Below are 115,343 nucleotides of genomic sequence, written 5' to 3'. Positions count from 1 at the left end.
TATAATGTACCAAAAATAGCAAACATAATTTGCTTTCCATTTTTTAGTACTTCCATTTGCATTTCTGTCAGCTCATCCGATTTTTTTAATTTTTCCTCTATTTGAGAATATCTCTCATATAAGTCAATCAGATCAATAATAAATTGTTTCTTCTCTTGATCTTTTGCATAATTCACTTTATAAATTTTCCCATATACATTTGGTTTCTCAAAAATTGTTTTTTTACCAGATCTTGATGTTCCTGGTTGCTGAAATACCATTGATAGAATAAGCTGTCCTAATTCATCATTTTTCATAGAAAAACGATATTTTTTATTAGATCTTATTCCTCGCTTTATTTCCAAAAATATTCCATAATCCCCCAACCACCTTGCAAAACGTACCATCTCTGGTGCATTTGACTTAAGATCTCTTGCAAATATTGGTTTTTGAGAATTAGAAGCTTCTGCAATTTGAGTGAAAAATACTAACATATCATCATCTTGCTTCTTTTGTGCGATAATCTTGCAAGGAATATAAAACTCATCATTATCTTTGCTCTTATATGTACTAATCAATGTTGTTGTCTGACCACCATTAACAATTGAAAAGCTATCTAATTTTATTGTATTTCCATCTGGATCAAAATCCTCACAAGCAATAATAATTCCATTATTCAAAAACCAAAAATTAGCCCTGTCTTTATCTAATGTATTTTTTATTCCCGAATCAACAAGAGTATTTTTAATGTATTTTCTAATATTCAAATCAAATAAACCCTTGCTTGCATATTTATTATATAACGCTACAATTGATGAGGAAAGAACATTAACCATAATACCTTTCGAGTCATTTGATTCATACTCGAGACAATTATTTGCTTTATCTATTATAACTTTATCATGTAACACTATTTGCAAAGTTTCTTGTACATCCATAATTTTATTTTCGATATCTTCTTGCGATAATAATACTATAGCATCAACAGAAAAAGCATGAGTTGTATTCCCAATTTTTTTGATTGCACTATTCACATCAATATCAGCAGTTGTAAATAAGTTATATTCCACATTTCCTGCGCTATCTTCTGGTAACCTATCCAAGCTATTCTGCAATGCTATTTTTAATTTATCGTTATACATACTAGTATTGCCAATTTCAAAATTTTTAATAGTACTAGCCATTTTATCTAATTCCGAAATAATAGTGTTATTATCAAGCTTACTAGTACATTTAGCTTGACATAAAACCACCTTATTCTCATCTTCATCATAATATAAAAAATCTATTCCACCATCATTTGGACCGTCAGTCACACAGTCTAATTGATCATCAAGCTCCATCCCAAAATAATAATTCAAAATAACATGACTAAAAGCTCTATCATCAGTCAAATTCATCTGCTTAGATTGCAAATAATAATCTTTTACTTTTTTAATTTCACTTTTAATTATCTCTTGCATAATAACCACCTCATTTTTTCTTTATTGTACCATTTTTTGACAATTTATTAAACAAAAAAAAACAGTTAAAACCTAATAGATTTTAACTGCTTTTTATGTTGAACGTGTTCTCTTTATTTATTTGGTCGTAAATTAGTCGTAAATTATGATAACATTTCTCTGATACTCTTGTTTTTCCTAGCTTTAGATATCTTTTGACTTCATCGTTGGGAACAACAAAACATCACGAATCGCAGGAGAATTTGTCATAATCATAACCATTCGGTCAATCCCAAATCCAATTCCACCCGTAGGAGGCATTCCCACACATAATGCATTCAAGAAATCTTCATCAATGCTATTTGCCTCATCATCGCCTTGTGCCTTTAATTCTTCCTGAGCCTCAAATCGCTCTCTTTGATCAATCGGATCATTTAACTCTGAATAGGCATTTGCCATTTCCCAGCCATTAATAAAGAACTCAAAACGTTCTGTATACTCTGGATTTTCTGGTTTTTTCTTTGTTAGCGGAGAAATTTCTATTGGGTGATCCATAATAAAAGTAGGTTGAATCAAGTGCTCTTCTACATATTTTTCAAAGAACAGATTCAATATATCTCCTCTTTTATGTCTATTTTCAAACTCGATATTATGTTTTTTTGCTAACTCTTTCGCTTCTTCTGTTGTTTTAACTTGAGTAAAATCTACATTTGCATATTTCTTAACGGCATCTACCATAGTTAGGCGTTCAAATGGCTTTGATAAATCAATTTGGTGTTCTCCATACGTAAGCACCAAAGAACCAGTAACCGTTTGAGCAACATGACGATAAAGCTTTTCTGTCAAATCCATCATGCCATGATAATCCGTATATGCCTGATATAATTCCATCAGTGTAAATTCAGGGTTGTGTCTGGTATCAAGTCCTTCATTACGAAATACTCTACCAATTTCATAGACTCTTTCCAAACCACCTACAATCAATCTCTTTAAATAAAGCTCTAACGATATTCTTAAATGTAAATCTTCATCTAATGCATTAAAATGTGTATCAAACGGTCTTGCCGCTGCTCCGCCGGCATTTTGAACTAACATCGGAGTCTCTACTTCAATAAAGTTTTCTCCGTCTAAGTAACTTCTAATTGCATGAATGACCTTAGAACGTTTCACAAAGCTTTCCTTTACTTCACGATTCATAATAAGATCAACATATCTTTGTCTATAGCGTATATCCGTATCCTTCAAACCATGGAATTTCTCTGGGAGAATTTGTAAGCTTTTCGTTAATAATGTCACTTCAGATGCATGAATCGAAACTTCTCCAGTTTTTGTTTTAAAAACTTCACCTTTGATTCCGATAATATCTCCAATATCATATTTTTTAAATTCTTTATACGCTTCTTCACCGATACTATCTCTAGATACATAGGATTGTATATTTCCAGGTAAATCTTGAATATTACAAAAAGAAGCTTTACCCATAACTCGTTTGGACATGATACGTCCTGCTACAGATACTTCTTTGCCTTCCATTGCTTCAAAATTATTAATAATATCACTACTATGAGCAGTTACATCATACTTTGTAATCTCAAAAGGATTTTTGCCACTGTCTTGTAGCTCCTTTAATTTTTCGTGACGAACCTTTATTAACTGGTTAACATCTTGTTCCTGTACATTCTTTTGTTCTGACAAAATTCTCACTCCTCTTAGTTCGATCTTTGAATATCTAACACTTTGTATTCACAGTTTCCAGCTTGTGTCTCTACCATTACAGTATCACCTTTTCTTGCACCAAGTAACGCTCTACCCACTGGGGATTCATTTGAAATCTTACCTTGTAAACTATTTGCTTCTGTGGAACCAACAATTTTGAATTCCATTTCTTCATTATATTCAAAATCTAATACTCTTACTTTACAACCCACGCTAATTTTATCCAAATCAACTTCTTCTTCAACAACTACTTCAGCATTTTTCAGGATTTTCTCAATTTCTTCAATTCTAGCTTCAATATCTCTTTGCTCATCCTTAGCCGCGTCATATTCAGCATTTTCTGAAAGGTCTCCTTGCTCTCTAGCTTCTTTGATCTTTTGAGCAACTTCTTTTCTTTTGTTAACCTTCAAATCCTGAATTTCATCCTCTAGTTTCCTTAATCCTTCATAAGTTAATAAATTTTTCTTTTCTTCCATCTTACACTGCACCCTTCCTGTACTAAATATCTATAAATTTGGATTCTCCCATCCATTATTTCTTCTATACGTATACTTCAAGTTCCAAACGCTCGCAATTACAGAATTATAACTTAAAGGTTTCTTAATGTCAAGATTTCCTAGTGGTTTTTATCCAAAATCCATGATTGCGAAATGCATTTTAATTCATGCTGGTTACTTTTGTGACTTGCCATCTTATTGTGCCATACATTCTTATTGTATATGTGGCTTTGTGGGCTATGTTTGCCATATTGGCTTTATGAGCCATGCCAGCCATAATGCCTGATACATTATGGCTGACGGGCGTTCGCCCTATAGAAATGATAATTCAAAATCTCCTTAGAGTGCGAGCACTCACAGTTATTTTGAATTATCATTTCTGCATGGCTAACTGTAACCTCAAACTAGTATACTTGATTCATATTTATTTTATACCAAATACTCATCCAAAAGTGAAACAAGAGAATCTAGATTTTCAATTTCATTGACTTTGCTTCTTAACCTTGCACTGTGAGGACATCCAGCTGTATACCATGCTGTATGTTTTCTCATTTCTCGGATTCCAATATATTCTCCTTTGTATTTTACCTGTAACTTTGCATGCTCTATAATCATTTCTTTTATCTGTTGTATCGTAGGTTGTTCTACTAGCACTCCTCGTTGCAGATACTCATTTATCTGCGAGAACAGCCATGGATTTCCTCTTACACCTCTTCCAATCATTATCCCATCACAGCCAGTTTCCTGCTTTAGTTTTAGAGCGCTTTGAGGATCAACCACATCTCCGTTTCCAATGACAGGAATCGATACCTTTTCTTTCACCTGTCGTATAATATCCCAATCTGCTTTGCCAGAATAATATTGCTCTCGGGTTCTTCCATGAACTACAATAGCGGCTGCACCGCTGTCTTCAATTATTTTAGCTATCTCAACTGCATTGATGTTATTCTCATCAAAGCCTTTTCTTATTTTTACTGTTACAGGCTTTTTAATTGCTTTTACAGTCTGTGTTACTATCTCTTTGACAAGCTTTGGATCCTTCATAAGTGCAGAGCCTTCTTGATTATTTACTACCTTGGGGACTGGACATCCCATGTTGATATCCAATATGCTAAAAGGCCTTTCTTCTATTCTTTTTGCTATCTCACTCATGATATAAGGATCCGAACCAAATAATTGCAAAGAAACGGGGCACTCTTCTTCATGAATCTCCATCAAAGCTTCTGTATTTTTATTGTTGTAATAAATGGCCTTTGCACTAACCATTTCCATACACAAAAGTCCAGCTCCTTGTTGCTTACACAATAATCGAAATGGCAGGTCCGTAACTCCTGCCATAGGTGCTAATATTAAATTGTTTTTTAGTTCTACATTTCCAATCTTTAGCATATTTTTACTTCCCATTTACCTTTTTACATCGGTTATAAATACACTGCAATCCTTTTAGTGTTAGATTAGGATCGTAAACATCTATCATATCTGTTTCTTCTGCAATTATTTTCCCTAAACCACCAGTCGCAATTACCTTTATATCCTCAATTTTACTTTCTTCTTTCATTTTACGAATAATATATTCGGTTTGACCAATGTATCCATATACAATTCCTGCCTGCATACTAGAAACCGTTTCTCTAGCCAATATACTTGCTGGTTTTTTGATTTCAATCTTTGGTAGCTTTGCTGCTTCTTGCCAAAGTGCCTTTACAGAAGTACTAATACCTGGTGAAGTCACTCCTGCTCCAAAGCTTCCATCCTTTGTAATCAAGTCATACGTAGTAGCTGTACCAAAATCAACAATAATAACTGGTCCACCGTATAATTCATAAGCGGCAACTGCATCAACGATTCGATCTGCACCGACTTCCTTTGGGTTATCCATGGTAAGTCGTATCCCCGTTTTTATTCCAGGCCCCACAATAATTGGTGTTATATCAAAATATTTAATAATTGAGCTTGTAAGAGAATACATCATATCTGGTACAACACTCGCTATAATAACATCATCGATATCTTTTATGGAAAAATTTCTATGCTCTAAAAGAGTACAAATATCAATTCCGAATTCATCCGATGTTCTTGGCATTTTTGTTGTCAGTCGAAACTTTCCAATCAACTCTTCTTTGGAAAAAATTCCAAGTGTTACATTTGTATTTCCAACGTCTATTACTAGCAGCATCTTGCTATTCCTCCAAGTCTATAACAATTAACCTATTCAAGCTAACTGTAGTAAAATTATCTTAGTTCGCTTATCTCTTCATTTAAGAAGAATACTTTATAAAAAAGTTCTAAGGACTCCATTAATTCCGTTTTTGTTCTTTGGATTTCCTTAATTTTAAGTCCACTTCCTATTTCATCATAAAGAATATCATCTTCTTCGTATGAAACCTCTAAATTCAGATTACCTTCCTCGTCATATACAAGAGTCAGGATACCACCCACATCTTCTGTAAATAAAACACACATAATTTTAAGTTCGTCTTTTATTCCCTGTGGTAGTGTTTCAAAGTCTTCATTAATATAGAATTTTTTCTCGTAAGAATTTGATACACATAAAATAACTTTTTCCTGATACATCTTAATTAATCCCTTCTTTATATATATCCATAGATGCCTCGAACCGAGACCTCACCTGCATAGACTGCTTCTATCTTGCCATCCTCTTTTTTCACAAGCAATTTTCCAATCTCATCAATACCCAGAGCAATTCCTTGATATTGATTTGACGGTTCTATAATTGTAACTTCTTTGTCTTTGTTAATTAAGAATTCATTATACTCATCTATTTGCGCTTTCATACTTTCATTGTGCATAAATATTTCATATTCATGTTCAAAATGAACCATAATACGATTGATTAACATGGCACGCTTTACTTCTTTACCATTTTCAATTTTAAGAGAAGTCGCTTTGTCTTTTAACTCTTCTGGAAAAGAATCAACATTTGCATTAATTCCGATTCCTATCACAATATGATTGATATAATCCATTTCTGCACTCATTTCCGTAAGAATGCCACAAATCTTTTTTTTATTTAGCACAATATCGTTTGGCCATTTGATATAGCAGGTTGACTTTGTAACCTCATTACATGCCTTTACCACTGCCAACGCCATAACAAGTGTTAACATAGATGCCTTAGAAGGATTCATATCTAGTTTTAGAATCAACGTCATAAATATCCCTGTCTCTGAAGGTGATTCCCATTGTCTTCCCCTTCTTCCTTTTCCAGCAGTTTGCATATTCGAAACCACCAGTGTACCAGAAGTCGCTCCTGTTTCCGCAAGCTGTTTTGCCTTTGTGTTAGTGGAATCAATTTCTTCATAGAAATATAATTCTTCACCAATCCATTTTGTGTTCAAAACCGATTTCATTTCACTATAGGAAATGATATCAGGGCTTGTCTTTAAATAATAACCTTTATTGGGAACCGCTTCTATCACATAGCCTTCCTTCTTTAATTGATTGATTGCTTTCCACACCGCTGTTCTTGATACACCAAAATGCGTACAGATATCTTGACCAGAGATATAAGTATCTGCTTCTTTTAATAATGTTAGTATCTGCGTTTTCATAACAATCAACCTCCAAAACCAAAGAAAATCAATAAAGACATTATAAACAGAAGTACGGAAACAGGCAACAAGTATTTTCGTTTATTTTTTTGCATTAATCCCTTACTTCCAACAAACATATTAATAGCTGCCCCTACCATTAAGATATAAGCAATCAATTCTTCATTCTGTCTAATATCGGTCAAAAAAATGCACGACAATACAAGTAAAATAATACATAATATTACAACAATGATATCAATCACAAAATATTTTTCTTTCATCATTCTCCCAAAGTCGCTAACATGACTGCTTTAATCGTATGCATACGATTTTCAGCCTCATCAAATACTACGGATGCCGCAGATTCAAACACTTCATCCGTAACCTCCATCTCACTAATACCAAACTTTTCTTTCATCTCTTTGCCTATCTGGGTTTTTAAGTCATGAAAAGCTGGCAAGCAATGCATAAAAATAGCACCTTCTTTTGCATGATTCATTACGTTCTTATTCACTTGGTAAGGTGTTAAATCCTTGATTCTACTTTCCCAAACTTTTGCTTCTTCACCCATAGACACCCACACATCTGTATAAATAACATCCGCGTCTTTCGCACCCTGTGCTACATCTTCTGTTAATGTAATGGTTGCTCCTGATTCTTTTGCAAATTCTAAGCACTCTGTAACCAATGCTTCATTTGGAAAATATGCTTTTGGTGCACAAGCAACAAAATGCATTCCCATTTTTGCACATGCAATCATAAGAGAATTTCCCATATTAAAACGAGCATCTCCCATATAAACCAGTTTCAACCCTTTTAGATTGCCTAAATGCTCTTTTATCGTAAGTAAATCTGCAAGCATTTGTGTCGGATGATCTTCATTTGTAAGACCATTCCACACAGGTACACCAGCATGTTTGGCAAGCTCTTCTACTATTTCTTGTCCATAGCCTCTATATTCAATTCCTTCATACATTCTTCCAAGGACTCTAGCTGTATCTGCAATGCTTTCTTTCTTTCCAATCTGGGAACCACTCGGATCCAAATAAGTGCTGCCAAGCCCAAGATCATGTGCTGCCACTTCAAATGCACAGCGCGTTCTTGTACTTGTCTTTTCAAATATTAAAGCAATATTTTTTCCTGGAAATTGTTTTGGTAAAATACCTTGCTTTTTTTTCATTTTTAAATCTGCGGAAAGCTCAAGTAAATATTCAATTTCCTCCAAAGTATAATCTTTTAATGTTAGAAAATGTCTTCCTTTTAAATTCATGGTTCCTCCTCCTTGCCTTACCTAAATATCTAAAATAGCATTGATAAATACAGGTAATAACAAATCCCTTTTTAATTTTGCTTTCTTTTGCACTTCTGCTATAAACTCTTCTATCGTATATATCTTATATTTTTGAACCCTGAGTAGTTTGGCTGCTGCCTCTAATATACTAATATAGAGTTCTTTATAAGACCAGTCTTTTCCTAATTTAAGTTCCGAGGCAATCAGTCCTAACGCTAACTCGATATAATTTCTTGTTAACGTCTCTTTCCCTACATCGATTTTAAAATGTCCACATAAAGTGGTTTTGTTATCCTCTGAAATATGAATTAGTTGATTTAAATAATAACACTCTTCCAGATTTTCTTCAATATAATATATTTTTCCCTTTAGCCCATATATCAAACGCATCGTATCATAGTAGCCAATTTTCATATTCCTCTTACTTTTTTTACAGTCAAAGTCCAATATATTTCCTAAGTCAACTCTTGGTTCAACCGATAATACTGTGACATCTTCTGGAAGTTTTACCTTTTTTTCTCTTCCGATACCAAAGATTCGAATCATTATGATATCGCGATATCCTCTTTTAACCAAAGATTCCAACGGCACATTATTAAACATTCCATCATCCATATATGTCTTTCCATGCAGTTTCTCATTTTTAAAGACTGGCAAATACGCACTTGCTAATAATAAATCTGCCATTAAACCATCTTCTACTTCTTTCATATCCAAATCCAGCTCTTTTAAATCTGAAATAGAAAATGTGAGCAGATAAAAATTTATATTGCCATTTCTAATCTTTGTTTCATCAATGTTATCCGATATTAATTGTTTTAATGGAGAGATATCCGCACCTCCCTCAACAAAAAGCTTCAAGGACCGCTTTAGCGCTTCTGTTAATTCAAGTTTTCCTTGAAACACCTGTGACATGACTTTGTCGTCCACCTTCATCACTTTGGAATAAGAAATAGTTTCCCACAACTTTTCTGTTTTTTCTAAATCCCCCATACAAATCATTGCTGCATTGAGTGCTCCTACCGAAGTACCAGCCACTGCACTGATTTTTATTCCAGCTTCAACAAGTGCTCTCCAAGCCCCCACTTGATACGCTCCTTTAGCTCCTCCACCCTCTAACACAATACCATATTCCTTCGTAACATCAATCACTGGTTTCATGATACCTTCTCCTTTAAATGACGTCTAATCAAAACAGGAAATGAAAGCGGCAGAGATTTTAAAAATCCTCCACCGCTGTTTTCAATCTTTACGACACACTTTTAACTTTCTTTTGCAACTTCTGTAATTGCCTTTACCATACCAGCCATTCCTTGAATATCGGATGGAATAATGATTTTAGTTGCTTTACCATCTGCCGCTCTTTCAAAAGCTTCCAGACTCTTTAACTGAAGCACACTAGCATCTGCACCAGCTTCTTTTAAGTAGCGAATACCATCTGCCTTTGCTTGCTGAATCTTTAAAATGGCCAAGGCTTCACCCTCTGCTTCTCGAATTGTAGCTTCTTTTTTTGCCTCTGCTCTAAGAATAGCAGCCTGTTTTTCAGCCTCCGCATCTAAAATAGCGGATTCTTTTTGCCCTTCTGCTACAAGAATGGTTGATTTCTTCTCACCTTCTGCTCTTAGAATTGATTCTCTTCGTTCACGTTCTGCCTTCATCTGTTTTTCCATGGCATCTTGAATAGCCGCTGGTGGTATGATGTTTTTTAACTCTACACGATTTACCTTAATTCCCCATGGATCTGTTGCTACATCTAAGGATACTCTCATCTTTGTATTAATTAATTCTCTTGAAGTAAGCGTCTCATCAAGCTCTAGATCACCAATAATATTTCTTAATGTAGTGGCAGTCAGATTCTCAATCGCCATAAGCGGATTCTCAACACCATAAGCATAAAGCTTTGGATCTGTAATCTGATAGAAAACGACTGTATCAATTCTCATTGTTACGTTATCCTTAGTAATAACTGGCTGTGGTGCAAAATCAACCACTTGTTCTTTTAAAACAACACGTCTTGCAATGCGATCAATAAATGGCACCTTAAAATGTATTCCTACTCCCCAAGTATCCTGATACCCTCCTAATCGCTCCAATATCATCGCTTGTGCCTGTGGAACGATTTTGATACAAGAAGCTAATATAATTAACAAAACAATAATTAAAACTAAAACTACATATGGCATTATTCATTTTCCTCCCTTTTCTCTTCAACAATGAGCTTTACTCCACTGATTTCCTTGATAATAACCAAAGCATCTTTGGCAATTGTCACTTCATCGTAAACTGATCTTGCACTCCACTCTAATCCATTTACAATAACGCTTCCTTCACCTTTGATATTACTGATATCTTTTGTAACAATTGCTATTTTACCAATTAAACTTTCTGCATTGGTTTTTGTTCTGTTTTGATTTAGATACCTCATAGCAATTGGTCTGGTAAGAAATAATAATAAAAAGGATACAAGAAAAAATAAAATAATTTGAATTCCAAGTGAAGCGTTAAAAACAGATGCAACAAAAGCAGCCAAGGCTCCTCCGGCAAACCAAATTGTTGTTAATCCTAATGTTATGATTTCTATAATTAATAGAATCACAAATAGAATCAACCAATACATATCATACATGTCAAGTCCCCCTTCTGCGATTGCATTGTATATCTATACATGATAAAAAATCATTATATCTAATATGTTACTATAAATAATACTTTATTACAAGGTTCATTATTACTAGATAAAATAAAAAAAATATAAATTCCATCTTGATTTTTTACATAATATGTTGTAGTATTTGCATATACTATATGTAGTTTTAAATACTACATCACATATATTTTGTTTTTATCCCAAAGTAACTATAACTACATTCGTGTTAGAGAAGCCATTCTACCGACTCTTAACAATTATTGTAACCAGAAAGGAGCTTACTATTATGAAATTCTTCAAACCAAAAGACCCAGGAAGTGCTATTACACATTTTATCGGCATGCTTATGGCAGTCTTTGCTTCCACACCCTTACTAATCAAAGCTGCCAATAAACCTGATAAAATTCATCTTATTTCACTGGCAATATTTATGACGAGTATGATTTTATTATATGCAGCCAGCACAATCTATCATTCTTTGAACCTGTCAGAGCGAACCAATCGTGTGTTACGAAAACTAGATCACATGATGATTTTTATATTAATTGCTGGCTCTTACACTCCAATATGTTTGATTGTACTAGGCGATGGAATCGGAACTTTACTTTTTGCTCTTATATGGGGAATTGCTATAATTGGTATCCTTATTAAAGGCTTTTGGATTACCTGCCCAAAGTGGTTCTCTTCTTTATTATATATTGCAATGGGTTGGTTATGCGTAATCGCATTTGGCCCACTTGTTAATGCTCTTTCTCCTGCTGCATTTGGATGGCTTTTAGCTGGTGGAATCATTTACACAGTCGGTGGAATCATATATGCATTAAAATTACCTATTTTTAATTCAAAGCATAAAAACTTTGGTTCCCATGAAATCTTTCACTTATTTGTAATGGGAGGAAGCATTTGCCACTTTATTCTTATGTATTATTTCGTTGTTTCTATGCCAGTTCAATAATTTAGATATTCCTTATCAAGTAATATAAGCCATGAATTCTGACTTGGTTCAGATTCATGACTTATGTCCTTTCATTAATCTTTCTTTTTGTTTTCTGTTTAATTTTTTTATCTCATACTCTCTTTTCATGGCTTCTTCTTTTGTTTTAAATTCTTCATAATACATTAATGTAACAGGCACTCTTGATTTCGTGTATTTTGCTCCCTTTTTCTTATTATGAGCTTCTATTCTTTTATCCAAATCATTCGTCCATCCAGTATAGAAAGTTTCATCTTTGCATTTTACTATATAAGTATAATTCATCTCGCTTAACCTAATAATTTATTTGTTTTCTTTACTACTCTAAAATATTTTCATTTAATCGGTCTTGTTTCATTTATTATAATAGCAAACTATAGAATAATGCAAGAATAAATAGATGTGGAATCCCTCCCACAAAATATTCCCAAAAATATAAAGGACATCTCAAAAGAAATGTCCTTTATTCTATCTAAAGCAATCGATTAAAAAGTATTGTTTCCATGTATTCCACCCTGTGTTACCAACGAGAATCTATAGTAAAATAAATCGATTGCATATTTTTAGATATGTAGTTTCTCGTTGGAGGGTTTACTACACTATATCCTTATTATATTCATTGGCAATCATTAAGTTCCTATTATTCCAAAAAGTTTAACGGATTCACTGGTGAATCATCTTTTGTAACCTTAAAGTAAAGATTGCTTCCTTCTATACTATAATACTTACTAGGTTCACTAACATAGCCTATGATACTTCCTTTTGAAACAGTATCGCCTTGTTTTACTGTAATTTCTTTTAACTGGCCATAAATGGCTTTATATCCATTGCCAAGATCTACTTTCATAGATATTCCAGTTTCTTCATCTGTAAAAATTTCTTCTACAATTCCATCCGCGGCTGAAGCTACTTTTGAATTAACCTCTCCTTGTATAATCAATGCAGAATTGTATTTATATTGATTTAAGGTGGCAAAATATACGGTACTGTCCATACTGTAATTAATTAGAACATTTCCTGCCAATGGCCAAGACATTTTACTTTCTGCTTGAAAGTTTAAAGCTTTTGTAGATGTACTTTTTGTTGTTGTTTGTGCTACCTCATCGTCATTGGTTTCTTCTGCCTTCTCTTGTGTAGCTGCATCATTTGTTGCTGCTTGATCTGTTTGATGTGTCTCTTGCTCTTCTTTTACCTCATTTGTTGCATCCATAACATTATCCATTCCAAAATACTTCGATGAATAATTATCTGCTTGAATGTTGTCTGCTGCTGATGTGTTCACTTTACTTTCTTCTTGAGTTTGAACTACATTATCTGGTAACTCATTTAAGTCGACCAAATTGGACTTATTATTATCCTTCGTTGTATTCGATGATAATATATTTACTCCAACTACAGCAGCTGCTACTGCCATAAATGCTACTGCGCCAACAATTGTTACTTTGCTTTTTAATTTGTCGCTAAATTTCCTTCTCATCATAATAATCACCTCAACTCTATAAGTTAAAGAAATAAGTAAAACTTATCCTCTTTACAAATAGGTTTGCCCGATTATCAGATTTTATTCATTTACGATATCGATATTTTGATAATAATAATTTAAAATTTCTTTATATTTCTTCCCTTCTTTTGCCATGATATTCGCTCCATATTGACTTAGTCCCAAACCATGTCCTTTTCCTTTTACCGTAATTTTAGCTCCATCAGAATCTAATTTCATTTCAAAACAAGAAGAGTTTAAAGACAAGATTTTTCGAAATTGTTCTCCACTTATGACCTCATCATTTATCTTTATCTTTTCAACATACCCTAGCTCATCGCTTGATAAAACCTGGGGTAGAGTCGTAATGTTTTTTTGGAATAAATCACTCATTTTTTGAAATGAAAATGTGGAACTCGTAATATATTCTTCCGATTCCACATCCTTTGTACTTGGTATGCTTTGAAGATATGGATACTTATCACTATTTAATGCACGTTTGGCATCTCTTGTCGTACCAATACTCACTGCATGAAAGGCTGCTTCAATCAGCTCACCATCGTATTTCATCACTTCTCCTTTGGTATCTGCAACAATTGCCTGTAGCATATTATAATTGTCATAAAATTTATCATAACCCCAGTATTCTTCCATTTGAAGAATGTTCATATATCCAAGGTTTAGCTCACTTGTATTAATAGATTTTCTTCCTCCAATCTTTTTGACAATGCTTGTTCTAGCAATTACACTTTGTGCTTTAATCGCCTCTTTTTCATAAGTCACTGGGATTGAAGATGCAAGAACACCAATTATGTATTGTTCCATGTCAAGTTCTAGTTCGACATTATTATCATATACCATTACCTTTTTTGAATCTAGAATCGGCTCTTCTTTTGCAAAGTTGATGCCTCCTTCGAATATAGTTGTTATGACATATGGCAGTAATACAATTGTAGCAAGTATTAAAATAATATTCTTGTAAAAATGTTTCATGTATCCCTTAACTATGATTCGTCTTTAATATTAATATATGCAAAAAAGCAGAGTATATTTCTTACACTCTGCTTCGGGGTGCCGACAAAGTCAATACCCAATATAGTTTATGGTTAACATCATGTGTTTCAAGCACAGCACTTTGCTTTTATCAACTCGGATGCTGCCTTTTCATTCATTGGTTTTCCTGTATAATACCCTTGTATATTATCACACTTCATATAGCGCAAGAAATCATACTGTTCTTTTGTTTCTACTCCTTCTGCAATTGTCTCCATATTTAGCTTATGAACCAATTCAATGAGTGCATCCGTTATCTCTGCCTGTCTGTTATTTTCCGTAATATCATTGATAAATGATTTATCAATTTTAAGTGTATCAATTGGTAAATCTTTTAAGTAAGTCAGAGAGGAATAACCCGTTCCAAAATCATCCAATGACAGACTCAATCCAATTGCCTTTAATTGATTTAATGTCTCAATGATACTTATCGTATCGTTAATAAATACACTTTCTGTAATTTCTAACTCTAATTCCTTTGGATTTACTTTATATTCCTTGATAATATTATGGACTAATTCAACAAATCCCGGCTTGGTAAGCTGAACTGCCGATACATTAATTGATACAATGCCAACTTGTCCATACTGCTTCTTCCATTTCACCCAAGTCTTACAAACTTCTCGTAGAACCCATTCACCAATTTCAACAATATCTCCACTTTCTTCTGCAATGGGAATAAATACTGCAGGGCTTATCCATCCTAGCTCGCTGTCGTACCAACGAATCAAAGCCTCAAAACCTCTGAATTCATTGCGATAAAAATCATATTGAGGCTGGTAATACATTTCAAATCCATTCTTCTTTATACATTCCAACATTTTTTGTTCTAACATCATACGATTTTGCATATCGTTGCTCATGTTAGGCTCAAACATCATTAGTTTATTTTTTCCTAATGTCTTTGCATGAAACATAGCAATATCTGCATATTGCAATAATTTTTTCCATTCCTTGGTTTGGTCTGGATATACAGAATATCCCATGCTTGCTGTTAAGTGTATTTTCTTATTATTCACTTCAAATTCTTGTTCAAAAAGTTGTTTGATTCTGTTTACATTTTCTGTAACAGTTGACATTTCTTTATTTCCAGATATGACAAGGACAAACTCATCCCCGCCAAATCTCATGGTCTCAAAATTCTCTTGACTGTTGCTAAATAGTCTCTTGGCTACTTTTTTAATGATTGCATCCCCTGTAGCATGTCCGAGCGTATCATTTATTTTCTTAAAATTATCAATTCCAATAAAAAGTACCGTTACTTTGTCATTTATCAATTGTGCTTCTGATAATTTAATGGGAATCATTTTTTCAAAATAGGCACGATTGGGCAATCCAGTCAGTGTATCATGATAAGATAAATATTCTAGTTTATCACTGTTTTCATTAAGAGATAAATATTTAAAAGCGAGATTCTTCTTTTTATTTAAAACTAAAATAAAAGCAATACCTAAAGAACTAAATATACAAAGTAAAAGCGCGCATACTAAAATATCTGTTGTCAATACCTCATATTTTAAAAATATAATGAGACTGTATTGAGCCAACAGAAATATAATTTGCAGTATTATGATTTTTATTATAAGCTTAAAATAATCAAGTTTTTTAATATTCTTCATATTACCCTTCAATTCCTAAACGATTGTTTGTCCCAACTTTATATTACCATTATTTTAGTCAACTGTAAACCAAAAAATGGCACCTAAAAAGACAGTAGATTACCTAAGAAAGCTTCAATTTTACCGCCTTTTTTAATCTACTGTCTAGTATAACCCATTATTTAGATTTTATTACAACTTTATCCAATTTCCATATATCGTTTACATATTCTTCAATTGTTCTGTCGGAAGAGAACTTCCCTGCACACGACATATTAAGAATTGCACTTTTTGCCCATTTCTTCTCATCCATATATGCAGCCATCACCCTTTGTTGCGCTTTCGCATAAGAGTGAAAGTCTTTCAAAATAAAATAGGTGTCTGCTCTTTCAGAGGAATTAGTATTTAATAATGAATCATAGATTTCTCGAAATAGCTCTGGATTTTCAGGAGCATAAAATCCATTGATTAACTGCATCAATACCTTTCGAATATCTTGATCCTGATTAAAAATATCCATTGGCTGATATCCACCTTCTAATTCATACCGGATTACTTCATCGGATGACAATCCAAATATGAATGCATGTTCTTCTCCTACCTCTTCTACAATTTCAATATTTGCACCATCCATAGTTCCAAGCGTCAACGCTCCATTTAACATAAATTTCATGTTACCTGTTCCTGAGGCTTCTTTACTTGCAGTCGATATTTGCTCGCTAACATCTGCTGCCGCAAAAATCCACTCTGCAATTGAAACTCGATAATCTTCAATAAAAACAACCTTTATCTTATTGTGAATCGAAGGGTCGTTATTGATTACGTCTGCTACTGCATTGATTAACTTGATGGTAAGCTTTGCTCTTTGATAACCTGCTGCCGCCTTTGCACCAAAAATAAAGGTTCTTGGATAGAATTCCATGTCTGGATTTTCTTTGATTTGATTGTATAAATACATGACATGTAAAATGTTTAGCAACTGTCTCTTATACTCATGAAGCCTCTTTACCTGAACATCAAAAATGGACCTAGGGTCAATTTCGATGTGATTATGCTCTTTTATAAATTTGGCTAATCTAACTTTATTTTTATATTTAATATTCATAAATTCTTGCTGTGCTTTCTCATCATCAGCATACAATGCCATCTTATGAATCTGCTTTAAATCCGTAATCCACTCTTTTCCAATGTGTTCACTCACCCAGTCAGCAAGGATATAATTGCCATGTAACAGGAATCTTCTTTGGGTAATACCATTGGTTTTATTGTTAAATTTACTTGGCATCATTTCATAAAAGTCCCGTAATGTTTGTCTCTTCAATATCTCTGTATGAAGTTTTGCCACACCGTTTACAGAATAACTTGCAGCAATGGCTAAATGTGCCATATTTACCTGCCCATCATAGATGATTGCCATATTCTTTACTTTATTTGCTTGATTTGGATATCTCATCTGTATTTCTAAAATAAAGCGTCGGTTGATTTCTTCTACAATCTGATAGATTCGTGGAAGTAATCTAGAAAATAGCTCAATCGGCCACTTTTCAAGCGCTTCTGACATTATGGTATGGTTCGTATAAGCACAAGTTTTTGTTGTCACTTCCCATGCCTCTTCCCAACTTAATGCTTCCTCATCCATTAAGATTCTCATCAGCTCTGCAACTGCTACAGTAGGATGTGTATCATTTAGTTGAAACGTCGCTTTTTCATAAAACTTTTTGATGTCAGAATGTTTACTTTTATACTTTTCGATTGCCGTTTGTACACTTGCTGATATAAAAAAATATTGTTGCTTTAATCTTAATTCTTTTCCTGCATAGTGATTGTCATTCGGATAGAGTACCTCACAAATGTTTCGTGCTAAATTTTCTTGTTCTACTGCCTTTTGATAATCTCCTTTATCAAAAGAGTCCAGTTGAAATACCGTTACAGGCTCTGCATCCCATATTCTTAATGTGTTGACAAAACCATTACCATAACCAATAATCGGCATATCATATGGAACTGCCCTAACCGATTGATACCCCTCTTGTATAAATCTGGTTCTTCCACTCGCATCTGATTCAATCCTAACATAGCCTCCAAATTTTACTATTTTAGCTCTTTCTACCATTTTTAATTCAAAAGGATTTCCATGCTCAAGCCAATAATCGGGTACTTCCACCTGAAATCCATTCTCGATTTTTTGCTTAAACATTCCAAAGTGATAGCGAATACCGCATCCATAAGCTGGATAACCAAGTGTTGCAAGAGAATCTAAAAAGCATGCTGCAAGTCTTCCAAGACCACCATTTCCAAGAGCTGCATCTCTTTCCATATCTTCTACGACATTAATATCAATTCCAAGTTCTTCTAAAGCATCTCTTACCTCTGTATAAGCTCTTAAATTAACGAGGTTGTTGCCAAGTGCTCTTCCCATTAAAAATTCCATAGAAAGATAATAAACAAATTTAGGATCTTCTTCTTCGAATCTTTTATGCGTTTCAACCCAATTATCTATGATGACACCTTTTACTGCATAACATACTGCTTGAAATACTTGCAAGGATGATGCTTCATCGATTGTTTTACGAAATAATTTTTTGACACTGTCTTTCACACTTTCCTTAAAACGTTCCTTCTCGAATTGTTCATTATACATATTCAAGCCTCCTTTTCACTCTCATTTCGCTTCATTGGCAAAAGATACAAATGGAAAAATCATATACCGTTATATAACAAAGTGCCCCAAAACAAGCTATAAAATGCATTGCATTTATGAGATAAATGCAATCGCACTTGCTTATTTGGGGCACCTCCTTTCATGAATCTGTCAAGTCACATTACTAACGTTTCTCAACACCTATCATAACTGTTTCGCCATTAATATTCCATTCTTTTACAAAACCCTTTGTCTCACCTGAGATAATTTCGAGTGCTAATACCTCACTTTTTATCTTTTCTACAAAGTTATCAAATATGCTAGCAATTTTTTCATTTTTATCATGATATACCACAATTTGATCCATGACTTCAAAGTCTGCTTCTTTTCTCATTGTCTGAATCTTACTAATTAATTCTCGCACAAATCCTTCTTCAATTAATTCTTTTGTTAAGTTTGTATCTAATACAACCGTAATTTCATTGTTACCATCGGATACATAACCTTTTGTTTGTGCCATATCAATGAGTAAATCTTCCTTCAATAGAATTACTTTTTCTCCTTCTATATCAAGTAATAGTTCACCTGTCTTATTGATTTCATCCATAGCGGCATTTCCGTTTACCTGTGTCAATGCTTGTCGAATTTGATTTAATAGCTTACCGTATTTAGGACCTACCGTCTTAAGTTGCGGTTTAAAGCTATAAGAAGTAAATTCTCTTACATCATCTGTAAATTTTACAGCTTTTACATTTAATTCCTCTCGAATAATTTCACTATAAAATTCAGTAAGTGTAAATGGTGCTTTTACAAACATATTTTGAATTGGCTGACGATTCTTTATATTTGCTGTATTTCTACAAGCTCTACCCATCACAACAATATCAAGAACTAAATCCATATTTTTTTCAAGCTCTTTGTCAATATACATTTCTTCCACTTTAGGGAAATCACACAAATGAATACTTTCTGGTGCTGTTTTATCAATACCTCTTACAAGATTCTGATAGATATCCTCTGTCATAAATGGAATCATAGGTGCTGCTGCCTTTGATATGGTAACAAGTGCTGTATATAGCGTCATATAAGCATTGACTTTATCCTGTGGCATATCTTTTGCCCAGAATCGTTCACGGCTTCTTCTTACATACCAATTACTCATATCGTCTACAAAATCCTGTAGTGCTCTAGCTGCTTCAGGTATCTTATAGTTAGCAAGACTATCATCTACGACTTTAACGGTAGAATATAATTTTGATAACAACCATTTATCCATTACCGCTAACTTATTATATTCAAGTGTATACTTTGTTGCATCAAATTCATCAATATTTGCATAAAGAACAAAGAAAGCATAGGTGTTCCAAAGAGTTCCCATGAATTTTCTCTGGCCTTCCACAACAGCCTTACCATGAAAACGATTTGGAAGCCATGGAGCACTATTAATGTAGAAATACCAACGAATGGCATCAGCTCCATATTCTTCTAATGCATCGAAAGGATCTACTGCATTACCTTTTGATTTGGACATTTTCTGTCCATTTTCATCTTGTACGTGTCCAAGAACGATAACATTCTTATAAGGAGCCTGATTAAACAGCAATGTAGATTCTGCAAGAAGGGAATAAAACCATCCTCTTGTCTGGTCTACTGCTTCGGAAATGAAATCAGCTGGAAACTGTGCTTCAAATAGCTCTTTGTTTTCAAATGGATAGTGATGTTGCGCAAATGGCATTGCTCCTGAGTCAAACCAACAATCTATAACTTCTGGTACACGTGTCATCTGTTTACCACACTGATCACATTTTATGGTAACAGCATCGATAAATGGTCTGTGAAGTTCAATATCTTCTGGACAGTTATCAGACATAGCTTTTAACTCTTCGATACTTCCAATGGAATGCATATGTCCACATTCACATTCCCATATATTAAGTGGTGTTCCCCAGTAACGATTACGGCTAATTCCCCAGTCCTGTACATTTTCTAGCCAATCTCCAAATCGTCCTTTTCCAATGTTTTCTGGTATCCAGTTAATCGTATTGTTATTACGAATTAAGTCTTCCTTAACGGCAGTCATTTTAATAAACCAAGATTCTCTTGCATAATAAATAAGAGGAGTATCGCATCTCCAGCAATGTGGATAGCTATGTTCAAAGTTTGGTGCTAAAAAGAGTAAACCTTTCTCCTCTAATGCCTTTAATACAAGGGGATCTGCCTTTTTGCAAAATACTCCTTCCCAATCTGTTTCCTTTGTCATCTCTCCTTTTGAGTCAACAAATTGTACAAACGGTAAGTCATATTTTCTTCCTACATTTGCATCGTCTTCACCAAATGCTGGGGCGATGTGTACCACTCCTGTACCGTCTGTTAAGGTAACATAATTATCACAGGTTACAAAGAATGCCTTTTTCTTTTGTTTTTCACAAGAATCAATTGCAAATGGGAATAAAGGAATGTATTCTTTGTATTCCAATTCTTTTCCTAGATATGTTTCTAATACCTCGTAATTTTCTTCTCCTAGAACTTGATTACACAACGCCTCTGCCAAATAGTAGGTATTTCCTTCGCTTTTTACCTTAACGTAAGTCTCATTTGGATTGATACAAAGTGCAACGTTTGAAGGTAGCGTCCAAGGAGTTGTTGTCCATGCTAAAATAAATGCATCTTCGCCTTTTACTGGGAATTTGGCAATCGCTGATTTTTCTTTTACATCCTTATAGCCTTGTGCTACTTCGTGAGAAGAAAGTGGCGTTCCACATCTTGGGCAATAAGGTACAATTTTAAAGCCTTTGTATAATAGTTTTTTATTCCATATTTCTTTGAGCGCCCACCATTCTGACTCAATAAAGTCATTATGATAGGTTACATATGGTTCATCCATATCAGCCCAAAAACCAACTGTAGAAGAAAAATCCTCCCACATACCCTTATATTTCCAAACACTTTCCTTACAATGTCCGATAAATGGATCTAAGCCATACTCTTCAATTTGCTCTTTCCCATCTAATCCTAGCAGCTTTTCTACTTCAAGCTCTACTGGAAGACCGTGCGTATCCCATCCAGCTTTTCTAGGAACCATATGACCTTTCATAGTCTGATAACGTGGTATCATATCCTTGATAACACGAGTTAGTACGTGTCCAATATGAGGTTTCCCATTTGCAGTTGGTGGCCCATCATAAAAAGTAAAGGTCTTACCTTGCTTACGGCTTTCCATACTTTTTTTAAATATTTCTTTTTCTTTCCAAAACTTTTCTGTTTTCTTCTCTCTCTCAACAAAGTTGAGATTGGTCGATACTTTTTCGTACAAAATAATTGCCTCCATTCTACTTATAATAAAAAATCTCCGCCCTAAAACAGGACGAAGATTGACTATCGTTATACCACCTATTTTACATACCTATAATATTTACCACTGTAAATACCTCTATACGCATTCCTGTTAACGTTGGAAATCCGTCAGAACCTACTAAGATAAACTTTTCAGTCTGCAACTTAGGAGTGATTTTCAATTAAATTTACTCGTACTGGTCTTACACCCTCACCAGCTCGCTAAAACTTTCAAAATAACTTACTATCTCCGTCATAGTCTTTTTATTTTCACTTATAACTGTGTGCCTATTATAATACTTATTGCGATTGATTGTCAATTACTTATTGCGATTTTGCTCCTTTTGATATTCCTCCATGATTTCATCCCACAACGTGTAATCCCTTTCAAACAATTCTTCGCACATTTGTCTTTTTAATACATGTAAATCAACTTTTTCTAACAGTTTTTGTTGTACAAACGCTTTGCTTTTTTGCTTATACTTTGGTAAATGATTTAATTCTAATAAATGATTCAATTCTGGTCGCCACATGAAACGAATTTGCCAGTCCATTTTTCGTTTTGGATTATCTTTTAAAGAACGCTTTTCCTCAATTACATATTCACCTTTGCTTTTATGTATTGTTATAATTCCCCAATCTGCTGGAACATGTTCTTCAATATGCTTTTCATGGGATTTTCCTATCACAATATAGTTTTTATCGCAAAATTTATTATAATCTTTTACCTGTCTTTTTAGCCGTTCATAGGTATCTGCATCGCTTTTTATCTCAATACCTACAATATGTTCTTCCATAACCATAATGATATCCGCGCGCGAGCGCCCCATCGACTTTTCTTCTATAATACGAATTTTGCCGTATCTTTCCTCTAAATAGTCAAAAAGCGGCTCTCTTATCTCTTTATCATATAGCATAAAATATCCCTTTTAATTTGCATCTTCTTGCGTAAACTTATTAGCTTCTGCTTTTAAATTACCTGCAATATCTCCTGTGGTATTAATTTCGCGCTGTACAATCTGCATGCGATTTACTAAATCACCAGTAGAACTTGCCACATTGGTGATTCCAGTTGCTGAATCCTCCACGGTTGCAGAAATCCCTTGGAAGGCTTCCACAATACCATTCATGGTTGTTTTCACATTATTTGCTTTTGCAAGGAATTGTTCCATGATTGTATTCATTGTAACAGCATCGTCGTTGTATTGCTTTCCATTCTCAACGAACTTTTCATAATCAAGGATAATATAATTATGAATAAAGTCAAGTATCTTTTCAGAACTTCCTGACAAATCAGCTACTGCATTGGTTACTTCTTCACTTAATTGTTGAATGCTATTGGCGGTATCTCTACTGCTGTCAGCAAGCTTTCTTATTTCATCTGCCACAACTGCAAAACCTTTCCCTGCCTCTCCCGCTCTTGCTGCTTCAATAGATGCATTAAGAGCAAGAAGATTCGTCTGGCTTGTAATTTCAAGTATATCACTGGTCAATTCATTTATTTTAGATACCTGTTTGCTATTTTCCACTGAATTTTTCACTACTGCACTCATTTGTTCAATCATCTCGTTGGTGCTTCTTCTACTTTCAATGGCATCTTCTTGTAGTCGATGTGCCCTATCCTTCATTTCATTTACATACTGCATATTGGAAAGTGTCTTATCGGATATATCACTGACATCTGTTTCTACATTAGCAGTCGCATGATTTACCTCTGTAATAGTTGCAGATACCTCTTCCATGCTAGCGGATAGTTCTTCCATGGTAGCAGATATATCTGTCGCATTTTCATCTACACCTTTAATTTGTAAGGACACACTATCTACAGCTTCGTTAAGTCTTACCGAATTATGGACGATGTTATTCATTACCTTTTCAAGTGTTTCTAGAAATATATTAATACCATTTACTAGCTGACCAATTTCATCTTTATTTTTAATTTTGATTCGATTAGATAGATTACATTTTTCTTCTTCTAAATCTTTTATAATGCGATCAAGTTGTTTCTTTGCTTTTACAGTCGGCTTAATAATAAGTCGATGTACAACAAGCATGCAGATCCCAATTAAAACAGCAAGAACTACCGTCATTGCAACAACCAATACAGATGTTGCCTCGTATCTTGTATTTAGCTTTTGTACAGCTTCATCCATAAAGGTATCATTGTTGCTCTTCATATCCGTTAATTGTCCCTTTATCGCTTCTGAAGTGGTATTGAATTCATCTAGCAATGTTTCAAGTTCTGCTTGACTCGCTCCTGCATTCTTAGCTGCCATAATCCTGCTAACCACACTAATGTAGGATTTAACTGAATCATTGATACCAGTTAGTTTCTCTAGTTCTACATCTGATTTATTTATTTTAAACATCTCTAATGAGTTAGCTACCTTTCCCAAATCTGAAGATATCTTACTTGAAAGCTCTGATGTTTTATCCGATGAATCTGAGTAGATGAAACGATATACATTACTTTGAGATCCTTCTAATACACTGGTAAAGGAAAATATATTATTAAATTCAGTTATTTGTGTAACTGAAATATCTTGTATTCCCTCATTAACTCCAGACATGCTTTTGTTTACAAGCAATCCTAATAATAAAACAGCAATAAATTCAAGTATAAAAAAGCTAAAAATCTTAACACTTAGTTTTTTATTCATATTTATCTCCTCTCTTTTGTAAATAATTTTTGCTATGTACATTTTACCATATTCCAAGGCTATATTGCACTTGTTTTTGTCCTAATTATACATATTTCAAGCAACTTCGTAAAATTTTAACCCTTTTTCGTAAAATATTACACATTTCTTTCTTTTGATTATTTACGTCCTTGGCAATGCCTAAAAAACCAAACCTTGCGCTTTGAAAACTTGATTTGAAACTCTTGAACTTTGCTACAAACAATGCTACAATATACAGTACGTCAGTATGTTTATCACCGCGATTACAGCTGATGTAGGTTAACTTAAGGAGGATGTATCGTGGCATTTAAAATTTTAATAATTGTTTTACTTGTTCTGATTGCGGTATTAGTTGGCTTATACTTTCTTGGAAAACGTCTTGAGAAAAAACAGGCAGCACAACAGCAACAAATCGAATCAGCAGCACAGAATGTTACCATGTTAATTATTGATAAAAAGAGGATGAAGCTTAAGGAGGCTGGATTGCCTTCCGTTGTATTAGAACAGACACCTAGGCTACTTCGTGGTTCAAAATTACCTATTGTAAAAGCAAAAGTTGGTCCTAAGGTTATGACCTTAATATCAGATGAGAAAATTTTTGAATTAATACCTGTTAAAAAAGAGGTTAAAGCAGTTGTAAGTGGGATTTATATCACAAGTGTAAAGGGTGTTCGTGGACCTTTAGAGGCCCCACAAAAGAAGAAAGGTTTCTTTAAGCGAATGACCTCTCGATTTACGAAGACAGAAAAGAGTAAATAAAAACATTTATTCATATACTTTATTGAATCAAAAAAGGTGTTAGAAACCTAACACCGAAACAGTTGACAAACTACCAAAAGCGCAAGCTCAAAGTAGTTTGTCTTTTATTTTATTAAAGCTTGTTTAACCCTTCACGCTTCCTAGTGCAACCCCTTGCACAATGAATTTGGAGAGAATTAAATATACAACGATTACTGGGAAAATTGAAAATGCTACCATCATATACAATTGTCCCATATCAAACTTGGTAAAATCTGCACTTCGTATATAGGCAATCCACAAAGGCAATGTCTTCTTTGTAGCCTTTGTAAGTACCAGCGATGGAGTAAAATAATTGTTCCAGCTTCCAGCAAAGCCAAATATGGCCTGCACCGCTAATGCGGGCTTTAACAAAGGAATGATGATGGTATTAAAAGTATAAAATTCATTTGATCCATCTATACGAGCCGCCTCTATTATTTCAAGAGGAAGGGAGCTTTCCATATATTGCTTCATAAAAAAGAATACAGCAGGTGCTGCAATAGCAGGCACAATCAAAGGAATAAAGCTTTCCTTTAAATCCATAGCGGTAATTAATTTTACAAAACCAAGTGCACCAACCTGAGTGGGAATTGTCATAATCAATAGAATAAAGTTAAATGCAAATTTTTTATATTTAAAATCATATACATGAATTGCGTATGCTGTCATGGAAGAAAAATACACTGAAAGCATTACTGTGCACGTAGAGACAATAATACTATTTATCATTCCTCTCACAATTAAAATCGTTGTATTGTTGATTACATTATTAAAATTTCGTGCAAATGATCGGCCAGGTAGCAAAGAAAATCCTCTTTGAATATCCACGTGCGCTCTTGTTGCATTGTTAAATAACATATAAAAAGAGAACAAACTAATAATTGCTAAAATAATTAATATGATATAGCTGATTGCTCGCCTAATCTGAAGGCTAATGGAAGCCTTTTGATTTGTTTTTTTCATTTCTACCACCTTCCTACTTCTCTCTTTGGCCTGTAATCGCTTTGAACACCCATATACTTAATGTCCCGGTAACAAGAAACAATATGACAGAAAGCGCTCCAGCCATACCATAATTTTTACTATACAAATGATTATTTAGATACATAATTAGTGTCATAGTGGTTCGATCTGGCCCTCCTTTTCCATTGGTTAGAATCTGAGGGAGGTCAAACATTTGAAGTCCACCGATTAGTGAAGTTATTATAACATATGCAAGTATTGGCTTTAGTAATGGCATTGTGATTTTAGAAAATACTTGCGAAGGTGTGGCTCCATCTACTTCTGCTGCTTCAAACAAAGCGGTATCAATTCCCATCATACCTGCCATTAAAAGTATCGTTGTATTACCATACCACATTAAGAAATTCATAAGAGCAATCAAGCCTCTAGCTCCTGCCGTTGAGGACATAAAATGAAATGGCTCTTTTATGATTCCTGCATTCATTAGTATTAGATTAATTGGCCCATTATTAGAAAACAATGCAAAAAACAGCATTGCAAAGGAGGAGGCCATAATTAGATTTGGCATATATATTACAGTTTTAAAAAAACCGGAACATTTTAATTTTAGTCTTGTATCGGTAAACCATGCTGCTAAAATCAAAGAAATTACTATCTGGGGAACAAATCCAAGTACCCACAAAATAATAGTATTTTCAAAATACTTTAGCAAATCGCCTTCCGTAAATAGCTTTATGTAATTATCAAATCCAACAAATGTTGGTCCAATTTCTTTTAGACCTGACATATAGTTTTCAAAGAAACTATAGTAAAAGGTAGATATCATTGGTATAAACGAAAACACACCGTAAACAAGAAAGAACGGTATTAAAAATAGATATCCCCATTTTTTATAACTCACATGTTTTGTCTTGTTTTTATTAGAAGCTGTCATGATTTTTCTCCTACTCCTAGTAAGCTAGGAAAAGTAAAAGGCATTCTTTTTATGTCAATTTCCTTGAACTCCTTTTACTTAACCATACTTACTTTTAATGAATTTTATTATTTCGTCAGCTCAGGATATTTTTCAATTGCTGATTGATAGAAGTTTTCCAATGCGGTTTGTTCATCCACATTTCCTTCAAAATACTCATGCATTGTCTGCTGTAAAGCTTCATTTAGTCCCTGATCATAATCGCTTATGTTGCTCATATCAATCTTTTTTGCTGCCTCTGCAAACAGTGCAATGTGATTTTGACCTCCTAAGAAGTCTGAGGAATAATCGCTACTTGCAATCTCGTTCATGGCAGCCTCATTATTGGTATAATCTTGCGTATCTAGAGTTATCTTCTTCATGGTTTCTGCATCACAGGTCAATCGATACATCATGTCTTTAATAAAAGATATATTATCCGTTCCCTTAGCGGCGCAAATCCAAGTTCCACCCCAATAATATGCTTGTGGGCCTTCACATACTGCATAATCTCCAAAGATTCCATTACCAACTGCCTTCTCCCCTTCTGCATCTGCAAGAGAATTACCTAACAAGGTGAAGTTGATTCCCCACGTGGAGTAGAAGAATCCAAATACCTTGCCATCTGGTCCTTGGTCTGCACTCCATTCAGGAGCCCACAATGTAGTTTTATTATTATAGCCTTTGTCCGTATATGTTTTTGTTTGTTTCACCCAATTCATGATATTATCATCTACCACAATTTTATTAGCCTCTACCCATGGAGTAGATACATTATTTGAAAAAGCTCGAAAGGAATCATCATATCCTGAAAGCATAAAATATCCTGCATCCTTCATCTTAGAAGCAACTTCATCAAATTTTGCCCAGTCACTAAGCTTTTCTTGTACCATAGCAGGATCATCCGTTCCAAGTACTTCTTTCGCAATCGATCGTCTATAGGCAAATAAACCAGGGGTCGCTTGCCAAGTCGTTCCTTTTTGTACCCCATCTACGGTAACAATATCTTTTGTATATTGATATTGTTGTGAAAGGTCATCTGCTGTTAATCCAACATCACCCACTACATCAAGTGCATATTCAGACTTTGTATATTTGCTTGCATAATCTGCTTCTACTAAGAATATGTCTACTTTATCGTCACTAGCCGCCGATTCCTGTGCTTGCAATGCAGCATCTAGGTTATTTTGATACGCATTGTTTTCATTTGCTACAATCACAAAATTAACTGTGACACCATGTTTTTCCTCTAAGTCTTTTGCATATGCTTCATAACGACTTTTAAATTCATCATTCCAACAATAAATATTAACAACCTTGCCTTCCTCTAAAGAAGACGACGCATTTTCAGCTTGAGTACTTGCCTTCCCTTCTGTTTGCGTTGATGCATCTGTACCTCCACATCCAGCTAACATAGTTGCCATTACAGATGCAGCTAACATAATACTTAACACTTTCTTTTTCATGAAATATTCCTCCCAACATTTTTCATAAGATAAATTTTTGTAAAAAATATGTTATCTTTACTTCGCTTATAGTGCTTATCATATAGCGTTTTGCAGGTAAAATATATTAAATCAATTGCAAAAATATCAGATTCATGTCATAATATATTTTATAGTAAGACAAGGATTATGGAGTACTGAACTATGAATTTACGTAAAGAGTGGTATCAGCATGAGCTAACCGAAAGAGAGTCAGCGGCTTTACACATGCCTTTAGAAGATGAATATTCCTTTTATCAAGCGGTTAAGAATGGAGACATGGATTTTGTTCGTGCAAATTGCGAACAAGGTGCTTTTACTAACTCCGAAGGAATGGGTATCTTATCTAAGAATCCTTTGACAAATATTAAATATCATTATGTGATTACAGTTGCTATGATTACCAGATATTGTGTAGAAGGCGGTATGGAATTAGAGCAAGCTTATCGATTAAGTGACTTTTATATACTAAAGATGGACTCTTGTACAACAATCGAAGCCGTTGCCCAGTTACACAATGATATGGTTTTAGATTTTACTGGAAAAATGCTTTTACTTCAAAAAAATGCTATTATATCAAAATCAATCGTACAATGTACGAATTACATCTATAATCATCTTCACGAGAGGATTACCCTCAAAGACCTTGCAATACATACTAAGCTTTCCGAAAGTTATCTGTCAAAGCTTTTCAAGAAGAATATCGGTATTTCAGTCAGTGATTACATTCGTGAAAAAAAAATAGAAAAAGCAGAGAACTTATTAAAGTATTCTAATTATTCCTTCATAGACATTGCGAATTATTTGTCCTTTTCCTCGCAAAGTCACTTTATTCAAGCCTTTGAAAAACAAGTTGGTTTAACCCCGAAAAAGTATCGTGATAAATACTATCAGTCTACTTGGTAAACCAAATATGATAAGAAGGTGTTCAAAACAATCCATGTTTTGAACACCTTTTTTTATTCTACTTCTTTTATAATCTCAATACGATTAATCGTAACACCATGCTCCTTGCATACCAGTTTAATATAGTGATATTTGCCTTTGATATAGCCAATTTTTTCAGTTACTAAGATTGTTTTTCCTTCTGTTCCTTGTATGGATATAGTTCCTCGATAGATATTATCAAAGTAAACAGAAATTGGAATTTGAGCTAATTTTGAAAGACTTGTTGTTATCTCAAGTAAAATGGAATAGTTTGCTTCACCTGCTGTCGTGATACCAAAATTAATAATGTCTTTGAATTGAATCGTTTCATCAATGCAATCAAGAATCAGCCTTCCAGTTTCTAAATCCACTGGAAAATACTCGGTGATCTCAGGTGTTGTAGCAACATCCTCTCCCTCATTAAAATCTTCAATATCATCTAAGTTCATTTTCCCTAATTCATGTAACATTGCAGGCGATTGTAATATAAAGTTTAAAATGTTTTTTGCATTTCTTTGTAAATCACTTCTGGTAATTACTCCACATTCTAACTCTTCCTTTAGATTATCAATCTCTTCCTCTTCGTGTGCATCTTGACACACCATATAGATATCGTTTTGTGCCAAGACCATGGCCGCTCGATTGGTCTTTTGATCTTCTTGCCCTTCCCAATTTGCACTTGCCCACCAATCCGTCATAGCAATGCCATCAAAGTTCCATTCTTTTCTTAATATCACGGTACACAAATCAAAATTACCTGCTGTCCAAATTCCATTTACAGGACCATAGGTTGTCATAATTGCTCTGGCATGCCCTTCTTTCACTGCTATTTCATATCCCTTTAGATATATCTCTCGAAGTGCTCGCTCAGATACCACCGCTTCAACCACACATCGGTCTTGTTCTTGATTATTTGCACAAAAGTGCTTCATTGTACCCGTCACCCCAAATTCATGCATAGCTTTTAATTGTACAGCAGCTATTTTGCCTGTCAGAATTGGGTCTTCTGAAATATATTCAAAATTTCTTCCATTTAGGGGATTTCTATGAATATTAATACCTGGACCTAATATGGTATCCACTTTATTCTTTAGGAGTTCTATCCCAACCATTTGGAAGAGCTCTTCTATTAAGGTGAGATTAAACGTACAACCAAGTAAGGTTCCATTCGGAAGAGAAAATGCGAAAGCACCACTATCCATACGTATTCCTGATGGTCCATCTGCACAGCAAGCAACTGGTATCCCAAATTCACGAAGACGAGGAGTCACCCCTCCAAATGCTCCTGCTGTTCCAGGAGTTACCTTGGGACTACACATACCTTCTCCTCGATGCAGACACCTTAAATCTTCTTCTGATAATTGTGCAATGAATTGCTCCATGGTAACCTTTTTCTCAAAAACATCCACCAAACGATAGCCCCTATCACCTGTATAGGCAATTTCAGACGTCCTAAGATCTTTTATTCTTTCTTTTATATCAATTTTTCGAACAGGAACACGATCCCATGCCATTGCATATGTTTTGGTTTTGCTCTCTTGTAACTTAAATCGTTCAAAACATTCTACTGGTGCACATGCTTCTTGTAATTGCTCTAATATCACTTCTTTTTGAAAAAAGCTTCCACAATGTGATGCGCTTCTTACGTCTGCTCCAACGTAAACGTCATAGTCCCCCTCTTCCAAAAGTAGACAAGACAAATGACCTGTTATCCCAGCGTCATCATAAGATGCAAAATATGATTTTGGACAATCAATTAGTAATTCTTGCGATTCTTCTGGCTTTAATACCCTTGTTTTTCCAAATCCAACAAGAACACGTAATGGCTTACCTAGCTTACCTTGTGGTGCTTTTATATAAACTTGTACAACTTCTTTTCCTGGTTTCTTTCCAGTATTTTTTACCATCACTGCCACGCTAACTTTATCTTCTTTTACTTCTTTGATATTGGCAGTGATATCAAAGGTTGTATAGGATAAACCAAAGCCAAATGGATACAATACCTTCTCCTTGGCACAGCTTTCAAAGTAGCGATATCCTACATAGATATCTTCTTTATAATAATTTTTCTTACTATCTCCAAAGTACGCACTGCTTGGATAATCTGTAATATCATAAGCGATGGTATCTGTAAGCTTTCCACATGGATTTACCTGCCCTGTTAATACGTCAACAACACCATTTCCACCTTCTTGACCACCCTGCCACACATACATTAATGCAGAGGGGTGATATTCCTCTACCCATTTCATGTCAATAATATTAGATACATTCAATAAAACTACCGTACGCTCAAAGGCTTTGCTTACTTTTGAAATCATATCCTTTTCAATATCTGTTAATAAATAACTACCTGCTTCGTTTTTATTGTCTTGATCTTCTCCAGCTGTTCTTCCAACGATTACAACGGCAACATTGCTATCCTTTTTTGCTAGCGCTATTATTTCATCTGATATCGGCATTTCTTTTTGCGACCATGGTACTGTGCCCCAACCATTTCCTTCATCAATTGGGTTTTCTTTGATCCATTTCTCATATATTTGAAGTAACGGTTCATGTATCGTAATGCCTTTATATGCTTTTAGTGCATCTAGTATACTAACTACATATTTTGTATTGACCAATCCTCCTGATCCTACTCCACTTTTATAATAATAAGATGCACAACGCCCAAAAACAGCAACCTTATCCCCCGTTCTAAGAGGTAATGTCTCATTTTCATTTCGAAGTAGAACGCATCCCTCTGCTGCTGCCTGTCTTGCTATTTTGGCATATTTTTTAAGACTATAATCATATTTCTTCATTTTTCTTTCTTCCTCCAAGTCAACTTCATTTGCATTCTGCCTTTGATATTTTCGTTAGAAACACATCAATCTTATGAAGACTTGTTCCTAATTTTTGAAGTTCTTTTTTTGATAAACACGCTTTGCCATTGCTGTTATCGAAAAGAATTGTTTCGTTACATACTGCACGTTCTATCCGATAGCTACCATATGTAAGATGCATTGGATTGTAAAATGAGATTTCAAACTGTCGTTCACTAAATGTGAGTGAAATCGATGCAATCCCTTCTTGATCAAATTGCTCTTTTAGCAGTTTTGGTTCAATGATTAAATCTCCCATCTCACCGCGAACACCAAACACTTGGGTAATCATGGTTAACATATACCAGCTTGCAGCTCCCGTCAGATATGGATACATCCCTCTTCCAACGTCATTAAAATACTCTGGAATTCCAGGATACATTTTACTTGTGTTAAAATCCATAGCCGTATCAGCTAATGATTGTAATGCTTGAAAGCCTTCTTTTACAAAGCCTTGCTTATAAAGAGCATTGGCATACATGACCGTCATGTGAGAAAAGACTGCACCGTTTTCCTTCTCTCCATATGCAAATCCAAACATTCTTCCAAGATCAAACTTTTCTTCGTAGAAATTAGTATTTAAGCGATAGCCACCTATATCTTTCTGATACAAGTAAGTATCTGCACTTTTACAAATCGCTTTTATCTGCTCTTTTTGAGCTGTACCACTCATGATTGCAAATACTTGTCCCGTCAGCATCATTCTAACATTTTTATCAAAAACGCCTTCTACCTGCCTTCCATGGTTATCATAATACCCATTAAACCAGCCATGACCCAAAGAGTCTTCTACCCATTCAGATGTTTTAATATGCTCCATCATCCAGTTCGCCTTACTTTCAAGGTCATCAATGATTTCTTTGATTGCAATGTTTACCAAGGAACCACTGATAGTATGCTTGCATATCTGTCCATAGACTTGTAACAGCTTTTGCTTTTCGATCGGGTTTTCATATAATTCCTTGGAACAATTCAAAAGCATTACAATTTCCTTGGAAAGAACTATGGTATCTACTTTTAGCATCTTTTTGTATTCTCGTAGGTAATTGGCTAAATCCTTAAAATTACCTGCATACGCACAGGTAAAAGCTACGCTTTCCCCTTTTTGCTCTGCCATATCGAGTGCATCATTCCAATCCGCACCTCGCATTCTGATATGATTGTGTTCTCCTACCTCGTAAAAAGCGGTTAAATTCTGTAGTAAAAGATGCTCTAACACACTTCCATAGTAGATACTACCATCCAAACACTTTTGCTTCATACCGTAAGAATCATCCCATATCTCATCTTGACTTGTTCCACGTAGTATTTGTTTATCCTTAAAGTAAGGTACTTTTTCATTTAGTATTTCTATGTCACCCGTTTGGTCAATGTATAATTTTGTTGTTAGAAAAGGCCAAAAGCCGTGATCCATCCATACCCTTGTAATGTTGTTTCGATCTGCAACAAACTCACCTTGTTTATTCCCAATAATGGTCGCATTGGTTCCATCCATACGTACACCACCAAAATTGCTAACAATCATATCACGTACACCAGATGGGTTCATAATTAAAAGTGCCAAGCAATCCTGCCATAAGTCGCGCCAGCCTCTTCCCCCTTTTCCATAATCATGATAAGGCAAGAAAGAGCAACCATACATTCTTCTTAAAATAGGCTGGAAACTAATCCATCTAAGATAATGATCATAGTTCTCATCACTGGTATGGTATTTGACATTTACTTTTTCTTGGTAATACTCTTTTACTTTCTGTAGTGCATCTTCTACTTTTTCTTTCGTCTGAAAGCTTAACATTGCCTGCTCAATCTTTTTGCTGTCTGTGGTAGCTCCAATTAAAATTGTATAAGAAACCTTTTGCTTTGGCTCTAAGGTTATCTTTTGAAATCGAATTCCCCCTAATGCCTCTTTTCCCTCAAAGCTTTCTTCTGCCGCTATTCCTTCTATGTCCTCTCGTATTGCCAAGGGATTCGTAAAGCTTCCTCCTTCTCCTAAGTAATCATCTACAATTGGATAAAAAGAAGTTGGGTTTTCTCCTTCCCCTGTTACACCACATACATAGTAAATCATTTTATTTTGTTGATGCCCTCTCTCATCAAAAGAAAGGGTTGGTTTGACCAATACCCCAGACTTATTTGTAGAAATTCGATGTAACAAGGAAGTGACATGTCTATGATCTCTAATGTTATCTGCACTTCGCCCATAGATTGGTATAGCAGCAATTGGGGTTATAGTTTGCTTTTCTTCACTCTTGTTACATATCTCCACCTGCATAACTTCCAAGTTATAATCAAGCGGAACAAAAGAGGTAACCTTTGCCTCTAATTGATATTTAGAAGATATTCTTTCTATCCTATGCCACATAAAACCTGCAAAAAGTCTACTCTTATCCTGCTCTTTTGTAAACTTTTTATATTCTTCTTCTGCTGATTGTCCAGTCACAGACCAGTTACCAACACCCTCCACCATACACCAGAAATTTCTACTAGAACGATTATTATGAAGGTTTTCTACACTAACAGGTTCTAATAGAAATGTATTTTGATCTATTTTACTATCTCCACCTAAATTAGGTGTAATCGAGCTTTTGATTTTGTTTTCACCTGCAATTGGAAAATACAAATAGCTATAATTTTCAGGCTGTTCCATTGTAAAGTCACCGCATTCATTTAAAAAACGTATTGCTTTCATTTCTTTCTCCTTCTATCTGTTTCAAATAATATCTAATTTCCTATCCATCTTTCTGCAAATAGGCTCGATTCTTCTCCATATTACTTGATGCATTTAAAATATAAAATCAAATTCATATGAAAAATATCAGATTCATGACCTATCTTCTTTTCTTATATTAGTTCACATAAAAAATGCCCTACTGCAAATTATGCAGTAGAGCTTATCGTCTTTTCTATCTTAAATTTGTTTGAATCTTATTAAATTTATCCACAGTAGGGTGCTTACTTTTTTGTTCGTAGGTTTCTACAGCACAAAATCCTTTGCATCTTTGGATTTTATATTAATGGAAATCTGACAATCTGCCAAGTGTTCATAATTAATATCGAGTGCATATTCAACACGAACCGCTATGTTTTCATCCTGCTCTTCTATCTTAACGTCTTTTGCAAAGATACCTATCATAAGATTACCATATGGAGTATTATAACAGGTTATATTTTTCTTGTTTTTTTCAAATACCATATGTACATTGGTTACGCCTTGCTTCATAATGTCTAAGGTATTATCTGTGATTTTAACTGTGTTTTTCGTACTGCCTTCAAAGCCTTCCATCATCTCATGAAACAATACATAATGCTTATTATTTCTTTTATAATACTCTCCAACTGTAATCACTTCAACTGGATCAGGCGCTTGTGTTTCCAGACTATCAAATTGCAGTCCACAAATACTTAGTATTACATCTTTTGTCATATACTCACCTAAAAGTCTTCTATATTAATTAATTTCGTAGTTTCAATATCATAGGGTAAAATTGAATTAGCAAACTGTTTAAACTTATCTGCTGCATCACTTACATAAAATTCATAACGCGAACTATCATTTATCTGGTTGCTTGTATTTATCATGTCATGCTCTTCCAATAAAGCTTTTAATTCAAGGGCAGTTTCGTAAGCTGGATTTACTAAAGTAACATCTTCTCCAATCATTTTTCTGACCGTTGAACGAAGCAAGGGGTAATGCGTACATCCTAAAATTAACGTATCAATTCCCGATTCCTTTAGTTCACTCAAATATCTTTTTGCTACTTCATCTGTAACACTATCTTTTATCCAATTTTCTTCAACCAATGGAACAAACAACGGGCAAGCTTTTCCAACTACAGTGATATCTTTCTTTCTTTTATGTATAAACTCTGAGTAGATTCCACTATTTATTGTCCCTTCCGTACCTATCACTCCGATTTTTCCATTATTGGTTGCATCGACCGCTACTTTCGCACCTGGTTTTACCACACCAATTATGGGGATATCGAGTTCAGTCTCTATGGTATCCAAAGCATATGCACTGGCAGTATTACATGCCACTACGATTGCTTTTACTTTTTTTGTCCTAAGAAACCGAATAATCTGTCTGGAATAACGAATAATCGTATTTTGAGACTTACTACCATATGGAACTCTTGCAGTGTCTCCAAAATAAATAATACGTTCATTTGGCATTTGCCTCATGATCTCTCTAGCTACCGTCAATCCGCCCACGCCAGAGTCAAAAACACCGATTGGGGCTTCTTTTATTGCCTCATCTATTTCACGAATGCTTAAGGTCATTTCATCCTCCATTAAAATCTCTGCCTTACTAGTTGTTTAGGAATTTCAAATATTTAAAGGATATTTTTGTATTGTTACCTTGTAAGAGCATATGATATTCATCTGGTGTAAGCATTCCCTCTAATGTTTCCTTAACCTCATCGTTAACAACTGCGTAGCTTCCCTCAACAAAGCAAAGATTTGGATACATCACACACCACCAGTTTCTGCCTTCTGCTTTTCCAAGTTTTATTTTTAAAGCATCATAATATCCCGCTGGAAATATGAGACTGCCATATTCTTTGATTGGAAAATAACAATTTTCAAATTCCGCACTTACATTATATTCATATCCTTCTTTTTCCACAACATCCAAAGCAAAATTTTTAATATTTTCCAAATTATTTTCTAAAATATCTCGTGTTGTACTTAAATCTTCTGTTCCCGTTAACAATGTTTTCATGTATTTTAATGTTTCGTTTTTCACTTTCATTTTTAATTGCTGTGATTCATCCGTATCATTATCTGCTATCACATGAAAACGTATAATTTTTTGTGCAAGAGTACTTTGTAACTTTTGCATACTGTATGTATTACTTACATTTGCTTTACTAATATATACTTGGCTTGTAAGTGTAATGCCAATTATAACAACTAATAAACTAATTATGATATGATTTTTTTTCTTCATTTATCAATACCTCCCTATGGAATATAGTGGAAGTATTGACAATATTATTTGAATCTATTCGTTACTTTTAATACTATTTATCACAGTCATCTCTTGATTGTCTATGTGGTTACAGATTGTATACGTTGCTTTTTCTTTATCATGGTTTTTCAAAGACTCAATTATTGTCTCATGTTCTTCAATCAATCTTAGATGGCTGCTGTAATCCTTAATGTACTCAATTCGATAACGATACATCTGCTCGCGCAAATTATTTAGAATTAAAATTAATTTTTCATTTCCAGTCGCATTATAAATAACATCATGAAAATTCACATCTGCTTCTGCAATTGCGGTTAGCTCCTTTGAAGAGATGGCTTTTTTAAATTCTTCTAATGCCATTTGTAGTTGTTCAATCAAATCCTCCGTTATTCTATCACAGGCGATTTCCATTGCCAATTCTTCTAACGCCTTTCTTACTTCTAATACATCCCGTAAGCTTTTTTCAGTGATTTTAGCAACCTCTGCTCCCTTTCTTGGAACCATAGTAACCAATCCTTCTAGTTCCAGCTTACGAATGGCTTCTCTGATAGGAGTTCTACTTACCCCTAGTCTTTGTGCAAGCTGAATCTCCATAAGTCTCTCACCTGGCTTTAATTCTCCTTTTAAAATAGCTTGTCTTAATGTATTGAATACAACATCCCTAAGTGGAAGATATTCATTGATATTTACCTTTAATACGTCGTTCATTTTACTTACCTCCTATTATTATATACACTCGTTAGATACGTTTGTTTTACTTGGTTACTAGAATTTAAAATTAAATGGGCTTTTTGAGCCTTTTCATACTCTGTAAAAATTCCAAATACAGTAGGTCCACTACCGCTCATCATTGCGTTTATGGCACCATTCTCCTGCATAATATTCTTAATTTCTTGAATGACTGGATACTCTTTTATTGTGACTTCTTCGAGCACATTTCCCATCCGTTTTGTAATGTCAGTTAAATTTCCTTCTTCAATTGCTTCTACCATTCCATCAATATCTGGATGAACTTTTATTTCATCTACTTTCAAATTCCCATATACGAACTTTGTCGATACACTAATTCCAGGTTTTGCAATTAATATGTAACATTTCGGCATTGGTTTTAAAGGGGTTAATTTTTCTCCAATCCCTTCTGCAAGGGCAGTTCCTCTCATGATACAATACGGAACATCTGCGCCTATTACTACTGAGCGCTCCATAAGCTGTTTTTTGCTAAGCCCCAGTTTAAATAACTTATTTACCCCCATCAACACTGCGGCAGCATCAGAACTTCCTCCTGCCATACCTGCTGCAACTGGGATATATTTTTCAAGATCTATGCTAACACCTTGCTCAAGCTCAAATTCGTCCATCAGAAGTTTCGCAGCTTTATAAACAAGGTTATTTTCATTATTCGGTAAATAATATAAATTCGTTTTTACCTTTATCGCATTCTCTTTTATTTTTTTTATAGCAATCTTATCATACATATTGATCGTCTGCATAATCATACGCACTTCGTGATAGCCGTCTTCTCTTTTACGAACAACATCTAGGCCAAGATTAATTTTGGCAAGTGCTTTTAATTTGATTTGTTCCATTACTTTCCTCCAGTGTTAATGTCACAATTTATTGTATTCTGTATACATTATAAACATTTTTTTTAAAAATTGCAATGTTTGTAATATACTAATTTCCGACATTGTTCTCTTATTTTCTATCAAATTACTATAACCAATTTAGTAAAGGGGGGATTACAGACACTTTGGGGCCTAAAAATGCTGATTTTCTTAAAATGTATCATTTTAGAAAATCAGCATTTCATGCATTATATAGTATAAATAAACATGTAATCTATTTTGATATCTATTACGATCAGAGCCATTTACAAAAACATTCTATTATATGCTCTTTACAATAAGTAAGCTATCTCCTACTTTAATAGAATCACTCGTAAGATCATTGGTTTCCTTGATTTTATCCACCGTTGTGTAATATTTCTTAGCCAATTTCCACAAGGAGTCATCTGCTTTTACAACATATCCCACAATTCCTGGTAAAGCTTCAAGTTTTGAATAATCAAGTGGCTCTTGTTTTACATCTGTTATAATTTCTTCAGACAATCTATTTAATACTAAGGCATTTAAATTAACGATTGCTTTTACTTCTACCTCTTCACTGTCTATCATCGTACTATTGAGTTGGTCGATGTCTGCCTTGATATGGTAAATAGAGTCCTCATTTATTCCTTTTGCTTCTATAATATGATTAAATGGAATCATGCCTTTCATTACGTTAAATGGCATATTATCATCTGCCGTTATGTACAAAATCGCTACTTCTATTACACCCTCTACACTTACCGCATCTTCAACTGGAATTGTTTCATCAATTTTTACATTACCTGTTGTATGGCAAAGTTGAAGGATTCTTAGTTGGTTATTTGGAATCTTTTGTTTTTCCGTTACTCGTGTCTTGGCAAAATTCTTTACAACCAAACTCTCAAAATTTCCAACTTGGGTAATTGGTGTTAACTCCATTTGAGGTGAATAAACATCTTCCAGGATATCAACATGATTTTCTTCATATAATTTAATATCAAGATTCAAAGCACCATCAATATTAATCAGTCTTTGTTCTCCATCATAATCTGGTTTTGCTTCAATGTCTAAATGCTCAAATGAGAGTTCAATATCAGCTATCATATCTTCTAGGCAGTCACTACAATCAATATTTCCGCTAAATGGTATCACTTCTTCTACAAAATGAAGCGAGCGTTCTTCATCTTCTCCCTTATAGAGAACAAAAACAGCCAAATCTCCTTTTATAGAAATTCCCTGATCCATTAGTCTGATTTCTACGTTTCTTAGCTGTGCATTCGTCCAAACAATTTCATAGATATTAGGTTTGTTTTGATTGATTGCTATTTCATCTTTGATTCTAAAAATATCTTTCTTATTCACGGCAAGCTCGACAATATCTAGTCCTTTTTTGCGACTTTGTACCTCATCCTCACTTACAATATCAACCGTAGTTTCTTCATCCATGATTTGTTCAATCGATAGAACAAAGGTTACAATTGCTTTTACACTAATCTTTCTAGAGTTAATTGTAGATACATTAAAATCTTCTGTATCCCACTTCATCTTAATACTGTCACCATCCATAGCACCTTCTATGTTAATGGTTTCTTCAAACGGTATCTCGCCAGATAAACTTTGAATTCTCTCGTCTGGAGAATCACTCACATACAGTATCTTGAATTTTAGTTTGCCTCTTACCACGGCATGCCCATCTGCTGCTTTTACTTCTGTAATTACTATTTCACTGGAGTCTTGTATAATATTCATGACATCTGCTTTACTATCAGGAACATTATAATCATCCTCTAATGTAATCTGATTTACAGCTTTTCCTTTTAATCCGTTCATATGTATATTCTTCTTGATTAGTTCCAATATATCCCCTCCAATTTGCTTATTTTATCATCTTTACAGCCACTATAAGATATCTGTTTATGCTACTCTATTTATATTGAGAGAATCTATATTTTATGCTACCATTTTCAAAATTCCTTCAATATGTTATACTAATGTCACTAAGAGTGATAATCGTCTAATTACACTTATCTAGATCTTATAAAAACCTTGTAATTGTTAAATTCAATAAATTTAGAAAGGTAGAAACATGAGTGATTTAAGCCAAAAGCGCTTGTGTAAAAAATGTCTTTTATATGATTTTCCACAAGCTCAATACTTTACACATTTATACGAATATATTGATAGTTTAGATGATGATAGAAAGGTCGATGAGATAGAATATGATAAGAGACTAAATATATGTATTGCGTGCGAAGATTATTTCCAGGGAATGTGTCGCATATGCGGCTGTTTCGTTGAGTTAAGAGCCATTATTGGGGAAAACGAATGTGCTGCTCCTAATAAAAAGTGGTAGATGAATATAAAAGAAAGAAAAACAACTATTTCGTTGCTTTTCTTTCTTTTTTTACATATTCTTATCATTTAAAATAGAGGTTAAAAATGCAAGTGCAAGACCTTGTCCCCAGCCTTGAATCCAATCTTTTGGAATATTTCTGTATCCTTCTCTGTCATTCATAACAGCGGTACCACCAGATACATTTAATACCCTTCCATCTTCTGATATGTTTTGCATGATTCCATCTAATGCTTTTTGAATATATTTTGTATGAAGTGGATTTTGGTTTGTTACCATAGCTGCTGCAATACCACAAGCGGCTGATACCTCTTCATAAGATTCTTCATCGTCAAGTATGGTTCTCCATAATCCATTTTCTGTTTGTAATAGTTTAAGAGCTCCAAGTTGATCTCTTAGCGCGCATTCAATATCCATATAAATAGGGTATAAATAAGGCTGAGGTAATCTTCTTTTTACCTGAGACATTGTGTATGCTGCCCAGCAGTTAGCTCTTCCCCAATAAAAACCTGACATATGGTCTTTTTTAATGTTATTATATCCATGATACCAAAGACTTGTAGATGGATCTTGTAAATACTTAATATGCCAGTAATATTGATTGAGGGCATCCTCAATTATGTCTTTGTCCTCTAACTTCACGCCAACTCTTAGCAAAAAGAAGGCTGCCATAAAAAGAGTGTCTGCCCAAGCTTGTTCTGGAAAATCATTTTTTATCGATACTGTATGTTGAAGCACACGATCGCCAAAGCGAAGTGCGTGATTTCTAATATAATCTACTTTACTAAGTACGATATCCCAATACTTTTCATCACCTGTATTTTCGTAAAGAGTAATCATTGCATGTCCCATTGCACATGTATTAACTGTCCAATCTGGAAGACCTAATTCAATGTATTCATCTGTCCAGTTTTTAAGCATCTCAAGATACTTTTCATTTTTCGTTGCCTCATAAGCTTCAGACACACCGTAATAGGCAACTCCACATGGCCACTCCCAAGTCATATCCATTGTCATAGTCTTTTTTACAATCTGATCAATGGCCTTTAAAATCTGGTTTTCATCATAATTGATTTTAAACATAATTTCCTCCATCTTAATGTTGCTTTCAAACATCTTTCTAAAATATTTCCCCTTCCATGGTAACATAGAAGGGGAAATATTGACATGTCATATCTTATACTGTAAGCACCTAAAGCTTGTATTATACTCTCTTATGTGCATACGTACTTCGATTTACTTTTTAAGCTTAATTATAACTTCCAGCTTCGATTGCTTGTGTTTTTTCATCAAGAATCTCTTGATATCCAGCTGATAAGTAATCTTCTACTGCTTTTTGATAAGTTGCTTCAAAATCTGCTTCTGGTGCAAGAACGCATTTTACATAAAGTTCTTTCCATAAGTCGTTTAATGTTGTCTTGTACTCTGCAACACTTTCAATTACAACAGAATATAATGCATCTGGTGTCATGAATTCTTTGTAGTCATTAAAATACTTATAAGAATCTTCCACTAAATACTCATATCCAACTGGAGCCCAGTTTGCAAGATTTGCTTTGTAGTTAAGTTCGTCTTTTTCATACTGTGCACTTTCAGTTACTAAAGCCCAATAATCTTTGTTATTGTTTTGTGATAATGCTGATTCACCTGTAAAGTCAGGGTTTTTCACTGCTAAACCATCTGCATCTAATGTATAGTTCTCACCTTCTACACCATTTTGTAAGAAGAATAAGTTTTCAGGTTGACTCATCCATTCCAAATACATCCATACTGCAGCTCTTTCTTCATCTGAAGTAGTTGAATTAATTCCCATGATGAATCCAAATGGCCAGTAAGCTCTTGACTGTGGCTTTGTTCCTTCTGGTGATAATGCTGCTGGGTCTAATACTGCAAATTTAGCATTTGGATCGTTTGCTAATGTTGAGCTAATAACATCTGTACTACTTGCTAAATATAGCGCGAATGTTCCTGATGCACCTGATACGAAATCAGCTTTTATGGAAGCTTCATCCGTATTTAAGTAAAATTCAGGATCAATTAAACCATTGTTATACTGATAATTTAAATTCTTTAAGTAGTCATGTGTAGGAGCCCAAGGAAGTGCTGCTACAGAAAGATCTGAATAAAGAGCTCTATCTTTTTCATCGATTGGCCATGCACGGAAAGGATAATCATAAGTAAAGTTGTTATGCTCTAATTTTCCGCCTCCATTACCAAGTCCTGCATCCTTCCATGCCTTAAATACTGCGTTTAATTCTTCTAAGTTATGAGGCATTTCCATGTTTACTTTTTCCAACCAGTCCTGACGGATTAATGTCATATAGTTATATGCATCCGTACGTTCTGCAAAGAAGAAAGTAGGTTTTCCATCAACGGAACCATATTTTGAAATCGTTTCACCCATATTTCCAAAGTAAGTCGGAGCATAGTTTGCGATTTCACCTAAATCAAGCTCTTGCATTGCACCTTCACTATAATATGCTAGAGCTTGTGGCATATCATAATGGAAAATAATATCTGGAGCCGTTCCAGCTGCTAGCATTTGTGTATAATCGGTTACTTCAGTTGATCTTCCGATTGCAACAAATTCAACGGTTACATTGTATTTCTCGCCGAATTCTTTCTGAATCCATTTGGTATAATAGTTATCGGTTACATTCCATCCTTCAAACGCTCTGTCATATACAGGGATTTGAATTGTTACATTTTCTGGGAAACCTTGTGAGTAATCAGCGTAGCTTCCTGTTGTTTCTGTCGTATCTTTTGACTCGGTTGCATCAGTTCCTTCAGCTGTATTTTCAGCCTTGTCTGTTGTTTCCGTTTTTTTGCTTCCACCGCATCCTGCGAGTGATGCTGCAACCATGGAGCACGCCAAAGTAAGAGCAGCCACTTTTTTAAAAGTCTTTTTCATATACCTTTACCTCCTTAAATGTATACCTTTTATTATATAGTAATAGGAAATTCCTAATAACTATCACTTAACCTTTTACTGATCCAATCATTGTGCCTTGTACAAAGTATTTTTGAACGAATGGGTAAACACATATAATAGGAATCGTTGCAAACATAATACATGATGCCTTTAATACCTCTGGATTCGTAAGCTGAGCGGAACCCTCAACTGCAGCCTGAAAGCTCTCTGTCGCTGCAACTACCAAGTAATATAGCTTTAACTGTAATGGTCTTAAATCGGTTCTTTGTTTGATATAAAACAATGCATCCTGATAAGCATTCCATCTTCCTACTGCGTAGAATAAGGATAACGTTGCTATAATTGGTTTTGATAATGGTAAAACAATACTCCATAAGATTCGTATTTGTCCAGCTCCATCCAAATGTGCCGATTCTATTAAGCTGTCTGGAATTGAACTTTGTAATGAAGTTTTCATTATTAATAAGTTATATGGACTAAAAGCAAGTGGTAAAATCATAGCTGCCCAAGTATCTAGTAACCCCAATTGATTCATTAGCAAATATTCTGGTATAATACCACCTGAAAAATACATCGTAAACATAAATATAAATGTCAGTGCGGTTCTTCCTTTTAAATCTCTTCTAGAAAGTGGATAAGCTGCACATATGGTAATTATCATACCTACTATAGTAAATAATACCGTAACAACAACTGAAACATAAAGAGAACGTACGATACTTGCATCTGCAAAAATCTTTTTATACGCATCAAATGTGATACCCTTTGGCAAAAGAACAATTTTATTTGCTATAACAAAGGCCTCACCACTGATGGATTTTGACATAACATGTATAAACGGTAATACACAAGTCATCGCTACAAGTAAAATAAAAGTATATATAATAGCATCGATTCCTAAATTTTTAACTCTGGCTTTTGTCCAGGTTTTTTTTGTTTTTGGTAACATTACTTTTGATGTTGAGTCCATCCTAAAGCCTCCTTCTATAGTAAGCCTTCTTCACCGAGCTTTTTAGCAACACGGTCAGCGGCTAATACTAATATTAATCCTACTACCGATTGGAATAAACCAATCGCAGTAGCTTCACTAAATTTTCCACTCTTTATACCGTAATTATATACTAATACAGGAATTGTGGTCGTAAACTTGGTGGTCGCAACATTCATTAAAGCGAATACACTTTCGAAAGAACCTCCCATAATCTTACCAAGGTTCATAATTAACAATGTAACTATGGTTCCTTTGATACAAGGCAATGTAACGTTCATACATTTTGCCCATCGACCAGCACCGTCTACGGTAGCTGCTTCATATAATTCTGTATTTACCCCTGTAATTGCCGCAAGATAAATAATGGTACCCCATCCCATACTCTGCCAAACGCTGATTGCTACATATGTAACCAACCAGTTATTATCTTGCTGTAGGAATGGAATTCTCGTTCCACCATTTGCAGCAATGATGTTATTAACAATACCAGTTGCCTGACCAAAAATTTGATACGCAATCGCACCTATAATAACGAAAGATAAAAAGTGTGGTAAATAAAGTAATGTCTGTGTAATTCTTTTAAAGTATTTATTTTTCACTTCATTTAATAGTAATGCAAGTATAATTGGCATTGGGAAGCCAAATAATAATGTTAAGCCATTTAATAGTAATGTGTTTCTTACTGATTTTCCAAAGTCTCTCATTTTAAATACTTTTTCAAATATCTCAAATCCAACCCATTCACTACCAGCAAACCCTTTTAAGATTTTATAATTTTTAAACGCAATTACTAATCCAGCCATTGAACCATATTTAAAAATCAAAGCAAATGCGAGTGGAATTAATAATAGTAAGTATAATTGCCAGTCCTTTTTTAAATAGAACATAATGCCATGTTTCTTTGGACCAACTGGTGAAACTGTTTTTAAAGCTTTTTCACCCTTTACTGCTTTGGCAGATTTCATAATATATTCCTCCTATTCAGTTTTCATTTGTATGTTTGCACACACTGAACTTACTCACACTATAATTGTTCTTACTAGCTTTGTAAATAATCATTTTTGATACAATGCTTTAATTTTGATAATGAAGAATCCCTTGATTTTACTGCATTTTTTGATTTTTTATTTTTATTTTACTATGTCTATTCATCTTATTATGCTCGAAAATTACCCCTTTTATTATCAAAAATGATTAAGAAAATCAAAAAAAATATCCATAAAACGATTCATTTTTCATCATTTTATGGATATTTTAACAATACGTCCCAATATTCATTGGTTATTTTTATAATCACTTGGCGAAACACCTTCATACTTCTTAAAAAATCGATTCACACTTTGTACATTTCGATAGCCCACTTCTTTGGCAATTTGACTAATGTTCATGTTTGAATGGAGTAATAATCGCTTTACTTCTTCAATTCTTAAGATATTGACATTGTCCATTAAGCTTTTTCCAGTTTCTTCTTTGACAAGCTTTCTTAAATAAGAATAACTAATTCCAATTTTTTCAGCAAGCTCTTCAAACACAATGTCTTCTTTATAATGCTCATTAATATATTTCATTATTTGTTCCCAATATCTCGTCTCATTTATCTCATCATTTTGATTAGAGCGTTCAATTATGGTTCGGTATAGTTCGCATAGGTATATCTCAATCTCTTCTAAAGTATCAAACTCCGCCAATTTAGAATATATATTACTGTTATGCGCCACAAGAATATTGGTATTCATATTATGTTCTGCCATGTACTTAATGGTGGCCCCTGCCAGCTGATTAAAAATAAATATAATATTATCATTCGTAATATTACTAATACTTCTGATGTCATTCATAATGACTCTTAATTCTTCTTCGATGCTATTTATATCACCAGTATTTAAATAATTTAATATTTTTTTCTCACTATTATAGGAATAATGATATTTTCGATTCTCATTATTTCTTGATTTATAAAAAATAATACTATTTCTTCCTTCTACCAAACGATTTTTAACCGCTTCTAATGCTTCAATGGTACAATCCTTAATTCCTTCATAATCATTATGAACCGCACTCACACCTATCGTAACCGTATACCCCATAATCTGTGAAGCTTCATTTTTTACAATGGTTAGAATGTTTCCAACCGTTCTTGGTACCTTGCTATGGTCATATTCCTTCATATTAATAATAATTCCAATCATACCACCAATATAGCGAACGCAACTGACATTATAGCCCTCTGGGAAGCTTTTTTCTATTTTTTCAAATAAAACATATCTATGATAACTTCTTATATCATGGTTTGTCTCATGTAAATATGAATTCATATTATCAATGGAAGCTAACGCTACCATATAATGATTGAAGGTAAATAACTTCTTCACTTCTTCTAATTCTGTTTCATTTGTTAATTCTCCCTGCATCAGATTGTGCAAGGCTAAACTCTTTGTTTCTTCCTCCCTTGCCTTTAACAACTTATGAAGGTTATCTTCTTGTTGTTGTAGCTGCGTAAAAGCATTCGCTATGAAAGCGAGCTCACTCTTGCTTTCTTCATATTCAACGCCTTCTCGCTCTTTTAATTCCTTGATTAGCTTTCTCATTGGCTTTGATAAGCTGGAAGCTATGAAAATAGAAAGTAAGGTTCCTACTATTATAATAACAATGGTAAGAAGGGTATATCTGGTTCTCATACTATATGATTTTTCCATAAGCTTGTCCATTGGATATTTTGCCACATATATCCAATTATTAAAGGAAGTACGATAGTACGTATACAAAACCTTCTCACTTTTATTACTTATATACTCAAATCCAGAAGTAAGTCCTCCTTTTATCAAGCTCTTTATATATTGATCCTCATCTAATTCACGAAATAGATTCTCTTTATTTACATCCGAAATTACAATTCCATTCTTATCAATCAACATTCCTTCCATTTCTGTTCCAAAACGGCTAGAATTCAAATACTTACATATTTCATTTTCCGAAACATTGATGACAATCGTTCCTTTTGTTGAAGTTACAAGTTTACTCAATCGAAAGACATAAGAAATAACTTCAACATCTAACTTTGTTCCATCTTCTACTTCATTCATGGTCTTTGCAGTTAAAATTCTAGGGTACCATACTCCTGTAGGACCTGACATTTGAGTTTGAGCATCCTCTAACCAATCAATACTTTCATAAGCTTCTAATCTAACAATTCCTTTATTCGTTGAAATTAGATAATCTGCGTTATCTAAATAAAAAAAGGCTGAATGGATTGCGCTGTTGTTATTTACAATCTCATCCAAAGCATCACCTATTTCAAATGCTTTGGAAACATTACTATAATCCTGATTTAGCTTTGTATAGGTATCTGCATCTTTTAAGGCATTAAACGTACTTCCTTTTACAATCTGTAAAACATTTCTCACTATATTATTTAAAACGGATTCAACCAAATCACTATTGGATTCTAACTTTGCCATTGCTGAATTGGCTATCTCTTCCTCCGAGTATTCAAGCATACTTTTACTGCTATAGTATGTAATAATGCTCGTTGGTACTACTAATAGTAAAACAAGTAGTATAATAAGTTCTAACAGAAATGGTACTCTCTTCATAGCATCCTCCACTATATACCTATTCACAACTTTTTAATGTATATTATAGAGTACATTTTACTATTTTTCAAGCTAACCTAAATAATTTAGTTTTTCTTAAAATAGAGAACTTATCTATCGTGGACACTTTTGCATTCAATAGAGTTATAAGGTGACTTCTTAGCAAAAAAGCAATCCGCTAAGTACGTACACGGATTGCTTTCTTTTACACTTATAGATTCTTTTTTATGGCTTCTACTAATTCATGGTATTCTTCATCCGTTAGAAATGTTTTCTGTGGATTCATTTGAAACGTTCCACCCCATTCATCTTTATCCTTGTATTTTGGAACTAAATGCATGTGAAGATGGCATCCTGTATCACCATACATTCCATAATTAATCTTGTCTGGGTGGAATGTTTTGTGCATTGCAGTTGCAACTTTAGCTACATCTGCCATAAAGGCATTTCTTTCTTCTTCTGTAATATTTACAATTTCACTCACATGGTCTTTGTATGCTACTATAAATCGACCTCTTTTACTTTGTTCTTTGAAAAGAATTAGACTGCTGACAGTAAGATCACATACGTATATGCCGAATGCATCTAGCAATTCTCCTCTCATACAATATGCACAATTTTGATCCTTCATGCTTTCCTCCATTCTGTGCCTCGCATTTTACTTGGCACTTTCGTACTAAGTTTTTCTTATACTCTTAACCGCGCTTCTACGAAGTAGATTAGCCTAATCAAGTTCTTCTTCATACACAATCACAGGGTACATTATGCGTATTTTATCACAAACGCTTTTGCTTAACAACGCCCCCACAAATATTTTTATGTTATTTTATTTTTTTCTATAGTATTATAGATTTTTATATACTTTAGTGTTACTTTATAATAAGAATAAAAATACCATTAGCAGCAGGAGGCTCAATATGTTTCAGAAAACATTTCAGTTCACAGATAACCCGATTAATGAGGCAATTACAATTTCTTCAAACACGTTATATACATTTGAACAAGGTTATGGTTTTTTAACGGAGGAGAATTGTTTTGAAAACGAACTATTACAGATACCCGAATTAAATAACGGCTTTGAACCGTGGTATTGGTACCAGGGCCATAAGCTAATTCATATCAATCAAGACAAATACGGATGCTTTCTTACACATTCTGAAATGCTTCCTCTTTCTTTTAAGGCAAATGTCCCTTCTTCTGGCAATTATAAGCTTAGAATTCACATAACTGCAGGAAAGGATCCTGTCAACCATCTTATGGTTTATACAGGACGAAGACACTTGGCACTTTTTCATAAAAGCTTACCTCCTTTTGAATCATATACATTTGAAACGGTTGTAAATGTATGTGACTTTATCCCGCGCGGGAGGGAGATCCCTTATACAGACCAATCAATTTGCGTTACTCTTGTTAGTGATGCAGCAAGAATTTCAAAACTTCACATAGAAGAAGTCAAGATTCCAACTATTTATATTGCGGGGGACTCTACTTTAACCGATCAAACTGGAACCTATCCTTATATTCCTGAAAACTGTTACTGTGGCTGGGGACAATTTTTGTCATTTTTTCTAAATCAAAAAGCCTCTATTTCAAACCATGCACATTCTGGACTTACTACTGAGAGTTTTCGTAGTGAAGGGCATTATTCTATCATAGAAAAAAATATAAAGGAGGGTGATTTTTTTCTATTGCAATTTGGACACAACGATCAAAAGTTAAGTCATTTAACTGCTTTTGGTGGTTATCGGAATAATGTAGTTGCCTATATTCGTGAAATAAGAAAAAAACGGGCCATTCCAGTACTCGTAACACCGCTTTGTCGCAATTCTTGGAAGGGTGTGGATGGAAGTTATCACGATTTATTAGAAGATTATAATCAAGTCATTCACCAGATTGGACAAGATGAGAAGGTTGCAGTAATTGACTTACATCAAAAAAGCTATGATTTTATAACTGGTATTGGTCTAGAAGATGCAAAGCGTTACTTTTTTCCAGGTGACTTTACACATACCAATGATTATGGTGGATATAAAATGGCTTCCTTAGTCGCAGAAGACTTTCATACGATATCCAAACTAAGTGGTTTTGTAACAGAGCACAAACCCGATTGGATTCCACCTGCTACAATTGAAGCAGCAAAACCTCCAAAGGGATTTGAACATCTAAAAAACTCGCCCGTCTCTTCATTCAAAGTAGAATTTACTGATATTGAGGAACTGGATAACAAAGATAAAATTATCGAGCTTACCGCAAGTGGAATAATTCCTAATAGTGAAAAAACATATCGACCAATGGATATGATTACTAGAGCCGAAGCACTTTTTATGGTAATAAAAATAGCTAACTTTTTTCCAACTAACGTATACAACGATATGTTTCAAGACATTGTTGGCCACGAATGGTACGCTGGATGTGTGGAGTGTGCATGGTCAAATGGAATTGTAGACCAAGTATTGGTTGATAAAAACTTTTATCCACAAAAGGAAGTTACGTATGAAGAATTAATTTCATTTATTGTAAATGGATATAAATGTAGAAAAAGCTTACCAAATATCACTCCTTTGGTCTTTTATAACTGTTCGAAATGGGCAACTTCGTATTACAATGCCGCTCATGCAATTGGGTTACTTAATACAGCAATTAAAAGCAATCAACTTCTCACAAGACAGACTAGTGCAGATATCCTTTATGCTTTTAAAAATATGATGTAAAAAACAAATCCCGCTAGAGCCATATCACTCTAACGGGACTTTCTACTTATTCTTTACTAAATCTGCTGTTTTTGCATCTGTAAACTGAATTAAGTCATCAGGATTTAAGATCAGTTGTGCACCTTTTATTCCCGCACTTACATAGATTTGTTCAAACAGTATCACTGTTTCATCAATAAAGGTAGGATATTTCTTTTTCATTCCAATTGGCGAGCAACCGCCTCGAACGTATCCAGTCAATCCTAACAATTCCTTGACAGGAACCAAGTCAATCTTTTTATCTTTGGTGAGTGCTGAAGCCTTTTTTAAATCCAATTCTTCATTGACTGGAATACAAAAAACCATGATTCCATTCTTTTCACCTCTTGCTACCAATGTTTTAAAGACCTGCTCACAAGGAAGACCTAGTTGCTTAGCAAGATGTTCACCAGACAAATCATTTTCATCAACTATGTATTCTTTTGTTTGAAAGTTAATATTTGCCTTTTCTAGTATTCTCATTGCATTTGTCTTAATCACTTTTATTCCTTCTTTCGTATCTTATGCTACTTTAATTTGTTTTACAGATTTAACTGTTACCATTTTATTCAAAAACTACACTTTTGTCCATATACTCTGTTTTTACAATTATGTACGGATAGGATAACCCTTCACTTATTTTTTCATCCTTTGAAGGACCAATTAGATTTGTCTTTACAAAGATTGCATTACTTGTAAGATATAAATCACTTACTGCAATGCTATAACCACCAGTTTTTTGCTCTCCATAGCCAACACAGATGAATAGGCTTTCGTTATCGGTATAAGTTATTTTAAACTCACCCGCTTTCTTTTCATCAATAATTTTTAACAATTCTTCTGGTATATCCTTCTCACTGACTATCGTAAACTCTAAGTCTCTTAATTTTTGATTGCTAGACTCCTCCATGGAACAACCGTTCAATAAAAATATCATAGAAATTACAACCACTATGACTCCTATAAATCGTTTCATTTTACCCCTTCCTATTATAAAAAATTCTACTATACAAAATATTAATAATTTTGCAATAGTAGAACTCTATCCTTAATTTTCAATTTTTTATTCGATATCCAAGTGCCATGGATAAATCGTTTTTTACTTGTAGTACATATTCTGCAAGTTCTTTTACTCTTTCATCTGTCATTCTGCTTAAAGGAGCTGAAATACTAAAAGCATATTTCGCTTTACCTCGATAATCATAGATGCAGGCAGCAATACACCTTACACCCATCTCATTTTCCTCATCGTCCATTGCATATCCACGTTCTCTTACAACCTCAAGTACCTTTAATAATTCCTCCAATGAAGTAATTGTCTTTGGAGTCTTTTTCTCAATGATACTTGCATTCCATATCTTTGTTACTTCTTCAATTGATAAGGAGGCAAGGATTGCTTTCCCCACACCCGAACAATACATTGGGTGAATTAATCCAATCTGTGAAACCATTCGTATGGAACTTACCTTTGACTCAACCTTATCAATATAGATAATATCATTTTCATTCCTTTGAACCAAATGAACCGTCTCTTGGCTAAGCTCGGCAAGTTGCTTCATATAGGAATGGGCAATTGGTAATATATCAATCTTATCAAGCAACTGACCTGAAAGACCTACGATTTTATAGGATAACATATATTTTTGCGTATCTTCATCCTGCCTGGCATATCCCATATATATTAATGATGTAAGCAGACGATGTACCGTACTTTTATGCAGACCCAAATGATTGCTTAAATCCATAAGTCCAATCGGCCCCATTTGCGCTAACGTTTCAAGAACCTGAAATATTCTCTCCGCTGATTGTATTGGATTTTTGTTTACGACATTTTCGTCCATTTATTTCTCCTTTTCTATTTCTATCATACAAAACAAGTTTCATGTTGCGAAACATTGTTATTTTATCACGCTTTCCATAAAAAAACAACAAAAGACATTTAAATATGTGAAACCTTGCTGTTTTTTCTTGACAACTGAATAAATGATAGTATAATTTATTATAGTATCGTTATGCGAAACATGGTTTTATATTATGAAACATACAATAAAATATAAAACAAAACGATAGGGCGAATATCTAAGTATATTTTAAACTCAAAGATAAGATACTACATATGAATTCTTTCAGAAGAAGTCTTCTGAGACACTTTGGAACTATGTTCCTTTTATAATAATAACATCTAAATCAAATTGGCTACTTCAATTTTCCCCTAGAATAAATTGGAGTGAATTTGTACGTATAGAGAATTCTATTTGCACTTAGCCAAAAGTGAATGATATGATGTTTCATAGTAAATGATAAGGAGAGATTTGTAATGAACGAAATATTACAGAAGATTCAAAAAATTGGTATTGTTCCAGTTATCAAACTTGATGATGCAAAAGATGCAAAACCTTTAGCAAAAGCATTATGTGAAGGTGGTCTTCCTTGTGCTGAGGTAACTTTTAGAACAGCTTGTGCTGCTGAAGCAATTAAGATTATGTCAACTGAATTTCCAGAAATGTTAGTTGGAGCAGGAACTGTTTTAACAACTCAACAAGTTGATGAAGCCGTTGAAGCAGGTGCTAAATTTATTGTTAGCCCAGGTCTTAATCCAAAAGTAGTAAAATATTGTGTAGACAAAGGAATCCCTGTAACTCCAGGAACTACAAATCCAAGTGATATTGAACAAGCAATTGAATTAGGATTAGATGTTGTTAAATTCTTCCCTGCTGAAGCAGCTGGTGGACTAAACATGATTAAATCAATGGCAGCTCCATATGTTAATATGAAATTCATGCCTACAGGTGGAATCAATGCAAGTAATTTAACTTCTTACCTTGATTTTCCTAAGATTATCGCTTGCGGTGGTAGCTGGATGGTAAATGATGCTTTAGTAAAAGCTGGCAAGTTTGACGAGATTACAAGACTTACGAAAGAAGCTGTTACCAATATGTTAGGCTTTGAAGTAAGACATGTTGGAATCAATGCAGCAAATGAAACAGAAGCGGATGCTACAGCTACTGCTTTTGAAAAAATGTTTGGATTTGAGAAAAAGGTTGGTTCAAGCTCTATATTTGCAGGACTTGGAGTAGAAGTTATGAAAACTCCATACCTTGGAGCACATGGACATATCGCTGTTGCTACAAATTATATTGAAAGAGCAAAATTCCATCTTGAAATGCAAGGCTTTAAATTTGATGAAGCAACTGCAAAACGTGATGATAAAGGAACTCTTAAAGCAATCTATTTTGAAGGCGAATTGAGCGGATTTGCTGTACATTTAGTTCAGAAATAAATAGAAATCCACAGGATATTCTATTCAATAAATATAATTGATTTTATTAATGGAGGAAACAAAAATGGCTAAAGTTGTAACCATGGGTGAGATAATGTTAAGATTATCAACACCAAATAATGAAAAATTTATTCAGGCTGATGAATTCGATGTAAATTACGGTGGTGGAGAAGCAAACGTTGCTGTATCCCTTGCTAATTATGGACATGATGCATCATTTGTAACTGCTGTACCTGATAATGAAATTGGTGAATGTGCAGTTGCTGCTCTTAGAAAATACAATGTTTGTACCAAACATATCGCAAAAGGTGGAGAAAGACTTGGTATCTATTTCTTAGAGACAGGTTCTGCAATGAGACCTTCTAAAGTTGTATACGATAGAGCTTATTCTTCAATTTCAACTGCTACTGCAGCAGATTTTGATTTTGACAAAATTTTTGAAGGTGCTGATTGGTTCCACTTTACAGGAATTACACCAGCTGTTTCTGATGCTGCTGCTGTATTAACAGAAGAAGCATTAAAAGCTGCTAAAAAACATGGTGTTACTGTATCAGTTGACCTTAACTTCCGTAAAAAATTATGGTCTTCTGAAAAAGCACAAAAAGTTATGACTAACTTAATGCAGTACGTTGATGTTTGTATCGGAAATGAAGAAGATGCTGAATTAGTATTAGGTTTCAAACCAGGTAATACAGATGTAACAAGTGGTGATCTTGAATTAGCTGGCTACAAAGATATTTTTGAGCAAATGGTTGACAAATTCGGATTCAAATATGCAGTAAGCTCTTTAAGAGTAAGTAACTCTGCATCAGATAACGGCTGGTCAGCTTGTATCTACAATGGAGAAACAAAAGAATTCTATCACTCAAAAGAATATCGTATTCGTCCAATTGTTGACCGTGTTGGTGGTGGTGACTCTTTTGCTGCTGGTGTAATCTGTGGTTTAGTTGACGGAAAAGACTTCAAAGAAGCTCTTGAATATGGTGTTGCTGCTTCTGCATTAAAGCATACAATTCCTGGTGATTTCAACCTTGTATCAAGAAAAGAAGTTGAAACATTAGCTGGTGGAGATGCTTCTGGTAGAGTACAACGCTAGAAATTATATTAATTTATGTTTAGATTTTAAATCAAAGGAAATTTAGGATTTCCTTTGATTTGAAATAGATTTCAATACAAAACCATACTATGTTAACCCATTCATTTTATGGTGTGTTTCAATAGAATTTTGCCAAGTTCTATTGTCCTAAATGATAATGTACCTTTTGCCAGAGGTACATTATTTTTTTACCACTCTTAACTTCTGAAACACTTACTTCGTTTGATAATTCCAATTTCTTTTGTTAATAATATACAAATTTTTACATTTTTTTTATACATTTCAGGGATTTTTTATTTTTTCATTTGCAAACGTTTACACGTTAGTACAATAGTGTTATTATAAAAACTAATAATTTATAAATTATTAGACACTATTAACAATTATGTAAAACAGGGGGGAAACAAGAAATGAAAAAGTTATTTTCAAGAGCCGTTGCCGTACTTCTTGCAAGCACTATTGTATTCACAAGTACGGGATTATCGACATTTGCAGCTAATTTTGATCCAAAAACTGCAAACGTTTTCATTGATAGCTCTGATGAAACGAATGATTCCATCACTAGTGATAATACCACTACAGATTCGAATCCAACTACGCTGGATACGGATTCAAGCTTGGAATCTGATACGCCAAATTCAAATGAAGCAGATATGCAAGATACGACCGACAACACAGAGGTATCTACCGATAGTCCAAGCAAAGATTCCAAACTACCAACATCTGATTCAGACTCTTCCAATGAAAATACTCTTGACAATTCATCTACATCTGATTCAAAATCAGAAGTAACTGACAATGAAGATGTAACGATTGGAGATGAACAATCTATGGCAACTAGTGAGCAACTTAGCTCATCTACTGTAGAAGCAAATAAAGCTTTAAATGAAGCTCCAAGTCTAACTTGGAATAGCATTACGTTTGGTCAATCAACTGACTTAAACTTTAAGTCCACAATTTTGCCTGAAAAAATTGGAACGCAATATGCTAAGGAAATTAAAATCAATGTAGTTGATTCATCTGATAGCAGCGCCACACCAGTTGAAAAGGATGCTGTAGTCATTGAAAGTCGTGGTGGTAAAATTGCAAATGCACACGATGGATTAACTTTTTACTACACCACTTTATCAACTAGTAAGAACTTTGTTCTAGAGGCCAAAGTATTCATCAATCAATTCGGACCAGAATCTGATGATGAAAATGATAATGGTACTCCTAGCAAGCAAGAGGCAATTGGTATCATGGCCAGAGATATTCTTGGAAGCGCAAGACAAGAACCAATGATTGACGGTTATGAAGAACTACCTGCTGCTTCTAACGTCGCTGCAACAACGGTAGTAGCTAACGATAAGAGTCACACCACTGCATTAAATATATCCTCTTATCAAAGAAATGGTGTGTTTTATCCATATGGAAATGCCCATATCTCATATAAGACAACAAAATTTGCCCAGATAAATGCAGCAGGTGCAAAAGTTGTAACACAAGACATCACACCAGCTGATGGCAACTATAAGAGCGATGACTTTTTTACTCTTCGTTTAGAACGTAAAGATGATACATTTGTTACTACATATATAGATGCTGAAGGGAATGAAAAAACGGGAAGTATTGATGATCCTCACCGACTTGCTGTCATTGATGAAGAGAATATGTATATTGGATTTTATTCATCTAGAAATGCAAAGGCAACTTTTACCGATATTACCCTAACCACTTCGGATGCAAATACTGCTCCATGTTCTTTTACACCTAGTGCATATAGTTTATCGTTTACTAATCTATCAAATACAGAAACTAGCTCAAAGGATTATACCGTTGCTTTTCGAGCAAACTTTGATGGTACAGTAGAAGTAATTCAAGATGGTTCTGTCCTTGAAGCAGCTGGAAATGTAAATGCTGGTGAAATTTATGAATTATCAACAACGCTGAATCATGATACCACCAATTTTGTTATTAACTATACTTCAAGCCAAGGCTCTAAAAATGAAAGCTTTACCGTTACAAAGAATGAGGCTTATCAAAAAGACCTTTATGTATCTGTTGACGGTACAAGCAGTGGAACTGGCGATATCGACTCACCACTTGATTTAACTACTGCACTTAACTATTTATCTGAAGGCTATACCTTATATCTTAGAGAAGGTACCTATGGAGCCCTTGACATTTTAAGTACTATGTCTGGTAGCAGTAAAGGAAGAAAAACATTAGCCGCTTACAATAATGAAACTGTTGTTTTTAGTGGAAACTCTTATGTAAAGGCTAGTTATTGGACAATACATGGAATTTCTATTACAGGTTCTAATTCCGCAGGACTAAGAGCAACTGGTAATGATAATATCTTTGAATATTGTAAATTCTATGAGAACCTAGACACAGGCTTTCAATTAGGTATGGGCTCTGATTCAGATCCTCTTACCTGGCCAGAAAATAATACGATACGCTATTGTACATCCTATAATAATGTTGACCCATCAAGTATTAATGCTGATGGATTTGCGGCTAAATTAGGCGTTGGTAAAGGTAATCTGTTTGATTCCTGTATTTCTTATAATAACGCAGACGATGGATGGGATTTGTTTAATAAACTAGGCGATGCAAAAAACGAACCTGTAACCATTCAAAATTGTGTTGCTTATGGAAATGGAAATAATGGATTTAAGCTAGGTGGAGAAGGTTATGCAGTAAATCATATCATTACAGACTCCTTAGCATTTCATAATAATTTAGATGGTTTCACAGATAACTTTAACACTGGAATTTTAACAGTTAGAAACTGTACTTCAGTTGATAATTCACGCTATAACTATATCTTCCGATTTAATCCATATGCAAATGCAAATGAACAGAGTGTTTTCACAAACAACATTTCCTTTAGAAGTAATTATGATTCTGATTCTGTTGCAGATTATATTTCAGGAAAAATTGAAAACTCTTACTTCTTTACAAGCGAAAATGACACCATAACTGCAAACGATTTCAAAAGTGTGACCACTCCTACTTCTTACGAAAGAAATACAGATGGAACCATTCACTTTGGAGACTTTATGCGTCCAACAAAGACAAGCTTTCTTGCAACAAACGGAATAGGCACTGCACACATCGGAGCCATTCCACCGACAAGTACAGAACCTGATGTTCTTGTGACTTCTGTTACTTTTGATAAAACGAGTGCTTCACTTAAAATAGGTGAAAGTTTATCATTAAAAGCAACTGTTAAACCAGAAGATGCCACCAATAAGGCTTTGACCTTTATCTCTTCTAACCCTAACGTTGCAAGCGTTGATAGCAATGGGTCTGTGTTGGCACTTGCTAAAGGTAGTACTACTATAAGCGCAACTTCAAAGGATGGAAGCAATATCACTGCATCCTGTACGATTTCGGTAGTGCCAAATACTGTATCCGTCACTTCTATTGCACTGAACAAAACTATACTTGTACTTGCAAAGGGTGCCAAAGAGACATTATCAGCTAGCATCACTCCTGAAAATGCTACCAATGGATCTATTACGTGGTCGAGCGCCAATGAAAAAATTGCAACTGTTGATGCAAATGGAAAGATAACTGGAAAATCTTATGGTACTACTACCATTACAGCTAAATCGGCTGAGAATTCTAGTATTATTGCAACTTGTAAGGTTAGTGTGGGGTATAAAATTACCTACAAATTAAATAAAGGGAAAAACCACGAAAAGAATCCTTCGGCCTACTACAAACAAAAAGTAAACTTATATTCACCTACCAGAAAAGGATATGTGTTTAAAGGCTGGTACACGGATAGTAAGTTCAAAACAAAGATTACTTCTATAAAGAAGAATAGTACCAAAAATTATACGCTTTATGCAAAATGGGAAAAAGTTAAAAAGCCTTCAGCTCCAACGTTAAAATCAGTTTCCAACACAAAAAACAAAAAAATGAAGGTAACATTAAAATCTTCTGTATCTGGTGCAAAAGGTTATGAAATTACATATGCAACGAACAAAAAGTTTTCGAAAAATAAGGGTACTGCAACTATTTCAAAAGCATCGACTCTTACTAAAACAATATCAAAACTAACAAAAGGTAAGACCTATTACGTAAAGGTTCGTGCATATAAAACAGATTCTGCTGGTAATAAAATATATGGCAAATATAGTAATACAATTAGTATAAAAATTAAAAAATAAAATTCATTGCATATTATACTGAAAGGGGCGTATCCAATTACTGGATCGCCCCTTTCGGTATAAATCAAGATTCTACTTAAACAAATATAAATCCAACCATTGCATCATTAAAAAAACGATACAAGAACAAGTTTCCTTGTATAATAAATTGCTTTCACAGCATATGTGTATAACTTAATATCTTCTTAACTTTTAATTAAGAAAACATTTCATTGAGCCCTTCTTACGAGTGTACTATAATGGTTACAATAGCTTAATTTGCTAAGTAACGCTTAAATAACTAGGGGATGACTGATAAATTATGAATACATATAATCCAAATCGCAAAAAGAGGAATCGTAAAAAAAGAGCCCTTCGTAAAATCAAGAGAATACTTTGGACAATCTGTGCAATCCTAATTGCTTTTAATATTGGCTATGCTATGGGAAAAAGAAAACCTAAAGAATCCATAATAACCTATGCTCCCATCATCGAAAAAGAGGAAAAAGCAAATATACCTGTACAAACAGCACCAGAGCTTGTAAAAGTATCCGCACCAAAAGATTATACAGATGAGGAGGTCTTACAAAAGTTAAATTCACTCGTCGCAGATGAAAGATATGAAAAAATAGTTTCTAATATGGATGACTATCCTGAGCCTCTCCTTAAGAATCTAGCAAATAATCCTGAAATGATCTCCTTTGTGGCAAACTATAAGAGTCTGAAAATGAACCCTTCAAAGGGAAGTATTTCGCAAGAAGAATTAAACGAAAAATGTCCACTTTTCTTACAGTGGGATGAACGCTGGGGTGCTATTTCCTATGGAGACGAAAGTAACATTGCCGTAAGCGGATGCGGTCCTAGTGCTCTTGCTATGGTAATTGTAGGGCTAACACATAATCAGGATGCAACGCCAGATGCTCTTGCCTCCTTTGCCATGAAAAAAGGCTACTATATGTCAGGAACAGGTACTAAATGGTCACTAATGACAGAAGGGGCTGCCGAATATGGTCTTTCCTCAAAAATCATTGACACAAATCAAACTCAGATGGAGCAAAACTTGGACAAAGGAGGATTTTTAATTTGCTCTATGGGAAAAGGAGATTTTACTTTAGCTGGACACTTTATAGTAATTTATGATTATGACCAAGACGGCTTTAAACTAAATGATCCTTTTTGTATCTATCGAAGCAAACAAAGCTGGACCTATGACAAGTTAAAAAGCCAAATAAAAAAAATATGGGTATTAAAAGATAAGATGGCCTAGTGAAATAAGGGACTGTTCATGTATATACATTACAATGAACAGTCCCTTACTTTCATCTCTTTTTTAATCTACTATAAAGTAACACCTTTTTTGAAAATTGCCATGTCATGGAAGCCAGCTTCCTCTGCATGCACTTTTTTGCCTGATGCAACTGCTATGACATAATCAAATAACTCTTTCGATAATTGTGGCATATCTTTTCCCTCAATTAACTCACCTGCATTAAAATCAATCCAATTTCCTTTTTTTGCAGCAAGCACAGAATTACTAGATATCTTAACCGTTGGAACAGGTGATGCAAATGGCGTTCCTCTACCCGTTGTAAATAAAACGATATGAGCACCAGAAGCTGCAAGCGCTGTTGCTGCAACCAAATCATTTCCTGGAGCACTAAGAAGATTCAATCCCTTTTCCTTTACAACCTCGCCATACTCTAGAACACCTTTTACCAATGCACTACCTGATTTTTGCGTACAACCAAGAGACTTGTCTTCTAAGGTTGAGATTCCACCCTTTTTATTACCTGGTGACGGATTCTCATATATGGTCTGATTATGGTCTGTAAAATATTTTTTAAAATCATTGATTAAATTAACTGTCTTATGAAACAGTTCTTCATTAGCACAACGGTTCATTAATATCGTTTCTGCACCAAACATTTCAGGAACCTCGGTTAAAATGGTAGTTCCACCTTTTGATATCAAAATATCTGAAAATGCTCCAACTGTTGGATTTGCTGTAATTCCTGAAAGTCCATCTGAGCCACCACATTTCATTCCTATTATTAGCTCTTTTGCACTTATTTTTTCTCTTTTGAAGGTTCCAACATAGTCCGCTAGCTCTTCGATTAAAGCAAGAGATTCTGCAATTTCATCTTCACTTTCTTGCGCAACTAAAAATTTTACTCGCTTTTCATCGTATTCACCAATGTATTCTTTTAGTATTTCGATATGGCTATTCTCACAGCCAAGTCCTAACACCAAAACACCGCCAGCATTTGGGTGGTTAATCAAATCAGCAAGAATCTTTCTTGTATTTTCCTGATCATCACCCATCTGGGAACAGCCATATGGATGAGGAAACGCAATAATGTCTTCCACAGTTCCTTGTACAAACTTTTGTGCTCTTTTTTCAATCGAAGTAGCTACGTTATTCATACATCCAACGGTAGGAATAATCCATATTTCGTTTCGAACGCCAACTTTACCATTTGGTCTGTTATATCCGTCAAAAAATACTTCTTCTGTTTTTACTTCTTCCACTAATTGTGGTTGATAGGAATACTCTAGCAAATCTCCAAGGCCTGTCTTTACATTATGAGTATGAATCCAGGCTCCTTCTTTGATGTCTTCTTTGGCCAATCCAATCGAAGCACCGTACTTCGTAATAGGTTCTCCTGCCTGAATGGCCTTTAATGCAAATTTATGTCCTTGTGGTACATCCTCTAATAGTACTACTTTTTGTCCTGCAACTTCTATCTCGCGGTCTTTATCAAGTGGCTTTAGTGCTACTGCCACACTATCGTTTGGGTGAATTTTAATAAATTCTTGCATAATACCCCTCCTTATTTTACGAGCTCTTCTACAACAGCTCTCATTCCTCTTGCTCTGATATCCGCAATTTGTGACGCAATTGTGTCAACTAAACCTTCGATTTTAGATAAGTCTTCTCCACCAAAGAATTTCGTATTGCTTAAATAAGCCTTCGCAAACTCTTCTGGGGATTTCGCCGAATTTTCTTTAAAGAAATCAAGTACAAATTTATCATCACGGATATAATATTTTTCACCATTTCTATCGCCAACTAAACAAACTCCACCATTTACTTCTCCTTCTTGTGTTGTTGAATAAAAGCTCATCAACGCAGAAATTGAGAAGGTAAGGTATTTTGGAAGTTTATTGAATTTATTTACATAACCAAGGAAGGATGGCATACAACGAGCTTCCCATTTGGATACAGAGTTTAAAGAAATATCCAATAATTTATGCTTTACAAAAGGATTTTGGAATCTTTCAATTACCGCTGCTGCAAACTCCTTGCAATCTTCTTCTGTTAAGGATAGAGTAGGGATTACTTCATCATATAATGTTTCTTCCATAAACTTACGTACTGTTTTATCATCCATTGATTCCTTTACAATATCATTGCCAGCCAAATAAGAAGCCAATACAAAAGAAGTATGAGAACCATTTAGGATTCTAACTTTTCTCTCCTTATATGGATGATGGTCTTTTGTAAATACAACATTTAAGCCTGCTTCCTCAAATGGAAGTTCTTTTCTAAGGTCTTCAAGCGAAAGATTTTTGTCACTTTCAATTACCCATAAACCAAAAGTCTCTGCTGTTACAATGAGTTGATCTTCATAACCAAATTCTTTGCATAATTCTTCCGCTTCGTCTCTTGGATATCCTGGAACAATACGGTCAACTAAGGTTGGGCAAAATGAACATGCGTTATCAACCCAATTCTTAAACTCTTCACTTAAATTCCAAAGTTCTATAAATTGCATAATGCATTTTTTAAGTTCAATTCCATTATCTGCAATTAACTCACATGGAATCACAATTAACCCTTTATCTTTTGCACCATTAAACTTTTCAAATCTTTGATATAATAATTTTGTTAGTTTTCCTGGAAACGTCTTTGGCGGGCAGGCTTCAAATTGATCTGTCTCATCATAAACGATACCAGCCTCTGTTGTATTGGATACAACATAACGTAATGTATCTGTTAATGCATACTCTACATATTTTTCATAATCCTCGATTGCAGCAACCGCATCTACTACGGATGTTATAATACGAGTTACTTTCTTAGGTTCACCATTTTCAAATCCTCTTAATTGAAGAGTATATTGACATTCCTGATTATGAAATCTTTCAAGGCTGCCAAACTCAATCGGTTTAACGATAACAATACCACCATTAAAATCGGTCTTCTCATTCGCAACATCAAACATATAATCTACGAATGCTCTTAAAAAGTTTCCTTCACCAAATTGCAGAACTTTAACTGGTCTTTCTACTGCTTTTGAAATTTTTTTGTTTAATAATTCCATTTTTTCACCTCATGATATTTTTTACTTTTATGGTTTCAATAACCTATCTATAGTATACTGCCATGCTTGCAAGGGAAACTGTAAAAACCGAATGAAAATTTCTTGTAAGCACTTACATTTATATTTTACATTTTTTTCGTTTTAAAGTCAACTTTATCTTTTGTTTTTTCCCAACTTTTAATCTATATTGCTGTTTTTTTTGTAAATTTTTAAAACTATTTTGTAAAAATTGATTCGTTTTACTTGAAATATAAAAAAAAACATTATATAATAAATTAATTGATTGTAAGCATTTACATTCACTACTTTCCGTTTGTTTCTATTTTTCAAAAACACTGTCTTTATGCGTTAAAAGAGGGAAGGTAAAACAATTAGAAAGGAAATTTGCAAACACCAATCTATATTATTTGTGTTTGCGTCTCAAATATACATATTTTATGTTGCTTGAGACCTGGTACCAAACTATGAACATATATGATATATCTAAGGCTGCTGGTGTTTCAATTGCCACTGTTTCAAGAGTTATAAATGGCAGTTCCAGTGTGACTGAAAAAACAAAACAAAAGGTTCTTTCTGTTATAGAGGAATATGGATATACCCCTAATGCATTTGCTAGAGGACTGGGTTTAAATACCATGCAGACAATTGGTATTATGTGTCCAGATTCTTCAGATCCTTATTTGGCTGATGCAATCTATTATTTAGAGCGTGAGCTTAGGCAAAATAATTACGATTCTATCTTATGTTGTACGGGCTATCAGCTTTCAACCAAAGAAAAATATTTAAAGCTTTTACTTTCAAAGAGAGTGGATGCTGTCATATTAATTGGCTCTAATTTTATAGAAGCGAATGATAAAAACAATAAGTATATTTATGATGCTTCCAAGGAAGTTCCTGTCATTTTATTGAATGGATATTTAGAAGGGGCTAATATTTATAGCACCTCCTGCGATGATTATCAAGCCGTATATGATGCAGTATCTTCTTTAATTAATTCTGGTATTCATAAAATACTTTATTTATTTCACTCTTTGTCTTATAGTGGAATAAAGAAATTAAATGGATATAAAGCAGCAATGACTGCACATAATTTAGAGCTTAAAGAAGAATATATGCAGCAATTTTCTGGAACAATACATGAAACGAAAGGTTTTTTATTAAAACTTAGAGAAGATGGCGTAGAATTTGATGCCATTGTTACTTCCGATGACAGCTTAGCTGTTAGCGCAATCAAATATGCAAAAGCATGTAATATATCTATCCCTTCACAGTTAAGTATCATTGGCTATAATAATTCTATTATGGCAGAATGCTGTGAACCTGAACTTACCTCGGTGGATAATAAAGTTGAAACTTTATGCATTCAATCGGTCAGCACCCTAATGAGAGTCTTTGAAAACAGTAATGTGCCTGCAAAGACTATGTTCTCAGCTGATATTGTAAAGCGCGCAACTACACGCTTTTAATATATAAATGTTAAGCAGAAAGCATTTGCTTTCTCATTGTATAGGAGGAAAATAACAAATGAAACAATTCATGGACAAAGACTTTTTACTTACTACTTCAACAGCACAGACTCTTTATCACGACTTCGCTGCCAAAACACCTGTTTTAGACTATCATTGTCACATAAACCCAAAGGAAATCGCAGAGGATAGAAAATTCGAAAATATTACTCAGGTATGGCTAGGTGGCGATCATTACAAATGGCGTCAGATGCGTTCTAATGGCGTAGATGAAAAGTACATTACAGGAGATGCAACAGATAGAGAAAAGTTCCAAAAATGGGCTGAAACCATTGAAAAAGCAATCGGTAATCCTTTGTATCACTGGAGTCATTTAGAACTTCAAAGATATTTTGGCTACACTGGACATTTGAATGCGGATACCGCAGAAGAAGTATGGAATTTATGTAATAAAAAATTACAAGAAGACTCCATGAGCGTTCGAAACATCATCAAACAATCCAATGTAACTTTAATTTGTACAACGGACGATCCAATTGACTCATTGGAGTGGCATAAAGTAATTGCCGAAGACACAAGCTTTGACGTACAAGTTCTTCCTGCTTGGAGACCTGACAAGGCAATGAACATCGAAAAACCAGATTATTTAGATTATTTATCAAAATTAAGTGATGTAAGTGGTATCAAAGTAACAGACTTTGCATCTTTAGTAAAAGCGCTTGTAAATCGTCTTGACTTCTTTGCTTCTATGGGATGTAAAGCAACCGATCATGCTTTGGAGTATGTAATGTATTATCCTGCTACTGATGCAGAAGTGGAAGCAATTTTCGCAAAAAGAGCGAAAGGAGAAGCCGTTACAAGAACCGAAGAACTTCAGTTTAAAACTGCTTTTATGCTTGCTATGGGTAAAGAATACCATAAACGTAATATGGCAATGCAACTTCATTACGGATGTAAGAGAGATAATAATGTATTACGCTTTAACCAACTAGGTCCTGACACTGGTTTTGATTGTATTAATAACTTTGCTCCATCCTCTGAAATGGCAGACTTTTTAAATGCATTAAACGCATCCGATCAACTTCCAAAAACAATTTTATATAGTCTAAATCCAAATGACAATGCATCCATTGGTACTATCATTGGATGTTTCCAAGATCCTTCTGCTGTAGGTAAAATTCAGCAAGGTTCTGCATGGTGGTTTAATGATCATAAAACAGGTATGACAGACCAAATGATTTCTCTTGCTAATTTAGGCTTACTTGGTAACTTCATTGGTATGCTTACGGATTCAAGAAGCTTTTTATCTTATACAAGACATGAATATTTTAGAAGAATTCTTTGTGAATTAATCGGAAACTGGGTTGAAAATGGAGAATATCCAAATGATGTAAAAGTGTTAAGTAAAATGGTTCAAAACATTTCTTATAACAATGCAGTTTCTTACTTTGGTTTTGACCTTTAATATATAAGCAGTATATTTTCATAGATACGGCCAAGCAAACTCTTTGAGTGCTTGGCCGATATTTTTACAAATTTAGCAAAGATTTTTAATAAGTTCAAGTGGTCGAAAGGATACTTCATATGCACTCTTAACATATTGTGCACTGTTTTCATATAAGCCTTTTTGGTATGTATGATTGTCATTCGTTTCAATCACTTTTGTTATTTTTTTTACCGTTCTCAATCTTGCAATTACATTTGGATTATAATAATAACTATCATAAGTAGTAACTATAGCTGATATTCTCATATGCTTCTCCTTTCGCCTAATCAATCCCTATCATTATAGTTTATGCATGAAGTGCAATAAGTATGTTTATGTTTTATGAATGAAGAGCAGACAACAAATCTATCACTAAAATAAACTAACAATTTATGATAATTCGTGATATAATAACGTTTGAAAAAATAAATAACGGAGGATTATATGATTCGATTTATTTTAGTTGCAATATTTTTAGTTACTTTTTTAATACTTAGTATCCCTATTCACTTGGTGGAATGGCTGATTGGTAAATTCAATCCTGATTTTAAAAATAGAAGCTCTCAAAAAATTGTACAATGGGCATTTAAAGTAATCCTGTTAATATCAGGTGTAAAATTAACCATAAAAGGATTTGAAAATATACCAAAGGATAAGGCAGTACTCTATGTTGGTAACCACAGAAGTTATTTTGACATTGTAATTACTTATGCATTAGCACCTAATTTGACTGGCTATGTAGCCAAAAAAGAAATGGAAAAAATACCACTATTAAATACTTGGATGCGATATCTTCACTGTCTATTCCTTGACCGCGATAACATCAAAGAAGGCTTAAAGACAATTTTAACAGGAATTGAATATATTAACTTAGGAATATCCATCTGCATTTTTCCAGAAGGAACTAGAAACAAAGAAGAAACGATGCTCCCTTTTAAAGAAGGAAGTTTAAAAATGGCAGATAAAACAGGATGTCCAATCATCCCTTTTGCTCTAACAAATACACGTGACATTTTTGAGAATCATTTTCCAAAAATCAAAAGAACACATGTTACTTTAGAATACGGTACACCAATTTATCCAAAGGAACTTGAAAAAGAAGACCGTAAATTTCTTGGTGCGTATACCAGAAATGTAATTGAAGAAATATACCGTAAAAATGCGTAAATATAAATAGCATTTTTTACATGATATGGAGCAATATTCTCCATTTTTTTTGAGTTAATGTGGTATATACTTATTATAGGCAAAGACTGTTTACTTTTTTGTAATACTCTGTTTTATTATACTTTGAAAGGAATGAATTTATTGAATATTATTATTGATAACATAAAAACAAATTATGTGGTTGAGGGAGAAGGAGAAACTATTTTGATGCTTCATGGCTGGGGCTCAAACTTAATGCCGTTTCAACCTTTAATCAAACACCTTTCAAACTATTATAAGGTTTATGCTCTTGATTTACCTGGCTTTGGACAAAGTGAAGAACCTAATACCCCTTGGTGTGTGGATGATTTTGTACATTTTATTATTTCATTTACAAAACAAATGGGTATTACAGATGCTATCTTAATTGGTCATTCCTTTGGAGGCGAATGTATTATAAAGCTTGCTAACATTCCCACTCTTCCATTTCAAATCAATAAAATCATTTTAATGGGTTCTGCGGGAATCAGACACCCTAAGACAATGAAACAGAAAATGAAAATCCGCATGTTTAAACTTGGTAAATGGTTTTTAAAACTAAAACCAATTCAATTACTTTATCCAGATGCCTTGGAACAATTTCAGTCCAAAAGTGGTTCTGCTGATTATCGTTTGGCCACTCCACTCATGCGCCAGTCTTTTGTCAAGGTAATCAATGAAATACTAGATGAAAGTTATTTTACAAATATCAAGCCATCTACACTTTTAATTTGGGGTGAAAATGATACTGCCACTCCTCTTTGTGATGGTCAATACATGGAAAAGACAATTCCAGATGCTGGGCTTGTCACAATCAAAAATGCAGGCCATTATGTATTTTTAGATCAGGCTTTTACCGTTCATAAAGTCATAGATTCATTTTTAAATATTAAGGAGTAAACAATGTTAAATTATATTTTATCACTCGGTTATATTATTGCCTTTACATGGTTATTTACGATACTTCTTCTTTATCATATGCATATGTTTCAATTAAACTCCTATAAACCAAAAGAGCATCGCACATGGCTTAAGGCCAAGGACAATTTAAGAAAGCAAAGACTTTTGATTCTACAGTTTGTAATTGTTGCTTTGATTGGTGTTTTAAGTGGTAATATTGGAAAAATATTAGGTATTGCTTTCTTTTGCTTTATGGCGGTGATGAATAAACCTGCTAAAGCAAAAAAACCACTCGTTTATACCCCTCGTGTGAAAAGAATGTTACTTACTTCTTATATTATATACCTGATTCCATTGCTTCTTTATGCATTTATTTTTTCTAATACGAATACCATTGCAGTGTTACTATTACTAATTGGTATATTGATTCCTTATTTTACTTTGCTATCTAATTATGTGAATCGACCAATCGAAACTTCGATTAATAATCGGTTTATCAACGAAGCAAGAGATATGATAAATGCAATGCCCAATCTTACAGTAATTGGTGTTACTGGAAGCTATGGAAAAACCAGTGTTAAATTTTATTTGCAAAAGTTGTTATCTGCCAAATATAACGTGTTGGTTACACCTGAAAATTTTAACACCACCCTTGGCGTTGTTCGAACGATAAGAGAACATTTACGTGCGACTCATGAAATATTTGTTTGTGAAATGGGCGCAAAAAATATTGGTGACATTAAAGAAATCTGTGATTTGGTTCATCCTACACATGGTGTGATTACCTCAATCGGGCCTCAGCATTTAGAAAGTTTTCTAACCGTTGATAACGTGATTAAGACTAAATTTGAACTCGCAGATTCCGTATTAGGCAAGGGAAAAGTATTCTTAAATTATGATAACGAGTACATTGTGAATCATAAAATAGAAAATGATATCGTAACTTATGGGGTTCATAATGAATCCAGTGATTTTCATCCTTACGATGTTCGTTCTTCCAGTAAAGGCTCAACCTTTAAGCTAAAAGATGAGTCTGGAAAAGAGTGGGAGTTTACTACTAAGTTAATTGGAGAGCATAATGTACTAAACATTGCTGGTGCAATTGCGATTGCCTATACTTTAGGAGTGCCAATGGATGCACTTGCAATTCAAGTAAGACGTTTAGAAGGCGTTGCCCATCGTTTGCAATTAATAAAGGGAAACAATTCACTAATTATTGATGATGCTTATAATTCCAATCCAAGTGGCGCCAAAGCAGCCCTTGATACACTAGCTACCTTTGAAGGTATTAAAATAGTGGTTACTCCTGGTATGGTTGAGCTTGGAACCAAGCAGTATGAATGCAATAAGATATTTGGTACACAAATTGCGGCAATTTGCGACTATGCTGTTTTAGTCGGACCTAAGCAAACACAACCAATTCAAGATGGATTAAAAGAAATGAACTATCCTGCTGATAAAACATACATTGCAAAGGATTTAAATGATGCCCTTGCTTTTGTAGAAAAAATAAACACCAGCGGCATCCAAAAGGTTGTCTTATTAGAAAATGATTTACCAGATAATTATTAAGGAAAGAGGATTTATATATGAAAATTAAAGTAGGTGTATTTTTTGGTGGTCAAAGCGTAGAACATGAAGTATCTATCATCTCTGGAATTCAAGCTGTTTATGCTTTTAATAGAGAAAAATATGATATTATACCAATCTACATTACAAAAAATAATGAAATGTATATAGGCGAAAACATTGGAGATATTGAAGCTTACAAAGATATCCCAACACTTTTAAAGAAAAGTCAAAAGATTATACTTGTAAATGATAATAAAAAACTTAACCTTGTCCGCTACCCTATGAAAAAATTTGGAACTAATATTATAAATTCTATTGATGTTGCCTTTCCAATTGTACATGGTACGAATACAGAGGACGGAACTTTGCAGGGTTACTTTCGCACGCTATGCATCCCGTATGTGGGCCCAGATGTAACATCTTCTGCGATTGGAATGGATAAGTATGTTATGAAAACAGTATTAAAAGATAACGGGATTCCTGTACTTGACTGCATTTGCCTAGATGTTAAAAAATATCACACGAATCCTAATGATATTATAGAACGTGTGGAAGAAAAAATTGGCTATCCAGTTATTGTAAAACCAATTAATCTTGGTTCAAGTGTCGGTATTAAAGTTGCAAAAGATCGTGCAGAGCTAGAAGATGCATTTGAGTATGCATTTCAATTTGCAAACAAATTACTCGTGGAAAAAGCAATTGTTAAACTTCGTGAAATCAATTGTTCTGTGCTTGGGGACTATGAAGAGGCAAAGGCTTCTGAATGTGAAGAACCAGTAGGATCGGATGAAATCTTAAGCTATGAAGATAAGTATTTATCTGGAAATGGCGGTTCAAAAACTGACAATGGTTCAAAGGGAATGACTAGTTTATCTCGTAAACTTCCTGCTCCTCTCTCGCCTCAAAAGCGTGAGGAAATACGTTCGCTTGCCGTAAAAACCTTCCAGACATTAAATTGCAATGGGGTTTCTAGAATTGACTTTATGATAGATACTGAAACGGATCAGTTATATGTAAACGAAATTAACACTATTCCTGGTTCCTTGGCTTTTTATCTATGGGAACCAATTGGAGTAACTTACGATATGTTATTAGATCAAATGGTAACCTTGGCATTAAAAAGAGAGCGTGAACTAAGTGAAATCTCTTATTCTTTTGATACGAATATTTTATCTGGAGTAAAGCTTGGTGGAATGAAGGGTGCAAAACTTTAAAAAGGAGGACATAAAACGGTTTGTTTTATGTCCTCTTTTTACTTTAAGAGCAACTTAACATTTCTTCTTAATTGACAAGAGTTCTAAATCTTTTTCTACACTTGCCGCCATTACTTTATTTAGCTCAACTGAGATATAATTCATCGTAATGGCATTTCTTCCGTTGTTTTTAGAGTAATAGAGTTGTTCATCTGCTTTTTCAATCAAATCATATATCGTATTGTTTGGATTAGCCAACATACTGGCCACTCCCATACTTACGGTTACATTTGAACAAGTGGCCTTCTCACCTGCCTTAATATTAAGCAAATTAATTCTTTCTTGTATTGCAAGTGCCACTTCGATACACTCTTCTTCACTTTGATTTGTGAGGACAATAACAATTTCTTCCCCACCATATCGAACGATTAGCTCTGATTTTCTTGACGCAATGTTATAGATGCACTCTGATATATCTTTTAGGCATTGGTCACCTGCGATATGTCCAAACGTATCATTATAATTTTTAAAACAATCAATATCAACCATAATAGCCACAATCGATTTTCGTGTATCACTCCACGCTCCCCACATTTGGGCTATTTTCTCATCGAACCCTCTTCTATTTAAAAGGTTGGTAAGGCGGTCAACACCGCCAAGGGTTCGTATGGCAAATTGCGCTCTTTTTTCTAATATATAATGATAGAATCTACTCATCATAATAATGACTGAAACAAAAGCAATCATAATGGTTACTGCTATATATAATTTTAGATTCATCTCAATTCTTGGAATCGTTGTAAGCATTACAATGGTGACAATAGTATCAAATCCAATAAAAAAAATAATAGTAAGAAAAGACCCAATATAAAATCCAGTTAAAAGAAACATAAGAAGATAATAGTATGTAATCGATTGATAAACTTGAATTTCCAAACGAAGTTCTTTTAAACCGACAACATTAATTAATAGCCAAAATGTTATGTAGATTACTTTTTGCGCTTTTAAGCCCTGTATCAATTTACAATGTATAAAATACCAAAGCATAATATATAAAAGGGTAATAAAAAGCATGGTAATCCCAATATCGGCAAACCAGCTTCGTTTTATTTTGAATATAATTTTAACTACCGAAATAAGCATCAATATTAAGGAAACAATGAGCATATGGCTAATATTATCTCTTATTAGATATTCATTTAATTCTTGTTGCTCTAGATCACTTTTATTCATAAAATGATAAAAGAATACCTTTAATTTGTCAGACTTAATACCACCAGCATTCAAACTCTTACTATTCTCCATTGCATATCCCCCATACACAATAAACCGTTACTTTTGTCCTATATGAACAGTATATAGACTATATTAAAACATAGCAAGGATATTCTTTTCTATTCTATAAAAGACTACACCAATTTATTTATCGTATACAGTGAATTTAGAACTGCCCAGTTTGCTGGAAATCTTCTCATCAAGTTCCAATAACCTGCACCTAATAAATTATATTCATTTACCAATCCTAATTTGGCCTCAATGCTTCTGGCATCTTCAAACCATACGACATGTTGTATTCCTAACTCATCCGTATAATAAAAGTAGGGCGACATGGCAATGGGGTCAAATTCAATCAAGGCATTATATCTGGCTGCAATATCAACGGCTTCCGTATTGCCTACAATAATTGCTTCACTTTCTCCTCGAACAAAAGGAAGCTTCCAATCGTATCCATAATTAGGGATTCCAAGCATTATTTTATTTACATCAATCTCTGTAACGCCATATTCTACTACTCTTCTTACCTGATCTAGAGGAGCTACGGCCATGGGAGGACCAAAGGTGTAACCCCATTCATACGTCATGAGTAAAACGGTGTCAGCTATTTCTCCAATACGCTTATAATCGTGTGCTTGATAGATTAGTCCGACCTGCGTAGCAGAGGTTTTTGGGGCGAGATCAACATTAACAATAAAACCTTCTTGGTGTAGCCTGTTTGTTACTTTTGAAATAAAAGTGATATAATTTTCTTTGTCTCGAATAAACTCAAAATCAATGTCAAGTCCAATATAACCTTTAATATACATGGTATTTATTATATTCGTAATTAACGTTTCTGTGGCAACTGGATCACCAAACAATTTTTCTGCATGCTCATTGCTGAAATTCCCGCTTTCATCAATTGAAGAAATTAACATCATTGGAGACGCCTGCAACGAATAAGCCTGTCGAATAAGCGGTTCATCATCAATTGGAATTAATTCACCTGTAGCTGTAAATCCATAACCAAATATGGTAAGTGTCGTCATATATGCAAGAGCAGTTCTTAGGATCGATTGATTAATAAATGGATAAGCATATCCATTTAATCTGGCTCCTCTAAGTTTTTCTCCTTCAAAGGAAATCGCTAATATTTCCCCTTCAAACAATACATTATTATTAATTAAATTAGGATTATTTTGTAGTAAGTTAATCTCACTGATTCCATAATTTTCTGCAATTGATTGAATGGTCTCTCCTGCTCCTACCACATGCACTACATTGGGTATTAAAACTACGATTGCCTGACCAACAACAAGGGAACTGCCTGTTTCAAGTCCATTATCAAGTAATAGCCTCTCCACAGAGACTTGATATAAGCTTGCAATGCTATTTAAGGTCTCACCTTGTTTTACAACATGAATAATCAAACTATTTTCCCTGCTTATTACACATCTTAACTAATTATATGCAACCTGTGTTTGTTTATGTTATAACTCTAAGGTTATTTCACTTTGCTATCGGTCTGAAATACTAATAGATTCAATTGCCACACTTCCTCCTCTTACCACTTCAATATTCGTAAATTCCTTTGAAACCAATCGTATCAAATCATCATTCTTTGTTTCTGTCTGAAGACACTCCATAAGAATTCCAGACCTTCCCATATCGACTACCTTACCTCCAAATACTTCACTAATTCGATATGCAAATGATCTTTCTTTATCATTTGCTGTTAATATCTTAAGATACAGTATTTCTTTCATATGAACTGGTACATTGGTTAAATCAACTACCTTAATTACCTCAATAAATTGATTGAGTTGCTTTTTGATTTGCTCAAAGGTAGCATCATCACTATCCACACATATCGTCATTCTTGATATCGTTGGGTCTTGTGTCTCACCTACGGTCAAGCTTCTTAGATTGTAACACTTTCCTGAAAACAAACCAGAAACTCTTGCTAATACACCTACTTCATTTTCTACATACAAGGACATCCATCTTTTTTTCATTCTTTTACCCCCCTAACATTCTAATATCATTTCATTTAAGGCCTTCCCACCTGGAATAATCGGAAGTACCAATTCTTCTGTTTCAATTGTAAATTCAATAATGGTTGGAGTTTTTTTATTATTAAGTGCCTTCTCAAACGCACTTTTAATATCCTTTTCCTCCATTACGCGAATCCCTAAAGCTCCATAACTCTCCGCTAGTTTTATAAAATCGGGAGAATAAGGAGGACATTCTTTATTTTTATCAAAGCAATTTTTCTTACAGCTTCTGGTGCAGCGAAGACAAGTACTTGAATACCTTCTGTCATAATACAAATGCTGCACTTCTCTTACCATACCTAGATAACTATTGTTGAAGATACAAAATACGATAGGAAGTTCACAAGTAACCGCTGTTGCCATTTCTTGGATATTCATCTGCATTCCACCATCTCCCGAAATACAAACTACCTCTTTTTCTGGAGCACCTAGCTTTGCACCGATTGCAGCTGGCAAGCCAAATCCCATCGTTCCAAGCCCCCCTGATGTCAAAAGCTTCATTGTCGGATTCATTCTAAGATATTGTGTGGTCCACATTTGATGCTGTCCTACGTCCGTTACTACAATACCATTTGAATAGAATTCACTGATTTCATGAATGATTTTATCAGGTGATAATCCATTTGGGTTTTGTGGGGCTATTTTGTGTTCTCTTTCCCATCCTTTAATCTGATCCATCCAACTATTTTGATAACAGTCCTTTGCTCGTTCTTGCATGGCTTCTATTGCAAGCTTTGCATCGGATACAATTGGAACATCTACCTTAATATTTCTTGATATGGAAGCGGCCTCAATATCAATATGAATGATTTTAGCCTTTGGCGCAAATCCACTGATTCTTCCTGTGATTCTATCGTTGAATCTGGTACCAATAGAAAATAATAAATCACATTCGCTGATTGCCATATTAGAAGCGTAAGAGCCATGAAGCCCTATATTTCCAACATAAAACTCATGATCAGTTGAAATGGAACCTTTTCCCATAATGGTCGTAATAACAGGAACTCTTACAGTATTGATTAGCTTCGTTAATTCTTTTTCTGCTTTTGAAAGTCTTACTCCGCCTCCGATTAAAAATACTGGACGTTTCGCTTTTTCAAGCATTTCCATTGCTTTTTTTATTTGTCCTAAATGCACTGAGGTATTTGGCTTATAGCCGCGAATGGAAACAGCTGCATCAAAATCATCTTCTCCCATCTCTAACTGAATATCCTTTGGGATATCCACCAATACAACTCCTGGTTTACCAGTTCTTGCAATATAAAAGGCTTCTTTGATAATTCTTGTTAAATCCTTTCTATCGCGAACGGTAACTGCATACTTACAAATACTTCTAGTAATTCCTACAATATCTACTTCTTGGAAGGCATCATTTCCTATCAGGTGCTTTGATACCTGACCCGTAAAACAAACCAATGGAACACTATCATATTGTGCGGTTGCAATCCCTGTAACCAGATTGGTTGCACCAGGACCACTTGTAACCAAACAAACTCCAACCTTACCTGTTGCACGTGCATATCCATCTGCTGCATGAATTAAACCTTGTTCATGTCTAGGTAAAATTACTTCAATATCTTTTTGTTTATACAGCTCATCAAATAAATCAATTGCATATCCTCCAGGATATCCAAATAAAATATCAACGCCTTCTCTTTTTAATACCTCTACAAATGCCTGTGTTCCTTTTCTTTTCATTTTTGATACCTCCTATTTTATTTCATATTACTTCTCTTACCAAAGATACAAGCAGATTGCCCTTTGCTTAACTCGTTGTTTGCGAAAAAAAGCCCTAAGCTAATGTTATTAGCTTAGGGCGAATGATTCATCCGTGTTACCACCTAAATTCAGAGATAATCTCTGCACTCTGTCAGTACAGAATCGTCCAATAAATGAAGAAAGACGTATCGATACTGCTTCCATATAACGTCGGAATCACGTTGAAGTCTACTAAAGATTGCTCTTGTTCGGTTCACTGCTCAAAGGCTACTTCCATACTTCCTTAGTAAAGATTCGCACCAACCATCTTCTCTCTGGAACTTTAGCGAGTATGTACTCCTCCTCGTCATAGCATTTCTTGTTTTGTATTGTTCTTGATTATATACAATGTCACTTTGATTGTCAATGATATTATTTATTGTAATTTTAGGTAATATTTTATGATAGTAGGTATTTTAACTAATAAAACATAGCCATTTACCCTTTGATAAACTTTTTAATCTTATTTGGTTTCGCTATCGGATTTAAAGAAAGTATGTGTCTGGTTAATTCTTCTATTGCCTCACTTTCCTTCATTCCTGCGGCTTTTTCAAATACCTCTTCTCCCCAAAAATCTTCTGTTGTACAAAAAACAGTTGAGGACCATCCGTATTCTTCCCCTTTTCTAGATACTTTCTGTTGCCTTCCACACATCGTAAGAAACAAATTCATTTGTAGTTCGACTAAAGCTCTGTCAAATTGTGATTTATCCTCCTTACCAAAGCCTGCAAGTTGCTTGATTGCATGTAGAGGCAATGTATTATTTTCTTGAATTACCTCATAGATTCGCTTCGCATAATTACTAATTACACCGTTTTCATAATCTTCCTCAAAGCATCTATTTCCCCTACGTATCGCAATAAAAAATGGCGCCCAGTCTTTCGTTATATATCCACTTTTTTTAAAGAATACTTTTGCATAGGATATATCCCTACGCTCGTCCAATACACGCATACGCCATTCCCATGGGTCCGTTTCAGGATCTCCTGTATGCCATTTGACAGGGGTATCGTAAGGAGGTTTATCATTCCAGCCCCATGGAATAACAGAAAATATACCCTCGTTATTTCCACCTCCCATTGAAACCCCCGCTTTTAACAAAACATCAACAAATTCATTATAATTACTTATTCTTATGTGGTCCATGAAATCCCTCCATTTTATTATAGCTACTATCTTTTCATTGTTTTTATCATCTCTTTTGTTTCTTTATCTATCTTAAGTGATTCCGTTATCTTTTGCAGTGTCTTATTATAGGTAAAATCATCTAAGTGGTTATTCTTTAAAAAAGACATGGTTTCTATAGGAAAGCTCACATAATACATTGAGATTGCCCATGCAATTCCCATTCGAACATAATAAGCATCACTTTCTATCTCATCCATTCGCTTTAATGCCTCCTTAACATATTCCTCCTTCCTATAATAATTCAAAAGCATAACGACACCAAATCGAATATGATATTCCTTAGAATCCTTTAAATACGGTTGAATAAAAGACCACATTTCCTTTGGATAACGATTTGTTATTTTAAGAGTATTACAAAAGGAATCACAGACGGACCAATTATTTATTTTTGGTATAAAGTTTGCTATATACGATATAATTTCTTCAAAATCGGCTTTTACATAACCAATTACCATTCCTTGTAGCATTACCTCTTCAAATGTATCCTGTGTTGCATGTTCTAAATAATCTTTCCAATCCTCTTTTGCCAACTGCTTGGCGATTACTCTTAGCTTTGGGAGTCTGACTCCTAAAATATTAGGTATTCCTGGCAACAGTTTTGCCATGAATTGCTGATATTCTAATTCTGCTTGACTACTAAGTATTTCTTTTACATTCACAACCCCAATCTCCTAACTTATTTGCGAACTTATGTTCTATTTGAATTTATCATATTATACAATGAAATGGTTGTCAATCCTACATTTGTTATAAATCCTTTGATTGTTATCATTTTTATAAACATAAAGGCATAAACTGTTACTACATTAAGTAATAGCAGGTACAAAGTTGAGTAAAATAAAAAAAGGAATTATTGGCGAAATTCTATTTCTAATATTGCTGGTTGCAATACTATCATGTAAAAATAATATCGTTTCCATCATGACCTCTCAACCAAATGCTAGCTCTGAAAATAATCCCTTCCAAAATAGAGACACCTCTCCCAAGAAAAAGACGGATTATATCAAATGGGTAGAATTCAATGTTACTTCAGATGCACTAAATACTGCATACAAATATGACGTAGAGACACATGATTTAGACATTAAATTGGATTGGATTGAATTACTGGCCTATGCGGGGGCAAGAGGTGGTGGAGAAGTAGGAAAAAAAGCCGTGGCAGAGATGAAAAAAGCTGCTGAAAGTATAATAAACGGTGAAACTACAATGGAAAATTTAACGGTAGATATGAAATATTATTCATATTATTTGGAGGCCTATACCGCTATTTTAGATGGATTTGTAGGAGAGTATGAGATTGAGGAAGAAGACGAAGCTGGTAATAAAGTATGGGTAAAAAAATACGGGCTCAAAGCTTTCTCTCCTATCGCAAAGGGATTTCCATATAATGATTATGATGATTTTGGCGCCTCAAGATCTTACGGTTATAAAAGAAATCATCTAGGACATGACATGATGGGGCAGACGGGTACACCTATTATTGCCGTAGAGTCTGGTTACATAGAAGCACTTGGTTGGAATCAATATGGGGGCTGGCGAATTGGTATTCGAAGCTTTGATAAAAAACGCTATTATTACTATGCACATTTACGGCAGAACTTCCCATTTAATAAGTCTTTAAAAGAAGGGGATACGGTAACTGCTGGTGATGTAATTGGCTACATGGGCCATACCGGTTACAGTCCAAAAGAAAATGTAAATAACATCAATGTCACACACCTGCACTTTGGTTTACAGCTAATCTTTGATGAGTCGCAAAAGGAAGGCAATAATGAAATATGGGTTGATTGTTATGCACTTACCAATTTCCTTTCTAAAAATCGTAGTCAAACTGTAAAAGATGAAGAAACCAAAGAATGGAAACGTGTCTATCAAATGCGTGAAGAGGGAATACCTCCTATATCAAACTAAAATTAATTATCAACCATTGCTTTATTTTATTCTGCTACTCAAATTTACATATCTTTGAAAATTATATATAAATATTTTTATCAATATGTCGATATTTATAATGTAAACATTGTTTTACTACTTTGTAACATTATAAGGAGGATGAGTATAATGAGAAAAATTTTTAAAGCATTAATTGTATTAGGATCAATACTAATATTATCACCTACAACGCCATCGTTTGCTGCTGGTACTATGGTAAATGAAACAGAACCTAATAATACAATGGATACAGCCAATTATGTAACTCGAAATCAAAGCACCCCTGCCCAAGCAGTAGATGGATCTTATAGTGGTGAATTTTTTATGAAAGCTTCAGGTAAAAAAGATGATGATGATTGGTTTCGATTCACCTTGCCGGCAAAAACTGACAGCTACCTATCTTTTGTTTCTGATAGTGGGCTATATAATATAACCGTCTTTGATGAAGATAGTAACATTATAGGTTCTAATGAATATAAAGCTGTTTTAGGTAAAACTATTTTTAATTTAAACATTAAAGAAGAAGGCACCTATTATCTTCAAATATATTGCCGTGTGGGTGGATCCTATAAATTCTCTATTGGAAATCCAAACTATACCATAGGAAACTATAACTATTCTTTAGGATCTTTATCATTTGTAAAAGATAAAGATTACGAAATTACAAAGGATTTTTCTCAGATCAGTGCCGTACCAAAAGGTGCAATTGTTTACAATATAGATTTAGATGGTGGTTCTGGTAGCTTAACAAAGGCCGCCCAATTAAAAACTGCAAGATATACTTCATGGATCAATACCCCAAGATATGTTTGGAAATCAAACTTACCAGTGAATTATACAAGTGAATTTCATCAATCATGGTATTTTAAATATACCCCTGTTAAAACTGGAACACTAATAGCTGGTATAAAATTCCGTTATGTTTACCCTGTACTTCCACCCAATGAAGTTAACTAACTAAAACCTTTATAAGGAGAAAATTCAATGATTGAATACTTTGGACAAACAAATTCGTCTTTCTATAATAAAAGCAGACAAAAAGTTCTTAATAATAAACTTTCACTTCAATATTTAGCAACCACAACGAGCAAAACACCTAGCTTGTTAAAAAACAATGTACTAAAAAAATCCTCACAAAGAGATACTGCTGTATTTTCTACTGAAGGCTTATCTCAATGTGATAAAAAAAATAATAATGAGAATAACACTTTTTTGCTTGATTTCTCTGGTGGAGTCGTAGGGTATGATTATATGAAGCAAATGTATACCTTAGACGACGGTACGCTAATATCTCCATCTACGATCCACCCTGTAAACAAAGAAAGCTGTAGCACACTATATGCCGAAAATAATAATCTTTTATTCTGTAGCAATACCTATTACAACTATAAAGAGGTTAATGGCACTAATTGGTTAATGGCAGTAAATAAAAATAGCGTGTATCAGGCCTTTTCTGATAGTAGTATGGGAAATTACTCTGTAGACGAATATCAGGCCATTGGTAAAACATATGGATTTTTCTCTTCTCTAATAGAGACTCCATATCCAGTTGCATTAAATATGTATTATTCAAATAACGAGATATTGGAAGTAATGAAAAATGTAGGAATCACACCTGGCAAATTCACTATAGGGATTGATAACAATATGAGAACCTACTATTTATGTAAAGATGGGACTATTTTATCAGATGAGCAGGTTCGTAATTATCGTTCTACTCTTAACAATGTTAATGTCTTTGAACGTGGATATACAAAAGACGACGTATGGATGGTCGATGGTGTCGAAATAAGACCAGATGAACAGGGCTATCTGCATATTCCCGATTATCTAGGAGCTGATATAGAAGTTATTCGAAACTCAAGCAATTAATCACAAAAAACGGCCAAATTTCTTTTTTTGAAATTTAGCCGTTTATAAATTTATATTAAATTTTCTTTAAAATCTCTATTGCCTCATCTTCAATCATGTTTTTCGCATGCTCTTGTACATAAGCCATTACAAGTTTATTCTTTTCAATTTTAGCAGTAAAATCAAGCGCCTGAACAACAAAGCTATCTACAATTGTATCCTCAGTGTCTGAAAAATCTACTAATAAATAGTACTGTTTGCTGTCTTTATACAAATGAGAAGGAACCTTTAATGCTACTGTTTTACATAACATCTCTAAATGAGACAAATCAGAAAATTGGAACATAAATTTCTTTTCTTTCTTTTCCGTTTCTGTTTTTTCCAATGTTTTATCTTCCTCATAACTTTCTGTATCCTGTAAAAAAGACTCTGCCATTCCCTTATACTTTGCCATCATTTCTTGAAAAGCTTTTAACTTTTCTTTATGTGGCAGCTTTATAATCTCTTCTAAACGCTCTTTTCCGATTGTCTCTACTGCCTTATAAGCCTCTAATGCATTCTCAATCATCTGATTCACATGGTAATCAGGCCCAACTTCAGTAAATCGTAATACCAACTGACCGTCTTGTAGGAGTACTACCTGAATCTCTTGTAGATTCTTATTCAATTGAAATCCCGCTTCTTCTCCTTTTTCCATAATACTTCTCATAAAATTTGAAGCAGCTTCTTTATTGGTATAAAGGTCATTTAATTCATAACCCATTTGGTCTATCTCTGTTACAGCAATAACACATTGTACTGTGTATTCATTTATTTTCTTAAACGTCATATTTCCCACCATCCTCTCTATACGTTTGGGAGTTACCATTCAGATTTAAAAGCAACAAATGATGCACAAAAATGATACATTCTTGAAATCGATATAATTCGTTTGTTTTATTTCCTGTTATAAGTGTTATACTATATATATATCACACAATATTAGCACTGTCAATACATGAGTGCTAATATTGTACTACTTATAATATTTTTATCAATTATCTGACTTTATATGAGATTCTATGCACAAACTATGTGCAAAATAACCGATTCTATCCATCAAATGATTTGTCATTCTTGTTTAAATGAGATATAATAAAGTATCTGTACAGTGACACTACGGAGGTTGTTACATGAATAATAAACGAAATTTTTCTAACTTAGAAGATGAAATCAAGGATATCGTATCCAATGCGATTCATAAAATGGACTACAATCAGCTCAATAAAAGCATTGAAAATACAGTGGAAAATGCTCTTTGGGAAGTTCGAAATGCATTGGGCATGAATCGTGATCAAAATAATTTCAAGCATTCTTCTTACCATAATAAATATTCAAAGCAAAAGCAAGAACGTTGGCAGGATGTTAAGCTAAAAACAGGTTATCAAGCATCAAGAAGTGATACAAAACCAGTCTCCCCCAAAAGTAGCGACAAGCAATCCATTACGAAAGCCTATCCAAGTAATCCTATTGGAAAGGTAGCTGGTATTTTATATACTGTTTTTGGCTGGATCTTTCTTCCTATAACGGGTATTGCTATCTTGGTTTTAACATTGCTTGGTTTTATCATGAATCAAATGAACTTGTTTGGAACGATTGCTCTTGGCATTTTTCCATTTTTACTGATTAGTTTTTTTATGACCTTAAGAGGCTCAATGATACGTGCTCGCTTAAGAAGATTCTACAGATATATTAGCTTATTTAAAGATAAAAGTTATTACTCTATTCAAGATTTGTCGGCGCAAACACAATTAAGTCGTAAATATATCACAAAAGATTTACGTAAAATGATTGTAATTGGTATGTTTCCCGAAGCTCACATCGATAAGCAAGCAAGCTGTATCATGCTAAATCAAGAAAGCTATCAGCAATATTTGCAATTACAAAAAAATATGCAACAAAAGCAATCTTTTAATACGCCTCCTGCAAAAGAGGTTAATGTAAATTCAGAAAAAGCAAAAGAAAGTAATGCTGAAAATCCAGAATTACAAGCTATCATTGAAAAAGGCCGTCATTGTATTCGGCAAATTCGTGAAGCCAACGATGCCATTCCTGGTGAAGAAATCTCTAATAAACTAGATCGGCTTGAATTAGTAATAGACAAAATATTCACACACGTGGAGCGTAATCCTAGACAGCTTTCTGAAATCAATAAGTTTATGGAATATTATCTTCCCACTACGCTGAAATTAGTAACTGCATATAAAGAATTCGATTTACAGCCAGTTCAAGGAGAGAACATTCGCTCTGCCAAGAAAGAAATCGAAACGACATTGGATACCATTAATCATGCTTTTGAAGTATTATTGGACAGTCTCTTTGAAGATGCCGCTATGGACATTGCTACTGATATTTCAGTACTAGAAACCATGCTGGCACAAGAAGGCCTTACCAAACGTAATTTTAACCCAAATGATCATTAGGAGGAACGTATTATGACAAACGAAACACCAACTCTAACCTTTGAGCCTTTTAAGGAAGACATTCAACCGACCAAAGAAGTGTTAAAAGAAGTACCAAATAACGATATTCCTGTCTATGATGAGAGTTCCCTTTCTCCAAAAGAACAAAAAATGGTAGATGAATTTGCAGAAAAGATAGATTTAACCCAATCAAATCTTATATTACAATACGGAGCAGGAACGCAGAAAAAAATAGCAGATTTTTCAGAAAACGCCCTAAATAATGTACGTACAAAAGATTTGGGCGAGATTGGTGAAATGCTTACTGGCGTTGTTGCTGAGTTAAAAAGCTTTGATGCTGAGGAAGAAGAAAAAGGATTTCTTGGCTTCTTTAAAAAGGCCTCTAATAAACTAAGTAATATGAAAGCGAAATATGAAAAAGCAGAACTAAACGTAAATAAAATATGCAAAGTCCTTGAAAATCATCAAATCCAGCTTTTAAAAGACGTTGCGATGATGGACAAGATGTATGAGATAAATAAAAATTACTTTAAAGAGCTATCCATGTACATTCTAGCTGGTAAAAAAAAGCTTCAAAAAGTACAAACACAAGATCTTCCAAAACTAGTAGAAAAGTCTGCTTTGACTGGTCTTCCAGAAGATGCGCAAGCAGTCAATGATCTAACTGCAGTCATCAATCGCTTTGAAAAGAAAATACATGACTTGGAATTAACTCGTATGATTTCCATTCAAATGGCTCCACAAATTCGTCTTGTGCAAGGAAATGATACCGTAATGGCTGAAAAGATACAGTCAACGATTGTAAATACGATTCCACTATGGAAAAGTCAAATGGTACTTGCTCTTGGGGTTGTTCATTCTTCTCAAGCAGCAAAAGCACAACGAGAAGTAACGGATATGACAAATGAACTGTTAAAAAAGAATGCCGAAACATTAAAGCTTGCAACCATAGAGACTGCAAAAGAATCGGAACGTGGTATAGTAGACATTGAAACCCTACGTACAACTAATGAATCTTTAATTTCTACACTCGATGAAGTACTTCGTATTCAAACGGAAGGTCGTCAAAAGAGAAAAGAAGCGGAGATTGAACTAAACCGTATTGAGAATGAACTAAAGCAAAAGCTTCTTAGTATGAGAGGATAAGCAAAGCGAAAACGCGCATAAATTATGAAGCACGATGACAAACCAACTAAGTGTGGTCGTATCGTGCTTCATTTTATTCCATAGCCGTTAGTAACTTGTTAAATTCTATTTTTTCAAACGGTTGAATGGATATGTGATTTTTATTTGGATTGGCAAACACAAAGGTTTTATCTACATAATCAACATAATTTTGAAGTTTATCATTGGTTGCACTAATGATTGCTTGAAATCCCATTTTACGAATTAATTCCACACAACTTCCAACTTTCTCTCCATCCATTTTGGAAAATGCTTCATCTAACACAACCAATCTTAATGTCGGATTTCTTCTTGAACTTTCTTTGCTATTAATTTTATAAACTTGTGCAAAGCTTGCGAGTAAAGCGATGTAAAGTGGATTTTGTCCTTCTCCTCCTGAGTTTTTGGAAAGCATTTTACTAAGCTTCATTGGAGGCATACCTTCAATTAATTGTTCCATATCAAAAGATAGATACGTACGATAATCCGCATATTTTTCCATATTATAACGGGCTTCTTCTAGCTCCTTTACATCACTGTTTTCTGGTGGCATAAAGATTTCGATTAACTCGTTGATTAATGCTTCATAATTTTTTGAATGTCCCTGAGAAAATAAATCAATTTGATTCTCCATATGATTGGATAGTTGTAACGGATTTACCTCTAAGTTCTCATCCATGAACATATCGTAAAACTTCCCATCTTCTCCTTTATTTTTGGTAATCGTAAATCGGTATTTCTCTTTACCAAAATCTGATTGAGCTAGAATCTGATTTAACTCCTCTTTCTGTTGCATGGCTTCTTTGATGGAATCCCTAATTTTATAGATGAAATCAGTCTTAAAATGATGAATGGCTATTCCCGCCTGCCTTGCAGCCTTTCCAGTAAATTCTTGTAATTTATCACTTTGTAATTTGTTTAGTAATTCATCATAGTCTCGATTCTCTCTTCCTGTAGTAGAAAATCCACGATAAGAATATTCTCTTTGGTATTCCTCTCGCACTTTAATAAGTGATTCATACTCTTGATTCATCTTTCCGTCACAGGATAACTTTTTGTTCATTAACCAACTTTTTAGTTTTTCTGGTCGTTCTCCTGACTTTTGTCTGATTAATTCCTGAAAGCTGTCTTCCCATTCTTGTTGGAATACAAAGCTTTTTTCTTTTAATACAAGTTCTCCAGTTAGCATAATGATTTCTTCTTTAAAATCACGAAGCGCCTTTGTTTTTCCTCTTTGTTCACTACCATAGATTTCTTTTTGCTCTGTTTTCTTCTTTATCTCTTTTTCAAGTTCTTGCTTTTTCTCTTTCCAATGTTGTATATCCCTACTCTTTAATTCATTAATTTTAATCTCTAGAGATTCTTTTTCCACAAGCCTTGCTTGAATCTTTTTTATATCTTCCACATACTTTTCATAGACTTCTATGTCTTCTGAAAGAGCCTCATACGTTAGCATTTCTTGATGCATTTTTAATTGCTCTTGATATGGACTCATCTCATCCTTTAATTCCAAGAGACGAAGTTCTAAACGACTTTTTCTTTGTTCAATGGAATTCTTTCCAATGTATGCAAATTCTATATAGTTCTTAGGATTCATATGCTGTAGCTTATAGTTATGGTAAAGTAAGCAATCCTTTGTGACCGCACTTTTATTTTGACGCAGTTGTTCTGGTTTTCCACAACGTATCACGCTTCCCATTAAGTAATCCACAAAAGCCTTGGCATATTCTTTGCTACTGTCAACAACTTCTGCCAAAGAATCCTCAAGAACAGGCTTTACTGCCTTTAATACACGTTCTGAGTCAATGACAGATACCTTGTGATATTTCTTCTCATCCATAGCATGATAAATCTCAACTGCCGCTTTTGTATACTTTGGTTCTACTATCAATGATAGTTTATGATTCCCCATATATCCTTCAACTGCGTTTTGCCATGACTTATCTGTAATCTGAAGTAAATCTGCAAGAATATGAACTTCAACGCTTTCACCGTACTGGTTGGACAAAGTCTCTTGTATGTGGTTTCTAGCAGTAAGTAAATACTCTGGATAAGCTTTATTTCCTTCCTTTAGCTGTCTGATTTCACTATGTACTTCTTTTACTTCCTTACGAAGTGAGCCTAGCTTTTCTTCTAACTCCATACAACTATTTTGGATATCCTGTCTTTGTTTTTCGATGGTATCCTTAATCTGTTTTAACATTGCTACATCCATATGATAGCTTTGAATCGTTTCAATGTTATGCTTACACTCTTTTGATATCTCTTCCACATCTAACCACTTTAGAAGTCCACCTGCGACTTTTTCATAGTTTGTCTTACTCGTATATAAAAATTCAAGAATTTGATTGATCGCACTAAGCTCTGACTCCAAATGCGTAAATCCACTGTTTTCAATGGCTATCATCACTTCATCACGTTGCTTTTGAAGTACTTCTAGTTCTTGTATCAGACTGGTGTTTCTCTTTTCTAAATTCTCTAAATCAGCTGTGTAAGCGGTTTGTTTTACTGAAATTTCTTCCATTCGCTTCTCAATGGAATATATATCTAGTTTATCAATATAGTATTGATACTGCGCGGATTCTCGGTTATACTTTTGAAAGTTTTGATATTGTTCTTTTATTTCTTCTAAAAGACTAATTTCTTTTTTCGTATCTTCCAATCGTCTTCGAAGCCTTACATACGATATAACACTGTCTTGCATATCTTCAATATGTATGTTTTTTTCCATACAAATATAATTCTTTACAAAGTCTTCTAACTTCATGTTCATACGAAATGGAATTGCTTTTTTAAATAAAGAAGGGAATTTCTTCTCATCCAATCCTCCAAGATAAGTTTCATACAACTTAGTACGAAACTTTTCATTGGTTCTGCTATAATCCCATTGTTCTTTCTCATAGTGGCTACTTAGCCAATCTCTTAGTTCACGAATGGTCATTGGTCTCTCATTTAGCCGATAGCCATTCGTAAGTAAACGCCCTTTATGCCAAAAAAACATTCGATCCGCATCACTTGTGCTAACATCTACATCAAACGCCACACCTATGCATTGATATTCCTTCTTTTCCATGTTTTGGAACTCTAATACAATTGTAGTTGAAAAATTTTGATTTCTTAAATATCCTGCCTCATCATTTTCTGCAACTACCTTCATTCCTCTTAAGTATTCCATAAGTGTACGATCTGAATCATCTTTTGCTGCTTTATTAAAAAAGCCTCGACCATTAGTATCTACATAAAGCAATAGCTGTAGTGCATCAAGCACCGTTGATTTTCCACTTCCTGAATGTCCAGTAAAGAAGTTAATTCCAGTACTAAAGGATAATATTTTCTCGTTAATATAGTGCCAGTTGTTCAGACACATTCTCGTCATCCCCTGAAAGGTTGTCATCCTCTTCTTCCTCACTTTCTTGATATTGTGTAATCGTATTTCTTACCTCTTGTGCAGACAATAAAAGATTGATAGAAGGATAAACAATTAACTTTGTCTCACCGTTTATCTCTCCATCAGACTCTAGTAATTCTATGATTTGAAATTTACGAAGGACTGCGATTGTCCTTTTTAATTCTGTAATAGGAATTGCCTTGTTATCCCATAAACGAAATAAATGAATCTTATCATAGATTTCATTTAATGATACATAAACATGAACCGAATTTGACACGCTGTTCATCTTCTCTTCAAACACAAGCTTTAGTAATAAGATAAAAATGGTTGTAAGCTTACTTATCTTATCACCCATTAACTGATTTCCACGTAAAGCCATCACGCCATATTGACGATTTTCGATTAAGTCAATACCTGCTATACTAAAATATTCGGTTAAGAATTCTAAATGTTTTTCACAGATTCGATATTCTTTGTTATATTGATATCTTGCTGTTTTTCTGTCATATCTTCGTTCCAAAACAAAGGTTTGACTTTGCAAGAGGGCAATTGTCTTCGTTACTTCTGCTTGCTCTTCTTCTGTAAGCTCATTATAGTAAGGAATCATTCCAAATCTCCTTTTTTTGCTCTGTCGTATTCTTTTTTAAAAAAGTCAGCTTTGGATAGCTATACTTTTCGTTTTGAATCAATTCACTTTCTTCTTTTCGTACCATAAAAGGGCTGTGCTTTCGTATGCTATGATCATAGGCTAATATCAGTAATTCAAAATCCTCTTGTGTCAAAACACTTCTTTCATCGGTTGTATATGTATCTGCCTCCATCCGCTTAAGAATAAAGGCTTCGATTTCTTTCTTACTATACCTATTTTTGTTTTGATTTAGCTTTAGAATTTCGTCTGCTGAAAGCTCCTCTTCCATTCTTTCTTCTTTCTCAATCGTTTCTTCAAAGGTTCTTCTTTTTCCTCTTTTTTGATACATGGATTCCTTGGATATCATACTAAAATCATTGATTAAAATGCTCTCTCCTATTTTAGCTAGAATTTTATCTCTGCGTCTTTCGTTCATCATTCCAAGGAGCTTAACGACATTTCCTTTCATATTATCATCGTTATTTAGCATATATTCAAGACGCCTTACAGTGGCTCTGACATATTTACTATGCTCTGAGTCTATGCGCGCAATTCTTTTTTCCATATTTGAGATTCCACGCTCCACATGGTCAAGCAATTCAAGTAATTCCTGTTTCATGAATTCACTTTGTGCTCCATTTCTAGCTCCCTTGGTAATTAATAAATTAATTCTTGCTTCATCTTCTCTGATTTGCTTTAGTAGGGTTTTAATATCATTTTTATAAAGGTAAAAATTATCTCCTGTTTTTAACAAAGCATATTTTTTATTGACGATATTTTCTACATAACCATTCAAATGTTCCTGTAGTAAATCCTCATAACTTTCTTGTTTTAATAATGTTTCAAAAAACTTATCCATGTTATGAAGCATGTCTTGTAAAGCACGATTTAGTCTTGCTGTATTCACCATTGCAGTCTTAAGAAGCTCCATTCCTGCTTTATTATCATAATAAAATGAATAAAGATTCGTATATACATTCTGAATATACAAATCTGTTTCATCCTCATCTGGATTATCAAGTTTTTTAAATGTTTCAATAAATATAGATGCATAATCCGGTATTACCACATTTGTCTTAAAGGAACTGTAATCTTCAATTTTACGTAGCCATCCAAATCTGACCAGCTTACTAAAAATCCTTGTGGCAATTGGTTCAAGCTTATCTGTTTCCTCGCCAGTATCATCAGCTGATATGTCAACCAGTCGATTCTCAAAACAATCTGTTAGTAATTGAATACAAGTCTCCTTACTCAAAAAGTAATCATTATATAAGTATTCATCATAAATTAATAGAAGTGATTCCATGTAAATGTATCGATTCCTTGATATAAATAAACCAAAGAAAGATTCTGGTATATTATTAATTCCTTTCACCTGTACCTCCACACTTACCTATTTTGTTGATAATCAGTATCTGCTGGGTAACCACCCTTTATTTTTTGCATTCCTCTTTGCAAGGCATCTTTCGAATTTTTCCAATCTGCATTGGCATTGCGATAATCGTATTTGTCCACTAGCCAATTAATATCCTCCTCCAAACGGTTCATATTTTCAATCATAAGAGGAAATATGAGCTTTGCATATTCTTCTGCCTGTGCATCATTTAGTTTGGCTGATACAAGATTTGTCAATTCACCAAAATGGTGAATACAAAAACCTTTTGAATGCTTCACTAATTCTTTAAATTCTGGATTACTTTTGAATAAATAAAAGAAGGTATCTAAATACCTATCATAGTCATTTTTAATATGATCACACACAAAACAAGTCTCCTTTGACTGTGCAATCCATTGTGATATCTTATCAAACCCATCTTCTTTTGTCTTTTTAAATTTACCAAACATACTACTCTTTTCTGGTTTAAAGGCTTGTAATTGCTTGGTAAGCTCCTTATTTTGTTTCCTAAAATGAGTTTGTAAAATCAATGCATTCCCCAGAGAATTTCCATATTTGTACATCTTTTTGAAATGCTCTTTGCAAAATCCCATTTCATCTGTTTGTTCTCTGATATCACTTTCCATGTATGAGGAAGAAGACCCTAATGTAAAATTAAGGGCATCTTGTTCTAGTTTTCTTTCTATATAGCAAAAAGGACATTCATCTTCTGCCTGAAACGCTTCCGTTAGGGGTATTGTGTATAGCTTGTCTTTCATATTAAATGTTCTCACTTTCAAATGTCTGCTTCGCAGCCGCTTGTTTTTCTTTTGATAGGTTACGCTATCGAAACTTCGTTTCTCTGCGTAACTAAACTCTAAAGCTCCGCTTTTTCGTTAACCTATCACGAAAAACAAATGTCTGCTTCGCAGCCGCTTGTTTTTCTTTTGATAGGTTACGCTATCGAAACTTCGTTTCTCTGCGTAACTAAACTCTAAAGCTTCGCTTTTTCGTTAACCTATCACGAAAAACAAATGTCTGCTTCGCAGCCGCTTGTTTTTCTTTTGATAGGTTACATTATATCATATTTTGTTGGGGGTTCACAATTTTTTTAGACATTCAATTGAAGCGTTTTTATACTATATTTTAAATAAATTGTTCAGTTTTCTCCATGTTTTAGATAGCTATGTCTATTTCCTATTTTGTTTAAACGTAATATGATAAGTTTACACTTTAAATAACATTGAGCAAATGAAATATAGAACAAACAATGAAAGGGACTAAAATGAGCAGACATAAACTTACATTAAACTATCCATCTAGTTGGCATAATGACATGTGGAGGGAGGCATTGCCTAGTGGTAATGGTACGGTTGGAGTGGCTGTCCTTGGTAATATCAAGCAAGAAACTGTCATAATCAATCACAGTGAACTTTGGCACTGGGGAAAAAACTGTGAGCTTCCTGATGTCAGTGATAAGCTTTCACAAACCAGAGCTCTAATGAAAGAAAAACGATACCTTGAAGCCAGTTGGTGTTTGACGAATGCACTCAGAGAAAAAGGTTATGATACCGTCTTAGAATCTCCTATGCCTCTTGCTGATTTAAAGCTTGTAATGCCTTGTGACATTGGTTTTTCAAATTATTCCAGAGAACTTGAGATGGAGACTGGAGAAGTAAGTGTTTTCTGGCAAGAAGGAGTACATCGATATAAAAGGGATATCTTTGCTTCCAGAAAAGATGATGTCTTTGTCTATAGAATCTTAGGAGATCAACAATTAAATATCAGTCTATCTCTTGATGTTCACAAAAATGAATGGGATAAAATACCCGAACGCTTTGAACCAATTGCAAATACAATGAAATATGAAATTGATGTCGAAAATGGTATCATTAGTTATGGAATTACTCATGAAGATGGAACGGATTGTGGCGTTGTAGTAAAAGTAATTTCTTCTCATTTACAGCAATCAGGTAATACTTTAAATGCCAAACTAGATAAAGAGATTCTCATCATTGGAAAAGTATTTGTAAAAGGAAAATATGAGATTTCCAAACAAACTCTATTAAAAGATATCAGCCTTCTTCCCAAGGATTATGATACATTACTTAAAAGACATGTAGACATTCATAAGCCTATTTTTCGTTCCGTTGATTTGGAGTTAGGTGCAAGTGATATGTCCACCTCAAATGAACGCTTATTATTAGATGCTTATGGAAACGAAGCCTCTAATGAGCTTATTGAAAAAATGTGGGCTTATGGACGATATCTCTTTATTTCTGCTACCTCACCAAATAGCCTGCCTAGTAATATGTATGGCCTATGGCATGGGGATTATGACGTTTGCTGGTCCCATCATATGGCAAATGAAAATATACAAATGATCTATTGGCATACCCTTACAGGTGGCTTGATGGAATTTAATCAATCACTGTTTCGCTACTATAGTGAAAGAATACCTGTTTTTCAAGAAAGTGCTAAGAAAATGTATGGATGTCGTGGCATTTATGTAGTGGCAGGAACAACTCCAAATATTGCTTATCCTACGCAAATTGTTCCTGTTATAATGAATTGGACTGGTGCGGCAGGCTGGCTTGCTCGTCATTACTATGATTATTATCTTTTTAGCAAAGATGAAGAGTTTCTTAGAACACAGGCACTTCCTTTTATGTATGAAGCCGCATTGTTTTACGAAGACTTCTTAGTAAAAGAAGGAGTAGAATATAAATATTATCCTTCTGTTTCACCTGAGAACACGCCACAAAACTTTATGCCTGCAAATGGAGTTCCTCTGGCTCATCCGATGCCAACAGCAATCAATGCAACCATGGATATTGCAATTATTAAAGAGTTATTTTTGCATATGATTGAGGGTGCAACAATAACAGGAATGCATCAAGACAAAATAGCTGTTTGGGAGGACATCCTTCTTCATTTGCCTGCATACGCGATCAATGAGGAGGGGGCAGTAAAAGAATGGATTGATCCTGACTTTGAAGACCGTTACGATCATCGCCACTTATCACACCTATATCCCGTTTTTCCTGGAAATGAAATCAATGAAGAAAATAATAAAGAATTGTTTCACGCCTTTGAGATTGCAGTAGAAAAACGTAAATTAGGTGCACAAACAGGTTGGTCATTTATGCATATGGCAGCTATTTACGCGCGTTTTGGGAAAGCAGATAAAGCGCTTTTATGTATGGATTTACTAGCACAATCTGGTATCCTAAATAACTTTTATACCTTGCATAACGATTGGCGTAATATGGGGATATCCCTTAATATGCGAGAAGCTCCAATACAAATGGATGCAAACATGGGATGGACAAATGCCGTTCAGGAAATGCTTTTTTACAATTCTCCTTCCCTTATAAAGCTTCTTCCTGCATTGCCTTCACGCTGGAAGAAAGGTAAGGTAACTGACTGGCGTTTTGTTGGAGGAATTGTATCTTTTTCTTGGGATAATGCTAAATTTGAGGCTACGTTTCAGATAACGTCTGATACCAGGATATCTGTCAAACTTCCAAACTTATGCGACAGCTATAACATCCAAGTGAATAACAATTCTTTAAACACTTATACCAAAGATGACCTTTATTGCATGGTGGCACAAAAAGGAGATTGCATTATGATAAGAACGAATCTATAATGAAATGAACTGTTTGGTATCTGGGAGAAAGTAAATGAATGAAGAGAATAAAAAGATAATCCATTATTTAAAAACATTAAAACTAAATCACATAAAACTTCTTGCCTGTAGCCAATCTGGAAAAAAATCTGTATGGGTTGAAAAACAGCATTCTCATCCCTACTTTGAATTTATTTATTTCATGAATGCCAAGGCACAAATTGACGTTCCTTTTGGAAAGCTTGATCTGGTTCCTTATGATGTCGTGATATATCCACCAGGCGTCACACATTATGAGCATCCTGATCTTACCTATCCGCAGGAAATCATATGCATTGCTGCCTATATTGATACTTTCGATACCTTTTCTAATGCATTTCAATTTTCCGATAAGGATGGAACATTAGGCTGGTTGTTTGAACAAAGCTATCAGGAGTATTTTAAAAAAGAAGAAGGGTATGAAAGTATGATTGCAACCTATATCAAAGCGATTATACTCCATGCCATTCGAAGTCTGCAATCAAATAAGCTGGAAACGTCAGATATCTTAAATACTTGTGTACGGTTTATACATGAACACTTTCACGAATCTTTATCAATGACGCAGCTAACAGAAATTTCTTGTGTGAGTGAATCCTATATTTCTAGGCTTTTTCAAAAAAATCTGGGGATGAGTCCGATGCGATATTTAAACTCGGTTCGAATCGACATTAGTAAAAAACTATTACTAGATTTTAGTCTTTCCATAAATGAAATTGCTATTAAAGTTGGTATTAACGATCCCCTTTACTTTAGCAGAGTATTCCGTAAATTTACTGGTATTTCTCCTACTGAATTTCGTAATTTATTAAAATAGGCTCTATAATAATGCATTAAAAGCAACCACTTTTACTGTACAAAAAAACAGACAAGTCCTCTTCATCTCCTTAATTACGGAGTATGAAGGAACTTGCCTGCTAAATGATTTATTCTACGATTCCGCCTTCTACAACTAAGCTATCTGGATCTGCTGCTTCTCCATATACTGGAGCAAGAGTTTCTTCATATGCAGCATGGAAAAACTGTTCCCCTGCAAGACTCTTAATTTCTTCATTAATAAAGTCTAGTAACTCTTTATTTCCTTTTTGTACTGCTGGTGCTATGGTATCAATGCTTCCTAAGGAATCTACTCCTACTGAGTATCCTTCATTTTCAAGTGCCCAAGCAAGTACTTCGGTATTATCTGTGGAAAGTGCATCTCCTCTTCCATCTAATAATGCGTTATATGCTTCGCTGTATTGATCAAATTTTAAAAGTTTAACATCTGGATAATTTTCAGTAAAGTAAGTCTCAGCAGTCGTACCTTTGCTAATAATTAAGGTTTTGCCATTTAACTGTTCAGGTGCTGTGATTAAAGCACTTTCAGGTGATACGATACCTAGAGCAACTTTCATATAAGGCAATGCAAAATCAACCTGTTCTGCACGTTCATCTGTTACTGTAAAGTTAGCTAAGATGATGTCTACTTTTGCGCTCACTAGATATTCTACTCTACTAGCTGCTTCAACTGGTACATATTCTACTTCAACACCAAGGTCTTTTGCAAGTCTATTACCAAAGTATACATCATATCCTTGGAAATCTCCGTTAGAATCTACATATCCAAATGGTTTTTTATCGCTAAATACTCCAATCACGATTTTGCCGCTTTCTTTTATTTCATCTAACGTTCTAGCGGTTGCTTTATTTGAATCTTCTTCCTTCGCATCGTTTGTCGCTGTTTCTTGTGTGCTTTCAGCTGTAGAGGATGATTGTGTTTCCTTTGATGAATTGGCACATCCTGTAAGGGCAACTGCTCCTAATGTAAGTGCAAGTAATGTGGTTAATAATTTTTTCTTCATAATATCTCTCCTTTTTCTATACTTGAATCGCTATTTTGCGATGTCAAAATCAAATACATTTAAAAATTGTTTTGCTCTTTCTGTTTTTGGTGTAGTAAAAAATTCTTCTGGACTACTCTCTTCTACTAACTTACTGCTATCAAGAAAAATAATGCGATCTGCAATAGCTCTGGCAAACTGCATTTCATGCGTTACGATAACCATCGTGGAGCCTTCTTTTGCAAGTTCTAGCATTACATCTAATACTTCTCGAACCATTTCAGGATCAAGTGCTGCAGTTATTTCATCAAATAACATTACCTGTGGGTGCATACAAAGCGCGCGAACAATTGCAACTCGTTGCTTTTGCCCTCCTGATAATTGTCTTGGATAAGCATTTTTCTTATCGAGCAAACCAACCCTTTCTAATAGCTTCTCTGCTTCTACTACTACTTCTTTTTTCTCTCTATGTTGTGCTTTCATTGGTCCAAGCAATATATTATCCAATATCGTCAGATGAGGAAACAAATCATAGCTTTGAAAAACCATACCTACCTTTTGCCTTACTAAATGCATCTTTTTATCCTGATTGCTTATCTTTTCACCGCTAAGATAGATTTCTCCTTCTTGTATGGTTTCAAGACCATTAATACATCGAAGAAGTGTACTTTTACCACACCCAGAAGGGCCAAGTATTACTACTACCTCCCCTTTGCAAACGTCAATGTTAATATCATTTAATACGACTGTATCATCATAATTTTTCTTTAAATGCTTAATCTCTAAAATCTTTTCTTTTTTACTCATTTAATTTACCTCAATCCTTCCACTTCTTCTCTAGCCTTACAGATAGTCTTGATATCGGATAACACACGATAAAATATAAGAAAAAAATAAACGCATAAATCCAAATTGCAGCGGAAGGAACCTCTAATCGATTGGACTCTATAATCTGCTGCCCTACTTTTACCATTTCAACCACTCCTATTAAAACAATCAAAGAAGTTGTTTTTATCATTCTGGTTACCAGATTGATTGCTAGTGGTAACAGTCTTCGTATCGTCTGGGGTATTATAATATGAGCATAGATTTGAAATTCATTAAGCCCTATCGCTCTACCACTTTCGTACTGATGCTTTGGAATGGACTGTAGTGCACCCCTTACCAAATCACCCATCTCTGCAGTACCCCAAATCGTAAATACAATCACTGCCGAAACCTCTCCAGATAAATTAATACCAAAAGCCTTTGTTAAACCAAAGTATACCAAGAACAACAAAACAAGCTGTGGCATGATTCTAACAAATTCTAAGTAAATTCGAGTTATTACCTTTACAACTGGATTCTTCATATTCATAATCATTCCAAGAATAATTCCAAGCAGAATGGACAATGCAACGGATAAAAGAGAAATCTGCAAGGTAACCCATAATCCACCTAATAATCTAACTAAATTTTTCCCTTCAAATAAAACCCTAATTCCCAAATCCTGCATAGCGCAATTTCCTCTCTATGATTGAAAATATAATTGATATTGGTAATAAAATAATTAAATAAGCACAAACAAGCATAAAAAGTGCCTCATCTGTTTTATAATATAATCCAATTAAGTCCTTTGCAACGTACATTAAATCTGCTAAAGCAACTGCACTAAATACAGAGGTTTCTTTAATTAAGAATACGACATTCGCACTAAATGCTGGCATAGATATGGTAACAGCCTGTGGTAAAATAATATGCCAAAACACTTGAAATTTGGTCAAACCGATACTTAAGCCCGACTCTCTTTGAATCTTAGGTATGGCCTCAAGTCCACTACGAAACGCTTCTGCCATATAACTTCCTCCAAGAAACGTTAAGCCTACAATTGCACAGGATTCAGAACTAAGTCGTATGCCAATCTTAGGCAATCCAAAATATAAAAAGAATAATTGTATCAATAAAGGTGTGTTCCTTGATAATTCAATGTAAATGGAAACAATCTTATGTATGAATGGAATCTTATAATAACGGACAAGACTGCAACAAAAACCAACGAAAATAGAGCTTATGATTCCGATAGTTGCTATGGTAAGCGTCAGCTTTGCCGCTTCAACATACAGGGGTAGATACTTTGATATAAATTGGATATCCATCTGTATACCTCTTTCTATTTCTTTTTTGACTATATTAATTATAATTCATATCGATTTACTATGATTTTAAAATCATACTATTTTTTTCTTACTATGTCAAGTGAATTTTTAAATTTCTAGTGTTGTTTCTAAACTTAAATGATACAATAAAACTTTCCTTATGAAAACATTAAATAATAATATTACTAAATTTCATCCTGATATCGCAAAAAGAGTCTAAAACATTTTAGACTCTTTGGGGTGTCTCATACTCTGTTTTTTAAACACCAATCACCCAACTATACATATATGATTGTTACCCCTGAAAAGTTCGCACTTCCAGTTAAGGTAACACTTGGAATACCTGTACTTTGATTTCTATTTTTTTCATCAACCGCTCCAAACGTTGAATCCACTTTATTTTTGACATTCCATCCCTTAGGAATATATAATTCTACCCCTGCAAAGGCAACATCTAAGCGAATGATTGCATTTTCATTTTGAATTATGGCATTATCAAAATATATCTTCATTGCACCAAAGGAGCAGCTTAAGCTTGCTTGACTAAAATCATCAGAATTTACATATTTAATACTAGAACCAAAGGTGGTTTCAAAGTGAAAGCTTTTTCCATCGTCTTGATCAATTACCTCGGTAAAATGTTCTTCATGCTTAAAATGACCAAGGTGATAACGGTTATGAAATATAATCGATAAACCGATACTTGCAAATAAAGCAGCACCCAAAACAGGCCACGGTGTAATCTGTGTTATCCCAAGCACCTCATCATAAATGATACATAAGAATGCTGCTGGAAACAAAATTCCTGCAAAATTCAAATGTCTTATACTCTTTATGATACAGGCAATTAAAAATATAGTTAGTACCAAACTAAATATATTAATCTCTGTAAAATATCCCAATCTACTTACGATTAAGAATATTCCTGCCAAAATAAAAAATAATCCCCAGAAAATCTTTTCTTTCTTCATAATCTCATCCGATACTCGCATAAAATATCCAGGTAAAAGTTCCTCTAGCTCATATAGCTTATGTTTTGTCTGATACACGTTATCTAATGTGTGCACACTAATACTGTTTTCCTCTGTTTCAAAAAACAATATCTCTTCTAAAGATAAATAATACTCTGTATCTCCTTTAAAAAAAACGAAACGATGAGCTTTGGACGCAATGTCAGATACAAACTTTTGTATTTGGTATATTTTCTCATTCATCTGACTGCATCGTATAATGATTTCTTCTTCTATTAAATTGTCATCTACTTCTACTCTTATATTCATTTCCTCATCTCCATAATGCTATTATAGCAAGAATCTATCTACTGTAGATGGCTTTTTTGTTAGTGGTAAAATAAAAGGGGTAAGTGGTATATATTTTGGCAATTGTGGTCACCAAACGAAGAGTAGCAGGATATGCTCTTTCTACATAATATATAGGATAGAGGCTCGTTTAAGGAGTAATACAAATGGTTACGATTAGTCTATGTATGATTGTAAAAAATGAAGAGGATGTAATCGAAAGATGTCTCAATTCAGTTAGCCCTTTCGTAGACGAAATAATTGTTGTGGATACGGGTTCAACTGATAAAACAAAAGAATTAGTTACGAAGTTTACAGAAAAGATATACGATTTTAAATGGACGGATGATTTCTCAGCAGCAAGAAATTTTGCATTTGATAAAGCAACTATGGATTACATTCTTTGGTTAGATGCTGATGATATCATTCTTCCTAAAGATTGTGACAAATTCTTAAAATTAAAATATGAACTTAACCATGATGTAGATGCTGTAATGATGTACTATAATATAGCTTTTGATGAGCATGGCCGTGCTATATTTTCTTATTATCGAGAACGTCTATCCAAACGAAGTAAGAATTTTAAATGGATAGAGCCAGTACACGAATATTTGCAAATAAAAGGAAACATAATTAATTCAGATGTGTGCATCACTCATGCTAAAATAAAACACGAAAAAACTTCAAGAAACCTTGAAATATATAAGCAAAGATTAGCCAGAGGCGAACAATTATCCCTAAGAGGTACCTATTATTACGCAAGAGAATTAAAAGATAATCAAATGTATGAAGAAGCCATCAAAATGTTTCATGAATTTCTTTCTTCGGGGCATGGCTGGGTAGAGGATAATATAGCCGCATGTGCTGAATTAGCAAAATGTTATCAACTCACAAATAATACGAAAAAAGCTTTGGAGGCAATGTTACAAAGTTTTCAATATGATACACCGAGAGCCGAATTATGCTGTCAAATTGGATATCACTTTAAAGCTCAAAATCAATATCGACTCGCTGCTTACTGGTTTGAAACAGCACTGGCACTAGAAAGGCCAAAGGACTCATGGGGATTTCACCAAGAGGATTATTGGAGTTATATACCATGTATTGAATGTTGCGTATGCTTTGATATGCTTGGAGAGTATAAAAAAGCTGAACAATACAATGAAAAAGCTGCTCTGTATAAACCAAATTCTCCCGCTGTTATTTATAATAGAAACTATTTTGAAAGTAAAAAAGAAAATAACAACTAATTCTGTTTTCATGATTAAATATATAAAATGATTTACTAAGTCATTTTATATATTTTTTTATGAAAGAAGCCTTTGCTTCACGATCTAATATCGTTTTACAAAGACTCCTAAAGCTCGTTAATATTAACGTTTAGAAAGAAATTACTCTATTAATAGTCCAGCACTTGCATAACCTGTAACACTAGTTGCAATATCAACACCATCTGTTACACTCGCAAAAAATACAAGCAAAAGACGGGTCTGGGCTGTTACTGGAATGTTTAATCCCGTTGTAAGTCCGCTGCTTACTGTACCAATACGTACAACACCTGTCAAAGGAGGCGCAAGGATTACTTCTGCTCCTGGCACTGCTGTAAACGTATTGTCTGGTGTTGTTGATTGAAATAATTGAGCCGTGATAGTTACAGTTGAATCAACTAATGATACTGCTAACGCTGTACTAAAAAATGCGGATATTGATGTAATCACTCCATCTCTTGGAACTGAAAATGCATAGTTAGTGATTGCAGCGGTATCAATCACGTCTCCTAAAATGCTAACTCCAGTTGTACTACTACCAAATCCTACCAATGAAGTAGTTCCTAACGGTTCTCCTAATACAGTTGTAACAACCACTGGTGTGCCAGAAGCAAATGGTATAATTGCACCGGGTCCTGCGACTCCTGTCGCTCCCGTAGCTCCTGTTGCTCCCGTAGCTCCTGTTGCTCCTGTTGCTCCTGTCGCTCCTGTTGGACCTGTTGGGCCAATTGGACCTTGTAATCCAGTCGGTCCGATTAATCCTTGAGGACCTACTGAACCTGTTGCTCCTTGTGGCCCTTGAGGGCCTTGTGCTCCTTGAGGACCTTGTGGACCTTGAGGACCTTGTGGACCTTGTGGACCTGTTGCACCCGTTACTCCCTGTAATCCTTGTGTACCTGTAACTCCGGTTGGACCTTGTGCACCAACAGGGGCGTATATATTAGGAAAACAAACTACCTGTAAAAATGCGGTTCCATTAAACCGCGTTCTGATGGGTGTTGACCTCGATGTATTCAGCTACTCGACGGTACTCATTGGCGAATTTCAAGCTAACGCTTATATTGCCATTGTCGTACACCTTAATACACTCTACGAGTTCAATTAAAATATCCCTTGTTAGTTTGTCGATATTTTCATATTTCCTAAAGGTAGCTAAGAATGGGTTTTCCGTATCAATCCCATTTTCAAGTTCTGCCTTTTCTTCATGCAGATTGCCGATAACTTCGTTAATTGCTTCGATTTGCCGCTCATAATCCTCTTTCATATGGCGATATTGCTTGTGAGAAATCTCTCCATCTTTCCAATCTTGATAGATACTTTGTTGATAACGTGTGATTTTGGAAAGTTCTTTTTCCTTTGCCGCTATGAGTTCATTCAGTCGTATGGACTGGCTTTTCTGCAAGGGGGCGGTATTGATACGAGAAACAATTTCGGAAAAGGCTACTGCAACATAAACCTGTTGCCGAATGGCATACAGTACACCTTGTTCCAGATGGTTATGGCGTATTGTATGTTTTGTGCAGGCTGTTTTCGATTGGTCTTTATAGGTGCGGCAATAGTAATAGACATTTCCCTTTACCTTGCTTCGTGTCATAGCCTTGCCACAATCGGCACAACGCAGAAAACCGCTAAAAAGGTATAGACCTTTTTGCTGTGGTGCGGTGCGAGTATCCTTTTTCATAAGTTCTTGTACTTTTGTGAAATCTTCCCGGCTGATAATCGGTTCATGGGTATTCTCAACAATAAACCATTCATCTTCTGGAACTGTTTCCTGCACATGGATTTTATAGCTTTTTATGCGGTAACGTCCTTGTACCATATCGCCTACATAAATACGGTTTTTCAGAATGCCGGTTATGCTTATTGCCGCCCATAGAGGATTACTGTCCGTAGCATTAGGATTTTGGTATTTCATACCCTTACTTTTCTTGTAAGCAGCCGGACATAAAACACCACTGTTATTGAGTTTTCGTACAATCGCATTTTTGCTCATGCCCTCTAAAAACCAAGCAAAAATACTTTTCACATTTTCAGCCGCTTCTTCATCAATAATGAGGGCATTTTTATCCTCCGGGTCTTTCATATAACCATAAGCCGCAAAAGAACCGATATGTAACCCTTTTTCCCGCTTCTTATCGAAAGTTTTCCGAATGCTTTCCGATGTACCCCTTGCGTGTTCTTCATTCAAAACTCCTTGAACGGGAACAGCGATATTTTGAGCGTTTTGAGGGTCTTTATAGGTATCAACGGGCTGTTGGTAAAGAGAAATAAATCGCACATCATTTCGTGGAAACCAGTCGCCAAGATAATAGCTTTGGTCACCATTGTTGCGAAAACTCCGGGCAAGGTTCTTAACAATCACACAGTTGACTTTGCCTTTTTGAATATCGGATAAGAGCCTTTGGAAGTTCTCACGTTCTTCATCTGTTGTACCGCTCACACCATCGTCAACATATTCTCCGACGAAAATGTATTCGTCGCCATCGTCCTGCTGTTCAAGAAAATCTGTTAGGATAAGTCTTTGATTGGTAATGCTTTCGGATTCATCTTTTCCTCGTTTATCCTCACGGGATAAGCGAATATAAAATGCCACATACCACACCTTGTTTTTGGTTGCTAATTTTGTAATGGTTTGCCTGTTGGCTACTCGTGCCATGCGTCCTCCTTCCTATCACATTACACCTATATTATACCATTTTGGCGTAATGCGAACAATGTTGTCGGAGGCGCAAAGCCGCATTATAAGCCACTTTTCTTGCGTATGAGAAAGTTTGTAAGCACCTCTTGAATTGGCGGTGCATTGTCGTCAAATTCAAGTTTGATACCCATATCCCCATAACGAAAGCACAAGGGATTTTTCAGCTTCTCCAAAACATAGGTCAGCCGATTTTCTTTGGGTAGGGAGTTGTCAAGTTCCAACATACTTATATCGGCCAGTTTTCCTATATCTACTGTTTCTATATTTACGCTCATAAAATCATCTACCATTTTCGGCGTAATCATCATCATGCACCTCCTATTCTGCATGATTAAATATATGCGTTTCCACGTTTGTCCTATGAGGAAACACAAAAAGCCACCACATTTTCAAAGAAAAGTGATAGCCTTTAATTTTCCCTCATACTTCGGGCCAAGTTGTCCCGAAGTCAATAGAGGCTGTTTGGATAATGCTGTTCAGCTTCCTATAAGCTACGCATATCGAAAACCATGTTGTTTTCCATTTCGATTTTATTCTTAAAATAGGGGGCGTACCGTGCCGGAAAGGATCGGGCTGTCATTAGACAGAAAAACCCGGAGCGGTACACCCTATATATAAAAAGATGGCTCGGACGGATGGCGGCAACCACCCTCATAGGAATCTCACCTCACCCCATGCTTATGGCGTGGCGGTCAATGCTGTGAAGCGTTCAAACCGCAAGTATCAATATACCAATCAAGAGATTATCGCCGGGCAGCTTGCCTTTTCCACCCTGCCGCAGTTGGTATTTGTCGCTCACACTCCGTTAGGTCTTTCCCCCTTTCAACGGGCGGTCATGGCGTACCCTGCGGCTCGGCTCCCTCTTGATTGAACGTATCCGAACCATCGGTATTCAGTTGTCAAAGAGCATTAGAAAGAGAAATAGTTCTTTCTAATAGCCATGTGATTTGGAGGGTAAATTCGGAACGGAAAATTAAAACTTTTTCAAGAATTTTTCCATGTTCCGAAGCGCCCGTTCAATAGAAACTCTAACCGCTTTTTCGTCTACACCCTCGACCCGTGCAATGTCTGATTTGCTTATGCCGAGTATGTAATGAGCGTAAATCCGTTTTCCCTGCTTGTCCGGCAAAGAAGCCATAGTAGCCTGTAATTGTTCGGCTGTCATTTTGCGCTCGTAGAGTTCACAGGGAGTAAGTGATACGAACAGAATATCATTTTCAATTCCGTCGTCTGCGTCCAGAGAGTAGTAAGCCTTGTTGTAAAAGCGGCGGCGAATGTAGTTCCGTTCCAGTCGTTCCGCTTCCAAAAGGGCGGATTCCACTTCATCGGGTATCTCAGTGAAAAGGTCAGCATTATAAAACGGGTAAAAATCCCGCAGATTGATTTTTGCCATAGTATGTTCCTCCATTTCGATTTTTTGGATTAGCGAATCGAAATGGAGAGGGAGGGGAGCGGCAGTGTGGCTGGACTTCGGGCCAAGTTGGCCCGAAGTGGAAAGGCTTGTCCGGTATATCTGTAGTCAAAAAAGAGAACAAAAAAACACCTTTGCGAAAAAGTTCTCGAAAGGTGTCGAATAAAAAATGGGCGCAAGATACGCCTATAATTTTTTTGAGATTTTGCTGAATGAAAACTTCTGCTACAGCCAGCCGTCACAATAAAGTGACGACTCCTCACGAGCAGAAAATAACGGCTTTGGATACATAAAAACCTCCTATCACAAAGCCGCTTTGGTAAAACAAGGCACAGTTGCCAGCCCCATTTATATATTCTCATAAATCAATCAGCGGCTTTGAATTTTAATTCAAAAACCGCTGATTGATGTTGTTTACTATTTAGGCGCAAAACATTTTTCCACCAAAACAACGGTTTTTTTTATTTTCCGCTGTTTGGCGTCTTAATGAGATTGTAAAGATTATAGGCTGTCTCCATCATTTTTCCTTGACATAAATTCGCTTTCTAACCATCACAAAAACAGATACAAGTAATAACAACTACACGACATTGGCATATTTAACTTGCTATCAGGAACCATAGGATATGAAATAATTGAGAAACCTGTGATTATTCCTTTCGTATAGTACGGTTAAATAAAATCCATGTGCTGACAAAATAACAAGTAAGAAGAATCAAAAGTATACCGGCGATTAGCAGTATTTGTACGGCAAGTATTTCAGCACCGATATAAGCAGAAATCTGCGAAGAAAACATATTAAAGAAATATCCACCAAATACTGTAGATGCAAGCACCGCAATACCAATCGGCAATCCAAACCAAACACCAAGCTGTTTTAAAACAAGTCGGTTGATATGAGTTTCATCTACGCCAAGCTTACGAAGAACACCGAATCGGTATTTATAATGTGTGGCATCCAAAAGCTGTTGTAATGCTAAAATTGTAAAACACATAATTAACAGTACGACCGCACCATAAGTCATACTTGCCTGCATGACAAAGTTGCTCGCTGTGGTGCTGTTAATCTGTTGTGTACTGGTGCGAATGTAATAATTAACGCCCTCCGGTTGTTCTGGAAACTTTCTTTCAAATTCCTGCTGTAATCCGATTGCAACATCATAAGGAAGCGGTTCAGCCGTTTTAATAGCGCGGTTGCGGTTGACACTTAAGAGCTGTTTACAGATTTCATCTGGAAAAACATAGACAACATCGGTGTAATTGTTATAGAGATATTCTCCCAATGCGGCATCGGAAGCATTTTCGGAAGCCATCTCCAGTATTCCGGCATCTGTCCGAACAGTAGAATGTGACTCTATAAATTCATTGCGTTCCTCTTCAGTAGCAATGGACTGCCATTGGGTAGTAAACTCGTTTTCGTCCAGTGTTATAGTATCTAATCCTCTCATATCGAGCAAATGGTTATAATCAGATAACGAAATTGCCAATACCGGAAAAGACCATTTAATTCGTTGATGAAAATCCTCTGCCATTGGGAGATACAAGCTGAAAGAACAATCATCTATTATCTGTATATTATTTTCAGCCAGATATTCCGTCACAAAGTCATAATTAGTATTCGGGAGTTCTTTGATGTCAAATGCTTTATTATACTGGGAAAGAACTTGCACATCAAATACCGAACGGGTATCCAGATAGCCGGAAACCCAGCCGTTCAGAGCCGGTTCAATCAAGAACATACTTATGGAGAGCACAAGCGTAAGACAAATCAAAGTCATGGTTTTGGTGGTTGTCTTTAGCTTTGAGATAATTTGTCCGAAAAAGAAAAGATTTTCCTCGTAATACTTTTTCTGCAACGATTTTTCTTTCATGGATGTAATCACATTACTTGCTAAATAAAAAACGGCGCATATAATAAAAACTAATCCAACTAAAAGAAAAATCATATAACTGTTATTCGTTCCTGTTCCCAAGGCAAGGTAATATTTCATTTGTAAAACCGGAACGCTCGCGGAGGAGGCTGTTGCGGCGAGTGCCATAATTAACAGGAAAATCACGAGCTTTGAAAAGCCAAATTTTTTGTGCAAAAAAATCCATGCGAGAATACCCACTAATGTGAAAGCTGGTATCAGTATATTCCCCCAAAACATCAGGTGTACTGAAAATGGCAGGCGGGTATCAAAATAGTAATACATTTTAGATATGCCCGTGACCAGCATAATAATTAGAAATATACTAAATAAAACGGTAATAATCGGCATCCATTTACTTTTTTTAAAGTGTGGTTCATTCTTTTTATCCGCATTAAGCATATCAATGACCTTGATTTTCCGTATGGTACGAATGTTGAACAAGCCTATAAGAACAAAGCTAATCGTGAAGAACATTATCGTAAGAAGAACAGTATCGGGATAAAGCATCCATGAAAGCTGGAAAGGTTGTCCGTAAGCGGATAAAAGCATTGCTGTAATAAATTGAGAGCAGAATGTACCAAGGATAATACCCATTCCTAAAGCAACCAATCCCATTATTAAAGTTTCTAAGAAAAATAACGTAGCGGTGGTTTTTTGTTCCATTCCCATTACAGTCTGTATGGCAAATTCTTTTTGCTTACGCCGTATCATATAGTTGTTGACATATTTGATTAAGAAAAGCAACAAGAATGTAATGGCACAGATAGCTGCTTTCATCGCATCGCTTAATATATTCAAGTTATACTGAACTCCGATGCTGGGATGATAATAATTGCTGGAAATGGACAGAAACGAATAAAACATAGTTACACAAAGGGTCAAAGTAATAATATAAATCAGGTAGTCTTTAATAGATCTCTTTGCATTGCGGAGAATAAGTTTACCGTACATCGGATAAATCACCTCCCAGCAATGTCATTACATCGAGAATTTTTCCGAATAACTGTTTTCGGGACTGTTCTCCACGTATAATTTCCGTAAAAATATGACCGTCCTTTAAAAACAGAATCCGTTTTGCATAGCTTGCTGTGAAAGCATCGTGAGTAACCATAAGAATGGTTGCATCAAACTCTTGATTCATAGTCTGTATTGTAGTCAGAAGCATCTGTGCCGAGTGGCTATCCAGTGCTCCGGTAGGCTCGTCTGCCAATATCAGCTTCGGGCTGTTAATCATGGCTCGTGCACAGGCACAACGCTGTTTCTGACCTCCGGAAACCTGATAAGGAAACTTATCAAGTATCGGTACAATATCCAACTTTTCGGCCATTTTTTTCACACGAGGGTCAATTTCTTCCACCGGAACTTTGTTGATAGTTAAAGCCATTGCGATATTTTCACTAATGGTTAGAGTATCCAACAGATTGAAATCTTGAAAGATAAACCCAAGATTTTCCCTGCGAAAACGTGCAAGCTCCTTTTCCATAATTTCCGTAATATCCGCATTATCCAGAAAGATGTGTCCTGCACTGACTGTATCAATCGTTGAAATACAGTTAAGCAACGTTGTTTTTCCTGAACCGGATGCACCCATAATAGCGATAAATTCACCGTTTTGTACTTCAAAGCTAATGTCATCAATAGCTTTTGTAATATTCCCTTTGTTTCCATAGTATTTTTCAATATGTTCAATTTTTAAAATTTGTTTCATTTCGTCCACCTCACATTCATTCTAACGAATATAAAAATCTAACTGTATCTACTTTCCTTACGAAGTTCTTACAAAAATGTAAGAAGTGCAGAGGACTTACTCCTGCACTTTCACAAAATCCCCTTTTGGAAAATAGAGTTCTACGGAGGTTCCTTTTCCAATCTTAGATTTTACTGCAATATCAATACCAAGCTTTTCACAAAGGCGTTTGCATAAAAATAAGCCAATGCCAGTAGAACTTTTTCCGGTTCTTCCGTTTTTTCCGGTAAAACCTTTTTCATAAATACGAGGTAAGTCACTTTCAGAAATCCCAACGCCATTATCATTAAGGGATAGGATGATATTACCATGATTGGAATGTGCCTCAAATAAAATAATCGACTCTTTTTCACTATATTTGATTGCATTAGAAATGAGCTGATTCAAAATGAAGCCAATCCATTTTTCATCTGTGCAGACAGTATATTCACAGTTTTCTATTTGAACAGAAACATGATTTTGAAGAAACAACTGCTTGTTTCCTGCAATAGCGGAGTGTATCATTTCCGACAGCAGAACTTCTTTTATTAAATAATCTTTTTCCACATTTTCGCTTCTTGCATAATAAAGTGCCTGTTCCGTATAGTGGCTGACTTTTTCCAGTTCAGCCATTATCTTTCTGGTGCTATCGGACTTATTATTTTCGCAGATAAGGCTCATAGCCGAAATCGGTGTTTTGACATCATGTATCCATTGTTCAATATATTCTTTATACTCCTTACGCTCCCGTTTCGTCTCGGAAACCTGTTCCATCATTGATTTATTAGCAGTTTTCAGTATATGATAATAAATCCTATCCTCTGTAAACGCAGGGTAGTCCATTACTTCCGAAATCAAATATTTTTTATCTAAGTTATCAAGCTGTGAAAGAATATCTGCAAAGTATCGGTTGCGGAAATAGTAACGCACATTTATATAAATTGATACAATCAGAAACCATGCAAGAAGCAGAATCAGGATAATTCCCTTTTGTGTTTTTATAGCCAGTAAAAAAATCGTACAACCAAGCATTGATAAAATATGTGTAAGTATACAGGGTATCCGATCTATTAAATAGTGTTTATATTTCATATTAAATACCCCTGCCGATGTTTCGTCTGGATAAAATCCGTTATATCAATTTGCTTTAACTTTTCTCGAATTCTTGTAATATTTACGCTTAAAGCATTATCATCCACATAAAGCTGGCTATCCCAAAGATATTCAACCAGATCCGCACGGGGGACAATTTTCCCAGCGTTTTTAAAAAGAAAAGCCATGATTTTTAGTTCATTTTTCGTTAGCTCAACTTCCTTACCTTGATGTTCTATTTTGCTGCTCTCTAAGTGTAAAATTACATCTTGGTATGTCAAAGTTTCTGCATGTTCCGAGGCATAGGTGCGTTTTAACAGAGAAGCAATGCGAGCCAGTAAAATGGAGGTGTTATATGGCTTTGTAATAAAATCGTCGCCGCCCAGCATAATACTGTTTAGTTCATCCATATCCGTATTTCTACTTGTGACAAATATAATCGGTACGCTTGAAAATGTGCGTATTTGGGAGCAAATTTTAAAACCATCCTGCACAGGCAGGTTAATATCCAATAAAAGCAGGTGGGGACTATGCTTTTTCACATCAGAAGCCATATTTAAAAAATCGTTTAGTAAAGTGACTTCATAGCCGTTGCTTTGCAAAAGAACCGATAATTCTTCCTGAATTACCGAATCATCTTCAATTATCATAATCTGATACATGAAATTTATCACTTCCTTTTCGGTTTTGTTTCAATCTAGTGTCTAAAGGTTTTGGGGCATCTTTGGGAATAGCCCATGAACGACCAAAGCGCACAACGCCATCTATCCTGTTTTCTTCACAAAGTTTTTGTATTCTACGCTCTGAAATGGCCCATTTAATAGCAGCATCTCGAACCGAAATATAATCAATCATAATACCACCCCTTTTCCAAGTTTAAATTGATTATATACGAATATCCGAATAATATCAACTTGCTTATAGGCAGCGAGTTTTAGCGATTCCACTAACCGGCAAGCAGGGCAAGTGTATTGACACTTGCACATTTTTAAGATTTTCCCTGCGGTCAAATCCTAAAAATTGCTTGTTGGGGCAAGCCGCCCCAAACCCTGCGACTTCGGGCCAATTTGTCCCGAAGTCGGCGCTTAGCACCTCATGTTGCGTCATGTCATTATCGCTCCATTTCCTTATTTTTCTGCGCGTCCGTCAGGCCGAGCAGATGGTCAATATTGGTCTTTGCTACGATAAGCTCCTGCATTTCTTTTCTTGCCGTCCGGTATTCACTGTAGGCGGCTTTTTTCTTTGCCGTCAATGTTTGATACTCGGCTTTGAGCGTATCCATTTTGGGGAGCTTCGCCCCGGACAGTAACCGCCGGAACGTATCTTGTGCTGAACGATATAAGGCAATATCAGCCTCATGTTCTGAAAAATATTTTTTACTGTACCTTGCGGCCTTATAGTCCTCAAACACAGGCCGGGTTTTGGCGTAATCGACCACCGCCGCCTTTAACTCCGCATTGACATGAATAGCGGCTTCGGTGGATTTTATACTGTCGGAAAGAGCGTGAAAGCGGTCTGTAACCTCTGTTGTCTTTTTCTCTAACTGCTCATATTCCAGCAGGTTATTTTCCTGCAAATATTGAAGTGTTGCCGCCATCTGCTTTAGGTTGAAAATTTTTGCCCACCGCTCATAAGCCGGGCCTTTTCCTGCTTTCATGCGGGACTGAATATCCACAATCAGATTAACCTTGTGGGTAACTCCTGTGCGGTTCTCTGATAGGGAGGTTTTGCCTTCAATAACTGCCTGTATGTCCTCCTGACCGTAACCCTTGCCAAGTGTAGAAGCCCGAAGCCGGGTAAAGCGTTCTTGTCCCTCGGTGCGGAAGCTAATCACGCCGCCGCGCCCATGCTTTACCTCATAGCCAGCCGCCGCCATTGCCTGTAAAAATGCTTCCATATCCGGCGGTTTTTGGGTAAGGCAAATATCAATCTGTGCTTTCAACCGTTCTTGAAAAGTCAGCGGCCTATTGTTGCCTTGCCATTGCCCATAGTGTTTGTATTGGCCTTTGCTTTTCAGTTTTGGATTGGCGACTATACGATAAACCGTTTTCAAGACAAATCCGGTCAGAAAGCCGCCGGACAGCCCGCGCCGAACCAATAAAATCTCGAAATTTCCGGGTACAATCCAGTGAGGTTGAGTTGTAATAAATATGGCAATGCGGGTGTGGACGGTCTATGTGTGATACCACAAAAAAGGCGTGTCTGCCTTTCGTCCAGCGCATTGCAAGGTCATAGCTGATTTTGAGGGCTGTTTCTGCGGTTACTTCACCGGGCGGGAACGCCTGCCGGATTTGATAATATAGAACATCATTATCCTTTTTCTGTTCCCGGCCTGTGATAGCTTTATACTTTGCCTTAGAGAGTAAAAATTCAGCGTCAGCCGTGGCGGGGTCACATTCATAGGCGATAATCAAATCCCCATTGCGGGTCTTTTTCGGATTTTTACCATAGTCAAATCCATCCTTTAAGGTTTCTATGATTGTCTTTCCGCTCCCGATATGACGGGTCATAAAGCGGGTTGTTGCCATATGCAGCCTTCTTTCCTGCATAAAATAACTTCGGGCCAAGTTGACCCGAAGTATCTCGGTTATTCTGCCATCCTATTTTTTAGCTCATTATGAAATATCGAAGGGAGTAGTTAAGGCTGCGCAGCCTGTCAATCAGCCATTCTGCAATGGCAGGAATACCAAAGGGAGAAATCAGGAATGACAGGAACAGGAACACACCACAGCCAAGCTTTTCTCCGCTTATCAGCAGGGCGATACTGACAAGAACGCCTATCCCGGAAACAATCTCTAACAAGGTTGCGGCATAGCAAAACAGAAATGTAAATATGGGCGTTGCAATCGTAAGCACAACGACCAGCGGAGCGGCGATAATCTTAAATACAAACTTGATTAACTTCATAAAAAATCCCCTTTCATTGGTTGATTTTAACGTTTGGTTCTACCTATATTTTACCATTTTGGAAAGGGTGCAACAATGTTGTCGAGGCCACACCGACCTTGTCCTATGACTTCGGGACAAGTTGGCCCGAAGTCGTATATATAAAAAAGTGTCTTCGACACTTCAACTCCCCTCCCCCTCAATCTTGAGGGGATTTAGGGGGGTTTCTTTTTGCTACAAATCCTTCATAATAATCTTATGAGCAACATACTTCAGGATATATTTAAAGATAACTATGAAAGAATGATTTATACTTTACACCCTCGCAAGTCGGTCATTGAAAATGTTAATCGTATGATTAACTGCGGTGACCCTTCTTTTGGTGGTGCAATGTATGGTTGCGGCAAATGTGGTACCCTTAAATTTGTTCCTTTCCGTTGTCACAGTCGCTTCTGTCCTACCTGTGGAACTAAGTATTCCATTGACCGCACTACCTCTATGTCTTTTAAGATAATCAATGCTCAGCACCGTCACTGTGTTTTTACCATTGATTCTGAACTTAGACATTACTTTCTTGAAGATAGAAAACTTCTTAATCTTCTTTTTGAAGCTGTTCAAAGTGTTGTCTTTCGCTTATTTCACAAAGACAATAAAGCCGAAAAATTCACGCCTGGATTCATTCTTGTTCTCCACACTTTTGGTAGAGACTTGAAATGGAATCCTCATATTCATTGTCTTCTGTCCGAAGGTGGCATTGGTAACTCTGGTATTTGGCGTCCCAAAACTCACTTTAATTACACATTCCTTCGCAACGCCTTTCGCACAGCCCTCCTTAACTTAATGGAGAAAAAGCTTGGGCCATCTTTTATACTGGTCAAGGCTAAATGCTACCACGAACATAAAGAAGGATTCTATGTCTATGCAAAACCTAATAAGTGTAATCCTAAAGTTGTTACTAAATACATAGGCCGTTATCTTGGTCGTCCTGTTATTGCCACTTCTCGTATCGACGATTACGACGGTGAAAATGTAACTTTTCACTACAATCGTCATGAGGATGACAAACTTGTCGTTGAAACCATTCCTGTTATGGAATTCATTGAACGACTAAGCATGCACATTCCTGAAAAACACTTCAAACAAATCCGCTACTATGGTCTTTATGCAAGAACACGTGAGAGTGATAAAAAGCTATCTCTTGCCATATCAAAAGAAAAACATAAGGTTATTCTTTCATTCAATCGCTGGCGCAATTGCACTTTATCCTCTTTTGGTTATGATCCTCTCAAATGTCCATGCTGTGGCGAGACAATGCTTTTTCTTGAGCTTTATCATAAACATCAGCATATTTCTCTGGACAAAATGTATGAAAGGGCAATGGGAAGACTCCCAACTTTCTCTTCTGCATGAAATATATACATACCACCTCCGTCTGTGATAAAATATATAAAACGGAGGAAAACACTATGTCAAAATGTTCAGATGAAATCAGAAACAAGTATATACAGAATCCACCCGAAGGCATGACCGCTGATGACATCCGCCACATGAGTGAGGATGATTTGCTTGATATGGATTACTTCTTAAATGAAGACGATGCGTTTGACGAAGACTTCCCGGGAGCTGAAGGTTTCTATATCTTCTAAAACCTATCGTTTACTTGTTGTGCCCGCCTCCATGCGGGCCCTTTTCATATCAAGAGTTCTC

Annotated in this window: 96 protein-coding genes, 1 pseudogene and 2 other annotated features (1 of these 99 running past the window's edge); of the genes and pseudogenes, 27 read left to right on the top strand and 70 right to left on the bottom strand. The window is 35.0% G+C overall.

Annotated features, from left to right (window positions below):
* From F7O84_RS17620 to F7O84_RS17565, 12 genes are all read right to left on the bottom strand, one after another.
* Nucleotides 1-1,442, bottom strand: partial view of an AIPR family protein gene (locus tag F7O84_RS17620; protein ID WP_151148309.1) — the 5' portion only. 328 nt of this gene lie to the left of the window's left edge; the window shows 1,442 of its 1,770 coding nt (coding positions 1-1,442); the start codon lies at nucleotides 1,440-1,442; its stop codon lies off the left edge, out of view.
* Nucleotides 1,443-1,625: 183 nt separating this feature from the next.
* Nucleotides 1,626-3,119: a lysine--tRNA ligase gene (lysS, locus tag F7O84_RS17615; protein ID WP_151148644.1), complete on the bottom strand. Its 1,494-nt coding sequence runs from the start codon at nucleotides 3,117-3,119 to the stop codon at nucleotides 1,626-1,628.
* A gap of 11 nt (nucleotides 3,120-3,130) precedes the next feature.
* Nucleotides 3,131-3,613: a transcription elongation factor GreA gene (greA, locus tag F7O84_RS17610; RefSeq protein ID WP_151148307.1), complete on the bottom strand. Its 483-nt coding sequence runs from the start codon at nucleotides 3,611-3,613 to the stop codon at nucleotides 3,131-3,133.
* Between the two features lie 450 nt (nucleotides 3,614-4,063).
* Nucleotides 4,064-5,038 carry a tRNA dihydrouridine synthase DusB gene (dusB, locus tag F7O84_RS17605; protein WP_243140942.1) on the bottom strand — a complete coding sequence of 325 codons (975 nt, stop codon included), beginning with the start codon at nucleotides 5,036-5,038 and terminating at the stop codon, nucleotides 4,064-4,066.
* Nucleotides 5,028-5,810 carry a type III pantothenate kinase gene (locus F7O84_RS17600; protein ID WP_151148303.1) on the bottom strand — a complete coding sequence of 261 codons (783 nt, stop codon included), beginning with the start codon at nucleotides 5,808-5,810 and terminating at the stop codon, nucleotides 5,028-5,030. The genes dusB and F7O84_RS17600 overlap by 11 nt, the downstream gene beginning before the upstream one ends.
* A 56-nt stretch (nucleotides 5,811-5,866) precedes the next feature.
* Nucleotides 5,867-6,208 carry a DUF6145 family protein gene (locus F7O84_RS17595; protein ID WP_151148301.1) on the bottom strand — a complete coding sequence of 114 codons (342 nt, stop codon included), beginning with the start codon at nucleotides 6,206-6,208 and terminating at the stop codon, nucleotides 5,867-5,869.
* Between the two features lie 17 nt (nucleotides 6,209-6,225).
* Nucleotides 6,226-7,206: a biotin--[acetyl-CoA-carboxylase] ligase gene (locus tag F7O84_RS17590; protein WP_151148299.1), complete on the bottom strand. Its 981-nt coding sequence runs from the start codon at nucleotides 7,204-7,206 to the stop codon at nucleotides 6,226-6,228.
* 5 nt (nucleotides 7,207-7,211) lie between these two features.
* Nucleotides 7,212-7,472: a hypothetical protein gene (locus F7O84_RS17585; RefSeq protein ID WP_151148297.1), complete on the bottom strand. Its 261-nt coding sequence runs from the start codon at nucleotides 7,470-7,472 to the stop codon at nucleotides 7,212-7,214.
* Nucleotides 7,469-8,458 carry an ornithine carbamoyltransferase gene (gene argF / locus F7O84_RS17580; protein ID WP_151148295.1) on the bottom strand — a complete coding sequence of 330 codons (990 nt, stop codon included), beginning with the start codon at nucleotides 8,456-8,458 and terminating at the stop codon, nucleotides 7,469-7,471. The genes F7O84_RS17585 and argF overlap by 4 nt, the downstream gene beginning before the upstream one ends.
* 21 nt (nucleotides 8,459-8,479) lie before the next feature.
* Nucleotides 8,480-9,640 (bottom strand): patatin-like phospholipase family protein, encoded by a 1,161-nt coding sequence (locus F7O84_RS17575; protein ID WP_151148293.1) that lies wholly within the window; start codon nucleotides 9,638-9,640, stop codon nucleotides 8,480-8,482.
* 101 nt (nucleotides 9,641-9,741) lie between these two features.
* The gene (locus F7O84_RS17570; RefSeq protein WP_151148291.1) at nucleotides 9,742-10,662 is read right to left on the bottom strand and encodes an SPFH domain-containing protein; all 921 of its coding nucleotides are present in this window, start codon (nucleotides 10,660-10,662) and stop codon (nucleotides 9,742-9,744) included.
* Nucleotides 10,662-11,105, bottom strand: coding sequence for an NfeD family protein (locus F7O84_RS17565; RefSeq protein ID WP_151148289.1), 444 nt, complete (start codon nucleotides 11,103-11,105; stop codon nucleotides 10,662-10,664). Before F7O84_RS17565 ends, F7O84_RS17570 begins: the two co-directional genes overlap by 1 nt.
* 307 nt (nucleotides 11,106-11,412) lie before the next feature.
* Here F7O84_RS17565 and trhA point away from each other — a divergent pair, with 307 nt between their 5' ends.
* Complete coding sequence (gene trhA, locus F7O84_RS17560; protein ID WP_151148287.1) at nucleotides 11,413-12,081, top strand: PAQR family membrane homeostasis protein TrhA; 669 nt, start codon at nucleotides 11,413-11,415, stop codon at nucleotides 12,079-12,081.
* A 54-nt stretch (nucleotides 12,082-12,135) separates the two neighbouring features.
* Here trhA and F7O84_RS17555 read toward each other — a convergent pair whose 3' ends face one another.
* The 8 genes from F7O84_RS17555 to F7O84_RS17520 all read right to left on the bottom strand — a co-directional run bounded on the left by F7O84_RS17555 (nucleotide 12,136) and on the right by F7O84_RS17520 (nucleotide 24,864).
* Nucleotides 12,136-12,384: a GIY-YIG nuclease family protein gene (locus tag F7O84_RS17555; protein WP_151148285.1), complete on the bottom strand. Its 249-nt coding sequence runs from the start codon at nucleotides 12,382-12,384 to the stop codon at nucleotides 12,136-12,138.
* Between the two features lie 355 nt (nucleotides 12,385-12,739).
* Nucleotides 12,740-13,579, bottom strand: coding sequence for a M23 family metallopeptidase (locus tag F7O84_RS17550; RefSeq protein WP_151148283.1), 840 nt, complete (start codon nucleotides 13,577-13,579; stop codon nucleotides 12,740-12,742).
* 81 nt (nucleotides 13,580-13,660) lie between these two features.
* The gene (locus F7O84_RS17545) at nucleotides 13,661-14,572 is read right to left on the bottom strand and encodes a SpoIID/LytB domain-containing protein (protein WP_151148281.1); all 912 of its coding nucleotides are present in this window, start codon (nucleotides 14,570-14,572) and stop codon (nucleotides 13,661-13,663) included.
* Between the two features lie 128 nt (nucleotides 14,573-14,700).
* Nucleotides 14,701-16,251 (bottom strand): putative bifunctional diguanylate cyclase/phosphodiesterase, encoded by a 1,551-nt coding sequence (locus tag F7O84_RS17540; RefSeq protein ID WP_151148279.1) that lies wholly within the window; start codon nucleotides 16,249-16,251, stop codon nucleotides 14,701-14,703.
* Between the two features lie 157 nt (nucleotides 16,252-16,408).
* Entirely contained in the window at nucleotides 16,409-18,871 is a 2,463-nt protein-coding gene (locus F7O84_RS17535) for a glycogen/starch/alpha-glucan phosphorylase (RefSeq protein ID WP_151148277.1), read from the bottom strand.
* 184 nt (nucleotides 18,872-19,055) lie between these two features.
* Complete coding sequence (gene ileS, locus F7O84_RS17530) at nucleotides 19,056-22,184, bottom strand: isoleucine--tRNA ligase (RefSeq protein WP_151148643.1); 3,129 nt, start codon at nucleotides 22,182-22,184, stop codon at nucleotides 19,056-19,058.
* Nucleotides 22,185-22,228: 44 nt separating this feature from the next.
* Nucleotides 22,229-22,470: a binding site (T-box leader), on the bottom strand.
* A gap of 54 nt (nucleotides 22,471-22,524) precedes the next feature.
* Nucleotides 22,525-23,121 (bottom strand): MmcB family DNA repair protein, encoded by a 597-nt coding sequence (locus tag F7O84_RS17525; protein ID WP_151148275.1) that lies wholly within the window; start codon nucleotides 23,119-23,121, stop codon nucleotides 22,525-22,527.
* A 12-nt stretch (nucleotides 23,122-23,133) separates the two neighbouring features.
* On the bottom strand, nucleotides 23,134-24,864 hold the full coding sequence (locus tag F7O84_RS17520; RefSeq protein WP_192451819.1) for a methyl-accepting chemotaxis protein: 1,731 nt from the start codon (nucleotides 24,862-24,864) through the stop codon (nucleotides 23,134-23,136).
* A gap of 318 nt (nucleotides 24,865-25,182) precedes the next feature.
* On the opposite strand from F7O84_RS17520, the gene F7O84_RS17515 reads away from it, so the two are divergent.
* Nucleotides 25,183-25,644 carry a hypothetical protein gene (locus tag F7O84_RS17515; RefSeq protein WP_151148272.1) on the top strand — a complete coding sequence of 154 codons (462 nt, stop codon included), beginning with the start codon at nucleotides 25,183-25,185 and terminating at the stop codon, nucleotides 25,642-25,644.
* 123 nt (nucleotides 25,645-25,767) lie between these two features.
* Here F7O84_RS17515 and F7O84_RS17510 read toward each other — a convergent pair whose 3' ends face one another.
* The 3 genes from F7O84_RS17510 to F7O84_RS17500 all read right to left on the bottom strand — a co-directional run bounded on the left by F7O84_RS17510 (nucleotide 25,768) and on the right by F7O84_RS17500 (nucleotide 29,046).
* On the bottom strand, nucleotides 25,768-26,628 hold the full coding sequence (locus F7O84_RS17510; RefSeq protein ID WP_151148269.1) for a carbohydrate ABC transporter permease: 861 nt from the start codon (nucleotides 26,626-26,628) through the stop codon (nucleotides 25,768-25,770).
* 13 nt (nucleotides 26,629-26,641) lie between these two features.
* The gene (locus tag F7O84_RS17505) at nucleotides 26,642-27,562 is read right to left on the bottom strand and encodes a carbohydrate ABC transporter permease (RefSeq protein WP_151148267.1); all 921 of its coding nucleotides are present in this window, start codon (nucleotides 27,560-27,562) and stop codon (nucleotides 26,642-26,644) included.
* 107 nt (nucleotides 27,563-27,669) lie between these two features.
* A complete protein-coding gene (locus F7O84_RS17500) occupies nucleotides 27,670-29,046 on the bottom strand; it encodes an ABC transporter substrate-binding protein (protein ID WP_151148265.1) in 1,377 nt (458 codons plus the stop codon).
* Between the two features lie 183 nt (nucleotides 29,047-29,229).
* Between F7O84_RS17500 and F7O84_RS17495 the strand changes: the two genes are divergently transcribed.
* The gene (locus F7O84_RS17495) at nucleotides 29,230-29,970 is read left to right on the top strand and encodes a helix-turn-helix domain-containing protein (protein ID WP_151148264.1); all 741 of its coding nucleotides are present in this window, start codon (nucleotides 29,230-29,232) and stop codon (nucleotides 29,968-29,970) included.
* A 53-nt stretch (nucleotides 29,971-30,023) separates the two neighbouring features.
* Here the strand turns inward: F7O84_RS17495 and F7O84_RS17490 are convergent, their stop codons facing one another.
* The 8 genes from F7O84_RS17490 to F7O84_RS17455 all read right to left on the bottom strand — a co-directional run bounded on the left by F7O84_RS17490 (nucleotide 30,024) and on the right by F7O84_RS17455 (nucleotide 41,243).
* Nucleotides 30,024-32,795 carry a glycoside hydrolase family 3 protein gene (locus F7O84_RS17490; RefSeq protein ID WP_151148262.1) on the bottom strand — a complete coding sequence of 924 codons (2,772 nt, stop codon included), beginning with the start codon at nucleotides 32,793-32,795 and terminating at the stop codon, nucleotides 30,024-30,026.
* Between the two features lie 25 nt (nucleotides 32,796-32,820).
* Complete coding sequence (locus F7O84_RS17485; RefSeq protein WP_151148260.1) at nucleotides 32,821-35,544, bottom strand: GH36-type glycosyl hydrolase domain-containing protein; 2,724 nt, start codon at nucleotides 35,542-35,544, stop codon at nucleotides 32,821-32,823.
* A 285-nt stretch (nucleotides 35,545-35,829) separates the two neighbouring features.
* Nucleotides 35,830-36,279 (bottom strand): YwiB family protein, encoded by a 450-nt coding sequence (locus tag F7O84_RS17480; protein WP_151148257.1) that lies wholly within the window; start codon nucleotides 36,277-36,279, stop codon nucleotides 35,830-35,832.
* Between the two features lie 8 nt (nucleotides 36,280-36,287).
* Nucleotides 36,288-37,136, bottom strand: coding sequence for a glutamate racemase (gene murI / locus F7O84_RS17475; protein ID WP_151148255.1), 849 nt, complete (start codon nucleotides 37,134-37,136; stop codon nucleotides 36,288-36,290).
* A 28-nt stretch (nucleotides 37,137-37,164) separates the two neighbouring features.
* The gene (spoIIR, locus tag F7O84_RS17470) at nucleotides 37,165-37,806 is read right to left on the bottom strand and encodes a stage II sporulation protein R (protein WP_151148253.1); all 642 of its coding nucleotides are present in this window, start codon (nucleotides 37,804-37,806) and stop codon (nucleotides 37,165-37,167) included.
* 54 nt (nucleotides 37,807-37,860) lie between these two features.
* Nucleotides 37,861-38,535 (bottom strand): GntR family transcriptional regulator, encoded by a 675-nt coding sequence (locus F7O84_RS17465; RefSeq protein WP_151148250.1) that lies wholly within the window; start codon nucleotides 38,533-38,535, stop codon nucleotides 37,861-37,863.
* A 5-nt stretch (nucleotides 38,536-38,540) separates the two neighbouring features.
* Nucleotides 38,541-39,413 (bottom strand): 4-(cytidine 5'-diphospho)-2-C-methyl-D-erythritol kinase, encoded by an 873-nt coding sequence (ispE, locus tag F7O84_RS17460; protein WP_151148248.1) that lies wholly within the window; start codon nucleotides 39,411-39,413, stop codon nucleotides 38,541-38,543.
* Between the two features lie 300 nt (nucleotides 39,414-39,713).
* A complete protein-coding gene (locus F7O84_RS17455) occupies nucleotides 39,714-41,243 on the bottom strand; it encodes a DUF3794 and LysM peptidoglycan-binding domain-containing protein (protein WP_151148246.1) in 1,530 nt (509 codons plus the stop codon).
* A 256-nt stretch (nucleotides 41,244-41,499) separates the two neighbouring features.
* On the opposite strand from F7O84_RS17455, the gene F7O84_RS17450 reads away from it, so the two are divergent.
* On the top strand, nucleotides 41,500-41,766 hold the full coding sequence (locus F7O84_RS17450) for a DUF6171 family protein (protein WP_151148244.1): 267 nt from the start codon (nucleotides 41,500-41,502) through the stop codon (nucleotides 41,764-41,766).
* A gap of 51 nt (nucleotides 41,767-41,817) precedes the next feature.
* Here the strand turns inward: F7O84_RS17450 and F7O84_RS17445 are convergent, their stop codons facing one another.
* The 6 genes from F7O84_RS17445 to F7O84_RS17420 form a co-directional block, all read right to left on the bottom strand.
* Nucleotides 41,818-42,849 (bottom strand): glycoside hydrolase family 88/105 protein, encoded by a 1,032-nt coding sequence (locus F7O84_RS17445; RefSeq protein ID WP_151148242.1) that lies wholly within the window; start codon nucleotides 42,847-42,849, stop codon nucleotides 41,818-41,820.
* A gap of 166 nt (nucleotides 42,850-43,015) precedes the next feature.
* Entirely contained in the window at nucleotides 43,016-44,677 is a 1,662-nt protein-coding gene (locus F7O84_RS17440) for an extracellular solute-binding protein (protein WP_151148240.1), read from the bottom strand.
* A 67-nt stretch (nucleotides 44,678-44,744) separates the two neighbouring features.
* Nucleotides 44,745-45,668 (bottom strand): carbohydrate ABC transporter permease, encoded by a 924-nt coding sequence (locus F7O84_RS17435; protein ID WP_243140941.1) that lies wholly within the window; start codon nucleotides 45,666-45,668, stop codon nucleotides 44,745-44,747.
* 14 nt (nucleotides 45,669-45,682) lie between these two features.
* Nucleotides 45,683-46,654: an ABC transporter permease gene (locus tag F7O84_RS17430; protein WP_151148238.1), complete on the bottom strand. Its 972-nt coding sequence runs from the start codon at nucleotides 46,652-46,654 to the stop codon at nucleotides 45,683-45,685.
* A gap of 309 nt (nucleotides 46,655-46,963) precedes the next feature.
* The gene (locus F7O84_RS17425; RefSeq protein WP_151148236.1) at nucleotides 46,964-49,282 is read right to left on the bottom strand and encodes a helix-turn-helix domain-containing protein; all 2,319 of its coding nucleotides are present in this window, start codon (nucleotides 49,280-49,282) and stop codon (nucleotides 46,964-46,966) included.
* Nucleotides 49,283-49,493: 211 nt separating this feature from the next.
* Nucleotides 49,494-49,913 (bottom strand): HIT family protein, encoded by a 420-nt coding sequence (locus tag F7O84_RS17420; RefSeq protein WP_151148234.1) that lies wholly within the window; start codon nucleotides 49,911-49,913, stop codon nucleotides 49,494-49,496.
* A 286-nt stretch (nucleotides 49,914-50,199) separates the two neighbouring features.
* Between F7O84_RS17420 and F7O84_RS17415 the strand changes: the two genes are divergently transcribed.
* Nucleotides 50,200-51,993 (top strand): GDSL-type esterase/lipase family protein, encoded by a 1,794-nt coding sequence (locus tag F7O84_RS17415; protein WP_151148232.1) that lies wholly within the window; start codon nucleotides 50,200-50,202, stop codon nucleotides 51,991-51,993.
* A gap of 42 nt (nucleotides 51,994-52,035) precedes the next feature.
* Here F7O84_RS17415 and ybaK read toward each other — a convergent pair whose 3' ends face one another.
* The 3 genes from ybaK to F7O84_RS17400 form a co-directional block, all read right to left on the bottom strand.
* Entirely contained in the window at nucleotides 52,036-52,512 is a 477-nt protein-coding gene (ybaK, locus tag F7O84_RS17410) for a Cys-tRNA(Pro) deacylase (RefSeq protein WP_151148230.1), read from the bottom strand.
* A gap of 64 nt (nucleotides 52,513-52,576) precedes the next feature.
* Entirely contained in the window at nucleotides 52,577-52,987 is a 411-nt protein-coding gene (locus F7O84_RS17405) for a protease complex subunit PrcB family protein (protein WP_151148228.1), read from the bottom strand.
* A 79-nt stretch (nucleotides 52,988-53,066) separates the two neighbouring features.
* Nucleotides 53,067-53,852: an IclR family transcriptional regulator gene (locus F7O84_RS17400; protein WP_151148226.1), complete on the bottom strand. Its 786-nt coding sequence runs from the start codon at nucleotides 53,850-53,852 to the stop codon at nucleotides 53,067-53,069.
* 476 nt (nucleotides 53,853-54,328) lie between these two features.
* Between F7O84_RS17400 and F7O84_RS17395 the strand changes: the two genes are divergently transcribed.
* From F7O84_RS17395 to F7O84_RS17380, 4 genes are all read left to right on the top strand, one after another.
* Nucleotides 54,329-55,291: a VOC family protein gene (locus F7O84_RS17395; protein ID WP_151148224.1), complete on the top strand. Its 963-nt coding sequence runs from the start codon at nucleotides 54,329-54,331 to the stop codon at nucleotides 55,289-55,291.
* Nucleotides 55,292-55,355: 64 nt separating this feature from the next.
* On the top strand, nucleotides 55,356-56,387 hold the full coding sequence (locus F7O84_RS17390; RefSeq protein ID WP_151148223.1) for a sugar kinase: 1,032 nt from the start codon (nucleotides 55,356-55,358) through the stop codon (nucleotides 56,385-56,387).
* 410 nt (nucleotides 56,388-56,797) lie between these two features.
* Entirely contained in the window at nucleotides 56,798-60,553 is a 3,756-nt protein-coding gene (locus F7O84_RS17385; protein ID WP_151148221.1) for an Ig-like domain-containing protein, read from the top strand.
* 301 nt (nucleotides 60,554-60,854) lie between these two features.
* Nucleotides 60,855-61,799 carry a C39 family peptidase gene (locus tag F7O84_RS17380; protein ID WP_151148219.1) on the top strand — a complete coding sequence of 315 codons (945 nt, stop codon included), beginning with the start codon at nucleotides 60,855-60,857 and terminating at the stop codon, nucleotides 61,797-61,799.
* A 71-nt stretch (nucleotides 61,800-61,870) separates the two neighbouring features.
* Here the strand turns inward: F7O84_RS17380 and F7O84_RS17375 are convergent, their stop codons facing one another.
* The gene (locus F7O84_RS17375; protein WP_151148217.1) at nucleotides 61,871-63,352 is read right to left on the bottom strand and encodes a UxaA family hydrolase; all 1,482 of its coding nucleotides are present in this window, start codon (nucleotides 63,350-63,352) and stop codon (nucleotides 61,871-61,873) included.
* 11 nt (nucleotides 63,353-63,363) lie between these two features.
* Nucleotides 63,364-64,857 (bottom strand): tagaturonate reductase, encoded by a 1,494-nt coding sequence (locus F7O84_RS17370; RefSeq protein WP_151148215.1) that lies wholly within the window; start codon nucleotides 64,855-64,857, stop codon nucleotides 63,364-63,366.
* Nucleotides 64,858-65,321: 464 nt separating this feature from the next.
* Here F7O84_RS17370 and F7O84_RS17365 point away from each other — a divergent pair, with 464 nt between their 5' ends.
* Together F7O84_RS17365 and uxaC are read left to right on the top strand one after the other, a co-directional pair.
* Nucleotides 65,322-66,323, top strand: coding sequence for a LacI family DNA-binding transcriptional regulator (locus F7O84_RS17365; protein ID WP_151148213.1), 1,002 nt, complete (start codon nucleotides 65,322-65,324; stop codon nucleotides 66,321-66,323).
* A 58-nt stretch (nucleotides 66,324-66,381) separates the two neighbouring features.
* A complete protein-coding gene (uxaC, locus tag F7O84_RS17360; protein ID WP_151148211.1) occupies nucleotides 66,382-67,788 on the top strand; it encodes a glucuronate isomerase in 1,407 nt (468 codons plus the stop codon).
* A 72-nt stretch (nucleotides 67,789-67,860) separates the two neighbouring features.
* On the opposite strand, the gene F7O84_RS17355 is transcribed toward uxaC, so the two are convergent.
* Entirely contained in the window at nucleotides 67,861-68,076 is a 216-nt protein-coding gene (locus tag F7O84_RS17355; RefSeq protein ID WP_151148209.1) for a hypothetical protein, read from the bottom strand.
* A 177-nt stretch (nucleotides 68,077-68,253) separates the two neighbouring features.
* Between F7O84_RS17355 and F7O84_RS17350 the strand changes: the two genes are divergently transcribed.
* The 4 genes from F7O84_RS17350 (at nucleotide 68,254) to F7O84_RS17335 (ending at nucleotide 72,680) form a co-directional block, all read left to right on the top strand.
* Nucleotides 68,254-68,976 carry a lysophospholipid acyltransferase family protein gene (locus F7O84_RS17350; RefSeq protein ID WP_151148207.1) on the top strand — a complete coding sequence of 241 codons (723 nt, stop codon included), beginning with the start codon at nucleotides 68,254-68,256 and terminating at the stop codon, nucleotides 68,974-68,976.
* Nucleotides 68,977-69,108: 132 nt separating this feature from the next.
* Nucleotides 69,109-69,894 carry an alpha/beta fold hydrolase gene (locus F7O84_RS17345; RefSeq protein ID WP_243140949.1) on the top strand — a complete coding sequence of 262 codons (786 nt, stop codon included), beginning with the start codon at nucleotides 69,109-69,111 and terminating at the stop codon, nucleotides 69,892-69,894.
* A 3-nt stretch (nucleotides 69,895-69,897) separates the two neighbouring features.
* Nucleotides 69,898-71,466, top strand: a complete 1,569-nt coding sequence (locus F7O84_RS17340) for a Mur ligase family protein (protein ID WP_151148205.1) — start codon at nucleotides 69,898-69,900, stop codon at nucleotides 71,464-71,466.
* A gap of 17 nt (nucleotides 71,467-71,483) precedes the next feature.
* Entirely contained in the window at nucleotides 71,484-72,680 is a 1,197-nt protein-coding gene (locus F7O84_RS17335; protein ID WP_151148203.1) for a D-alanine--D-alanine ligase family protein, read from the top strand.
* A gap of 54 nt (nucleotides 72,681-72,734) precedes the next feature.
* On the opposite strand, the gene F7O84_RS17330 is transcribed toward F7O84_RS17335, so the two are convergent.
* The 6 genes from F7O84_RS17330 to F7O84_RS17305 all read right to left on the bottom strand — a co-directional run bounded on the left by F7O84_RS17330 (nucleotide 72,735) and on the right by F7O84_RS17305 (nucleotide 79,575).
* Nucleotides 72,735-73,964, bottom strand: coding sequence for a GGDEF domain-containing protein (locus F7O84_RS17330; RefSeq protein WP_151148201.1), 1,230 nt, complete (start codon nucleotides 73,962-73,964; stop codon nucleotides 72,735-72,737).
* Nucleotides 73,965-74,068: 104 nt separating this feature from the next.
* On the bottom strand, nucleotides 74,069-75,346 hold the full coding sequence (locus F7O84_RS17325; RefSeq protein WP_151148199.1) for a glycosyl hydrolase family 18 protein: 1,278 nt from the start codon (nucleotides 75,344-75,346) through the stop codon (nucleotides 74,069-74,071).
* Nucleotides 75,347-75,433: 87 nt separating this feature from the next.
* Complete coding sequence (ilvN, locus tag F7O84_RS17320) at nucleotides 75,434-75,931, bottom strand: acetolactate synthase small subunit (RefSeq protein WP_151148197.1); 498 nt, start codon at nucleotides 75,929-75,931, stop codon at nucleotides 75,434-75,436.
* A 12-nt stretch (nucleotides 75,932-75,943) separates the two neighbouring features.
* The gene (gene ilvB, locus F7O84_RS17315; RefSeq protein ID WP_151148195.1) at nucleotides 75,944-77,668 is read right to left on the bottom strand and encodes a biosynthetic-type acetolactate synthase large subunit; all 1,725 of its coding nucleotides are present in this window, start codon (nucleotides 77,666-77,668) and stop codon (nucleotides 75,944-75,946) included.
* Between the two features lie 111 nt (nucleotides 77,669-77,779).
* Nucleotides 77,780-78,048: a binding site (T-box leader), on the bottom strand.
* A gap of 118 nt (nucleotides 78,049-78,166) precedes the next feature.
* Complete coding sequence (locus F7O84_RS17310; protein ID WP_207708071.1) at nucleotides 78,167-78,874, bottom strand: AlkZ-related protein; 708 nt, start codon at nucleotides 78,872-78,874, stop codon at nucleotides 78,167-78,169.
* A 26-nt stretch (nucleotides 78,875-78,900) separates the two neighbouring features.
* Complete coding sequence (locus F7O84_RS17305; protein WP_151148193.1) at nucleotides 78,901-79,575, bottom strand: DNA alkylation repair protein; 675 nt, start codon at nucleotides 79,573-79,575, stop codon at nucleotides 78,901-78,903.
* Nucleotides 79,576-79,744: 169 nt separating this feature from the next.
* On the opposite strand from F7O84_RS17305, the gene F7O84_RS17300 reads away from it, so the two are divergent.
* The 3 genes from F7O84_RS17300 (at nucleotide 79,745) to F7O84_RS17290 (ending at nucleotide 82,720) form a co-directional block, all read left to right on the top strand.
* Nucleotides 79,745-80,827 (top strand): M23 family metallopeptidase, encoded by a 1,083-nt coding sequence (locus F7O84_RS17300; RefSeq protein ID WP_330578822.1) that lies wholly within the window; start codon nucleotides 79,745-79,747, stop codon nucleotides 80,825-80,827.
* Between the two features lie 150 nt (nucleotides 80,828-80,977).
* Nucleotides 80,978-81,805, top strand: coding sequence for a hypothetical protein (locus F7O84_RS17295; RefSeq protein WP_151148191.1), 828 nt, complete (start codon nucleotides 80,978-80,980; stop codon nucleotides 81,803-81,805).
* 27 nt (nucleotides 81,806-81,832) lie between these two features.
* Nucleotides 81,833-82,720 carry a hypothetical protein gene (locus tag F7O84_RS17290; protein WP_151148188.1) on the top strand — a complete coding sequence of 296 codons (888 nt, stop codon included), beginning with the start codon at nucleotides 81,833-81,835 and terminating at the stop codon, nucleotides 82,718-82,720.
* A gap of 55 nt (nucleotides 82,721-82,775) precedes the next feature.
* Here F7O84_RS17290 and F7O84_RS17285 read toward each other — a convergent pair whose 3' ends face one another.
* On the bottom strand, nucleotides 82,776-83,528 hold the full coding sequence (locus F7O84_RS17285) for an adaptor protein MecA (RefSeq protein ID WP_192451818.1): 753 nt from the start codon (nucleotides 83,526-83,528) through the stop codon (nucleotides 82,776-82,778).
* A 343-nt stretch (nucleotides 83,529-83,871) separates the two neighbouring features.
* Here F7O84_RS17285 and F7O84_RS17280 point away from each other — a divergent pair, with 343 nt between their 5' ends.
* Both F7O84_RS17280 and F7O84_RS17275 read left to right on the top strand, forming a co-directional pair.
* Nucleotides 83,872-85,161 carry a 5-bromo-4-chloroindolyl phosphate hydrolysis family protein gene (locus tag F7O84_RS17280; RefSeq protein WP_151148184.1) on the top strand — a complete coding sequence of 430 codons (1,290 nt, stop codon included), beginning with the start codon at nucleotides 83,872-83,874 and terminating at the stop codon, nucleotides 85,159-85,161.
* A 12-nt stretch (nucleotides 85,162-85,173) separates the two neighbouring features.
* The gene (locus F7O84_RS17275) at nucleotides 85,174-86,307 is read left to right on the top strand and encodes a toxic anion resistance protein (protein WP_151148182.1); all 1,134 of its coding nucleotides are present in this window, start codon (nucleotides 85,174-85,176) and stop codon (nucleotides 86,305-86,307) included.
* Between the two features lie 73 nt (nucleotides 86,308-86,380).
* On the opposite strand, the gene F7O84_RS17270 is transcribed toward F7O84_RS17275, so the two are convergent.
* The 4 genes from F7O84_RS17270 to F7O84_RS17255 are packed head-to-tail and all read right to left on the bottom strand — an operon-like array spanning nucleotide 86,381 to nucleotide 92,513.
* Nucleotides 86,381-89,719, bottom strand: a complete 3,339-nt coding sequence (locus F7O84_RS17270; protein ID WP_151148180.1) for an ATP-binding protein — start codon at nucleotides 89,717-89,719, stop codon at nucleotides 86,381-86,383.
* The gene (locus tag F7O84_RS17265; RefSeq protein ID WP_151148178.1) at nucleotides 89,664-90,323 is read right to left on the bottom strand and encodes a DUF4194 domain-containing protein; all 660 of its coding nucleotides are present in this window, start codon (nucleotides 90,321-90,323) and stop codon (nucleotides 89,664-89,666) included. Before F7O84_RS17265 ends, F7O84_RS17270 begins: the two co-directional genes overlap by 56 nt.
* On the bottom strand, nucleotides 90,307-91,719 hold the full coding sequence (locus F7O84_RS17260) for a Wadjet anti-phage system protein JetA family protein (protein ID WP_151148176.1): 1,413 nt from the start codon (nucleotides 91,717-91,719) through the stop codon (nucleotides 90,307-90,309). Before F7O84_RS17260 ends, F7O84_RS17265 begins: the two co-directional genes overlap by 17 nt.
* A 14-nt stretch (nucleotides 91,720-91,733) precedes the next feature.
* Complete coding sequence (locus F7O84_RS17255; RefSeq protein ID WP_320411237.1) at nucleotides 91,734-92,513, bottom strand: DUF6062 family protein; 780 nt, start codon at nucleotides 92,511-92,513, stop codon at nucleotides 91,734-91,736.
* A gap of 491 nt (nucleotides 92,514-93,004) precedes the next feature.
* Here F7O84_RS17255 and F7O84_RS17250 point away from each other — a divergent pair, with 491 nt between their 5' ends.
* Both F7O84_RS17250 and F7O84_RS17245 read left to right on the top strand, forming a co-directional pair.
* Nucleotides 93,005-95,371 carry a glycosyl hydrolase family 95 catalytic domain-containing protein gene (locus F7O84_RS17250; RefSeq protein ID WP_207708070.1) on the top strand — a complete coding sequence of 789 codons (2,367 nt, stop codon included), beginning with the start codon at nucleotides 93,005-93,007 and terminating at the stop codon, nucleotides 95,369-95,371.
* 34 nt (nucleotides 95,372-95,405) lie between these two features.
* Entirely contained in the window at nucleotides 95,406-96,206 is an 801-nt protein-coding gene (locus tag F7O84_RS17245) for a helix-turn-helix transcriptional regulator (protein WP_151148172.1), read from the top strand.
* A 109-nt stretch (nucleotides 96,207-96,315) separates the two neighbouring features.
* Here the strand turns inward: F7O84_RS17245 and F7O84_RS17240 are convergent, their stop codons facing one another.
* The 5 genes from F7O84_RS17240 to F7O84_RS17220 form a co-directional block, all read right to left on the bottom strand.
* Nucleotides 96,316-97,230: a cysteine ABC transporter substrate-binding protein gene (locus tag F7O84_RS17240; protein WP_151148170.1), complete on the bottom strand. Its 915-nt coding sequence runs from the start codon at nucleotides 97,228-97,230 to the stop codon at nucleotides 96,316-96,318.
* Between the two features lie 30 nt (nucleotides 97,231-97,260).
* Nucleotides 97,261-98,016 carry an amino acid ABC transporter ATP-binding protein gene (locus tag F7O84_RS17235; protein ID WP_151148168.1) on the bottom strand — a complete coding sequence of 252 codons (756 nt, stop codon included), beginning with the start codon at nucleotides 98,014-98,016 and terminating at the stop codon, nucleotides 97,261-97,263.
* 10 nt (nucleotides 98,017-98,026) lie between these two features.
* Nucleotides 98,027-98,704, bottom strand: a complete 678-nt coding sequence (locus tag F7O84_RS17230; RefSeq protein ID WP_151148166.1) for an amino acid ABC transporter permease — start codon at nucleotides 98,702-98,704, stop codon at nucleotides 98,027-98,029.
* Nucleotides 98,685-99,344 carry an amino acid ABC transporter permease gene (locus F7O84_RS17225; protein WP_151148164.1) on the bottom strand — a complete coding sequence of 220 codons (660 nt, stop codon included), beginning with the start codon at nucleotides 99,342-99,344 and terminating at the stop codon, nucleotides 98,685-98,687. The genes F7O84_RS17230 and F7O84_RS17225 overlap by 20 nt, the downstream gene beginning before the upstream one ends.
* 278 nt (nucleotides 99,345-99,622) lie before the next feature.
* Nucleotides 99,623-100,624, bottom strand: coding sequence for a LytTR family DNA-binding domain-containing protein (locus F7O84_RS17220; RefSeq protein WP_330578820.1), 1,002 nt, complete (start codon nucleotides 100,622-100,624; stop codon nucleotides 99,623-99,625).
* Between the two features lie 185 nt (nucleotides 100,625-100,809).
* Here F7O84_RS17220 and F7O84_RS17210 point away from each other — a divergent pair, with 185 nt between their 5' ends.
* Entirely contained in the window at nucleotides 100,810-101,892 is a 1,083-nt protein-coding gene (locus tag F7O84_RS17210; RefSeq protein WP_151148161.1) for a tetratricopeptide repeat-containing glycosyltransferase family 2 protein, read from the top strand.
* Nucleotides 101,893-102,033: 141 nt separating this feature from the next.
* Here the strand turns inward: F7O84_RS17210 and F7O84_RS19450 are convergent, their stop codons facing one another.
* Complete coding sequence (locus F7O84_RS19450; RefSeq protein ID WP_320411236.1) at nucleotides 102,034-102,507, bottom strand: exosporium glycoprotein BclB-related protein; 474 nt, start codon at nucleotides 102,505-102,507, stop codon at nucleotides 102,034-102,036.
* Between F7O84_RS19450 and F7O84_RS19445 the strand changes: the two genes are divergently transcribed.
* Complete coding sequence (locus F7O84_RS19445; protein WP_320411238.1) at nucleotides 102,425-102,676, top strand: hypothetical protein; 252 nt, start codon at nucleotides 102,425-102,427, stop codon at nucleotides 102,674-102,676. The genes F7O84_RS19450 and F7O84_RS19445 overlap by 83 nt on opposite strands.
* Nucleotides 102,677-102,886: 210 nt before the next feature.
* On the opposite strand, the gene F7O84_RS17200 is transcribed toward F7O84_RS19445, so the two are convergent.
* Together F7O84_RS17200 and F7O84_RS17195 are read right to left on the bottom strand one after the other, a co-directional pair.
* Nucleotides 102,887-104,566, bottom strand: a complete 1,680-nt coding sequence (locus F7O84_RS17200; RefSeq protein WP_151148155.1) for a recombinase family protein — start codon at nucleotides 104,564-104,566, stop codon at nucleotides 102,887-102,889.
* Nucleotides 104,567-104,649: 83 nt separating this feature from the next.
* Nucleotides 104,650-104,916: a DUF6870 family protein gene (locus tag F7O84_RS17195; RefSeq protein ID WP_330578819.1), complete on the bottom strand. Its 267-nt coding sequence runs from the start codon at nucleotides 104,914-104,916 to the stop codon at nucleotides 104,650-104,652.
* Between the two features lie 314 nt (nucleotides 104,917-105,230).
* Between F7O84_RS17195 and F7O84_RS17190 the strand changes: the two genes are divergently transcribed.
* Nucleotides 105,231-105,479: a hypothetical protein gene (locus F7O84_RS17190; RefSeq protein ID WP_151148152.1), complete on the top strand. Its 249-nt coding sequence runs from the start codon at nucleotides 105,231-105,233 to the stop codon at nucleotides 105,477-105,479.
* 102 nt (nucleotides 105,480-105,581) lie between these two features.
* Here the strand turns inward: F7O84_RS17190 and F7O84_RS17185 are convergent, their stop codons facing one another.
* The 8 genes and pseudogenes from F7O84_RS17185 to F7O84_RS17150 form a co-directional block, all read right to left on the bottom strand.
* On the bottom strand, nucleotides 105,582-106,001 hold the full coding sequence (locus tag F7O84_RS17185; RefSeq protein ID WP_151148149.1) for an RNA polymerase sigma factor: 420 nt from the start codon (nucleotides 105,999-106,001) through the stop codon (nucleotides 105,582-105,584).
* Between the two features lie 668 nt (nucleotides 106,002-106,669).
* Complete coding sequence (locus F7O84_RS17180; protein ID WP_151148146.1) at nucleotides 106,670-108,883, bottom strand: FtsX-like permease family protein; 2,214 nt, start codon at nucleotides 108,881-108,883, stop codon at nucleotides 106,670-106,672.
* Entirely contained in the window at nucleotides 108,873-109,640 is a 768-nt protein-coding gene (locus F7O84_RS17175) for an ABC transporter ATP-binding protein (RefSeq protein ID WP_151148143.1), read from the bottom strand. The genes F7O84_RS17180 and F7O84_RS17175 overlap by 11 nt, the downstream gene beginning before the upstream one ends.
* 96 nt (nucleotides 109,641-109,736) lie before the next feature.
* On the bottom strand, nucleotides 109,737-110,750 hold the full coding sequence (locus tag F7O84_RS17170; RefSeq protein WP_151148140.1) for a sensor histidine kinase: 1,014 nt from the start codon (nucleotides 110,748-110,750) through the stop codon (nucleotides 109,737-109,739).
* Entirely contained in the window at nucleotides 110,747-111,412 is a 666-nt protein-coding gene (locus tag F7O84_RS17165) for a response regulator transcription factor (protein ID WP_151148137.1), read from the bottom strand. The genes F7O84_RS17170 and F7O84_RS17165 overlap by 4 nt, the downstream gene beginning before the upstream one ends.
* Nucleotides 111,390-111,605, bottom strand: coding sequence for a DNA-binding protein (locus F7O84_RS17160; RefSeq protein WP_243140938.1), 216 nt, complete (start codon nucleotides 111,603-111,605; stop codon nucleotides 111,390-111,392). Before F7O84_RS17160 ends, F7O84_RS17165 begins: the two co-directional genes overlap by 23 nt.
* A gap of 256 nt (nucleotides 111,606-111,861) precedes the next feature.
* Nucleotides 111,862-113,278, bottom strand: a pseudogene (locus tag F7O84_RS17155) (relaxase/mobilization nuclease domain-containing protein).
* Between the two features lie 79 nt (nucleotides 113,279-113,357).
* A complete protein-coding gene (locus F7O84_RS17150; RefSeq protein WP_151148134.1) occupies nucleotides 113,358-113,657 on the bottom strand; it encodes a CD1845 family protein in 300 nt (99 codons plus the stop codon).
* Between the two features lie 237 nt (nucleotides 113,658-113,894).
* Here F7O84_RS17150 and F7O84_RS17145 point away from each other — a divergent pair, with 237 nt between their 5' ends.
* Both F7O84_RS17145 and F7O84_RS17140 read left to right on the top strand, forming a co-directional pair.
* Nucleotides 113,895-115,046 carry an IS91 family transposase gene (locus tag F7O84_RS17145; protein WP_151144754.1) on the top strand — a complete coding sequence of 384 codons (1,152 nt, stop codon included), beginning with the start codon at nucleotides 113,895-113,897 and terminating at the stop codon, nucleotides 115,044-115,046.
* A 56-nt stretch (nucleotides 115,047-115,102) separates the two neighbouring features.
* Complete coding sequence (locus F7O84_RS17140; RefSeq protein ID WP_042679852.1) at nucleotides 115,103-115,282, top strand: hypothetical protein; 180 nt, start codon at nucleotides 115,103-115,105, stop codon at nucleotides 115,280-115,282.
* The last annotated feature ends 61 nt before the right edge of the window (nucleotides 115,283-115,343 follow it).

This window comes from Candidatus Galacturonatibacter soehngenii (genome assembly GCF_008830185.1).
GTDB lineage: Bacteria > Bacillota > Clostridia > Lachnospirales > Lachnospiraceae > Lachnotalea > Lachnotalea soehngenii.
The sequence above is the reverse complement of the archived record's forward strand: the minus strand, read 5'-3'. Positions and strand labels throughout refer to the sequence as shown.

Coding starts and splice junctions, on each gene's coding strand:
- greA (WP_151148307.1), bottom strand. CDS start 3,613: ATGGAAGAAAAGAAAAATTTATTAACTTATGAAGGATTAAGGAAACTA.
- dusB (WP_243140942.1), bottom strand. CDS start 5,038: ATGGGAAGTAAAAATATGCTAAAGATTGGAAATGTAGAACTAAAAAAC.
- F7O84_RS17600 (WP_151148303.1), bottom strand. CDS start 5,810: ATGCTGCTAGTAATAGACGTTGGAAATACAAATGTAACACTTGGAATT.
- F7O84_RS17595 (WP_151148301.1), bottom strand. CDS start 6,208: ATGTATCAGGAAAAAGTTATTTTATGTGTATCAAATTCTTACGAGAAA.
- F7O84_RS17590 (WP_151148299.1), bottom strand. CDS start 7,206: ATGAAAACGCAGATACTAACATTATTAAAAGAAGCAGATACTTATATC.
- F7O84_RS17585 (WP_151148297.1), bottom strand. CDS start 7,472: ATGATGAAAGAAAAATATTTTGTGATTGATATCATTGTTGTAATATTA.
- argF (WP_151148295.1), bottom strand. CDS start 8,458: ATGAATTTAAAAGGAAGACATTTTCTAACATTAAAAGATTATACTTTG.
- F7O84_RS17575 (WP_151148293.1), bottom strand. CDS start 9,640: ATGAAACCAGTGATTGATGTTACGAAGGAATATGGTATTGTGTTAGAG.
- F7O84_RS17570 (WP_151148291.1), bottom strand. CDS start 10,662: ATGCCATATGTAGTTTTAGTTTTAATTATTGTTTTGTTAATTATATTA.
- F7O84_RS17565 (WP_151148289.1), bottom strand. CDS start 11,105: ATGTATGATATGTATTGGTTGATTCTATTTGTGATTCTATTAATTATA.
- trhA (WP_151148287.1), top strand. CDS start 11,413: ATGAAATTCTTCAAACCAAAAGACCCAGGAAGTGCTATTACACATTTT.
- F7O84_RS17555 (WP_151148285.1), bottom strand. CDS start 12,384: ATGAATTATACTTATATAGTAAAATGCAAAGATGAAACTTTCTATACT.
- F7O84_RS17550 (WP_151148283.1), bottom strand. CDS start 13,579: ATGATGAGAAGGAAATTTAGCGACAAATTAAAAAGCAAAGTAACAATT.
- F7O84_RS17545 (WP_151148281.1), bottom strand. CDS start 14,572: ATGAAACATTTTTACAAGAATATTATTTTAATACTTGCTACAATTGTA.
- F7O84_RS17540 (WP_151148279.1), bottom strand. CDS start 16,251: ATGAAGAATATTAAAAAACTTGATTATTTTAAGCTTATAATAAAAATC.
- F7O84_RS17535 (WP_151148277.1), bottom strand. CDS start 18,871: ATGTATAATGAACAATTCGAGAAGGAACGTTTTAAGGAAAGTGTGAAA.
- F7O84_RS17525 (WP_151148275.1), bottom strand. CDS start 23,121: ATGCTATATGATAAAGAGATAAGAGAGCCGCTTTTTGACTATTTAGAG.
- F7O84_RS17520 (WP_192451819.1), bottom strand. CDS start 24,864: ATGAATAAAAAACTAAGTGTTAAGATTTTTAGCTTTTTTATACTTGAA.
- F7O84_RS17510 (WP_151148269.1), bottom strand. CDS start 26,628: ATGAAAAAAACAAATCAAAAGGCTTCCATTAGCCTTCAGATTAGGCGA.
- F7O84_RS17505 (WP_151148267.1), bottom strand. CDS start 27,562: ATGACAGCTTCTAATAAAAACAAGACAAAACATGTGAGTTATAAAAAA.
- F7O84_RS17500 (WP_151148265.1), bottom strand. CDS start 29,046: ATGAAAAAGAAAGTGTTAAGTATTATGTTAGCTGCATCTGTAATGGCA.
- F7O84_RS17495 (WP_151148264.1), top strand. CDS start 29,230: ATGAATTTACGTAAAGAGTGGTATCAGCATGAGCTAACCGAAAGAGAG.
- F7O84_RS17490 (WP_151148262.1), bottom strand. CDS start 32,795: ATGAAGAAATATGATTATAGTCTTAAAAAATATGCCAAAATAGCAAGA.
- F7O84_RS17485 (WP_151148260.1), bottom strand. CDS start 35,544: ATGAAAGCAATACGTTTTTTAAATGAATGCGGTGACTTTACAATGGAA.
- F7O84_RS17480 (WP_151148257.1), bottom strand. CDS start 36,279: ATGACAAAAGATGTAATACTAAGTATTTGTGGACTGCAATTTGATAGT.
- murI (WP_151148255.1), bottom strand. CDS start 37,136: ATGACCTTAAGCATTCGTGAAATAGATGAGGCAATAAAAGAAGCCCCA.
- spoIIR (WP_151148253.1), bottom strand. CDS start 37,806: ATGAAGAAAAAAAATCATATCATAATTAGTTTATTAGTTGTTATAATT.
- F7O84_RS17465 (WP_151148250.1), bottom strand. CDS start 38,535: ATGAACGACGTATTAAAGGTAAATATCAATGAATATCTTCCACTTAGG.
- ispE (WP_151148248.1), bottom strand. CDS start 39,413: ATGGAACAAATCAAATTAAAAGCACTTGCCAAAATTAATCTTGGCCTA.
- F7O84_RS17455 (WP_151148246.1), bottom strand. CDS start 41,243: ATGAACGGATTAAAAGGAAAAGCTGTAAATCAGATTACATTAGAGGAT.
- F7O84_RS17450 (WP_151148244.1), top strand. CDS start 41,500: ATGAGTGATTTAAGCCAAAAGCGCTTGTGTAAAAAATGTCTTTTATAT.
- F7O84_RS17445 (WP_151148242.1), bottom strand. CDS start 42,849: ATGTTTAAAATCAATTATGATGAAAACCAGATTTTAAAGGCCATTGAT.
- F7O84_RS17440 (WP_151148240.1), bottom strand. CDS start 44,677: ATGAAAAAGACTTTTAAAAAAGTGGCTGCTCTTACTTTGGCGTGCTCC.
- F7O84_RS17435 (WP_243140941.1), bottom strand. CDS start 45,668: ATGGACTCAACATCAAAAGTAATGTTACCAAAAACAAAAAAAACCTGG.
- F7O84_RS17430 (WP_151148238.1), bottom strand. CDS start 46,654: ATGAAATCTGCCAAAGCAGTAAAGGGTGAAAAAGCTTTAAAAACAGTT.
- F7O84_RS17425 (WP_151148236.1), bottom strand. CDS start 49,282: ATGAAGAGAGTACCATTTCTGTTAGAACTTATTATACTACTTGTTTTA.
- F7O84_RS17420 (WP_151148234.1), bottom strand. CDS start 49,913: ATGAAGGATCAAAATTGTGCATATTGTATGAGAGGAGAATTGCTAGAT.
- F7O84_RS17415 (WP_151148232.1), top strand. CDS start 50,200: ATGTTTCAGAAAACATTTCAGTTCACAGATAACCCGATTAATGAGGCA.
- F7O84_RS17405 (WP_151148228.1), bottom strand. CDS start 52,987: ATGAAACGATTTATAGGAGTCATAGTGGTTGTAATTTCTATGATATTT.
- F7O84_RS17400 (WP_151148226.1), bottom strand. CDS start 53,852: ATGGACGAAAATGTCGTAAACAAAAATCCAATACAATCAGCGGAGAGA.
- F7O84_RS17395 (WP_151148224.1), top strand. CDS start 54,329: ATGAACGAAATATTACAGAAGATTCAAAAAATTGGTATTGTTCCAGTT.
- F7O84_RS17390 (WP_151148223.1), top strand. CDS start 55,356: ATGGCTAAAGTTGTAACCATGGGTGAGATAATGTTAAGATTATCAACA.
- F7O84_RS17385 (WP_151148221.1), top strand. CDS start 56,798: ATGAAAAAGTTATTTTCAAGAGCCGTTGCCGTACTTCTTGCAAGCACT.
- F7O84_RS17380 (WP_151148219.1), top strand. CDS start 60,855: ATGAATACATATAATCCAAATCGCAAAAAGAGGAATCGTAAAAAAAGA.
- F7O84_RS17375 (WP_151148217.1), bottom strand. CDS start 63,352: ATGCAAGAATTTATTAAAATTCACCCAAACGATAGTGTGGCAGTAGCA.
- F7O84_RS17370 (WP_151148215.1), bottom strand. CDS start 64,857: ATGGAATTATTAAACAAAAAAATTTCAAAAGCAGTAGAAAGACCAGTT.
- F7O84_RS17365 (WP_151148213.1), top strand. CDS start 65,322: ATGAACATATATGATATATCTAAGGCTGCTGGTGTTTCAATTGCCACT.
- uxaC (WP_151148211.1), top strand. CDS start 66,382: ATGAAACAATTCATGGACAAAGACTTTTTACTTACTACTTCAACAGCA.
- F7O84_RS17355 (WP_151148209.1), bottom strand. CDS start 68,076: ATGAGAATATCAGCTATAGTTACTACTTATGATAGTTATTATTATAAT.
- F7O84_RS17350 (WP_151148207.1), top strand. CDS start 68,254: ATGATTCGATTTATTTTAGTTGCAATATTTTTAGTTACTTTTTTAATA.
- F7O84_RS17345 (WP_243140949.1), top strand. CDS start 69,109: ATGAATTTATTGAATATTATTATTGATAACATAAAAACAAATTATGTG.
- F7O84_RS17340 (WP_151148205.1), top strand. CDS start 69,898: ATGTTAAATTATATTTTATCACTCGGTTATATTATTGCCTTTACATGG.
- F7O84_RS17335 (WP_151148203.1), top strand. CDS start 71,484: ATGAAAATTAAAGTAGGTGTATTTTTTGGTGGTCAAAGCGTAGAACAT.
- F7O84_RS17330 (WP_151148201.1), bottom strand. CDS start 73,964: ATGGAGAATAGTAAGAGTTTGAATGCTGGTGGTATTAAGTCTGACAAA.
- ilvN (WP_151148197.1), bottom strand. CDS start 75,931: ATGAAAAAAAGATGGATGTCCTTGTATGTAGAAAATGAAGTAGGTGTA.
- ilvB (WP_151148195.1), bottom strand. CDS start 77,668: ATGAAAAGAAAAGGAACACAGGCATTTGTAGAGGTATTAAAAAGAGAA.
- F7O84_RS17310 (WP_207708071.1), bottom strand. CDS start 78,874: ATGGACCACATAAGAATAAGTAATTATAATGAATTTGTTGATGTTTTG.
- F7O84_RS17295 (WP_151148191.1), top strand. CDS start 80,978: ATGAGAAAAATTTTTAAAGCATTAATTGTATTAGGATCAATACTAATA.
- F7O84_RS17290 (WP_151148188.1), top strand. CDS start 81,833: ATGATTGAATACTTTGGACAAACAAATTCGTCTTTCTATAATAAAAGC.
- F7O84_RS17285 (WP_192451818.1), bottom strand. CDS start 83,528: ATGACGTTTAAGAAAATAAATGAATACACAGTACAATGTGTTATTGCT.
- F7O84_RS17280 (WP_151148184.1), top strand. CDS start 83,872: ATGAATAATAAACGAAATTTTTCTAACTTAGAAGATGAAATCAAGGAT.
- F7O84_RS17275 (WP_151148182.1), top strand. CDS start 85,174: ATGACAAACGAAACACCAACTCTAACCTTTGAGCCTTTTAAGGAAGAC.
- F7O84_RS17270 (WP_151148180.1), bottom strand. CDS start 89,719: ATGACAACCTTTCAGGGGATGACGAGAATGTGTCTGAACAACTGGCAC.
- F7O84_RS17265 (WP_151148178.1), bottom strand. CDS start 90,323: ATGATTCCTTACTATAATGAGCTTACAGAAGAAGAGCAAGCAGAAGTA.
- F7O84_RS17250 (WP_207708070.1), top strand. CDS start 93,005: ATGAGCAGACATAAACTTACATTAAACTATCCATCTAGTTGGCATAAT.
- F7O84_RS17245 (WP_151148172.1), top strand. CDS start 95,406: ATGAATGAAGAGAATAAAAAGATAATCCATTATTTAAAAACATTAAAA.
- F7O84_RS17240 (WP_151148170.1), bottom strand. CDS start 97,230: ATGAAGAAAAAATTATTAACCACATTACTTGCACTTACATTAGGAGCA.
- F7O84_RS17235 (WP_151148168.1), bottom strand. CDS start 98,016: ATGAGTAAAAAAGAAAAGATTTTAGAGATTAAGCATTTAAAGAAAAAT.
- F7O84_RS17230 (WP_151148166.1), bottom strand. CDS start 98,704: ATGCAGGATTTGGGAATTAGGGTTTTATTTGAAGGGAAAAATTTAGTT.
- F7O84_RS17225 (WP_151148164.1), bottom strand. CDS start 99,344: ATGGATATCCAATTTATATCAAAGTATCTACCCCTGTATGTTGAAGCG.
- F7O84_RS17220 (WP_330578820.1), bottom strand. CDS start 100,624: ATGAATATAAGAGTAGAAGTAGATGACAATTTAATAGAAGAAGAAATC.
- F7O84_RS17210 (WP_151148161.1), top strand. CDS start 100,810: ATGGTTACGATTAGTCTATGTATGATTGTAAAAAATGAAGAGGATGTA.
- F7O84_RS19445 (WP_320411238.1), top strand. CDS start 102,425: ATGCTAACTCCAGTTGTACTACTACCAAATCCTACCAATGAAGTAGTT.
- F7O84_RS17200 (WP_151148155.1), bottom strand. CDS start 104,566: ATGGCACGAGTAGCCAACAGGCAAACCATTACAAAATTAGCAACCAAA.
- F7O84_RS17195 (WP_330578819.1), bottom strand. CDS start 104,916: ATGATGATTACGCCGAAAATGGTAGATGATTTTATGAGCGTAAATATA.
- F7O84_RS17190 (WP_151148152.1), top strand. CDS start 105,231: ATGGCTCGGACGGATGGCGGCAACCACCCTCATAGGAATCTCACCTCA.
- F7O84_RS17185 (WP_151148149.1), bottom strand. CDS start 106,001: ATGGCAAAAATCAATCTGCGGGATTTTTACCCGTTTTATAATGCTGAC.
- F7O84_RS17180 (WP_151148146.1), bottom strand. CDS start 108,883: ATGTACGGTAAACTTATTCTCCGCAATGCAAAGAGATCTATTAAAGAC.
- F7O84_RS17175 (WP_151148143.1), bottom strand. CDS start 109,640: ATGAAACAAATTTTAAAAATTGAACATATTGAAAAATACTATGGAAAC.
- F7O84_RS17170 (WP_151148140.1), bottom strand. CDS start 110,750: ATGAAATATAAACACTATTTAATAGATCGGATACCCTGTATACTTACA.
- F7O84_RS17165 (WP_151148137.1), bottom strand. CDS start 111,412: ATGTATCAGATTATGATAATTGAAGATGATTCGGTAATTCAGGAAGAA.
- F7O84_RS17160 (WP_243140938.1), bottom strand. CDS start 111,605: ATGATTGATTATATTTCGGTTCGAGATGCTGCTATTAAATGGGCCATT.
- F7O84_RS17150 (WP_151148134.1), bottom strand. CDS start 113,657: ATGAAGTTAATCAAGTTTGTATTTAAGATTATCGCCGCTCCGCTGGTC.
- F7O84_RS17145 (WP_151144754.1), top strand. CDS start 113,895: ATGAGCAACATACTTCAGGATATATTTAAAGATAACTATGAAAGAATG.
- F7O84_RS17140 (WP_042679852.1), top strand. CDS start 115,103: ATGTCAAAATGTTCAGATGAAATCAGAAACAAGTATATACAGAATCCA.